Annotated in this window: 110 protein-coding genes, 1 tRNA gene and 2 pseudogenes (2 of these 113 cut by a window edge); 96 read left to right on the top strand and 17 right to left on the bottom strand. The window is 50.2% G+C overall.

The window, feature by feature from the left end; all coding sequences use genetic code 11:
- The 4 genes from B5F29_RS06390 to B5F29_RS06405 form a co-directional block, all read left to right on the top strand.
- A protein-coding gene (locus tag B5F29_RS06390) for a PD-(D/E)XK nuclease family transposase (protein WP_143449128.1) crosses the window boundary here: on the top strand, positions 1-169 show its end. Its footprint begins 1,043 nt before the window's first position; 169 of the gene's 1,212 nt are visible here — the last part of the coding sequence; its start codon lies beyond the left edge, outside the window; its stop codon occupies positions 167-169.
- A gap of 173 nt (positions 170-342) precedes the next feature.
- Entirely contained in the window at positions 343-1,065 is a 723-nt protein-coding gene (locus B5F29_RS06395) for an ABC transporter ATP-binding protein (protein WP_087153824.1), read from the top strand.
- Positions 1,062-2,837: a COG1361 S-layer family protein gene (locus B5F29_RS06400; RefSeq protein WP_087153825.1), complete on the top strand. Its 1,776-nt coding sequence runs from the start codon at positions 1,062-1,064 to the stop codon at positions 2,835-2,837. The genes B5F29_RS06395 and B5F29_RS06400 overlap by 4 nt, the downstream gene beginning before the upstream one ends.
- A complete protein-coding gene (locus B5F29_RS06405) occupies positions 2,824-4,191 on the top strand; it encodes an ABC transporter permease (RefSeq protein ID WP_087153826.1) in 1,368 nt (455 codons plus the stop codon). The genes B5F29_RS06400 and B5F29_RS06405 overlap by 14 nt, the downstream gene beginning before the upstream one ends.
- A 54-nt stretch (positions 4,192-4,245) precedes the next feature.
- Here the strand turns inward: B5F29_RS06405 and B5F29_RS06410 are convergent, their stop codons facing one another.
- Together B5F29_RS06410 and B5F29_RS06415 are read right to left on the bottom strand one after the other, a co-directional pair.
- Entirely contained in the window at positions 4,246-5,286 is a 1,041-nt protein-coding gene (locus B5F29_RS06410) for an esterase/lipase family protein (RefSeq protein WP_242955594.1), read from the bottom strand.
- 327 nt (positions 5,287-5,613) lie between these two features.
- Positions 5,614-6,249 carry a lactate utilization protein gene (locus B5F29_RS06415; RefSeq protein WP_087153827.1) on the bottom strand — a complete coding sequence of 212 codons (636 nt, stop codon included), beginning with the start codon at positions 6,247-6,249 and terminating at the stop codon, positions 5,614-5,616.
- A gap of 113 nt (positions 6,250-6,362) precedes the next feature.
- Between B5F29_RS06415 and pepF the strand changes: the two genes are divergently transcribed.
- The 3 genes from pepF (at position 6,363) to B5F29_RS06430 (ending at position 9,079) form a co-directional block, all read left to right on the top strand.
- Positions 6,363-8,177 (top strand): oligoendopeptidase F, encoded by a 1,815-nt coding sequence (pepF, locus tag B5F29_RS06420; RefSeq protein ID WP_087153828.1) that lies wholly within the window; start codon positions 6,363-6,365, stop codon positions 8,175-8,177.
- A complete protein-coding gene (locus tag B5F29_RS06425; protein ID WP_087153829.1) occupies positions 8,164-8,940 on the top strand; it encodes a nitroreductase family protein in 777 nt (258 codons plus the stop codon). Before pepF ends, B5F29_RS06425 begins: the two co-directional genes overlap by 14 nt.
- Before the next feature lie 67 nt (positions 8,941-9,007).
- Positions 9,008-9,079: transfer RNA gene (locus B5F29_RS06430), tRNA-Gly, on the top strand.
- A gap of 216 nt (positions 9,080-9,295) precedes the next feature.
- Here the strand turns inward: B5F29_RS06430 and B5F29_RS06435 are convergent.
- From B5F29_RS06435 to B5F29_RS06455, 5 genes are all read right to left on the bottom strand, one after another.
- On the bottom strand, positions 9,296-9,841 hold the full coding sequence (locus B5F29_RS06435; RefSeq protein WP_087153830.1) for a hypothetical protein: 546 nt from the start codon (positions 9,839-9,841) through the stop codon (positions 9,296-9,298).
- A gap of 148 nt (positions 9,842-9,989) precedes the next feature.
- Positions 9,990-10,493, bottom strand: a complete 504-nt coding sequence (locus B5F29_RS06440; RefSeq protein WP_087153831.1) for a DUF6512 family protein — start codon at positions 10,491-10,493, stop codon at positions 9,990-9,992.
- Between the two features lie 31 nt (positions 10,494-10,524).
- A complete protein-coding gene (udk, locus tag B5F29_RS06445; protein ID WP_087153832.1) occupies positions 10,525-11,139 on the bottom strand; it encodes a uridine kinase in 615 nt (204 codons plus the stop codon).
- Positions 11,140-11,287: 148 nt separating this feature from the next.
- Positions 11,288-11,470 carry a hypothetical protein gene (locus B5F29_RS06450; protein ID WP_087153833.1) on the bottom strand — a complete coding sequence of 61 codons (183 nt, stop codon included), beginning with the start codon at positions 11,468-11,470 and terminating at the stop codon, positions 11,288-11,290.
- Positions 11,471-11,552: 82 nt separating this feature from the next.
- Positions 11,553-11,726, bottom strand: a complete 174-nt coding sequence (locus B5F29_RS06455; RefSeq protein ID WP_087153834.1) for a toxin-antitoxin system HicB family antitoxin — start codon at positions 11,724-11,726, stop codon at positions 11,553-11,555.
- A 334-nt stretch (positions 11,727-12,060) separates the two neighbouring features.
- Between B5F29_RS06455 and B5F29_RS06460 the strand changes: the two genes are divergently transcribed.
- The 4 genes from B5F29_RS06460 (at position 12,061) to B5F29_RS06475 (ending at position 18,042) form a co-directional block, all read left to right on the top strand.
- The gene (locus B5F29_RS06460; RefSeq protein WP_087153942.1) at positions 12,061-12,483 is read left to right on the top strand and encodes a bacteriohemerythrin; all 423 of its coding nucleotides are present in this window, start codon (positions 12,061-12,063) and stop codon (positions 12,481-12,483) included.
- Positions 12,484-12,703: 220 nt separating this feature from the next.
- The gene (locus B5F29_RS06465) at positions 12,704-16,447 is read left to right on the top strand and encodes a phosphoribosylformylglycinamidine synthase (RefSeq protein WP_087153835.1); all 3,744 of its coding nucleotides are present in this window, start codon (positions 12,704-12,706) and stop codon (positions 16,445-16,447) included.
- A 101-nt stretch (positions 16,448-16,548) separates the two neighbouring features.
- Complete coding sequence (locus tag B5F29_RS06470; RefSeq protein WP_087153836.1) at positions 16,549-16,863, top strand: DUF1540 domain-containing protein; 315 nt, start codon at positions 16,549-16,551, stop codon at positions 16,861-16,863.
- A gap of 171 nt (positions 16,864-17,034) precedes the next feature.
- Positions 17,035-18,042 carry a uroporphyrinogen decarboxylase family protein gene (locus tag B5F29_RS06475; RefSeq protein WP_087153837.1) on the top strand — a complete coding sequence of 336 codons (1,008 nt, stop codon included), beginning with the start codon at positions 17,035-17,037 and terminating at the stop codon, positions 18,040-18,042.
- A 24-nt stretch (positions 18,043-18,066) separates the two neighbouring features.
- On the opposite strand, the gene B5F29_RS06480 is transcribed toward B5F29_RS06475, so the two are convergent.
- Complete coding sequence (locus B5F29_RS06480) at positions 18,067-19,560, bottom strand: ArnT family glycosyltransferase (RefSeq protein WP_087153838.1); 1,494 nt, start codon at positions 19,558-19,560, stop codon at positions 18,067-18,069.
- Positions 19,561-19,765: 205 nt separating this feature from the next.
- Here B5F29_RS06480 and B5F29_RS06485 point away from each other — a divergent pair, with 205 nt between their 5' ends.
- From B5F29_RS06485 to B5F29_RS06525, 9 genes are all read left to right on the top strand, one after another.
- Complete coding sequence (locus tag B5F29_RS06485) at positions 19,766-20,752, top strand: sialidase family protein (protein ID WP_087153839.1); 987 nt, start codon at positions 19,766-19,768, stop codon at positions 20,750-20,752.
- A gap of 22 nt (positions 20,753-20,774) precedes the next feature.
- Positions 20,775-21,644 (top strand): glucose-1-phosphate thymidylyltransferase RfbA, encoded by an 870-nt coding sequence (gene rfbA, locus B5F29_RS06490; RefSeq protein WP_087153840.1) that lies wholly within the window; start codon positions 20,775-20,777, stop codon positions 21,642-21,644.
- A 25-nt stretch (positions 21,645-21,669) separates the two neighbouring features.
- The gene (rfbC, locus tag B5F29_RS06495; RefSeq protein ID WP_087153841.1) at positions 21,670-22,221 is read left to right on the top strand and encodes a dTDP-4-dehydrorhamnose 3,5-epimerase; all 552 of its coding nucleotides are present in this window, start codon (positions 21,670-21,672) and stop codon (positions 22,219-22,221) included.
- 11 nt (positions 22,222-22,232) lie between these two features.
- Positions 22,233-23,045 (top strand): ABC transporter permease, encoded by an 813-nt coding sequence (locus B5F29_RS06500; RefSeq protein ID WP_242955595.1) that lies wholly within the window; start codon positions 22,233-22,235, stop codon positions 23,043-23,045.
- A 10-nt stretch (positions 23,046-23,055) separates the two neighbouring features.
- Positions 23,056-24,336, top strand: a complete 1,281-nt coding sequence (locus tag B5F29_RS06505) for an ABC transporter ATP-binding protein (protein ID WP_087153843.1) — start codon at positions 23,056-23,058, stop codon at positions 24,334-24,336.
- 4 nt (positions 24,337-24,340) lie between these two features.
- Positions 24,341-26,467 (top strand): class I SAM-dependent methyltransferase, encoded by a 2,127-nt coding sequence (locus B5F29_RS06510; protein WP_087153844.1) that lies wholly within the window; start codon positions 24,341-24,343, stop codon positions 26,465-26,467.
- Positions 26,468-26,665: 198 nt separating this feature from the next.
- Positions 26,666-28,393, top strand: a complete 1,728-nt coding sequence (locus B5F29_RS06515; RefSeq protein WP_242955596.1) for a glycosyltransferase family 2 protein — start codon at positions 26,666-26,668, stop codon at positions 28,391-28,393.
- 9 nt (positions 28,394-28,402) lie between these two features.
- Entirely contained in the window at positions 28,403-29,620 is a 1,218-nt protein-coding gene (locus tag B5F29_RS06520; protein WP_087153846.1) for an SGNH/GDSL hydrolase family protein, read from the top strand.
- 3 nt (positions 29,621-29,623) lie between these two features.
- Entirely contained in the window at positions 29,624-30,016 is a 393-nt protein-coding gene (locus tag B5F29_RS06525; RefSeq protein ID WP_087153847.1) for a GtrA family protein, read from the top strand.
- A 6-nt stretch (positions 30,017-30,022) separates the two neighbouring features.
- On the opposite strand, the gene B5F29_RS06530 is transcribed toward B5F29_RS06525, so the two are convergent.
- Positions 30,023-31,378, bottom strand: a complete 1,356-nt coding sequence (locus tag B5F29_RS06530) for a purple acid phosphatase family protein (RefSeq protein WP_087153848.1) — start codon at positions 31,376-31,378, stop codon at positions 30,023-30,025.
- A gap of 182 nt (positions 31,379-31,560) precedes the next feature.
- Between B5F29_RS06530 and B5F29_RS06535 the strand changes: the two genes are divergently transcribed.
- The 13 genes from B5F29_RS06535 to dnaJ all read left to right on the top strand — a co-directional run bounded on the left by B5F29_RS06535 (position 31,561) and on the right by dnaJ (position 46,764).
- Entirely contained in the window at positions 31,561-33,168 is a 1,608-nt protein-coding gene (locus B5F29_RS06535; protein WP_087153849.1) for a CotH kinase family protein, read from the top strand.
- A 32-nt stretch (positions 33,169-33,200) separates the two neighbouring features.
- Complete coding sequence (locus tag B5F29_RS06540) at positions 33,201-33,917, top strand: polyphosphate polymerase domain-containing protein (RefSeq protein WP_087153850.1); 717 nt, start codon at positions 33,201-33,203, stop codon at positions 33,915-33,917.
- A 15-nt stretch (positions 33,918-33,932) separates the two neighbouring features.
- A complete protein-coding gene (locus tag B5F29_RS06545) occupies positions 33,933-34,607 on the top strand; it encodes a DUF4956 domain-containing protein (RefSeq protein ID WP_087153851.1) in 675 nt (224 codons plus the stop codon).
- Positions 34,608-34,631: 24 nt separating this feature from the next.
- The gene (locus B5F29_RS06550; RefSeq protein WP_087153852.1) at positions 34,632-36,407 is read left to right on the top strand and encodes a glycosyltransferase; all 1,776 of its coding nucleotides are present in this window, start codon (positions 34,632-34,634) and stop codon (positions 36,405-36,407) included.
- Between the two features lie 14 nt (positions 36,408-36,421).
- Positions 36,422-37,378, top strand: coding sequence for a glycosyltransferase family 2 protein (locus tag B5F29_RS06555; protein WP_087153853.1), 957 nt, complete (start codon positions 36,422-36,424; stop codon positions 37,376-37,378).
- Positions 37,379-37,383: 5 nt separating this feature from the next.
- Positions 37,384-38,790 carry an undecaprenyl-phosphate glucose phosphotransferase gene (locus B5F29_RS06560; RefSeq protein WP_087153943.1) on the top strand — a complete coding sequence of 469 codons (1,407 nt, stop codon included), beginning with the start codon at positions 37,384-37,386 and terminating at the stop codon, positions 38,788-38,790.
- Positions 38,791-38,811: 21 nt separating this feature from the next.
- Positions 38,812-39,999, top strand: a complete 1,188-nt coding sequence (locus B5F29_RS06565) for an LCP family protein (RefSeq protein WP_242955597.1) — start codon at positions 38,812-38,814, stop codon at positions 39,997-39,999.
- Between the two features lie 50 nt (positions 40,000-40,049).
- Positions 40,050-40,976 carry a glycosyltransferase gene (locus B5F29_RS06570; protein ID WP_087153854.1) on the top strand — a complete coding sequence of 309 codons (927 nt, stop codon included), beginning with the start codon at positions 40,050-40,052 and terminating at the stop codon, positions 40,974-40,976.
- The gene (locus B5F29_RS06575; RefSeq protein WP_087153855.1) at positions 40,973-41,821 is read left to right on the top strand and encodes a tetratricopeptide repeat protein; all 849 of its coding nucleotides are present in this window, start codon (positions 40,973-40,975) and stop codon (positions 41,819-41,821) included. Before B5F29_RS06570 ends, B5F29_RS06575 begins: the two co-directional genes overlap by 4 nt.
- A gap of 113 nt (positions 41,822-41,934) precedes the next feature.
- Positions 41,935-42,957, top strand: coding sequence for a heat-inducible transcriptional repressor HrcA (hrcA, locus tag B5F29_RS06580; RefSeq protein WP_087153856.1), 1,023 nt, complete (start codon positions 41,935-41,937; stop codon positions 42,955-42,957).
- Between the two features lie 41 nt (positions 42,958-42,998).
- The gene (gene grpE, locus B5F29_RS06585) at positions 42,999-43,625 is read left to right on the top strand and encodes a nucleotide exchange factor GrpE (RefSeq protein WP_087153945.1); all 627 of its coding nucleotides are present in this window, start codon (positions 42,999-43,001) and stop codon (positions 43,623-43,625) included.
- A 26-nt stretch (positions 43,626-43,651) separates the two neighbouring features.
- Positions 43,652-45,517 carry a molecular chaperone DnaK gene (gene dnaK / locus B5F29_RS06590; RefSeq protein WP_087153857.1) on the top strand — a complete coding sequence of 622 codons (1,866 nt, stop codon included), beginning with the start codon at positions 43,652-43,654 and terminating at the stop codon, positions 45,515-45,517.
- 74 nt (positions 45,518-45,591) lie between these two features.
- Positions 45,592-46,764 (top strand): molecular chaperone DnaJ, encoded by a 1,173-nt coding sequence (gene dnaJ, locus B5F29_RS06595; protein ID WP_087153858.1) that lies wholly within the window; start codon positions 45,592-45,594, stop codon positions 46,762-46,764.
- Positions 46,765-46,837: 73 nt separating this feature from the next.
- On the opposite strand, the gene B5F29_RS06600 is transcribed toward dnaJ, so the two are convergent.
- Complete coding sequence (locus tag B5F29_RS06600) at positions 46,838-47,461, bottom strand: DUF47 domain-containing protein (RefSeq protein WP_087153859.1); 624 nt, start codon at positions 47,459-47,461, stop codon at positions 46,838-46,840.
- Positions 47,462-47,510: 49 nt separating this feature from the next.
- Complete coding sequence (locus tag B5F29_RS06605) at positions 47,511-48,563, bottom strand: inorganic phosphate transporter (RefSeq protein WP_087153860.1); 1,053 nt, start codon at positions 48,561-48,563, stop codon at positions 47,511-47,513.
- 393 nt (positions 48,564-48,956) lie between these two features.
- Here B5F29_RS06605 and nifJ point away from each other — a divergent pair, with 393 nt between their 5' ends.
- Complete coding sequence (nifJ, locus tag B5F29_RS06610; protein ID WP_087153861.1) at positions 48,957-52,499, top strand: pyruvate:ferredoxin (flavodoxin) oxidoreductase; 3,543 nt, start codon at positions 48,957-48,959, stop codon at positions 52,497-52,499.
- Between the two features lie 49 nt (positions 52,500-52,548).
- On the opposite strand, the gene B5F29_RS06615 is transcribed toward nifJ, so the two are convergent.
- A complete protein-coding gene (locus B5F29_RS06615) occupies positions 52,549-53,433 on the bottom strand; it encodes a LysR family transcriptional regulator (protein ID WP_162608372.1) in 885 nt (294 codons plus the stop codon).
- Between the two features lie 158 nt (positions 53,434-53,591).
- Here B5F29_RS06615 and B5F29_RS06620 point away from each other — a divergent pair, with 158 nt between their 5' ends.
- The 26 genes from B5F29_RS06620 to B5F29_RS17030 all read left to right on the top strand — a co-directional run bounded on the left by B5F29_RS06620 (position 53,592) and on the right by B5F29_RS17030 (position 80,506).
- Positions 53,592-55,010 (top strand): alanine/glycine:cation symporter family protein, encoded by a 1,419-nt coding sequence (locus B5F29_RS06620; RefSeq protein WP_206414181.1) that lies wholly within the window; start codon positions 53,592-53,594, stop codon positions 55,008-55,010.
- 60 nt (positions 55,011-55,070) lie between these two features.
- The gene (locus tag B5F29_RS06625) at positions 55,071-56,117 is read left to right on the top strand and encodes a branched-chain amino acid aminotransferase (RefSeq protein WP_087153863.1); all 1,047 of its coding nucleotides are present in this window, start codon (positions 55,071-55,073) and stop codon (positions 56,115-56,117) included.
- 21 nt (positions 56,118-56,138) lie between these two features.
- On the top strand, positions 56,139-56,621 hold the full coding sequence (locus tag B5F29_RS06630) for a GNAT family N-acetyltransferase (RefSeq protein ID WP_162608373.1): 483 nt from the start codon (positions 56,139-56,141) through the stop codon (positions 56,619-56,621).
- A 16-nt stretch (positions 56,622-56,637) separates the two neighbouring features.
- The gene (locus B5F29_RS06635) at positions 56,638-57,039 is read left to right on the top strand and encodes a hypothetical protein (RefSeq protein ID WP_087153865.1); all 402 of its coding nucleotides are present in this window, start codon (positions 56,638-56,640) and stop codon (positions 57,037-57,039) included.
- 380 nt (positions 57,040-57,419) lie between these two features.
- Entirely contained in the window at positions 57,420-58,868 is a 1,449-nt protein-coding gene (locus tag B5F29_RS06640; RefSeq protein ID WP_087153947.1) for an aminotransferase class I/II-fold pyridoxal phosphate-dependent enzyme, read from the top strand.
- A 19-nt stretch (positions 58,869-58,887) separates the two neighbouring features.
- Positions 58,888-59,748 (top strand): polyamine aminopropyltransferase, encoded by an 861-nt coding sequence (gene speE / locus B5F29_RS06645; protein ID WP_087153866.1) that lies wholly within the window; start codon positions 58,888-58,890, stop codon positions 59,746-59,748.
- Positions 59,745-61,004 (top strand): saccharopine dehydrogenase family protein, encoded by a 1,260-nt coding sequence (locus B5F29_RS06650; RefSeq protein WP_087153867.1) that lies wholly within the window; start codon positions 59,745-59,747, stop codon positions 61,002-61,004. Before speE ends, B5F29_RS06650 begins: the two co-directional genes overlap by 4 nt.
- Position 61,005: 1 nt before the next feature.
- On the top strand, positions 61,006-62,148 hold the full coding sequence (gene nspC, locus B5F29_RS06655) for a carboxynorspermidine decarboxylase (RefSeq protein ID WP_087153868.1): 1,143 nt from the start codon (positions 61,006-61,008) through the stop codon (positions 62,146-62,148).
- A gap of 16 nt (positions 62,149-62,164) precedes the next feature.
- The gene (gene aguA, locus B5F29_RS06660) at positions 62,165-63,280 is read left to right on the top strand and encodes an agmatine deiminase (RefSeq protein ID WP_087153869.1); all 1,116 of its coding nucleotides are present in this window, start codon (positions 62,165-62,167) and stop codon (positions 63,278-63,280) included.
- The gene (aguB, locus tag B5F29_RS06665; RefSeq protein WP_087153870.1) at positions 63,277-64,152 is read left to right on the top strand and encodes an N-carbamoylputrescine amidase; all 876 of its coding nucleotides are present in this window, start codon (positions 63,277-63,279) and stop codon (positions 64,150-64,152) included. Before aguA ends, aguB begins: the two co-directional genes overlap by 4 nt.
- Entirely contained in the window at positions 64,149-65,135 is a 987-nt protein-coding gene (locus B5F29_RS06670; protein ID WP_087153871.1) for a LacI family DNA-binding transcriptional regulator, read from the top strand. The genes aguB and B5F29_RS06670 overlap by 4 nt, the downstream gene beginning before the upstream one ends.
- 208 nt (positions 65,136-65,343) lie before the next feature.
- Complete coding sequence (locus B5F29_RS06675; protein ID WP_087153872.1) at positions 65,344-67,227, top strand: sucrose-specific PTS transporter subunit IIBC; 1,884 nt, start codon at positions 65,344-65,346, stop codon at positions 67,225-67,227.
- 15 nt (positions 67,228-67,242) lie between these two features.
- Complete coding sequence (locus B5F29_RS06680) at positions 67,243-68,697, top strand: glycoside hydrolase family 32 protein (protein ID WP_087153873.1); 1,455 nt, start codon at positions 67,243-67,245, stop codon at positions 68,695-68,697.
- A gap of 14 nt (positions 68,698-68,711) precedes the next feature.
- Positions 68,712-69,578 carry a patatin-like phospholipase family protein gene (locus B5F29_RS06685; RefSeq protein ID WP_087153874.1) on the top strand — a complete coding sequence of 289 codons (867 nt, stop codon included), beginning with the start codon at positions 68,712-68,714 and terminating at the stop codon, positions 69,576-69,578.
- On the top strand, positions 69,565-70,500 hold the full coding sequence (gene cysK, locus B5F29_RS06690) for a cysteine synthase A (protein WP_087153875.1): 936 nt from the start codon (positions 69,565-69,567) through the stop codon (positions 70,498-70,500). The genes B5F29_RS06685 and cysK overlap by 14 nt, the downstream gene beginning before the upstream one ends.
- A gap of 121 nt (positions 70,501-70,621) precedes the next feature.
- The gene (locus B5F29_RS06695) at positions 70,622-71,017 is read left to right on the top strand and encodes a hypothetical protein (protein ID WP_087153876.1); all 396 of its coding nucleotides are present in this window, start codon (positions 70,622-70,624) and stop codon (positions 71,015-71,017) included.
- A gap of 3 nt (positions 71,018-71,020) precedes the next feature.
- Entirely contained in the window at positions 71,021-71,860 is an 840-nt protein-coding gene (locus B5F29_RS06700) for a DUF5685 family protein (protein WP_087153877.1), read from the top strand.
- Positions 71,860-72,525 carry a J domain-containing protein gene (locus B5F29_RS06705; RefSeq protein WP_087153948.1) on the top strand — a complete coding sequence of 222 codons (666 nt, stop codon included), beginning with the start codon at positions 71,860-71,862 and terminating at the stop codon, positions 72,523-72,525. The genes B5F29_RS06700 and B5F29_RS06705 overlap by 1 nt, the downstream gene beginning before the upstream one ends.
- A gap of 45 nt (positions 72,526-72,570) precedes the next feature.
- Entirely contained in the window at positions 72,571-73,620 is a 1,050-nt protein-coding gene (locus B5F29_RS06710) for a M15 family metallopeptidase (RefSeq protein WP_087153878.1), read from the top strand.
- Entirely contained in the window at positions 73,562-73,846 is a 285-nt protein-coding gene (locus B5F29_RS06715; protein WP_242955599.1) for a hypothetical protein, read from the top strand. The genes B5F29_RS06710 and B5F29_RS06715 overlap by 59 nt, the downstream gene beginning before the upstream one ends.
- A 114-nt stretch (positions 73,847-73,960) precedes the next feature.
- Positions 73,961-74,878, top strand: a complete 918-nt coding sequence (gene metA / locus B5F29_RS06720) for a homoserine O-acetyltransferase MetA (RefSeq protein ID WP_087153879.1) — start codon at positions 73,961-73,963, stop codon at positions 74,876-74,878.
- A 95-nt stretch (positions 74,879-74,973) separates the two neighbouring features.
- A complete protein-coding gene (locus B5F29_RS06725; RefSeq protein ID WP_275532923.1) occupies positions 74,974-76,179 on the top strand; it encodes a DHA2 family efflux MFS transporter permease subunit in 1,206 nt (401 codons plus the stop codon).
- A gap of 311 nt (positions 76,180-76,490) precedes the next feature.
- Complete coding sequence (locus B5F29_RS06730) at positions 76,491-77,033, top strand: cysteine hydrolase family protein (protein WP_087153950.1); 543 nt, start codon at positions 76,491-76,493, stop codon at positions 77,031-77,033.
- Positions 77,034-77,060: 27 nt separating this feature from the next.
- Complete coding sequence (locus B5F29_RS06735) at positions 77,061-77,444, top strand: VOC family protein (RefSeq protein WP_087153881.1); 384 nt, start codon at positions 77,061-77,063, stop codon at positions 77,442-77,444.
- 551 nt (positions 77,445-77,995) lie between these two features.
- A complete protein-coding gene (locus B5F29_RS06745; RefSeq protein WP_087153882.1) occupies positions 77,996-78,529 on the top strand; it encodes a flavodoxin family protein in 534 nt (177 codons plus the stop codon).
- 33 nt (positions 78,530-78,562) lie between these two features.
- Positions 78,563-80,506: an alpha/beta hydrolase gene (locus B5F29_RS17030; RefSeq protein ID WP_162608374.1), complete on the top strand. Its 1,944-nt coding sequence runs from the start codon at positions 78,563-78,565 to the stop codon at positions 80,504-80,506.
- 6 nt (positions 80,507-80,512) lie between these two features.
- Here B5F29_RS17030 and B5F29_RS06755 read toward each other — a convergent pair whose 3' ends face one another.
- Entirely contained in the window at positions 80,513-81,097 is a 585-nt protein-coding gene (locus tag B5F29_RS06755; RefSeq protein ID WP_087153884.1) for a sugar O-acetyltransferase, read from the bottom strand.
- Between the two features lie 206 nt (positions 81,098-81,303).
- Between B5F29_RS06755 and B5F29_RS06760 the strand changes: the two genes are divergently transcribed.
- The 5 genes and pseudogenes from B5F29_RS06760 to B5F29_RS17150 all read left to right on the top strand — a co-directional run.
- On the top strand, positions 81,304-81,609 hold the full coding sequence (locus B5F29_RS06760; protein ID WP_087153885.1) for a BMC domain-containing protein: 306 nt from the start codon (positions 81,304-81,306) through the stop codon (positions 81,607-81,609).
- A 49-nt stretch (positions 81,610-81,658) separates the two neighbouring features.
- Positions 81,659-81,934, top strand: a complete 276-nt coding sequence (locus B5F29_RS06765; protein WP_087153886.1) for a hypothetical protein — start codon at positions 81,659-81,661, stop codon at positions 81,932-81,934.
- Between the two features lie 54 nt (positions 81,935-81,988).
- Positions 81,989-82,150 (top strand): hypothetical protein, encoded by a 162-nt coding sequence (locus tag B5F29_RS16415; RefSeq protein ID WP_162608375.1) that lies wholly within the window; start codon positions 81,989-81,991, stop codon positions 82,148-82,150.
- 169 nt (positions 82,151-82,319) lie between these two features.
- A pseudogene (locus B5F29_RS06770) lies at positions 82,320-82,472 on the top strand (pyridoxamine 5'-phosphate oxidase family protein); the annotation flags it as partial.
- Between the two features lie 11 nt (positions 82,473-82,483).
- Positions 82,484-82,688 (top strand): annotated as a pseudogene (locus B5F29_RS17150) (pyridoxamine 5'-phosphate oxidase family protein); the annotation flags it as partial.
- A gap of 221 nt (positions 82,689-82,909) precedes the next feature.
- Here the strand turns inward: B5F29_RS17150 and B5F29_RS06785 are convergent.
- Complete coding sequence (locus tag B5F29_RS06785) at positions 82,910-83,626, bottom strand: Type 1 glutamine amidotransferase-like domain-containing protein (RefSeq protein WP_087153887.1); 717 nt, start codon at positions 83,624-83,626, stop codon at positions 82,910-82,912.
- A gap of 217 nt (positions 83,627-83,843) precedes the next feature.
- Here B5F29_RS06785 and B5F29_RS06790 point away from each other — a divergent pair, with 217 nt between their 5' ends.
- From B5F29_RS06790 to thiI, 8 genes are all read left to right on the top strand, one after another.
- Complete coding sequence (locus B5F29_RS06790) at positions 83,844-84,818, top strand: hypothetical protein (protein ID WP_087153888.1); 975 nt, start codon at positions 83,844-83,846, stop codon at positions 84,816-84,818.
- Between the two features lie 19 nt (positions 84,819-84,837).
- Positions 84,838-85,125, top strand: a complete 288-nt coding sequence (locus B5F29_RS06795; RefSeq protein WP_087153889.1) for a hypothetical protein — start codon at positions 84,838-84,840, stop codon at positions 85,123-85,125.
- Between the two features lie 192 nt (positions 85,126-85,317).
- Positions 85,318-86,232: a LysR family transcriptional regulator gene (locus tag B5F29_RS06800; protein WP_087153890.1), complete on the top strand. Its 915-nt coding sequence runs from the start codon at positions 85,318-85,320 to the stop codon at positions 86,230-86,232.
- Positions 86,233-86,278: 46 nt separating this feature from the next.
- On the top strand, positions 86,279-86,959 hold the full coding sequence (locus B5F29_RS06805) for an HAD hydrolase-like protein (RefSeq protein ID WP_087153891.1): 681 nt from the start codon (positions 86,279-86,281) through the stop codon (positions 86,957-86,959).
- A 91-nt stretch (positions 86,960-87,050) separates the two neighbouring features.
- Positions 87,051-88,019 (top strand): 50S ribosomal protein L11 methyltransferase, encoded by a 969-nt coding sequence (gene prmA, locus B5F29_RS06810; protein ID WP_087153892.1) that lies wholly within the window; start codon positions 87,051-87,053, stop codon positions 88,017-88,019.
- 2 nt (positions 88,020-88,021) lie between these two features.
- Positions 88,022-88,759, top strand: coding sequence for a 16S rRNA (uracil(1498)-N(3))-methyltransferase (locus B5F29_RS06815; RefSeq protein ID WP_087153893.1), 738 nt, complete (start codon positions 88,022-88,024; stop codon positions 88,757-88,759).
- A 2-nt stretch (positions 88,760-88,761) separates the two neighbouring features.
- The gene (locus B5F29_RS06820) at positions 88,762-89,916 is read left to right on the top strand and encodes a cysteine desulfurase family protein (RefSeq protein ID WP_087153894.1); all 1,155 of its coding nucleotides are present in this window, start codon (positions 88,762-88,764) and stop codon (positions 89,914-89,916) included.
- Positions 89,917-89,932: 16 nt separating this feature from the next.
- Positions 89,933-91,111, top strand: coding sequence for a tRNA uracil 4-sulfurtransferase ThiI (gene thiI, locus B5F29_RS06825; protein ID WP_087153895.1), 1,179 nt, complete (start codon positions 89,933-89,935; stop codon positions 91,109-91,111).
- Between the two features lie 114 nt (positions 91,112-91,225).
- Here the strand turns inward: thiI and B5F29_RS06830 are convergent, their stop codons facing one another.
- Complete coding sequence (locus B5F29_RS06830) at positions 91,226-91,459, bottom strand: HPr family phosphocarrier protein (RefSeq protein WP_087153896.1); 234 nt, start codon at positions 91,457-91,459, stop codon at positions 91,226-91,228.
- Between the two features lie 133 nt (positions 91,460-91,592).
- On the opposite strand from B5F29_RS06830, the gene mtaB reads away from it, so the two are divergent.
- The 19 genes from mtaB (at position 91,593) to moaC (ending at position 110,579) form a co-directional block, all read left to right on the top strand.
- The gene (gene mtaB, locus B5F29_RS06835; RefSeq protein WP_087153951.1) at positions 91,593-92,915 is read left to right on the top strand and encodes a tRNA (N(6)-L-threonylcarbamoyladenosine(37)-C(2))-methylthiotransferase MtaB; all 1,323 of its coding nucleotides are present in this window, start codon (positions 91,593-91,595) and stop codon (positions 92,913-92,915) included.
- 80 nt (positions 92,916-92,995) lie between these two features.
- Positions 92,996-93,259 carry an IreB family regulatory phosphoprotein gene (locus B5F29_RS06840; RefSeq protein WP_087153897.1) on the top strand — a complete coding sequence of 88 codons (264 nt, stop codon included), beginning with the start codon at positions 92,996-92,998 and terminating at the stop codon, positions 93,257-93,259.
- Between the two features lie 7 nt (positions 93,260-93,266).
- Positions 93,267-93,698, top strand: a complete 432-nt coding sequence (gene ruvX, locus B5F29_RS06845) for a Holliday junction resolvase RuvX (RefSeq protein WP_087153898.1) — start codon at positions 93,267-93,269, stop codon at positions 93,696-93,698.
- A gap of 4 nt (positions 93,699-93,702) precedes the next feature.
- Positions 93,703-93,957: a DUF1292 domain-containing protein gene (locus tag B5F29_RS06850; RefSeq protein ID WP_087153899.1), complete on the top strand. Its 255-nt coding sequence runs from the start codon at positions 93,703-93,705 to the stop codon at positions 93,955-93,957.
- 19 nt (positions 93,958-93,976) lie between these two features.
- Positions 93,977-95,641: a ribonuclease J gene (locus B5F29_RS06855; RefSeq protein WP_087153900.1), complete on the top strand. Its 1,665-nt coding sequence runs from the start codon at positions 93,977-93,979 to the stop codon at positions 95,639-95,641.
- 34 nt (positions 95,642-95,675) lie between these two features.
- Positions 95,676-96,002, top strand: coding sequence for a YlbF family regulator (locus B5F29_RS06860; protein ID WP_087153901.1), 327 nt, complete (start codon positions 95,676-95,678; stop codon positions 96,000-96,002).
- Between the two features lie 10 nt (positions 96,003-96,012).
- Complete coding sequence (locus tag B5F29_RS06865) at positions 96,013-96,390, top strand: endolytic transglycosylase MltG (protein WP_087153902.1); 378 nt, start codon at positions 96,013-96,015, stop codon at positions 96,388-96,390.
- Entirely contained in the window at positions 96,387-97,040 is a 654-nt protein-coding gene (locus tag B5F29_RS06870) for an O-methyltransferase (RefSeq protein WP_087153903.1), read from the top strand. The genes B5F29_RS06865 and B5F29_RS06870 overlap by 4 nt, the downstream gene beginning before the upstream one ends.
- Position 97,041: 1 nt before the next feature.
- Positions 97,042-98,274 carry a peptidase U32 family protein gene (locus B5F29_RS06875; RefSeq protein WP_087153904.1) on the top strand — a complete coding sequence of 411 codons (1,233 nt, stop codon included), beginning with the start codon at positions 97,042-97,044 and terminating at the stop codon, positions 98,272-98,274.
- Between the two features lie 67 nt (positions 98,275-98,341).
- On the top strand, positions 98,342-98,965 hold the full coding sequence (gene sigK / locus B5F29_RS06880; RefSeq protein ID WP_242955600.1) for an RNA polymerase sporulation sigma factor SigK: 624 nt from the start codon (positions 98,342-98,344) through the stop codon (positions 98,963-98,965).
- Positions 98,966-99,056: 91 nt separating this feature from the next.
- Positions 99,057-100,592: a YifB family Mg chelatase-like AAA ATPase gene (locus B5F29_RS06885; RefSeq protein ID WP_330397547.1), complete on the top strand. Its 1,536-nt coding sequence runs from the start codon at positions 99,057-99,059 to the stop codon at positions 100,590-100,592.
- 4 nt (positions 100,593-100,596) lie between these two features.
- Positions 100,597-101,574 (top strand): DNA-processing protein DprA, encoded by a 978-nt coding sequence (gene dprA / locus B5F29_RS06890; protein WP_087153906.1) that lies wholly within the window; start codon positions 100,597-100,599, stop codon positions 101,572-101,574.
- On the top strand, positions 101,522-103,531 hold the full coding sequence (gene topA / locus B5F29_RS06895; protein ID WP_087153907.1) for a type I DNA topoisomerase: 2,010 nt from the start codon (positions 101,522-101,524) through the stop codon (positions 103,529-103,531). The genes dprA and topA overlap by 53 nt, the downstream gene beginning before the upstream one ends.
- Before the next feature lie 93 nt (positions 103,532-103,624).
- On the top strand, positions 103,625-104,413 hold the full coding sequence (gene codY, locus B5F29_RS06900) for a GTP-sensing pleiotropic transcriptional regulator CodY (protein ID WP_087153908.1): 789 nt from the start codon (positions 103,625-103,627) through the stop codon (positions 104,411-104,413).
- Between the two features lie 125 nt (positions 104,414-104,538).
- Positions 104,539-104,823 carry a co-chaperone GroES gene (locus tag B5F29_RS06905; protein ID WP_087153909.1) on the top strand — a complete coding sequence of 95 codons (285 nt, stop codon included), beginning with the start codon at positions 104,539-104,541 and terminating at the stop codon, positions 104,821-104,823.
- A gap of 21 nt (positions 104,824-104,844) precedes the next feature.
- Complete coding sequence (gene groL / locus B5F29_RS06910) at positions 104,845-106,464, top strand: chaperonin GroEL (RefSeq protein ID WP_087153910.1); 1,620 nt, start codon at positions 104,845-104,847, stop codon at positions 106,462-106,464.
- 220 nt (positions 106,465-106,684) lie between these two features.
- Positions 106,685-108,139, top strand: coding sequence for an IMP dehydrogenase (gene guaB / locus B5F29_RS06915; RefSeq protein ID WP_087153911.1), 1,455 nt, complete (start codon positions 106,685-106,687; stop codon positions 108,137-108,139).
- 178 nt (positions 108,140-108,317) lie between these two features.
- On the top strand, positions 108,318-110,060 hold the full coding sequence (gene pyk / locus B5F29_RS06920) for a pyruvate kinase (protein ID WP_087153912.1): 1,743 nt from the start codon (positions 108,318-108,320) through the stop codon (positions 110,058-110,060).
- A gap of 42 nt (positions 110,061-110,102) precedes the next feature.
- Positions 110,103-110,579 (top strand): cyclic pyranopterin monophosphate synthase MoaC, encoded by a 477-nt coding sequence (gene moaC / locus B5F29_RS06925; protein ID WP_087153913.1) that lies wholly within the window; start codon positions 110,103-110,105, stop codon positions 110,577-110,579.
- A 65-nt stretch (positions 110,580-110,644) separates the two neighbouring features.
- On the opposite strand, the gene moaA is transcribed toward moaC, so the two are convergent.
- Positions 110,645-111,628: a GTP 3',8-cyclase MoaA gene (moaA, locus tag B5F29_RS06930; RefSeq protein WP_330397548.1), complete on the bottom strand. Its 984-nt coding sequence runs from the start codon at positions 111,626-111,628 to the stop codon at positions 110,645-110,647.
- Between the two features lie 232 nt (positions 111,629-111,860).
- On the opposite strand from moaA, the gene asnS reads away from it, so the two are divergent.
- From asnS to B5F29_RS06950, 4 genes are all read left to right on the top strand, one after another.
- Positions 111,861-113,252 carry an asparagine--tRNA ligase gene (gene asnS, locus B5F29_RS06935; RefSeq protein ID WP_087153914.1) on the top strand — a complete coding sequence of 464 codons (1,392 nt, stop codon included), beginning with the start codon at positions 111,861-111,863 and terminating at the stop codon, positions 113,250-113,252.
- Between the two features lie 6 nt (positions 113,253-113,258).
- Positions 113,259-113,684 (top strand): metal-sensing transcriptional repressor, encoded by a 426-nt coding sequence (locus B5F29_RS06940; protein ID WP_087153915.1) that lies wholly within the window; start codon positions 113,259-113,261, stop codon positions 113,682-113,684.
- Positions 113,685-113,904: 220 nt separating this feature from the next.
- The gene (locus B5F29_RS06945; protein ID WP_087153916.1) at positions 113,905-114,138 is read left to right on the top strand and encodes a hypothetical protein; all 234 of its coding nucleotides are present in this window, start codon (positions 113,905-113,907) and stop codon (positions 114,136-114,138) included.
- Between the two features lie 93 nt (positions 114,139-114,231).
- Entirely contained in the window at positions 114,232-114,708 is a 477-nt protein-coding gene (locus B5F29_RS06950; protein WP_087153917.1) for a hypothetical protein, read from the top strand.
- Between the two features lie 192 nt (positions 114,709-114,900).
- Here B5F29_RS06950 and B5F29_RS06955 read toward each other — a convergent pair whose 3' ends face one another.
- Positions 114,901-115,343, bottom strand: the final stretch of a protein-coding gene (locus B5F29_RS06955) for a zf-HC2 domain-containing protein (RefSeq protein WP_087153918.1). 472 nt of this gene lie beyond the right edge of the window; 443 of the gene's 915 nt are visible here — the last part of the coding sequence; its start codon lies off the right edge, out of view; its stop codon occupies positions 114,901-114,903.

Consider the following 115,343-nt stretch of genomic DNA (forward strand, 5'->3'; position numbering starts at 1 on the left):
ACTGGGGGAAAAACAAAAAATCATTGACGAGCAGCAGGAAGCATTATCAAAGAAGGAACAGGAATATAAGATTTTAATGAGAGAAAAGAGTGAGAATGATCAAAAACTGGAAAAATTGGAAGAGAGAGTCCGTGAATTGGAAGAACTGCTGAAGAAGCAGCAGAGATAGACGGATATATTTAAGAACGCATTTGTTTCGAGAGGAGCAGACGCGTTCTTTTTTTCTGAAAAATAAAATTCTTAAGATAACTTAAGAAACATTTTTAAAGGAATATGATATACTGTTCTCATAAGTATGTGTATTTTCAGGCGCAAAACAGATAAAAAACAGGGAGGACTTTGATGGGTAAGGCAAGAGAGCCGGTTATTCAGGTGAAAAACCTCTATAAAATATTTCGTGTGGGGAACTCGAAAGTGCGTGCGCTGAATGGCGTGGATCTGACTATTTACCGGGGAGAATTCTGTGCGATCGTGGGTACTTCCGGATCAGGTAAATCAACCATGCTGAATATGCTTGCAGGTCTGGAAAAGCCGACGAAGGGTGAGGTAATAGTAGCGGGAGAACATCTGGAAAATATGACCGAGAATCAACTGGTGAGATTCCGCAGAGAAAAAATAGGCTTTATTTTTCAGTCGTTTAACCTGTTGGGGACCATGAATGCGGTGGAAAATGTGGCATTGCCGCTGACATTCCGCGGAGTTGATAAAAAAACCAGAGAGGAAAAAGCGTCAAAGATGCTGGATCTGGTAGGACTTTCCAAACATAAAAAGCACCGGCCGAACGAGATGTCCGGAGGGCAGCAGCAGAGGGTCGGCGTGGCCAGGGCGCTGGTACTTGACCCGGAGATTATTTTTGCGGACGAACCCACCGGAAATCTGGATTCCCATACTTCCGAGGATGTGTTAAAGCTGATGCGAAAAGTAGTGCAGGAGAAAAACCAGACGCTGGTTATGGTGACTCATGACAACCATCTGGCAGGATTTGCGGACCGTGTATTTCATATTATTGACGGAAAGATTGTAAAGATAGAAGACCGAAAGGACTATAAGGAGGAGGAACAATGAGAAAGCGTGTGATGAGTGGGATACTGGCGGTGGTATGCGCCGCGATGATTCTGGGAACGGGTGTGTCGATGGCTCCGATGCAGGAAGTGTATGCGGCACAGGAGAACGGTAATAATCAGTCTCAAAACGAAGATGATGATGGGAATACGACCACAACGAATCCGGAACAGGACCTTGAAAATGCAAAAAACAGTGCTATGGGAACGCTTCAGGATTATCAGCGGCTGATCGATCCGGATGGAAAAAAATCCGCACAGCTGAATGATGTAATTACGAAAGCAATGAACCAGATCAATGCCATGACGACGGTTGCCGGCGTAAATGATTATATTGCAAAAGCAAAAGACCAGATGGACAATGTTGTAAATCCTCCTTCCGACAACACCGATGAGGAAGAAGAGGAAGAACCCGCTCCGGCTAATGCCGACCACTTCCTGATGGTGGGCGGAAACTGGGTGACGCCGGTGGCCAATGCCGGGCAGACAGTGAGCATTGTACTTCCGGTGGTCAACATGGGAAAGACCATGGTGACTGATGCGGTGGTGACGCCGGTACTGAGCACGGATACCGCCGTGTGGCCGTTTGAGATCACCAGTTCCAGCTATTCTCAGACGATCTCGGATCTGCCGGGAACGGATACGGGCGCATCCGATATGGACCGGCGCCGGGAACTCACCTGGAATCTGCAGACCAGGACGGATGTGGGAACCGGATACCAGAAGATTTCTTTTGATGTGCGCTACCGGGATTCTCAGGGCAACAGCCAGAGCACGACTCTGGATACCTATATTCAGGTGAACGGGACTGCAGGCGTGGGTGCGGATGGACAGGCATCAGTGCCGAGAGTGATCGTGACCGGTTTTGATACCAATCCGGCAGAGGTGCATGCGGGAGAAAGCTTTACGCTGACACTTCATCTGAAAAACACATCTACGGCGACAAGCGTCAACAATATGATCTGCGAGATCGTGGCTGCGGTGGAAGGAAAGGATGAAGAGACTACTTATGCGGCATTCCTGCCGACCGCAGGCTCCAGCACGATTTTCGTGGACAAGATTGAGAAAAACGGTACGAAGGATATTTCTCTGGAACTGGAGGCAAAAGCGGACCTTTCCCAGAAACCATACGCGGTGGATGTAAACATGAGTTACGAGGATGAAAAGGTCAACTCTTACACCAATAAGACCAGTGTGTCGATTCCGGTGAAACAGGAAGCCCGCGTGGAAGTGAGCGAGCCGGAGGTGATGCCGGCCAGCATTGAAGTGGGCGGAGAATCCAATGTGATGTTCAACATCTACAACATGGGCAAAACGAAGCTGTACAACGTACAGGTGAAGACTGTGAGCGATTTCCTCAGCGGCGGCGATGCGTTTATCGGTAATCTGGATTCCGGCGCAACGGGAGCGGTGGATATTTATCTGATGGGACAGGCGGCGACTACCGACGATGGTATGGTGACGCTGCAGATCTCCTATGAAGATGAGACCGGTGAGACAACTACGATTGAACGGGAGATCAGCCTGTTTGTAAGCGAAACTTCTTACGACGATATGATATATGACGACAGTATGATGATGGATGATATGAATCAGAATCAGGGAGGCAGTACGATGCGCACGATCCTGATCGTGGTCGGCATTTTGCTTCTGATCGCAGTCATAGCAGTGGTCGTTATCCTGCGCCGCAGAAAGAAGAAGGAGCAGAAGAGCCTGGAGGATGATATCCTGGATCTGGATCAGGAGGAAGAAGGGGAGGACGATGAGATTTCTTGATTTACTCCGTATGAGCAGTTCCAATCTTCTGAGAAGAAAACTGCGCACCGTCCTGACGGTTTTGGGAGTGGTCATCGGGACAGCGTCCATCGTAGTCATGGTATCTTTGGGATTAGGACTAAGAAAGACGACGATGGATCAGATTGAAGAGTCCGGCGGCCTGACAACGATCAATGTCTACAACTATAATAACGGTTCCTATGCGGTTTCGGTTGACAGTTCCGGTTCCGGTGAAACGGGGCAGGTGGAACGGATCAACGATGAAATAGTGGAACAGATGGGGAACATTCCCCACGTGGAGGTCGCTTCTCCTGTGCTGGATATTTATGTGAAGGCGAAACAGGGATCTTATGAGGGGGATTTCTCTATCAGAGGGATGTCTTATGAAGCTTTGCAGAGCATGAATATTGAGGTGGGCGAGGGAGAACTGCCGCCGGATGACGGTACGCTGCAGCTTTTTTACGGCAACCAGGTAATCACTCAGTTTTATAATGCCAGAACAAACCAGTATTATTGGGACACAATGGAAGTTCCCGATGTAGATCTGATGAACGACCCGGTCTTTGTGATCTTTGATACGGATGCCTACTATCAGTCCCAGAACGGCGGTACGGACACGAATGGACAGAAAGTAGCGCCGCCGAAGAAATACATTGTGCCTACTTCCGGCATCATGGCGGGAGGCGTGGACGAGTACAGGGAAAACTGCTATAATGTTCTCGCGGAAATTGACGCGCTGAAAGCACAGTTAAAGAAAGCGTTTAAAAACAAAGCGATTCCGGGACAGCCTACGACCAGTTCGGGAAAACCTTATAAGGAATTGTATTATACAGAAGTATACATTCAGGTGGACAGTATGGATCATGTGAGCGAGGTACAGCAGACGATCCGCGATATGGGATATGAGACGTACAGTAACGCGGAATGGATGGAGCAGACGCAGAACCAGATGGCCACGATCCAGCTGGTGCTGGGCGGTATCGGCGCGGTTTCTTTGTTTGTGGCGGCCATCGGTATTGCCAATACCATGATGATGTCCATTTATGAACGGACCAAGGAAATCGGTATAATAAAAGTTCTGGGCTGCGACCTTGGAAATATTCGGACCATGTTTTTGATGGAGGCCGGATTTATTGGATTTTTTGGCGGATTGATAGGTTTGATTCTCAGTTTTATTATCTCGGCGGTTATCAATCTGGTAGCCGGGGAATACTATCAGGGAATCTCTTACATTCCCGCCTGGCTGGTTCTGGTTTCTATGATATTTGCGGTTCTGGTGGGGATGGTGGCGGGGTTCTTCCCTGCATTGCGCGCGATGAAGCTGAGCCCGTTGGCGGCGATTCGAAACGAATAATGGATAAAAGGGTATGTATCACGGAAAGATGCATACCCTTTTATAGATGTGAGATTACAGCCCCCGCTGTTTCAGGTCTGCCACAAGCTGTACGTAAAATTCACGTACATCGAATCCGGGGATATTTTCCCTGTTCAGATCCACCATATCGCCGTGGGATATTCCCCGTTTTCCGTTTGTGGTCAGAAACTGATAATGTTCTCCCCAGTGAAAAGATGGTTCAGCCACCAGTCCGTCATTGGGACCGTCAAAATACCTGACCAGCGAATAAGTGAAATTGAGGGGGAATTTTCCATCTGCGGCGCGGTTCAGCCGGGATCCCACGCTCTGGCAGTAAATGTGATCCGGTGCGGCGTCTTCCATGGCGCGGGAGAGTTCCCGGCAGCGGCTGGCAGTCAGGTCATGGACGGCTGCCATGAAATCCGGGTGTTCGTCGCCCAGTTTGCCGAGCGCGGCATTATAAGTGGAAGCGATCTGTTTCTGAACGCCGTCCGGAATCTTTTCCAACAGATAATCCGCAAATCCACACCCCAGATGAGGTGTATTGATGGTAGTGATGGACGCGACCAGAGGAGCCGCGCCGCCCAGGGAAACCGCATAGCGGCAGTCCAGCCCGCCTTTGGAATGGGCGATAATGTTTACCTTTTCGTATCCGGTTTCCGCTACAATCTGGCGGATCCGGGCACTCAGCTCCGAAGCGCTGTCGGGTACCGATGCGGCCGACTGGTGATTGCCATAATAGATGACTGCGCCGTTGCGCTCCAGCTCCCGGGGAATTCGGCCCCAGTAGTTAAGCAGATTGGAGTCCCGGAAAAAAACGCCGTGGACAAGCAGGAGAGGATATTTGGTGCGGCAGATCTGCAGGGATTCCCGCTCCCGGTCAATACGGTCTTTTTCTGTTTCAAAAACCACTTCATTGGATACCGTACGGATGATGGAATGCAGAACGATCAGATTGACGACAGGAATCATGCCGCAGGCCATGCCGACGGCACGGTCCCGGACGCCCAGCTGGACAGATGCGGCATATACGCGCAGGATGCCGTTCCAGAAGAGCATTGCTTCCATAAAAAACAGAAAAAAACGCTTCCGCACCAGAGCTGCCAGTGGGCAGTCATGAGTTCGGTCCACAACCAGATATGAAACAGGACCGAGACCGCTGAAGTTGTCAAAAACACTTTCAGGCAGACTGCGCCCCGGTAGCAGATGCGCAGCCGTCTTCCGGGAACGCCGGGCCTTGGAATCCCCGGAAACAGATGGATGAGCATATAACCGGCCAGAAGGAGAAGAAAACACCAAAGGGGAATCCCTCCATAGTCCGGTTGAACGAATGCCACGCTGCAGCAGAATATGCTCACGACTGCCGTGTCCAGCAGAAAAAAGACGGCTTCACCGATCTTTCGTAAAACTGCGTTCATAAGATCAGAATCCCAGGTCTTCGTTTACCAGGATGATCTTAATGCGTCCGGGTATGCCGCTGCGCCGGGTGATGACGGTCTGGCTGCAGATACAGTCGGGAGAATAGCAGTCTTGGCATTCTCCGGTCTTCGCGCAGGGGGTATTTTTATTCAGACGTACCGTGTTGGCCGGAGCCGCTTTGGTTCGGATCCGATCGATCCCGTCTTCTACGGTGCGGACGACTTTGTTCATTCCGGCAATGACAATTACGTGCTCCGGACCGGCGCAAAGACAGGCGACCCGGTTGCAGAAACCGTCGATGTTGACGAGTTCGCCGTTCATGGTGATGGCGTTGGTGCTCATGAGATAGTAGTCTGCCATGACGGTCCGGGAGTAGATTTCACGTTTTTCCTGAGGGGTTTTTGCGGTGTCCCGGTCAACCAGGATATAATTTTTTTCCCGGATCGCGTCCATCAGGCCGCATTCGCTGATACTCATGGAGCCGCCCCAGGAGATGACGGAACCTTCCGGCATCAGGCTCAATGCTTTTTTCACCGCTTCTTCAGACGTCTCGCAGAAATAACCTTCCATGTTCCGTTTCTGCAGCCGGCTGATGATGGTGGCAGCTGCGTTGGCATTTGATTGCTTGACAAATGACATAGATGATCCTCCTTTGCTGAATCTTTCTTTCAGTATAGCAGAGAAAATAGGAAAACACTACATTGACTTCTGAAAAGTATGCGTTAAAATAAGGTAGAAATGAGGGGAAAGATATGACTGATCAGAAAGTAATAAAACGTGAAGAGACAGACCCGGCTTATACCTGGGCCGTAGAAGATTTATATAAAAAAGAAGCAGACTGGGAGGCGGAGTATGCGCTCCTGAGTTCCAGGATTCCGGAAATGGAAAGTTTTCGGGGACATCTGGGAACGGACGCGCAGACGCTGCTCCATATGCAGAAAACATCGGACAGCCTGAATATGCTTGCGGAAAGAATATATGTGTATGCGAACCAGAGGCTGCATGAAGATACAGATAACGGTCATTTTCAGAATCTGGCAAACAGGGCGCAGGGGCTTCTGGTACGGTTGGGAGAAGCATGCTCTTATGTAGAACCGGAACTTTTGGCGCTGCCGGAAGGGACCTTGGAGCATTTTATGGAAGAAAATCCGGAATTGCGGGTATACCGTCAGTATTTTGAAAATATTATAAGACAGAGGAATCATGTCCTGAGTCCGGAGATGGAAACATTGATGGCAGCCGCCAGTGAAGTGACAGAAAGTCCGAAAGATATTTTCTCCATGTTCAACAATGCAGATCTTCGGTTCCCGAAGATCACGGGAGAAAACGGAGAGGATATCGAAGTGACGCATGGACGTTTTATCACGCTTCTGCAAAGTCAGGACAGGCGGGTGCGTCGGGATGCGTTTCGGTCTTTATATGGAATGTATCATCAATACCGGAATACGCTTGCCGCAGTTTATCGCGCCAATGTAAAGCAGGAAGTATTCCGGGCTCGTGTCAGAAAGTATGGATCTGATCTGGAAGCGGCGCTGGACGGCAGTCATATTCCGGTGTCAGTTTATGAAAATCTGATCGAAGCGGTACACGAGGCACTGCCCTTTTTGCATCGTTACGTAAGGCTGCGCCGCAGACTTTTGAAGACAGATAAGCTGTATATGTATGATCTCTATGTGCCGGTAGTACCGGATGCGGGGGAAAGAATACCCTATGAACAGGCAAAAGAGATGGTTTTGGAAGGCCTGCGCCCCATGGGAGAAGAATATCTTTCTCTTTTGAGGGAAGGGTTTGAACATCGATGGATTGATGTCTATGAAAATCAGGGAAAACGAAGCGGAGCGTATTCATGGGGGACTTACGGGACGCATCCGTATGTGCTTATGAATTATCAGGAAGATTTAAACAGCGTATTTACGCTGGCGCATGAGATGGGCCATGCGCTTCATTCCTGGTATTCAGACGGGAACCAGCCGTATATTTATGCGGGATATCGCATTTTTGTGGCAGAAGTTGCTTCTACATGTAATGAAGCCTTGTTGATTCATCACATGATTGAAAAAACGGATGATACCAGAAAGAAAGCCTATCTGATTAACTATTTCCTGGAACAGTTCCGGACGACGCTTTATCGCCAGACTATGTTTGCTGAATTCGAGAAAATTACTCACGGCATGGAGGAACGCGGGGAGACTTTGACCGCGGATCGTCTCTGCCAGGTTTATTATGATCTGAACCGGGAATACTTTGGAGAAGATATTTGCATTGACAGAGAGATAGAGATGGAATGGGCGCGTATCCCTCATTTCTACACGCCGTTTTATGTGTATCAATACGCGACCGGTTTTTCGGCGGCAATCGCTTTATCCAGAAAAATTCTGAAAGAAGGAGAAAAAGCGGTGGAGGATTACAAAAAATTTTTAAAGGGAGGAAGTTCTGCATATCCGCTTGATTTGCTGCGCGCGGCTGGGGTAGATATGGAACAGAAACAGCCGGTAACTGATGCACTTCAGGTATTTGGTCAGTATTTAGATGAGATGGAGAGGTTGATGGAACATGACGCGCTATGAGGCGATTTTCAGAAGAAAATCTGTTCGGAAATACAGATGGGATGATCTGGACCCGCGTATTTTGGAAATTATTGAGCATTTTGGCAGTGACGAGGACTGTATATGTCCGGATATCCGTGTGAAATGGAAGATATTTCGGGATGGTGACCGGAATATCAGAGGATTATTTCAGGTGAAAGCGCCCTATTACGTGGTATTATATTCGGAAGTAAAGTCTGATTATCTGGTGAATGCCGGCTGTCTGATGGAGCAGTTGTGCCTGTATCTTCATACGAAAGGAATCGGGAGCTGCTACCAGGGAGGCTCTGTGCTTCGCCATAATGAAGAGACGGATCTGACACCGGTGATGATCATGGCTTTTGGCCGTCCTGCGGAGCCGCTGGAGAGGAACCGGGAAGATTTTCGCCGGATGGAGCTGAAAAAGATGATCCGTCTTCACGGTACATTCGGGAAAGTTCAGAGAAAACTGCTGGAAGCTGCCAGACTGGCTCCATCGGCCATGAATTTACAGCCATGGCGTTTTGTGGTGACGGAAAACAGGGTACATTTGTTTGTGAGTAAACCGGCGCGGATCGGGTATCAGTTTCAAAAGAATCTGAAATTATTCGACGCAGGAATTGTATTGGCGCATATGATGGTCACGGCGGAAGAATTGTGGTTTGATATAGAATATCAAAAACTGGACCGGATCCTGGAAAAAGATTTTCAGAATTATTTTTACGTGGGAAGTCTGCTGATTCTGGATGAAAGTGAAAAAATTTGAATTATCGGTTGACAAAAGCTGCGATCTCTTGTATTATAGTTATTGTCTCTGATACAGAGACGCATGTGCACGAGTGGCTCAGTGGTGGAGTATCGCCTTGCCAAGGCGAGGGTCGCGGGTTCGAATCCCGTCTCGTGCTCTATCGACAAAGTGGGAAAAGCTTGAAAATTCAGGCTTTTCCCTTATTTTTTGTGTCTGATAAATTTGTACCCAGCTGTACCCACTTTATAATGCCTTTGAAATCAGGCAAAATATTTGTACCAGCTGTACCCACTTCCCGCACACAAAAAGCGTTCCCTTTTCGCTGCAATGGATTAGAGAACGCTTTTTCTGCAGTTTTGATTCATTGGATATTCTATGCGGTTTCGTTGAGAGCTTTTTTGATCTCGCCGACTTCGTATTCCAGATGGTTCAGCCGTATCAGGATTAATTCTCGTTCTTCTTTGCCCTTTAATGCCTCATCGAGTTTTCGGCTCAGGTCGATATGGCCTTCGGCGATGATTTTAATGTCACGAATCACTTCATTTTCCAATTTAAGCTGGATGCTGTCTGTTCTTTCTGTTATCTGTTCTATTTTGCAATCCATCTGGTCCATTCTAGATTCTATACGATCCACTCTGGATTCTATACGATCCACTCTGGAATCCATTTGTTCTATCTTGGAATCCATTTGTTCTATTTTGGAATCCATTTGTTCTATTTTGGAATCCATTTGTTCTATTTTGGAATCCATTTGTTCTATCTTGGAATCCATTTGTTCTATCTTGGAATCCATCTGTTCTATCTTGGAATCCATTTGTTCCATTTTGGAACCCATCTGTCCTATTTTGGAATCTATTTGTTCCATTTTGGAATTCACTTGCTCCAGTTGTGTCAGGATATTTTTTAATTCTTCAGACACTATGTAACCCCTCCGTTCTTTTGATGGCTTAAAATTGTGAAGCAGCCTGCGCCGGCAATGGTTATCATTTGTAAAAGTAATTATATCATAGCATACTTTTCTTTTAGCGCAAGGGGGTAAAATATGTTTATGGCATATTTTTTTGGGCCTATTCAGGCACTTCGAAGATCCCCAGAGAAGGGGGCGAATAAGTGAATGCCATAAAGCAGACGACTATTAAAATCACGGCGATCAGGATCCACAAGGTCTTGGTTCTTGGAGGGCAAGAGAGTGCTGTCCGATAAGCGATACAGAAGCCGGTAAGTACACTGAAGAAAAAAGTCAGCAGATCCAGAAACAGTGTATGGTATCCGAGAACGCCGGTATATGTGTAAAATATGACGGGAATCGCAAAAGTCCCGGCAAGAGTGCCGGAAAGCATGGAGAAAAGCACACAGTCTTTTGCATCATGGAATTTAAAATACAAATAAAAAGAATAGCCCAGCATGGGAAAAAAACAGAGTTTCATGTGTTCCCAGGTGGATTCGTTTACCGGGAAGAAAAGTCCGGCTGCCGTGCTGTATCCGGACCACTCATAGATAAAGTGGGCAAGGGAACCGGCAGCCAGGACAAAGAATATGCCTTTGAGCAGGTCGCGCTTTAATGAGTTCATGATATCACCATGAACAGCATATGCAGCAAATTTACTGTTTATTCAGAAGGAGCCGTATCTTTGATTGTACAACATCGAAAGCCACATCGTTCATACCGCTGTTGATGACGATATCGGCCAGTGCGCGGGTCGGTTCTACATACAGGTAATGCATGGGTTTTACGGTAGTCAGATACTGTTCCACTATATTGTCCAGATCGCGCCCCCGTTCTTTCACATCGCGGACGATTCTCCGCAGGATACGTTCATCCGCGTCTGCTTCCACATAGATCTTAATATCGATCATGTTCCGGATACGGGGATCGGAGAGCAGCAGGATACCTTCTGCCAGAATGATCTTTTTCGGCTCGATGTGAAGAATCTTGTCGGAACGGTTGTGCTGGGAATAATCATAGACGGGACAGTCAATGGCATGCCCGGATTTTAACAGTTCCAGATGTTGGAGCATCAGATCGGTCTCCAGGGAATCCGGATGATCGTAATTTACTTTCTTGCGGTCCTCAAAAGGAACGTCGTCCTGCCGCTTGTAGTAATTGTCGTGGTAAATAACTGCTACGTCATCTTTGAAGGCTTCTTTCAGGCGGTTTGTAAAAGTCGATTTTCCAGAACCAGTACCGCCTGCGATGCCGATAATGATAGAATTCATGGATACTCCTTCTTTTGTCGTCGAATTTTTCTTTTATTTTACACTTTTTTAATATGGATTTCTACTGGATTTTGCAAAAGAGAAAAGAAATTTGCGGAAAGATTAACAGATAGCCGACGAATGGCCGGGGCCTTCCGGGGGAACCCGGTCAGGCCCTGCCTCCTTCGTCGTCTGCCAGATGACTCATGGCATAACGGCAACACTGGATAACCAATTGATTGAAGGGAATGCCCTTCTGCCGGCTTAAGTGATCCATCTCAGAAAACAATCCGGACGGAACACGGATGGTCTTGCTCACATACTCGTTCTTCTCTACCCTGAATTTTTCCATGGGTTCCTCCCAAATAAAAACTATGTTTAGTTTACCATAGCTGTCAGCTTTAAGCAAGAAGAAACAGGGAGATCAGTGATGATCAGGTGTCGCTGTCCTCTAGATTATTCAGAGAGTAGCGGCAGCACTGGATGACCAACTGATTTAGAGAGACATTTTTCTGTTGGGCAAGTACGCTCAGCTCGGTAACCAGGTCTTTGGGCAGCCGAAATGTTTTGTTTACATATTCTGTTTTTTCTACCCGAAACTGTTCCACTGTACATCACCTCTCGGAAGTATTATAATTGTAATTAGATTAAGAAAATATACACCAAAATTACATTAAATATATACACCATAATTAATGGGTGTCAAACGGCCGGAAGGGAAAAATGGATGACAGAAAATTAAAAGAACATATCTGTAAAGAGCTTATGGATATGGCGGATGAATGGGAAATTGAAATGGAGAGATGGGCGGAAAAACACCCGGAAGAAGACCGGGAATTATGCCGTATGGGTAATCCTGATTTCATCGCCGCAGGGGTAGCGGACCGGGAAAATATGTGTTATGATAAATGCAGTCAGAAAAGATCAAAGGAGGAACCTACGATGTATGCGGAATTTGATGAGAGCCTGGTAACCGGGAATGAGATGATCGACGGACAGCACAAAGAACTGATCGACAAGATCAATAAACTGGTGGCCTGTTGTGAACAGGGCGGAGGCAAGCTGGAAGCCATCAAGATGCTTGACTATCTGTCCGATTATACAGAATTTCATTTCAGCGCAGAGGAGAAGCTCCAGGAAGAGATTTCCTATCCGGGCATTGAAGAACACAGGAAACAGCACGCGGATTTTAAACAGGCTGTTTCTGAACTGCACGAGATGCTGGAAGAGGAGGAAGGACCGTCTGATGCGTTTGTTGCCGCTGTGAATAAAAACGTAATCGACTGGCTGTATCGTCATATCAAAGGATTTGACCGCTCTGTAGCGGAATATAAAAATATGAAGGCACAGGCTGATAGACTGTAATTCCATAAGAAAACGGAAAATGGCGCTTTGCGTACGCAGGGCGTCTTTTTCTGTGCTGATAAAACAAAGATGATATTAATAAGTAAATTTAATAATATAAATTATATATATTAAATTTACTTATTATATGAAATGTGATATGATAATCCAAAAAGTAAAGGATTTTCTGATTTCTCATGTCAGAAGACCCGGTGTGAAATGATAAGTGGAGGTAAACAGCATGGTAAGACGCGTCTTTGTTGAAAAAAAAGAAGCTTATGCGGTCAAAGCGAAAGAGCTGCAGGAAGAGATTCAGAGCTATCTGGGCATCCAGACTGTGACGGGGGTGCGGGTACTGATCCGTTATGACGTGGAGAATATCTCTGACGATACATTCGAAAAAGCCTGCCATACCGTGTTCAGCGAACCGCCGGTGGATATCCTGTATCTGGAAGAATTTCCGCAGGAAGAAACAGATGCGGTATTTGGAGTTGAGTATCTTCCGGGGCAGTTTGACCAGAGAGCGGATTCCGCGGTACAGTGCGTGCAGTTTCTGAATTCTTCCGAGGAACCGGTGATCCGTACGGCGACAGTATATGTGGTGGAAGGCAGTGTGACTGAGGAGGAACTGGCGGCCATTAAGGCATTCTGTATTAACCCGGTGGATTCCAGGGAGACAGATATGGAGAAACCGGAAACATTAGTGACAGTGTTTGAAGAGCCTGAGGAAGTGAAGATCTTTGATGGATTTTGCGGGATGGACGAAGATACGCTGAAAGCATTGTACGATTCTTTGAGTCTCGCCATGACGTTTAAGGATTTCCTGCATATTCAGAATTATTTCCGGGGCGAGGAAAAACGGGACCCGTCCATGACAGAGATACGCGTGCTGGATACATATTGGTCAGACCACTGCCGTCATACGACTTTTTCTACGGAATTGACAGATGTTGCGTTTGAGGACGGGTACTATCGCAAACCCATCGAAGAGACGTACCGCCGGTATCTTTCAGACAGGGAAGACGTATATCAGGGAAGAAAAGATAAATTTCCGTGCCTGATGGATCTGGCCCTGATGGCAATGAAGAAATTGAAAAAAGAAGGAAAACTTCAGGACCAGGAAGAGTCGGACGAGATCAATGCCTGCTCTATCGTTGTTCCGGTGGAGATTGACGGAAAAACGGAAGAATGGCTTGTGAACTTCAAAAATGAGACGCATAATCATCCTACTGAGATCGAGCCGTTCGGCGGGGCGGCCACCTGCCTGGGAGGAGCTATCCGCGATCCCTTATCCGGACGTACTTATGTCTATCAGGCAATGCGCGTAACCGGAGCTGCGAATCCCACCGTGCCGGTATCCGAGACTCTGAAGGGCAAACTGCCTCAGAAAAAACTGGTGCGCGGGGCGGCGAGCGGTTACAGCTCTTATGGCAACCAGATCGGTCTTGCCACCGGTTATGTAAAAGAGATTTATCATCCGGATTATGTGGCGAAACGTATGGAGATCGGAGCAGTCATGGGAGCCGCTCCGAGAAAAGACGTGATCCGTGAGACTTCCGATCCGGGCAACATTATCATTTTGCTGGGCGGACGCACGGGACGAGACGGCTGCGGCGGCGCCACCGGCTCCTCCAAGGTACACACAGAAGCTTCCATCGAAACCTGCGGCGCTGAAGTGCAGAAAGGAAACGCTCCTACGGAGCGTAAGATCCAGAGACTGTTCCGCCGCCCGGAAGTAACGCGTCTGATCCGCAAATGCAACGATTTCGGCGCGGGCGGCGTATCTGTGGCTATTGGCGAGCTGGCAGACGGGTTGGTAGTCGATCTGGATAAGGTGCCGAAAAAATATGCGGGCCTTGACGGTACAGAGATCGCTATTTCCGAGTCTCAGGAGCGTATGGCAGTAGTCGTGGACGCGGGAGACGTGGATGAGTTTATGAAATACGCGGCGGAGGAAAATCTGGAGGCCGTGTGTGTAGCGGAAGTTACAGAATCTCCGAGACTGGTGCTGAAATGGAGAGGCAAAGAGATCGTTAATATTTCCCGCGCATTTCTGAATACCAACGGCGCGCATCAGGAGACGGCAGTCGCGGTGGATATGCCCTCCGAGACAGAGAAATATTTTGAACGAAAAGAAGTCGGCGATGTAAGAGAAGCATGGCTGAATACCCTGAAAGACCTGAATGTATGCTCCCAGAAAGGCCTGGTAGAGATGTTTGACGGTTCCATTGGCGCGGGAAGCGTGTTCATGCCTTATGGCGGCAAGTATCAGCTTACGGAAACGCAGACCATGGTGGCTAAACTTCCGGTATTGAAGGGCAAAACGGACACTGTGACCATGATGAGCTACGGATTTGACCCGTACCTGTCCAGCTGGTCTCCTTATCATGGCGCTGTCTACGCGGTGCTGGAGTCTGTGGCCAGGATTGTAGCTTCCGGCGGAGACTACAGCAGAATCCGTTTTACTTTCCAGGAATATTTCCGCAGAATGACAGAGGACCCGCATCGTTGGAGTCAGCCGTTTGCCGCTCTCCTTGGCGCGTACAGCGCGCAGATGGGCTTCGGACTGCCTTCGATCGGCGGGAAAGACAGTATGTCCGGTACATTTAATGACATTGACGTACCCCCGACACTGGTCTCTTTCGCGGTGGATATCGCCAGCGATAAGACGATCATTACGCCTGAGCTAAAGAAAGCGGGCAATAAATTAATCCTGCTGAAGATTGACAGGGATGCGTACGATCTGCCGGATTATGGACAGGCGATGGATCTGTACGGCAAATTCTTTGAGGATATCAAAGCCGGACGGATCATATCTGCTTATACGCTGGATGGTAAAGGCATTATCGCGGCAGTCAGCAAGATGGCGTTCGGCAATAAGCTGGGCGTGAAGCTGGAACACAATCTGGATCCTCGGGACGCATTTGCGCCGGGATTTGGATGCATCGTGGCAGAGGTGCCGGATGGGAAAGTAGGAGAACTTTCTATTACGTATACTTTGATCGGAGAGGTGACCGAGAGCGGCTTCTCTTATGGAAATGTGTCGATCAGCATGGATGAGGCGCTGGAAGCATGGACGGGCACTCTGGAAAAAGTATTCCCCACTGTGGCGGTCAAAGGAAAAGAAAAACTGGATACGCCGGTCTATAAGACAGACAGCATTTATGTATGCAAACATAAAGTGGCGAAACCCACAGTGTTTATTCCGGTGTTCCCGGGTACAAACTGTGAATATGACAGTGCAAAGGCGTTTGAGCGTGCGGGAGCAGATGTGGTGACAAAGATTTTCCGGAATCTGAGTGAAAGCGATATCCGCGAATCTGTGGACGAATTTGCAAGAACGATCGATCAGGCGCAGATTATTATGTTCCCGGGAGGTTTTTCGGCCGGTGATGAACCGGATGGTTCCGCCAAGTTCTTTGCTACGGCGTTCCAGAATGAGAAGATCCGCGAGGCAGTCACGAAACTCTTAAATGAGCGCGATGGACTTGCCCTGGGCATCTGCAATGGATTCCAGGCGCTGATCAAACTGGGACTGGTTCCCTATGGAGAGATTGTGGGTCAGAAAGAAGATTCTCCGACCCTGACGTTCAATACCATTGGCAGGCATATATCCCGTATGGTGTATACCAAAGTCGTGACCAATAAGTCTCCGTGGCTTGCAGGCGCGCAGCTGGGCGGCGTCTATGTAAACCCGGCTTCCCATGGAGAAGGCCGTTTCGTGGCTCCGAAAGAATGGATCGACCGTCTTTTCGCCAACGGACAGGTGGCGACTCAGTACGTAGATTTGGACGGCAGCCCGACCATGGACGAGGAATGGAATGTGAATGGATCCTATGCTTCCATTGAAGGTATTACAAGTCCGGACGGCCGTGTGCTGGGCAAGATGGCGCATTCTGAACGCCGGGGAGATTCCGTGGCGGTCAATATCTACGGAGAACAGGATATGAAGATTTTTGAATCAGGCGTAGCATATTTTAAATAATGGTTCAGAATTGGAAAAATATGGGATTGAAAAGCATGAAGGTATAATTTCTTTGCGAAATCCGGATACTATCTTTGTAAAACCGGAAGGAGGAAGAGATTATGACAAAATTAGATTGTTCTGTTGTAAACTGCACCTTTAACAAGGAAAATTCCTGCTGCAAGGACAACATCCATGTAGGAGGCCAGGGCGCCAAGGTCACAGACCAGACATGCTGTGAAAGTTTTCAGGAGCGCAAAAACGACGGAATGACAAGCAGCTGCAGCACGCCGCACAAGCCGACCGAGGTTTCCTGCGACGCGACTGCCTGCACCTATAATCAGTCCTGTAAATGCCACGCGGACCAGATTCAGGTGAGCGGTGCGAATGCCTGTCACTGCGAGCAGACAGAATGCTCCACATTTAATTGTAAATAAGTCAGGATAAAGAGCCGGGATTGTTCAAGGTCAATCCCGGCTCTTTTACGATTCCGGTCAATACAGACTGTACAATCAAAGGAATGGATTCTTGAACTTATTGCGGATATGTTTTTTTCTGGGATTCCGTTAAAATTAAGTTGAAATCAGAAAAGGAGAGGTGAGGTAATTATGTTGACGCCAAAGGAGAATTTCTTGGAAACTCTGAAAAAGACGGGAGGAAAACCAGATCGGCTGGTAAACGGCTATGAGCCGCTGGTCCCGGTTATGATCGATCCGGTACAGAAGTTCACAAGAGGTAATCGAAAAAAAGGTATGACAACAAAGGACCGGTGGGGGACTGAGATAGCATGGCCGGAAGACCAGCTTTTTGCGATGCCGCATATCACTCCGGATAATAAAGTGTGCCCGGATGTGACAGAGTGGAAAAAAACAGTGGTGGTACCGGATCTGGTGGCGAACTGTTCAAATCCGGATGACTGGGAACCTGTTTTGGAGGCTGCCGCAAAAGTAGACAAAAAGGATAAGATGGTCATGGCCTTCATGGGAACCGGTGTATTTGAAGAGATGCATCATCTGATGGGCTTTGAAGATACTTTGATGAATGTACTGCTGGAACCGGAAGCCATGCTGGAACTTGCAGAGGCAATCGGCGAGTACCGTTTTCAGTACACAAAACTGTTGGTTGATTATCTGCATCCGGATGCGATTATTTCCCATGATGACTGGGGGAGCAAAACCTCTCTTTTCATGAGTCCGGAATCCTGGAGGGAGCTGATCAAGCCTCAGTATGTGAAAATGTACAAATACATGAAGGATCATGGGGTACTTATTCTTCATCATGCAGATTCTTATTGCGAACCTATTGTGGAAGACATGGTAGAGCTGGGAATCGACATATGGCAGGGGGTTCTTCCTACCAATGATATTGTAAAGATCCAGAAAGAACTGGACGGACGTATGACTTTGATGGGTGGAATTGATTCTGTGATTGACAGGGCAGACGCCGGGGAAAAAGAGATTCGTGAGGAAGTCCGCAGGGCATGCATGACTTACGGACCGGGAGGACATTTTATTCCCAGTCTGACCTACGGTCTGCCGGGAGCTATGTTCCCGCACCTGGATCCGATAATCTATGATGAAATTGACCAATGCAGCAAAGAATTGTTTAAAGGATGACAAATTTTAGCAATGACGGACAGTTTATCTGCCAAGCAGCAGATACTGTCCGTTATCTGCCAATATCCGGCAGTTGGTCAGCTCAGGATAGTTCTGAAGAAATGGAATAGAGAGGATCAGGAAACAATCTTCCTCATCGCTCAGGAATGCCTTTGCTCCGCCGTTCAGACATTCAAGATCTCCTTCCATAAGAGCGAGCAGCAGATTGTTCTGTTCCCATTCTGTGGTGTTGGCGTAGAGAAACGGATCATAGGCGTCCAGATAGACGGTTGCTCCTGTACGCAGACCATCTCTGGAGAACTGTTCGATGATGAAGGTCTGCAGCGCGTTGGAATGGGCACCGCGCACGTTATCCAGATAATTTCCCCATACAAAGTAAGCGCTTCCCGCCAGAAGCACCAGAGAGAAAACGGTAAGAAGCCAGGCGGGGATATGCGGAGCCTGCAAAAATTCTGCCAGAAATACCGCCGCCAGAAGAAATAAGGGTATTGTACAAGGATATACGTACCACATAAGTTTGGTAGATACCAGTGAAAACCCCAACAGCGGTATAAAGAGCCACAGCAGAATACCGGTCTGGTCTGACAGAGGCAGAGGATGCCCTTCCTTCCGCAGCGGGCGGAAGAACAGATAGGCAATACCCAGCAATACGATCAGGCTCAGCCATCCGTAGATATAGTCAAAATTCCAGAAAATGGAAGTGACATAGTATAGAAAGGGGGCTCCATGTCCTTCGGTTCCGCCTGCTGCAGTTCTTCCGATGATATCTGCTTCGAACATATTCTGAAAAAAAGTCATGCCATCATACTGGTATCTGAGAACAGCCCAGATCATTGCAGGCAGCAAAGCGGACGCCAGAAAGCCGATCCAGGTTTTCAGGCGCATTTTTTTGATTTCACCTGTGAACAGCAGGAAAAGGCCTCCTATAGCAGCGATCATCAGAGAATGGAAACTCTTGGTCAGGAATGCCAGAGAAAAACAAAGACCGCAGAAATAGAGCCACCGCTGTTGATCCCGGATCTTAAGCATTGAAAGCATAGCCAGTGTAAACAGCAGAAGATACAGGCTGTCAGCATCGCCGGCCCGAACCAGATGCGCTTTAAAGGGAAAATAATTTGCGGCGCAGAATACCATGACCAGCAGAGACGCCAGTCTGCTGTAGCGGCGCGCGAAAAGGCCGGTACACACGGACGCTGTCAGATATGCAAGCGCTGAAAAAAAGCGGAGTCCTACCGCATTATAACCAAAAATAGCGAAACCGGCGGCAATAGTCAAAAAAGAAAGAGGCGGCTTGACATTCCAGTAATCAGCCTGTCCCTGGAAAGTATTGACCAGGTAATTGCCGCTCTGCATCATTTCGTAGGCGGATATGCCGTGCCGTGCTTCGTCCCAGGAATCAATCTGAGCGATATGAAGGCAGCGGAAACATAAAAAAGCTACCGCGGCGGATGCCAATATAAAAAATATCCAGTAATATTTGTTTATGATTTTCAGGATGCGGTCATAGAAGCTTCTCATAATCCCTCCAGAATATATTGTACATATTTATTTTATTATCATATCATGGACGGATGGAAAAAGCTATCGCAACTGCTGCCGGATATAAAAATGACGGAACAGGAAAACATAAAAGGAGGCAAAAGGAGGGTGTGGCCTGATCGACTTGTCATAATGCTTCAATGATGATATAATCAATCCAAATGCATGGAAAAGAGGATATGATATGAAGGGACGGCTTCTGATCCCCTTTGCCGGGCTTTGTATCTGTATACTGGCCTGGATTGCAGATGTGACAGGCGCGGCTGAAAACGGATTTACGCTGGAACAGTATCACAACGCGGATGCGAAATTTATCGGTGACGGGATTATCACAAGCGTAGACGAGAGCATCCGTATTCTGGACCTGAAAGGCCGTGAAATCCAAAGTTATGAGGAGCTTTCAGCGTCCTGGCTTTATGTGCAGGAAGAAGATTCCGGGGAATGGAACGTGGCATACAGCAATCATGCCAATGAGACGCATATCCTGCGCCTTTCCCCGGAGTATGAGATGCTGGAAGACCAGTGTGTGCTGACAACGGATACGCTTGCAATCGACCCGATCCTGGTGCGGGTGGACGACGGATGGCTTCTGACGCATACTACGATTGAAGGAACCGTCAACAATCCGGAACCGGATGGGGAAAACGGCATCTATACAGTGAAACTGTACTATTCCGAGGATCTGGAACATTGGGAGTTCGTGACAGATGTGATCCGGAAAAATCAGAACCTGGAAGACGGCGACATCCGCTATGTGGATGGTACACTTTATTATTTCTTTGAGATGGAAAATTATGACAAAGGTCCGTCTGCGATCTGCGTTATGACATCTGAAGACGGAGGCAGGACCTGGAGCGGGATGAAAGAACTGCTGCCGGCCGTGGCTGATAATGAGATGGCCAGCTGCGATCCCACAGACACAGGATGGAGGCTTTATGTGAGCAGTGACTATGCCTGTGTGGGAGAAAGCTACCAGGGGGCGTCAGTTTATTACGCGGATTACACACCGGAGCTGAATGAGGTGCAGACCTATAAGCGGTCCGGGATGCCGGAGAACAGGGCGGTCCGGCTTTATGATGTGAAAGAGATGAACGGGCAGCTGTATTTCCTGTTTGCAAGGAATTTCCTGACAGACTGCGATCTGCTGCTTCGGGTAACAGAAGAAGAATAAATATGCAAGGAGAACATTTATTATGAAGGGAATTATCTTAGCAGGCGGTTCCGGCACCAGGCTGTATCCGCTGACCAAAGCGGTGTCCAAACAGATCATGCCGGTATATGACAAGCCTATGATCTACTATCCGCTTTCCATCCTGATGCTGGCAAGCATTCGTGAGGTGCTGATTATCTCAACTCCCAGAGACCTGCCGGTGTTTAAAGAACTGCTGGGTGACGGCAGCCAGCTGGGCATGCGTTTTGAATATGCGGTGCAGGAACAGCCCCGCGGACTGGCGGATGCTTTTATCATTGGCGCGGATTTCATCGGGAAAGACAGTGTGGCGCTGATCCTTGGGGATAATATCTTTTACGGCCAGAGTTTCAGTCAGGTGCTGAAACGGGTGGTATCCCATGAGAGCGGAGCTACTATTTTCGGATACTACGTAAGAGATCCGAGAGAGTATGGTGTGGTGGAGTTCGATGAGAACGGCATGGCAGTCTCCATTGAGGAGAAACCGGAACACCCCAAGTCCAATTATGCAGTGCCGGGACTCTATTTCTACGACAATGACGTGGTGGAAATCGCGAAAAATGTAAAGCCTTCTGCCCGCGGAGAGATCGAGATTACCAGTATCAACAACGAGTATCTGCGCAGAGGCACGCTCCGGGTGGAGACGCTGGGGCGCGGGTTCGCATGGCTGGATACGGGCAATCATGATGCGCTTCTGGATGCGGCTGATTTTGTGGCGGCCATGCAGAAACGCCAGGGCCTGTATGTGTCCTGTATAGAAGAGATCGCTTACCGCCGCGGTTTTATCGACCGGGAGCAGCTTTTGAAACTGGCGGAGCCCCTGATGAAGACGGCGTATGGACAGTATCTGGTAGATGTTGCCAACGGATTGTAAAAAACAGGAAAAAGAGGAAGAGAAAATGGGAAAGATTACAGTAGAAACCTGCGGGATTGAGGGACTCAAGATCATTACTCCTACCGTATTCGGTGATGAACGCGGATATTTTATGGAGACATACAATTATAAAGATTATGCGGCAGCCGGCATCGACATGGAATTTGTCCAGGACAACCAGTCGGCGTCCAAGAAAGGCGTGCTGCGAGGCCTGCATTTCCAGATCAATTATCCGCAGGACAAGCTGGTGCGCGTAGTCAGCGGCGAAGTGTTTGATGTGGCAGTAGATTTAAGACCAGGTTCTTCCACATATGGAAAGTGGCATGGCGTGATTCTGTCCGCGGAAAACAAAAAGCAGTTTTTCATTCCGAAAAATTTCGCGCATGGTTTCCTGGTATTGTCCGACTATGCGGAATTCGCATATAAGTGTACTGATTTCTATCATCCTAATGATGAAGGAGGACTGTTCTGGAATGATCCGGATATCGGAGTGAAATGGCCGATTCCGGAGGGAATGGAACTCACTATTTCTGAGAAGGATCAGAAATGGGGCGGTATCAAAGACTGGAACAGATAAAGGAGAGACCAATGGTCCGAATGATAAAGGAATTTTTGGGAAACCGCAGACTGATCTGGAAATTGGCAAAAAACGATTTCAAGACCCGGTATGCGGGTTCCTATTTTGGCGTGGTCTGGGCGATGGTACAGCCGGTGGTTATCGTACTGGTATACTGGTTTGTATTTCAGATCGGACTGAACAACGCTACAGCAGAACTGAAAGAAGGGATTAACGTGCCGTTTGTCCTCTGGCTGGTCAGCGGTATTGTGCCCTGGTTCTACTTTTCAGAGAGCCTGAGCAACGGAACCAACGCTCTGCTGGAATACAATTATCTGGTGAAGAAGGTAGTGTTTAACATCGATATTCTGCCGCTGGTGAAGACCATAGCAGCGCTGTTTATCCACGCCTTCTTCGTACTGTTTATGCTGCTTTTGTTTGCGTTATACGGCTATTATCCGGGACTGCACACGCTGTGGATCGTATACTTCAGCGCCAGCCTTATGATCTTCGTTACCGGCCTCTGCATGCTGACCAGTTCTTTAGTGGTGTTTTTCCGGGATCTGAGTCAGATTATCAATATTTTTCTTCAGGTAGGCATATGGATGACGCCGATTATGTGGTCTCTGGAAGATTTGCTGGCTAAATACCCTGTCCTTGCGATCCTGAAACTCAATCCTCTCTGCTACATTGTTTATGGCTATCGGGAGGTTTTATTCGGATCCGGTTCGGTAGCAGGACTGGGGTGGATGCATGTGTATTTTTGGTGCGTGACGGCGGTGGTATGGGTACTGGGTTATCACGTGTTCCAGAAGCTGAAAGTACATTTTGCGGACGTGATGTAGAAGGAGAATTATGGGCGGCGAAGCGATAAAATTAGAGCATATTACAAAAGTTTATAAATTATATAACCGGAACAGGGACCGTCTGAAGGATTCTCTGGGGCTTACCAGAAAAAAGTGTTATACGGAGCATTATGCGCTGCGGGACGTGAGCATGGAAGTCCAGGAAGGTGAGATGGTGGGGATTATCGGAGTCAACGGATCCGGGAAATCTACCATTCTGAAGATCATAACCGGTGTCTTAAGTCCCAGCGGCGGAACCATGCAGATCAACGGACGTATCTCTGCCCTTCTGGAGCTGGGCGCCGGGTTCAATATGGAATATACCGGTCTGGAGAATGTTTATCTGAACGGTACGATGATGGGCTTTTCGGAAGAAGAGATCGAAGCCCGGCTGCCGGAAATCCTGGAATTTGCCGATATCGGAGAATTCATCCATCAGCCGGTGAAAACCTATTCCAGCGGAATGTTTGTGCGCCTGGCTTTTGCCGTGGCGATTAACATCGATCCGGAGATCCTGATCGTGGATGAGGCTCTGGCCGTGGGAGATGTTTTTTTCCAGGCCAAATGTTATCATAAGTTTGAAGAATTCAAAAAGATGGGAAAGACGATCCTTTTTGTAAGCCATGATCTGACCAGTATCGCCAAATACTGTGACCGCGTGATTCTGTTAAATAAAGGGGTCAAACTGGCGGAAGGATCTCCCAAAGACATGGTCAATATGTATAAGAAGCTTCTGGTTCATCAGCTGGATGAAGAGACCCTGGAGGATGTGAGCGGAAAAAGCGCCATAGGAGAGCATACGGAAAGCGGAAAGGCCTGGAAAGATCATTTCGAAGTGAATCCGACGATTCTGGACTACGGGGAAAAGCAGGCGGAGATTGTGGATTTTGCCATCGTAGACCAGTACGGGCAGTTCTCCAGTATTATCGAAAAAGGTTCTGTCTGCCAGGTAAAGGCAAAAGTCCATTTTCACAGCCGTGTGGCAAATCCGATTTTTACCATTACAATTCGGAATAAACAGGGAACTGACATCACGGGAACGAATACAATGTTTGAACGTGTGGAGACCGGAACCGTTGAGGCGGGCGAAGAGCGTGTCGTCACATACCGTCAGCGGATTGACCTGCAGGGAGGAGATTATCTGATCTCTCTTGGCTGCACCGGTTATGTGGGAGATGAATTTAAAGTTTATCACCGGTTATATGATCTGGTGGGAATGACGGTTCTTTCCGATAAAGATACCGTGGGATTTTATGATATGAACTCGAAAATTACGGTGGAAAAGGCGTGACGTTATGCAGGAAAAAACAGGGAACGTAATACTGACATACGAGGACGGAGCAGACCGCCTGGAGCAGATCCCTTCTGAGGACAGGCAGATCCACAGTCTGGTAAAGGAAGGTTATGACTGCCGCCGGGGCTGCGAACAGAGCTGGCCGGTACTTTATCATTTATCGCATCTGCGCGCCAATCTGACCGAGTGGCTGCCGGTGGGAAAAGAGGACACCCTTCTGGAATTCGGCTCTGACAGCGGACAATTGACCGGCGGCTTTCTGAAAAAGGCAGGTCATGTGGTATGCGTGGATAAAAGTGTCAGCCGGAGCCGTATCCTGTCGGAACGCTACCGGGATGCGGAGAATCTGGAAGTCCATGCGGGAGATCCATGGAAATGTCTGGAAGATCTGGGCCGCAGATATGACTGGGTCATTGCCTGCGGGCTTCTGGCGGAAGCAGAGCGTTATTTTGACGGTGATGCACCGGAGCAGCAGGCGCTTCAGAAGATTTTATCCTATGTAAAGCCCGGAGGGCATCTGGTGCTGGCGGCGGACAACCGGTTCGGACTGAAATACTGGGCGGGAGCCGCGGAACCTCATACGGGACGGTATTTTGACAGCCTGGAAGGCACAGGACATACCTTTTCCAGAAACAGGCTGGAACAGATACTGGAAGCTGCCGGATGCGGACCGTATCGTTTTTATTATCCATATCCGGAGAGATGGTTTCCTATGAGTCTTTATTCGGACCGATGGCTTCCGAAGACAGGGGAACTGAATCAGAATCTGAGAAATTTTGAAGGTGAGCGGCTGGTTCTGTTTGAGGAAGAGAAGGTTTACGACCAGCTGATCGCGGACGGGCGCTTCCCGGATTTTTCCAACGCTTTCCTGATTATTGTAGGAGAAGATCGGAGGGATCTTCCGGATTATGTGAAGTATTCCAACGACCGCGCGGAGCGGTTTATGATCCGGACAGAGATCGTACAGGACCATGGATCATCTCTGGTGTGCAAAGTCCCGGCGCATCCGGAAGCCGCGGAACATGTGCGGGAAATGAAGCGCTGGGAGCAGGAACTGGAGCAGCTGTATCAAAAAAACGGCGTGCATGCCAACCGGTGCGAACTGCGCGGCGGGAAGGCCTGCTTTGAATTCCTGCGGGGGAAGACCCTGGAGGAAGAACTGGATATCCTGCGGGCGCGAAAAGATTATGCCGGACTCCAGGCGGAACTTCAGGAGTATAAAAAACTGCTGGCCGATACGCTGGGACCGGAATTAAAGCCCTTTGCCAGGAGCGATTTGTTTGTGGAGATGTTCGGGAATCCGGAGTTCACAAAGGCGTATCGGGGAGCCCCGGTGAATAATCTGGACTGGATCTTCGGCAATCTGATGAAAACGGCGGACGGTATCTGGATCATCGATTACGAATGGACTTTTCCGGTGCAGGTTCCGATAGAATATCTGATCTGGCGGGCGGTCTCTCTCTATCAGTACGGAAGGAACGATCTGGCGTCCCTGGGACTGATGACCCAGATGGGGATCAGTTCAGAGGAAGAGCGGCAGTTTGAGGAGATGGAACATCATTTTCAGCGCTGGCTTCTGGGCGGAACAGTGACGATTGGAGAGCAGTATCTGGCTACGGCGGGAAGGACGCTTCGGCTGGAAACGCTGCTGCGGACAGACCGTTCAAACAGGATACAGGTTTACGCAGATACAGGGAAAGGGTTCTCAGAAGAAGACAGTATGTGGATCCTTACACAGCCGGATAAGCAGGGCGTGATACATCTGGAAATTCCGCTTCCGCAGGGGACAAAGGCACTCCGGCTGGATCCGGCGGAAGGGTGCTCCCTGGTGAAGGTGCGCAGGCTGGCAGGAGAACTGGGCGGTTCCTACGAGCTGGAATACATCCACAACGGACGGGAGCTGGAGGCGCAGGGGATCCTGTACACAACGGACGATCCCCAGATTACAGTGACGAACCTGGTGGAGGGTACGCGGTTAATCCATGCAGAATTGTCGGTGGAGCATATGAATCCGGATACGGCATATGCCTGCATGAATCTTCTGAACCGGATGCGCGCGGCAGAACGGATCAGCCAGAGCGGACCGTACCGCATACTGAAGAAAATTAAACGGGCCCTGGGCAGATAACGGGTTCCGAATCACGAGATTGAGGTCGGTGAAATGAGCAAAGAAAAGCAGCAGGCAGATCTGCCTGAATACAGAGACAAACGGTTTGACAGATTCCGGGATACCTGGTATTGGAAAGCTTCGAAACCTTTACGTGTCATAATACACTTTTTTCAACGCATAAGAAACGCATATATTCACTATGGCGGGGTTAAAGGAATGTACCGCCGCTATAAGCAGAAACGGGGAGAGGCGACGAAACGGGTGGATTTCGGGACAAAAAGTTTTCCGGACGCAGCCCGCAGAAAACTGGAAGAAGAGACGGTGTTTCCGCGAAAGATCAAATTCAGCATTCTGGTGCCGCTGTATAATACACCCGAAAAATTCTTAAGAGAGATGATCGGTTCGGTGGAAGCGCAGACATACGTCAGCTGGGAACTCTGCCTGGCAGACGGAAGCGACGGAAAACATGAGGATGTGGGAAGAATCTGCCGGGAATACGCAGAGAAAGACAGCCGCATCGTTTATAAGAAAATTGAGAAGAATCTGGGAATCTCCGGAAATACCAATGTATGTTTCTCCATGGCGACGGGAGACTATATCGGGCTTTTTGACCATGATGATGTGATGCATCCCAGTCTGCTGTATGAATGCATGAAGACAATCTGTGAAAAGGACGCAGACTATGTGTATACCGATGAGGCTACCTTTACATCTCCGAACCTGGACGACCTGATTGTTCTTCATTTTAAACCGGATTATTCTCCGGATAACCTGAGGGCCAACAACTATATCTGCCATTTTTCTGTATTTGATGCGAAACTGCTGGAAAAGACGGGACTTTTCCGGCCGGAGTACGACGGAAGCCAGGATCATGATATGATACTGCGCCTGACCGAGGTGGCCAAGAATGTGCAGCACATTCCAAAGATTCTTTATTACTGGAGATCCCATCCCCAGTCGGTGGCGGCGGATATCGGCGCCAAAACCTATGCGATAGACGCAGCTAAACGCGCGGTACACGATCATATGAGGGATTATTACGGGATCGAAGTGGAGGTCGAAAGTACCCGCGCGTTTCCGACAATCTTTCAGATCCGGTACCCCATAGAAGGCAGCCCGAAGATCAGCATTGTGATTCCCAATAAGGACCATGCGGAAGATCTTCGCAGATGTATTTCTTCTATTGAAAGCAAGTCTACCTGGAATAATTATGAGATTGTGGTAGTGGAGAATAACAGTACGGAGCAGAGCATCTTTGATTATTACAAAGAACTGGAACAAAAGCCGCAGGTAAAAGTGACCGCTTATACAGGTGAGTTCAATTATTCCAGAATCAATAATTACGGTGTGACCTTTACGGGTGGAGAATATCTTCTGTTTTTAAACAATGATACGGAAGTAATCTCACCGGATTGGATGGAACAGATGCTGATGTATGCCCAGAGGCAGGATGTGGGCGCGGTAGGCGCCAAGCTCTATTATGGAGATAATACGATTCAGCATGCCGGAGTGGTGATCGGGCTGGGCGCGCATCGGTCTGCCGGTCATACGCATTATAAAATGCCCAGAGAACATCTGGGATATATGGGCAGGCTGTGTTACGCTCAGGATGTGACGGCGGTGACGGGAGCCTGCCTGATGGTGAAAAGATCCGTCTATGAGGAAGTGGGAGGACTGGATGAGACCTTTACCATTTCTTTAAATGACGTGGATTTTTGCCTGAAAATTCGCGAAAAAGGATATTTGAACATTTTCACGCCGTTCGCGGAACTGTATCACTATGAGTCCAAGACCCGGGGAATGGAAGAAGGAGAGAAGCTCCGCCGTTATGAAAGAGAATGTGAACATTTCCGGGAAAGATGGAAAGCACAGCTGGATGCAGGCGATCCCTACTACAATCCGAATTTTTCACTGGATTATTCGGACTTTACCCTGCGCTTTTAAAGGAGAGACATGAAGAGAATCGAACGGGAAAAAGTAATAAGAAATGCCTATCGGACCACAGTTCTGGTACTGACTGCCTGCTGCATCTTCCTGGGCGTGCTTCTGGTGGTGCATGAAATGGCGAGAGAGGCGGAAGTAAGCGCGCTGGAGCGGGATCTGGAGGCCAAAGGCGTAGTCCGGAATGACGAAGGGTTATACAGCAGCGTAGAACTTTTCCTCCCTGAAAAGATCTATGTGGCGACCGGTGTGACCATTGAAATATATAATAACCAGATTTCCTCTCTGGGCGACCGGATGGAAAATTATAACGTAAAATGGACCTGCGCGGTAGGTAAGAATATGCAGCGCAAGTTTTCCGTCACCGGGACAGAGGATCTGATTGGAACGCATCCATTGATTTTTACGATTTTTGATGATAACGGCGCCCAGGTGGCGACAGCTTCCACGGAACTGAATATTGTGCCGGCTCTTCAGGAATCATTTTCCATGCTGACGATCGGCGACAGCCTTTCCTGCAATACAGCCACCTATGAAAGACTCAATGAACTGACCGGCGGGGAAATTATCTATATGGGAACCCGCGGAGTAGGAGGATCATTGACGGAAGCGCGCAGGGGATTCTCAGCGGCCAATTATCTGACAGCCACCGGGTATGAGATGGAAGAGCCGTACGAGGATGTGCATCCGTTTTATAATGAGGAAACCGGAAGTTTTGACTGGGACTATTACAAAGAAACGACCGGTTTCGATCCGGATATGATACAGCTTTTTCTGGGGACCAACGGCCTGGATGTAGATCCTGCAGAGAACGGAGATAATATTGTCCGAATTGTAAAAGAGATTCATGAAGATGATCCGGATCTTCCTGTTTATCTGGTGCATACACTGTATCCGGCCAACCAGGACGGAATCGGGTCCTGGAATAATAACGGATATGCTTTATACGCGGACCGTTATAAATATGAAGAAGATCAGAAGGTCTTCCATCTGATGACCTATCTGGAAGCGACATTGTCGGATGAGCCGAACCTCTATTTTGTCCCTGCCGGCATGTGCAATGACAGCGCCAATAATTTCGATACGGTGGAAGTCCCGGTAAATCCTCATTCCGATGAGACGGAAGAGGTGCCGTCGGATGCGGTTCACCCGGGAAGAGCCGGATACGAGCAGATTGCGGACTGTCTGTACAGCGTGATCTGCGGGACCAAAGCAGAATGGAGCGAATAGAATATGAGAAAATTGATAGAACAGATGATTAAATTCGGATTTGTGGGCTTTCTGTGCTTTTTTATTGATTACGGTATTATGGTTCTGCTGACGGAAGTGGCAGGGATCGTGTATCTGGTCTCCAGCGCCTGTTCCTTTACGGTATCCGTGATTGTCAACTATATACTCAGCGTTACGTTTGTATTTGAAACGGACAAAGAGAAAAGCCGGATTAAAGAATTTATCGTGTTTGTTTTCCTGAGCATCATCGGTCTGGGGATCAACCAGCTGTGCATGTGGTTCGGAGTGGAGCTGCTGCACATCAGTTATCTGATCGTAAAGATCGGCGCCACCGCGGTGGTTATGGTTTATAATTTTATCAGCCGGAAGCTGATCATTGAAAAGAAAGCGCCCTGACATATGTCAGGGCGCTGCCTGTTCTGAAGTTTTCTGAATCTCAAAGGTATCGTTGAGCTCCCAGGTTTCGGCATTGTAGGTGCTGACGGTCAGTGTATCAGGAGTAATCTGTATATCCGTTACCTCCGGCGTATCGCATTTCCTGGAGACGGCTGCCTCTGCCTGGTCGGTAAGCCTCCGGTACATGCTTCCGCTGGAAGAGCTCAGAGTCATATACATCGTTCCTTCCGGATCTACTGCGGGGCTGTCGTATTCCACATAGCTGCCGTCCGCCTGGATAAAGTAGGAACGCATATAAGCGTGGTCATGGCCGCACAGGACCAGATCGATGTCATATTCACTGGTAAAATCCAGAAAATACGGCCGTATGAGCTGAGCGTTTTCCAGATAATCCTCATATCCGTTATATGGCGAGTAATGAGAGAATACAATTCTCCAGCGGGTATCCGGATTGGCCTCGACGGCAGAAGCGATAAATTCTTTGTGCTCGCCCAGCTTGGCAGGATCCATCATATCAAGAACCAGAAAGAGCGCATTCCCTCTGGTAAACCAGTAATCGCCGTCTCCTTCGTCATCGCAGGTGCCATAGGACGACAGATTGGGAAAGGTATAATGCTCAGAAAACTGGGAGCCTCCGATCTCATGATTTCCTTTCAATGGAGCCAGAGACAGGCTGTAGAGCACTCCCTGATTCATAAATGCGTTGTATTGTTCCGTATCGTTATAGTCATTGACCTGGTCGCCTAATGATACCAGGAAACTGGTGTCGGGAAAATGATATTTGATTTTATTCAGGACTCGTTTCCAGTTGGTCTTCTGATTATCCACTTCTTCCACCGGTTTGCCAATCTGGGCGTCTCCTACGGCTGTGAAGCGGAAGGTATCCGAAAATGCCGGCGTCGTATAGCTGTAAGAAGGAGACATCCCCTCTTCATTGCCTACCTGATAGAGATACTCGCTCTCCGGGGTAAGACCGGTGACGGTCGCCCGGTTGATATAGTAGCCGGATATGGTCTCCGAAGGAGTAACTTCGGCGGTGAATACGGATGCGTTTGCAAATTCTGTATCATCCGGAGAAGTCCAGTAGACGGATCCGGCTGATTCGGAAGGGGAGAACCAGGTCAGGTTTACTTCTTCTTCTGTGCTGCCTACGGTGACGGAGAGATAGCGGACAGGAGTGGTGCTGATTAAAGCGGCAGAATAGTCAGGCGCAGTCCCCCAGGTCTCTTCTCCCGGAGCAGGGGGTGTTTCTTCTTCCTCTGCCGCAGCGTCAGTATTTTCCGAGTCCTGCTGCCGGTTTCCGCAGCCGGGAACGGCCGACAGCAAGAGTAATAAACTTAGTAAAAACAGGCGTTTTTTCATGCGTTTTATTTCCTCCTCTAAAGTCTGTGGCCTTAGTATACAGGAAAACAGGCGGATTTAATAGAAAAAACGGAAAAATTTATACAAAATTTATGATATGGGCAGAATCCGCACGGGATATTGTTTGCGTATTGGCGGGAAAACTGTTATAATGTAACCTAAATCATGACAGGAGAAACAGAATGAAAAAAAAGATGGCATTGCTGGGCAGCATTTTATTATTCATCGGCTTCTTCTTTTTTTTCGTATTTTATTCCGCTCCGGCATATGAGCCGGAGACGCTGGAGGCCGGGGCGCTGGCAGGCGAGGTGCGTCAGGGGCTCAAGCTGCAGGAAACGGTAAAGGGAGCACTGGATACATCGCAGATCAGGCTCTGTTTTCGGGGACAGGAACTGGCATGTGACCGGGAGAGCCTGACCTGGTATCTTCCGGTGGACATGGATGATGAACGCTGGGAGGCGGGGGCTTTTTCGGATGCCGGAGGAGAAATCAAAATCTTTCCTCTTCAGGACTATACTACATTGGACAAGAAAACAACGGTGGCGGACGGTTGTGTCGTCCCGTTTCTTGCGTGGAAGGAATCAGAAAATGCGGGAAGCGTAGTCTATGTAGTCTTCACCGGACTGCCGGTAGTGAAGATCGATACGGACGCGGATCTGGATGTGGACACGGTGTTCGCAGGTGGTATTACTTTTTATGAGGCCTGCGGGCAAGAGGACTGGACGCTGTATTCTGTGTTCCAGGCGCATGAGCGGGGGCAGACGACCAGAGCTTATCCCAAGAAGGGATATCGGGTAAATCTGATCTCTGTTACTTCCACCGGTGTGATAAATGAGAATGAACAGCCGGTTCTGGGAATGCGAAATTCAGATTCGTGGATTTTTTATGCGATATACAGCGATGGGACCAAGATACGCGACAAGTTTAATACAGAACTTTGGAATCAGTTCGGCGCGGAGAACACGCCGTATGACGCTCACTTCGGCACGCATATGGAATATGCGGAGCTGGTAGTCAATGGTGAGTACAGAGGGCTGTACGGGATTCTGGAACCGATCGACAGTTCCCAGCTGGATATCTCGGATCAGGAATACCTTTATAAAAGGACATTCGGAAGAGAACTGACTACAGAGGCTTTGGACAGCGCCGAACCGGAAGAGTATCTGACGGTACTCGGCATGGAGATCAAAGGAAAGGACGGAGCCGGGACCAGTGAAGACTGGCAGTGCCTGCGCCGTTTTATAGAAATGTGTGAGGCGGATGACGAGACATTTGAGGAGGAGGCCGAAGCTCTTCTGGATATGGATAATGTCGCGGATATCTGGATTTATCTGCAGCTGCTGTACGGAGAAGACAATATATATAAAAATATGTTTTTTGCGTTTAAAAAAGAAAGCGATGGGTATCGGCTGTATCTGGTACCCTGGGACACGGATCTTAGCTGGGGAAATATTTACAAGGACAGCGCGGAAGATTTATATGTAGTATCGGCACCGGAGACAGCGGAGGAATATCTGGAATGGCCGCTGGTAGACCGGCTGCTTGCCCTGAATGTGGGAGGCCTGAGAGAAAAGATTGCCGCGCGGTGGGAAGAGCTGCGTTCCGGGGTCCTGGCGGAAGAGAATATGAAGGCATGGATGGATGAATGTATTCATCAGGTGCAGGATTCCGGAGCTTTTGCCAGAGATGCGGCCAGATGGCCGGACAGCCGCCATGACGGAGATTACGAATCCATGGAAGCATATATGGAAAAAAGGCTGGATTTTCTGGATAAATGGATGCAGGAGTGAAACACTAATAAAAACAGAATGGGAGTGATAGGATGGAGCCGAGTATATTTGACCCTTCCAAAAAGGAAAATCAATACCGGCATGAATTTAAATATCTGTGTTCTCTGGGACAGCTGAAGATCATTCAGGGGAGGATTGCGGGGCTGATTCCGCTGGATCCGCATGTGGGAAAGGACGGTGTCTATAATATACGAAGTCTGTATTTTGATGATTTTGAGGACCGGTATATGATGGAGAATGAAGCCGGGACAGATCCGAGAGAGAAGTTTCGCATCCGGATCTATAATCACAGCGCAGACCGGATTTCGCTGGAACTGAAAAAAAAAGTAAGAGGAAAGACACAGAAGATTTCCTGCAGGATCACAGAAGAGCAGTGCAGGACCATGATGGCGGGAGAGATCCCGGAACCGGGAAAAGACGCTCCGGCAGTATTTCAGAAGCTGTGCCTTCTGATGAAAACCAGACTGATGCGGCCGAAAGTGATCGTTGAGTATGACAGAACACCTTATGTCTATGCTCTGGGAAATGTGAGGATTACCTTGGATGAGAATATCCGCGCTTCCGGACGGGCAGACCTTTTTCTGGATGAAAATGTTCCCTGCAGGCCGATTCTGCCGGCAGGACAGCATATCCTGGAAGTGAAATATGATGAGTTCCTTCCGGATTATATTTACCGTACCATACAGATGGAGAATCTGAGGCAGACTGCCTTTTCCAAATATTATCTTTGCAGAAAATATAATTTATAAAGGAGAATACATAAGATGGGATTTCAAGACGTATTTAAAAATTCGTTCCTGGAAGGGTTCACAAGCATGGATATCACAACCGGGAAGATCATGGCGACGCTGGTCGTCACAGGGCTTCTGGCCCTGTACATCTTTTTCATCTACCGTCTGGTGACGAGGAAGGTGTTCTATTCAAAAAGCTTTAATATTTCTCTGTCAGCCATGGCGTTGATTACTGCCGCCATTATTCTGGCCATGCAGTCCAACCTGGTAATCTCTCTTGGTATGGTCGGCGCGCTGTCCATTATCCGTTTCCGTACTGCGGTAAAAGATCCCATGGATCTGGTATTTCTGTTCTGGGCGATCAGCATCGGCATTATCTGCGGCGCCGGGCTTTATGAAGTCGCCCTGGTTACATCTGTGGCGGTGACAATTTTTATCCTGGTTCTGGATCTCCTGCCGGTGGCGAAAGCTCCCATGATTCTGGTGTTGAACAGTGAAAAGACAGACGGAGAGAAGGAAATCCTGGATGTGGTCGGCAGGTATGCCAAATCTTATAAAGTGAAGTCCAGAAATTTATCCAAAGGCCGTCTGGATATGGTGGTGGAGCTTCGGGTGAAGGACGAAAGCGGACTGGTATCAGAAGTGGCGTCTATGGAAGGAATGATATCCGCGTCGCTGATCGCGCATGACGGAGAAGTTACCTTCTAATTTTACAGAAAGACACGGTCATTTATGAAAAAAGTCAGTTTGGTAAACACAAAACGTGGTTATCAGTATGTGAAGAAATATGGTATGGCAAAACTGTACCTGAAAGCCAGGGAACGTCTGGAAAGGAACCGGATGGAGAGGGGATATCAGCAGTGGATGCTGGACAAACGTCCCGCGGACAGTGAAAAGGAACTCCAGAGAGAACACCTTTTTTCGTGGAATCCTCTGATCAGTATTGTGGTTCCGGTATACTGCACACCGGAGGCGTTTTTGCGTGAAATGATAGAGTCTGTATTGTCTCAGACCTACAGCAATCTGGAACTCTGTCTGGCGGATGGAAGCGTTGGAGACGACGGCGCGGAGCGTGTCATCCGGGGATATCTGAAGCAGGATTCCAGAATCCGCTATGAAAGGCTTCCGGAGAATAAAGGAATAGCCGGAAACACCAATGCGGCGGCAGCGATGGCGTCCGGAGAGTATATTGCGTTTTTGGATCATGACGATATCCTGGAAGAGCATGCCTTGTTTGAAGTGGTCAGATGGCTGCAGGATCATCCGGATGCGGATATGGTTTATACGGATGAAGATAAAGTGAGCCCGGATTCCGGCACCTATTTTCAGCCGCATTTTAAACCGGACTTCAATTTTGAGCTGCTGCGCACCAATAATTATATCTGTCATTTCCTGATAGTCCGGAAGCAGCTGGCCGAAGCGGCGGGCTTGTATCTGGAAGAGTATGACGGAGCGCAGGATTATGATTTTATCCTGCGGTGCTGTGAAAAGACAGAGAAAATAGGGCATATTTCCAAAATACTTTATCATTGGCGGTGCCATCCCTCTTCCACGGCTGTGAATCCGGAAAGTAAGCTGTATGCCTATGAAGCCGGGAAAAGAGCTCTGGAGAGTCATTTGAGCCGTATGGGACTTCAGGGAGAAGTGGAGGCTCTGTCTGATCCGGGATTTTACCGGATCAATTACGCGTTGGATGCTGTGCCGAAGGTCAGTATCATAGTGATGGATGTACCCGCGGTTGCCGGACTGAAACAGTTTATGAAAGCTTTGTCCAAAAGCCGCACCTATACAAATTACGAGATCCTTTTGCTGCTGGATAATCCGGAAAAAAATAAAATTATTCTGAATTTTATAAAAGAACATAGACAAACCGCGATAAAAGTAGTATATTGTACTAGTGCCTGTAATAAATTTGTAACATTTTCCAGACTCGCAGAGAAGCTGGACAGTGAGTTTCTGTTGTTTCTGGAAGGCAGGATCGACCGGATATCCAGAGGATTTCTGGAAACATTCCTTGGGGATGCGCAGCGGCCCGGGACAGGGGCTGTGGGAGGCAGGGTCTATGACAGCAGTTACAGGCTTAAGTGCGGAGCCAGAATTCTGGGACTTGGAGGACTGGTGGGAGACGCTTTTGAAGGCCTTAAATTCGGCTACACCGGATATTTTCATAAAGCGGTGCTTCAGCAGAACTGTCATGCGGTATCATCCAAGGCGATGATGGTGAAGAAAGAATGTTTTCTGGAAGCAGGAGGATTTTCCCAGGATGTGGAAGACCGCCTGAAGGATGTGGATCTGTGCCTGAAACTGGAGACGCTGGGATTTCATAATATTTACGAACCCGGTGTATTTCTGGTGGAACAGAATTACCGGGCCAGAAAAAAGAAAGGCAGCCGTTCTGCTGCGGTCTTTGAAAAAAAGTGGAAAGATTTGCTGCTGGAGCCGGACCGGTTTTATAACTGTAATCTGTCTCTGGAGAGCCCGGATTACCGGATCCGGGAGACAGAGTGAAGAGAGGTCGGCGCATGTGGGACGTGACAGTTGTGATCCCCAATTTTAACGGGATCTCATATCTGGATGCCTGTCTGCGTACGGTATCTGGGCAGACGGGGATATCCCCGGAAATTATAGTGGTAGACAATGGCTCTTCAGACGGCAGTCAGGATTTTATCCGAAATCATTATCCGGATGTAAGATTGATCTGTCTGGAACAGAATTACGGATTCTGCCGGGCGGTTAATGAAGGAATCGCTGCGGCAAAGAGCCCTTATGTCATATTATTAAATAACGATACGGAAGTGAAGCCGGATTTTGCCCTGCATCTTCTGAAGGCGATCCGGGCAGACCGCAGGAGGTTTTCCTGTGCGGCCAGGATGCTTCAGTATCAGAACCGGGAGCTCCTGGACAACGCGGGTGATTTTTACTGTGCGCTTGGCTGGGCATATGCCCGGGGGAAAGGAAAGCCTTCCTCCCGTTATACGGCGGGGCAGCGTATTTTTTCTTCCTGCGCCGGAGCGGCGATCTACCGGAAGGAAGATCTGGAACGCCTGGGAGGCTTTGACGATGCACATTTTGCGTATCTGGAAGATATGGATCTGTCATACAGGGCGAGGATCCATGGTTTTTATCACTGGTATGTTCCGGAGGCGGAAGTGTATCATGTGGGGAGCGCGACCAGCGGTTCCCGGCATAATCGCTTTAAAGTGATTCATTCGGCGGGCAACAACGTCTATTTGATTTATAAGAATATGCCTATTTTACAGGTGATTCTGAATCTGCCGTTCTTGTGCGCCGGATTTCTTGTGAAGTATTTGTACTTTGTTAAGAAGGGATTCGGGAAGGATTACAGAGAGGGGCTGAAACGCGGAATTGCTCTGTGCCGGGAGCATCCGGACAGAAAGATAAGATTCCGTACGGAAAACCTTCCTCATTATGTCAGAATCCAACTGGATCTCTGGAAGAATATGCTGCTTTTAGGGTGAGGATTTTGATTAAAGATAATCAAAAATATTTTAACCGGCTTCATGTGATCATCGATGCGGCAGTGATTACCATCTCATATCTGCTGGCATGGGTGTGTAAGTTTATCTTGCTGAGAGACCCTCTTGGACTTACCTTTGTCCAATATTGTTATGCTTTGATCGGGATCGTACCGCTGTATCTGGTGCTGTATCTTGCATTCAATCTGTATACGCCCAAACGGGTGCAGGGACGGCGTCTGGAAGCAGGAAATATCATCAAGGCGAATACATTCGGCCTGCTGGTGATCATGGGCCTGCTGTTTCTGGGCAGAGATCATTATTATGGAAAAGATTACTCCAGAACCATGCTGTTTTATTTCTACGGAATTAATATTCTGCTGGAAGTGGAGGTCCGATGGCTGATCCGTATGCTGCTGCGCAAGATGCGCCGAAGCGGATTCAATCTTCGGCATATTATCTTTGTGGGATACAGCAGCGCTGCCGAGGGCTTCATTGACCGGATCTTCGCCAATCCACAGTGGGGATACCGGATACAGGGGATTTTGGACGATAATAAAGAGATCGGTTATAAATATAAAGGAGTTCCGGTGCTGGGGACGACTGACGGGTTGGAGGAAATCCTGGAGAACAACCGTCTGGATGAGATCGCTCTGACGCTGAGCCTTCAGGAGTATTATAAGCTGAAGCGAATTGTGGCCATCTGTGAAAAGTCAGGCGTGCATACAAAATTTGTTCCGGATTATAATGATATTATACCGACCAGACCTTATACGGAAGACCTTCTCGGGCTTCCGGTTGTCAATATCCGGCATGTTCCTCTGACGAACACGTTCAATATGATCTGCAAGCGCACGATGGATATCATCGGCGCGATCATCGCGATTATTATTTTTTCACCGGTTATGCTGGTTACGGCCATCCTGGTAAAGACTACCTCGAAAGGGCCGCTGATATATAAACAGGAGCGTGTAGGGCTCCATAACCAGATTTTTCAGATGTATAAGTTTCGTTCCATGGAAGTACAGTCTCCGAAGGCCGAGCGAAAGGCATGGACGGTCCGGAATGATCCCCGTGTGACCAAAGTCGGGAAGATTATCCGGCGCACCAGTATTGACGAGCTGCCCCAGCTGTTTAATATCCTGAAAGGGGATATGAGTCTGGTGGGGCCGCGTCCGGAACGCCCGTTCTTCGTGGAAAAATTCCGGGAGGAAATCCCTCGGTATATGGTAAAACATCAGGTTCGTCCGGGGCTTACTGGATGGGCTCAGGTAAACGGTTACCGGGGAGATACATCGATTAAAAAACGCATTGAGTACGACCTGTATTATATTGAGAACTGGACACTGGGCCTGGATATCAAAATCCTGTTCCTGACGTTCTTCAAAGGCTTTGTAAATAAGAATGCTTATTAACAGGCGTAGAAAGGATGAATTATGGCAAAAGAAACGATGAAAAGACCAAGCTCAAGGAAGAGCGCGTCCAAACGAAGCGAATCGGCGGCACCTGCAGCTTCCGGGAAGAGAAGAAAGGTTTCCAGGAAAAAAGCGGCTCAGAAGAAAAAACGCATGATCATTTTTGGCGTGGAGATTGTAGCTTTACTCGCATTGCTGATCGGATTTTATGTGGTATGGCAGATGGATAAGCTGCAGGAACCTCAGCAGGCGGAAGGCGGCATAGAGGTAAATGAGGGACTCAGCGAAGAAGCGCAGCAGACCATGTCTGGCTATACCAATATCGCCCTGTTCGGTTTGGATACCAGAGAAGCAGGACAGCTGGGCAAAGGAAACCGAAGTGATACGATGATTATCGCAAGTATCAATAATGATACCAAAGAAGTGAAGCTGGTATCTGTGTACAGAGATACTTATCTGGATTTGACCAATGGCAGATATAATAAGGCAAACGGCGCATATTCCGCAGGAGGTCCGGATCAGGCTGTCAACATGCTGAACCGCAATCTGGATCTGGACATCCAGTATTATGTGAGCGTAGATTTTGCGGCACTGACAGAGACTGTGGATCTGCTGGGCGGCATCATGATTGACGTAGACGAATCTGAGATTGAGCATCTGAATAATTACACAGTAGAAACTTCCGAGGTTACGGGCGTAGAGACCGAGAAGCTGACGGAGACAGGATATCAGCTGCTGGATGGAGTACAGGCGACTTCTTACTGCCGTATCCGTTATACCGCGGGTGATGACTTCAAGAGAACAGAGCGTCAGCGTGAGGTAATCCTTGAAATTGCCAATAAGGCGAAAGAAGCGGATATTACCGAGATTAATGATATTATCAACGCAGTTTTCCCGATGGTGGCAACCAACTATACCAATGGTCAGCTTCTGGAGATGGCTCCTCAGCTTCTGGAATATGACATCGTGGATACAGTAGGATTCCCCTTCGACCGTGAGACCGGTACTATCAGCGGAAAGGGATCCTGTGTAATTCCGGTAAATCTGGAGAGCAATGTGATCCAGCTCCATGAGTACCTGTTCGGAAACGACGGATATACTCCGTCTCAGCAGGTACAGGATATTTCCGATCAGATTGTTTCGGATACAGGATATGATGTAGAAGAAGACACGAGCGCGGATGCAGGCGGAAGCGCTGCTGAAGAATAAAAATGTGGCGAGGGGAGACTCCCCTCGCCTTTTGTAAAAAGGAAGAGATTATGAGATTGGAAGCAGATGTGCTGATTCCCGTATATCGTCCGGGAAATCGTCTGGAGATACTTCTGGAACAGCTGCATACTCAGACCTGTCCGGCACGGAAGATAATTCTGATGAATACCGGAAAGCAGTATTTTCCGCCAGGACTGGAAGGAAAATATGAAGACGTTGAGATTCATCATCTCCGCAAAGAGGAATTTGATCACGGTGGAACCAGAGATCGCGGAATCCGGCTGTCTAAGGCGGATGTGGTAATATGTATGACCCAGGACGCTTTGCCGGCGGATGCTCATCTGATAGAGAATCTTCTGAAGCCTTTTTCGGATCCGCAGGTGTGGGCCACGTACGGGAGACAGCTTCCTGCGAAAGACTGCCGGGAAGTGGAACGTTATACCAGGAGTTTTAACTATCCGGAAGAAAGCAGGATAAAAGGCGCCGCTGATCTGGGAACTCTGGGTATCAAGACGTTTTTCTGCTCTAACGTGTGCGCCGCGTGGCGAAGGGACCGATATCTGGAACTGGGCGGTTTTGAGAAAAAAACGATTTTTAATGAGGACATGATCCTGGCGGGACATCTGATTCGTAAAGGAGGTCTGATCGCTTACTGCGCAGACGCAAAAGTGATTCATTCCCATAATTACAGCGCGCTGCAGCAGTTTCACAGAAATTTTGACCTGGCGGTGTCGCAGACCATGCATCCGGAGATATTTGGAGGAATCCGGTCAGAATCAGAGGGGATTCGCCTGGTGAAAATGAGTATGAAACATTGTCTGCAGATAGGAAAGCCCTGGCTTTGCTTTCAGGTATTATCCCAGAGCGCGGGAAAATATCTGGGTTATAAGCTGGGACAGAGATACGGGCAGCTTCCGAGAAAGATGATTCTGTGGTGTACGATGAACCCCACATTCTGGCAGGAGGAACGAAGATGAGAAAAAGATACGCGGCAGCGCTGGCATGTGTATGTGTATTGGGGATCGGCGGATGCGGAAAAGATCAGGAAACACTGGAACAGCAGATGACGCTTCGGAGCCAGGGTATGGATCAGGCACTGTCCGGAGACTACGAGAGCGCGATTGCATCCTATAATGAAGCGCTGTCGCTGGCGGGCATGCGCGCGGGGAATCTGGAACTGGACATTGCGTCCTATAAAGCGGCAGCCCAGTATCATGCGGGGGATCTGCAGGGAGCTGCAGACACATGTACGGCGGTACTGGATCTGAAGAAAAGCGCGGAGATGTATCTGACCCGCGGGTTGATATACAAAGCGGCCGGCGACACGGAAGCCGCAAACGCAGATTTTCAGGCGGCAAAAGATATGACCTCCTCAAAGGATCTGATTACGCTGGGACGGCTTTCCTATTACATGGAAGACTATAACGGTGCGAAGGATTATTTGGAACAGGCGTATGAGAATGGAGAGCAGGAGTCTCTTTACTGGCAGGGTGAACTTTACTGGCAGATGGGCAATAAAGATTATGCGGTAACCCTGTACCAGAGTTATCTGGAAGAACATACGGATCATCCGGATATCTATGCAAAGGTGGCTTCCTATCAGATGGATCAGGGAGATTATGAGAGCGCATTGTCTGTGATACAGGATGGAATCGCGCTGGGAGACTCTGAAAGCCTGCAGGAACTGTTAAGCTATGAAATCGCGGTATATGAACAGATGGGTGATTTTGCCACCGCGAAGGTAAAGATGGAAAGTTATCTGGAAAGCTACCCGGATGATGAGGGCGCGGCACGGGAATATGTATTTTTGAAAACCCGGTAAAATTATTTGAAAAACATCTTGACAAAGCACCCTACGGGGTGCTATTTTAAATACAGTAAATGTTAGCACTCTTGAATGACGAGTGCTAACAGTACTGAAGAAGGGGTGAGGACATGGAACTGGATGAGAGAAAGATCAAGATCCTTCAGGCGATCATTCAGAATTATATGGAGACCGGGGAACCGGTCGGTTCCAGGACCATTTCCAAATACTCAGATCTGAAGCTGAGTTCGGCTACGATCCGTAACGAGATGTCCGATCTGGAGGAAATGGGATATATTATCCAGCCGCATACGTCAGCCGGACGTATCCCTTCCGATAAAGGATACCGTCTGTATGTGGACCGGCTTATCCAGGAAAAAGACCAGGAAGTCACTGAGTTCAAGGAACTGATGATCCAGAGAACGGACCGGATGGAGCAGGTGCTGAAGCAGATCGTAAAAGTGCTTGCCACCAACACGAATTACGCGACAATGATTTCTACTCCTCAGTATCATCGCAATAAGCTGAAGTTCATTCAGCTTTCCAGAGTGGATGAGAACCAGATACTGGCGGTGATTGTGGCGGAAGGAAATGTGATCCGAAATAAACTGCTGCCGGCGGATGAGGCACTGGACGAGGAAACGCTGTTGAAGCTGAATATCCTTTTAAATACGGTGATGAATGGCAAGACAGTTGAAGAGATCAACCTTCAGATGATTTCCGCCATGAAGGAGCAGGCAGGTATTCACAGCAATCTGATCAGCGACGTGGTAGACGCTGTAGCGGAAGTTATCCATGCGGATGAAGGCATGGAAATCTACACCGGGGGCGCCACCAACATTTTCCGTTATCCGGAACTGAGTGACAATGGAAAAGCCAGCGAACTGATCAAGACACTGGAGGAGAAGCAGAATCTGGTGGAACTGGTCAACGAGACATTGAACAGTGAAGATAAGGGGATTCATGTATATATTGGAAATGAGACCCCGGTTCAGAGCATGAAAGACTGCAGCGTGGTGACCGCCACATATGAGATCGGTCAGGGCCTGCAGGGAACCGTAGGCATCATAGGGCCGAAGCGGATGGATTACGAAAATGTCATGAACGCACTAAAAACCATGATGGAACAATTGGATGAGGTGTTCCATAAATAGAAAGGTGGATAGACGTGGAAGAAAAAGATAAGAAACAGGAAATGAATCCGGAAGAGAAAGCAGAAGATATGGCGGGAGAAACCGTACCGGAGGCCTCCGCGGAAGAGGCGGAGACGGAAAAGGCAGAAGAAACGCAGGTTTCAGAAGAAGAGGCGTCAGAGTCCGGGGATGAGCCGGAGAACGGCGCGCAGAATGAGAAAAAAGGCTTCTTTAAGAAAAAAGAAAAAAAGGATAAAAAAGATGAACAGATCGCGGAGCTGACTGACAAGCTGAAGCGCCAGCTGGCGGAGTTTGAAAATTTCCGGAACCGCACGGAGCGTGAAAAGACGCAGATGTATACGGTAGGAGCCAGGGACGTGATCGAAAAGATACTTCCGGTGGTTGATAATTTTGAGAGAGGTCTCAAGAGTATTCCGGAGGAAGAAAAAGACGGACCTGTTGCAAGCGGCATGGATAAGATCTACAAGCAGCTTGTTGCGGTTCTGACAGATTTGGGCGTAACCCCTATCGAAACGGTAGGCCAGGAATTTGATCCCCAGCTCCACAACGCAGTGATGCATGTGGAAGATGAAGAAACAGGCGAGAATATGATCGTCGAGGAATTCCAGAAGGGTTATAAATATAAAGATGCAGTGCTGCGGCACAGCATGGTAAAAGTTGCAAATTAACAATTCAGATACAGGAGGAAAATGAAATGAGCAAGATTATTGGTATTGACTTAGGAACTACGAACTCATGTGTAGCTGTTATGGAAGGCGGAAAACCGACGGTTATCACCAATACGGAAGGTGCGAGAACAACACCGTCTATCGTGGCGTTTACCAAGACCGGCGAGCGGCTGGTAGGCGAACCGGCAAAGCGTCAGGCAGTGACCAATGCGGAAAAGACAATTTCTTCCATCAAGAGACATATGGGAACTGACTATAAAGTGGAGATTGAAGGCAAAAAATACTCTCCTCAGGAGATTTCCGCAATGATTCTGCAGAAGCTGAAAGCGGATGCAGAAAACTATCTGGGAGAAAAAGTGACGGAGGCGGTTATCACAGTTCCGGCATATTTCAACGATGCCCAGAGACAGGCTACCAAAGATGCAGGAAAGATCGCCGGTCTGGATGTAAAACGTATTATCAACGAGCCGACGGCAGCAGCTCTGGCATATGGTCTGGATAATGAGAAAGAGCAGAAGATTATGGTATACGACCTGGGCGGCGGTACATTTGATGTATCTATCATAGAGATCGGCGACGGCGTGATCGAAGTGCTTGCGACAGCAGGTGACAACCATCTGGGAGGTGACGATTTCGACCAGAAAGTTACGGATTGGATGATTTCCGAATTCAAGAAACTGAACGGTGTAGATCTTTCCAATGACAAGATGGCTCTGCAGCGTCTGAAAGAGGCGGCTGAGAAAGCAAAGAAAGAGCTTTCCACAGCGACCAGCACCAATATTAACCTGCCTTTCATCAGTATGAATGCTGACGGACCGCTGCATTTTGACATGAATCTTACAAGGGCAAAATTTGACGAGCTGACTCATGATCTGGTAGAACGCACCGCGAATCCGGTGCAGGCGGCGCTTCGCGACGCAGGCATTACTCCGTCTGAGCTCGGCAAAGTGCTTCTGGTAGGCGGATCTACCCGTGTGCCGGCAGTACAGGACAAAGTAAAACAGCTGACAGGACATGAACCCAGCAAGACTCTGAATCCGGATGAGTGCGTGGCAATCGGAGCGGCTATCCAGGGCGGTAAACTGGCAGGAGACGCCGGTGCCGGCGACATCCTTCTGCTGGATGTAACTCCGCTGTCTCTGTCTATCGAGACCATGGGCGGCATCGCGACCCGTCTGATCGAGAGAAATACTACGATTCCGACCAGAAAGAGCCAGATATTCTCTACTGCGGCCGATAATCAGACGGCGGTGGATATTAACGTGGTACAGGGCGAGAGACAGTTTGCGAAAGATAATAAATCTCTCGGACAGTTCCGTCTGGACGGTATCCCGCCTGCAAGAAGAGGCGTTCCGCAGATCGAGGTTACTTTTGATATCGATGCAAACGGCATCGTGAATGTATCCGCAAAAGATCTGGGGACCGGAAAAGAACAGCATATTACGATTACCGCAGGATCTAATATGTCTGAGGCGGATATTGATAAGGCGGTGAAAGAAGCTGCCGAATATGAAGCGCAGGATAAGAAACGTAAAGAGGCGATCGACGCGAGAAACGACGCGGACGCTATGGTATTCCAGACGGAGAAAGCGCTGGAAGAGGCCGGCGATAAGTTGGATCCCGCAGACAAATCTGCAGTAGAAGAGAAACTGAATTCATTGAAAGCAGTAGTAGAGCGTACGGCTAATCAGACAGATATCTCCGATGCGGATCTGGATGCGCTGAAATCCGGCAGAGAAGATCTGATGAACGCGGCGCAGAAACTGTTCCAGAAAATGTACGAGCAGACTCAGGGAGGCGCTCAGGGAGCAGGCCCGGATATGGGCGGTGCAGGACAGAGTCAGAGCGGTCCTGCGGATGATGTGGTTGACGGCGACTACAGAGAAGTATAAAAAGAGACAGGTGGAATTGCGGGAGGCAGGCATGCGCGGCATGCCTGCATTCCTGCGTGGAAGGGTAGAAGATTATGGCAGAGACGAAAAGAGATTATTATGAGGTCCTCGGTGTGGACCGAAACGCCGATGAAGCCGCCATCAAGAGTGCATACAGAAAACTGGCAAAAAAATACCATCCGGATGTGAATCCGGGAGATAAAGAAGCGGAACAGAAGTTCAAAGAGGCATCGGAAGCCTATGCGGTACTGAGCGATCCGGAAAAAAGGCGTAAATATGATCAGTTTGGTCATGCGGCATTTGATCAGGGCGCCGGAGGAGGCGGTTTTGGAGGCTTTGATTTTAACGGTGCGGATATGGGAGATATTTTCGGAGATATCTTCGGAGATATTTTTGGCGGCGGAAGAAGCCGCAGATCAAACAACGGTCCTATGCAGGGCGCAAATTTGCGCGCCAGCGTAAGGATTACATTTGAGGAAGCGGTGAAAGGCTGCGATAAAGAACTGGAACTGGTGCTGAAAGATGAGTGCGGCACTTGTCATGGTACCGGCGCGAAGCCGGGAACTTCTCCTCAGACATGTCCTAAATGCGGCGGAAAGGGCCAGGTGGTTTATACCCAGCAGTCTCTTTTCGGAATGGTGCAGAATGTGCGCACATGTCCGGACTGTAATGGTACAGGAAAGATTATCAAGGATAAGTGCCCGGATTGCTATGGTACGGGATATGTTTCCAGTAAAAAGAAGATTGCCGTTACGATTCCGGCAGGTATCGACAATGGGCAGAGTATCCGGATCCGCGGGAAAGGAGAGCCGGGCATCAACGGAGGCCCGAGAGGAGATCTTCTGGTGGAAGTCCTGGTTTCCCGTCATCCGATTTTCCAGAGACAGGATATGGATATCTATTCCACAGTGCCGATCAGTTTCCCGGTAGCAGCTTTGGGCGGCACGATCCGAATCAGGACGGTAGACGGAGAAGTGGAGTACGACGTAAAGGCCGGTACGCAGACAGATACCCGTGTTCGCCTGAAGGGCAAAGGCATGCCGTCTCTGCGCAATAAGAGTGTGCGCGGCGATCATTATGTCACGCTGGTGGTGGAAGTGCCCACAAACCTGAGCCACGCTGCTAAGGAAGCCCTGAGAAACTATGATATGGCGAATGATAATTCCCTGAATCAGAAGAGCGGGGGAGGAAAGCCGAAGAAAAAAGGCTTTATGGATAAACTGAAAGAAAATCTGGAGGATTTATAAAAATCTCTGGATGGGATAAATATTAAACCGGTACAAGGATAAGGGGTTCCGTTAATCCTTGTACCGGTTTGTTTTACGTATTTTTTATCACGACGCTCTCGACTACTCCGGCCACCTGTTCGCAGGCGTCTGCGCAATGCTCCAGGTAGATATAGATTTCACGCCAGCTGATGATCTCGATCGGATCAGTGCAGGTGGTGTGGAGCTGATGCAGATTGGTAATGAACAGCTGATCGGCTTCTTCTTCCATGGTGTTGACGTGGATGATATGTTCACGGAGGGCCTTGGACCTCCGGAAGTTCGGAAATTCTTCGATCAGGCGCTGAACTTCTTCACAGCAGCGAACGATGACATCCATAACTGCCAGTGCCTCCGGCCGGATGCTCTGTACGTTGTTGCAGTAGATCCTGAGAAGTACATCCTCTATTTTGTCAACCATATCGTCGATACTCTGGCTGAGCAGAAGGATGTCTTCCCGGTCGATAGGAGTGATAAAGGCTTTTGCCAGCACATTCAGGATCTCATGTTTTTTTTCGTCTGCGCCGTGTTCTATCCGGTGCATTTCTTCAATGCACTGCTCCATGGAGTCCGGATCGAATCTGCGCATGGTCTCGTCCAGAAGATGAGCGGCTCTGCAGGCATGCTCTGTGCAGGATTTGAAATTTTCAAAATAGAAAGAATCTTGTTTCTTTGACATAGAAATCTCCTTTTCATATTGTAAATAATCTCTGATCCCATTGCGGAAATCAGAAAATAAACATGAACAATTTTGCCATCAGGAAACTGATCAGACCGCATCCGGGAAAAGTAAAGATCCAGGTAAGCATCATATCTTTTACTACTCCGAAATTGATGGCAGAAATCCTTTTTACCGCTCCAACGCCCATGATTGCGCTGGTCTTGGTGTGGGTAGTAGATACCGGAATACCAAAGAGGCTGGAAAGCAGGAGGCAGAAGGCTGCCGACAAGTCTGCAGAGAATCCCTGGTATTTTTCCAGTTTTACCATATCCATTCCCACAGATTTAATTATTTTTTCGCCGCCTACGCTGGTTCCGATACCCATGACCGTACTGCACAGCAGCATAAGCCAGACAGGAATAGTGGCTCCAGCCACACTGTTCTGCCCATTGCAGAAGGCTACTCCCAGAAAAAGGACTCCAATGAATTTCTGGCCATCCTGAGCACCATGCATAAAGCTCATGGCCGCCGCTCCGAAAATCTGAGCACCGGTAAAGAAGCCGTTTGTTTTGCGTCTGTCCAGCCCGGAGCAGATCAGAGAGAGCAATTTGCAGATCACCCAGCCGCTTATAAAGCCCAGAGCAAGACTGAGCACCAGACCATAGAGCACCTTTACCCATTCGTTCATATTGACGCCGCTGATGCTGTTCTGTACGGCGATTGCGGCTCCTGTCAGACCGGCAATCAGGCTGTGGCTTTCACTGGTGGGAATACCGAAGTAAGAAGCGCCCACACTGTATACAACAATAGAAAAAAGTGCCGCACATAAGGCGATCAGCGCATTTCCGGTGTTCCCGCCGAAATCTACCATGTTGCTGATCGTAGAGGCTACGGAACTGTTGATGTGAGTCATGACCAGTACGCCGAGAAAATTGAACACCGCGCTCATGAGAATTGCCGAACGCGGCTTCATGCAGCGGGTTGTGACGCAGGTGGCGATGGCGTTGGGAGCGTCGGTCCATCCGTTGACAAAGATGACTCCCAACGTGAGAAGGACTGTGATGAGAAGCATGGGATTAGCCGCCATGCCGTGAATAAAGTACGAAAATGATACGTCCATAATTTTTACCTGTGTATAATCCTTTTACTTTAGATTTTGTCTTTATTATTCCCCAAAAGACAGAAAAAAGGCGGGACCTCCGGTAGGTTCCGCCCTGCAATCAAGGGAAATCACAAAACATTCCCGAAAGCACCTGTTTACTGCGAATAAATAGGAAGATATATTCTTCCTATGACAGACTCCACCACTTATCCCAGCGCCATCATGCTATCATCTATTTGGCGCAGAGTCAATACTTGTGAAAAATTTTTGTAAAATTCAGGTAAAATGACTACAAAAAAGTCAAATACAAAATGGACATTCTCCATAAGATGTGATAGAATGAATCCGAATGATAAGAACTAAATTAATATAAAAGGGTCTTATTGATTTGTACAAGGAGGAATTACAAAAATGGCTAGAAAAATGAAAACCATGGATGGTAATCATGCAGCCGCTCATGCGTCATATGCGTATTCTGACGTGGCAGCAATCTATCCTATCACACCTTCATCCGTTATGGCAGAAGCAACTGATGAATGGGCGACTCAGGGAAGAACCAATATCTTCGGACAGACGGTTCATGTAACTGAGATGCAGTCCGAGGCGGGCGCAGCAGGAGCCGTGCACGGTTCTCTGGCAGCAGGGGCTCTTACGACCACGTTCACAGCTTCCCAGGGTCTTCTTCTGATGATCCCGAACCTGTACAAGGTTGCTGGTGAGAGACTTCCGGGCGTATTCAACGTATCTGCACGTGCGCTTGCAAGCCATGCTCTGTCGATTTTCGGCGATCACTCCGATGTGTATGCCTGTCGTCAGACCGGAGCTGCAATGCTCTGCGAATCCAGTGTTCAGGAAGTTATGGACCTGACCCCGGTTGCACACTGTGCGGCAATCAAAGGACGCCTTCCGTTCATCAACTTCTTCGATGGATTCCGTACTTCCCATGAGATCCAGAAGATCGAGACCTGGGATTACGAAGACCTGAAAGATATGGTGGATATGGATGCCATCGACGCGTTCAGAAAAGACGCGCTGAATCCGAACCATCCGGTAGAGAGAGGATCTGCTCAGAACCCGGATATCTTCTTCCAGGCACGCGAGGCATGCAACCAGTATTACGACGCTATGCCGGCGATTGTTCAGGAATACATGGACAAGGTAAATGCGAAGATCGGTACGGATTATAAGCTGTTCAACTATTACGGAGCCGCTGACGCTGACAGAGTGATCATCGCCATGGGTTCTGTATGCGATACGATTGAAGAAACCATTGACTACTTGATGGCAGCAGGCGAAAAGGTCGGCGTTGTAAAAGTACGTCTTTACAGACCGTTCTGCGCAGAGGCTCTGGTTGCAGCCATTCCGGAGACTGTAAAGCAGATTACGGTTCTTGACAGGACGAAAGAGCCGGGCGCTCTTGGCGAGCCGCTGTACCTGGATGTGGTAGCTGCGCTGAAAGGAACGAAGTTCCATGACACGCCGGTATTCACCGGACGTTACGGACTGGGTTCCAAGGATACGACTCCTGCACAGATCGTGGCCGTATATAATAATACAACGAAACAGAAATTCACGATCGGTATCGTGGACGATGTAACCAACCTGTCTCTGGAGACCGGCGCTCCGCTGGTTACGACTCCGGAAGGAACTACCAACTGCAAGTTCTGGGGTCTGGGAGCAGACGGTACGGTTGGAGCAAACAAGAACTCCATCAAGATCATCGGCGACAATACCGACATGTATGCACAGGCTTACTTCGATTATGACTCCAAGAAGTCCGGCGGTGTGACCATGTCCCACCTTCGTTTCGGTAAGAAGCCGATCAAATCTACATACCTGATCCACAAGGCAGACTTTGTGGCATGCCACAATCCGTCCTACATCCGCAAGTACAACATGGTGCAGGAACTGGTAGACGGAGGAACCTTCCTTCTGAACTGCCCGTGGGATATGGAAGGACTGGAGAAGCACCTTCCGGGACAGGTGAAAGCATTTATTGCAAACCACAATATCAAATTCTATACGATTGACGGTGTGAAGATCGGTATTGAAACCGGCATGGGCCCGACCCGTATCAACACCATCCTGCAGTCCGCGTTCTTCAAACTGACCGGCATTATCCCGGAGGATAAAGCGATCGAACTGATGAAAGCCGCTGCAAAAGCAACTTACGGACGTAAGGGTGACGATGTGGTTCAGAAGAACTGGGCTGCAATCGATGCCGGTGCAAAAGAAGTAGTAGAGGTTCAGGTTCCGGAAAGCTGGAAGAATGCAGCTGACGAAGGACTGGATATGACCCATGCAGAGGGCGGAAGAAAAGATGCAGTGGATTTTGTAAACAACATCCAGGCAAAAGTATCCGCTCAGGAAGGCAACAGCCTGCCGGTATCCGCGTTCATGGATTATGTAGACGGTACGACTCCGTCCGGAACATCCGCATATGAGAAACGCGGTATTGCAGTCAATATCCCGATCTGGAATCCGGAGAACTGTATCCAGTGTAACAGATGTTCTTATGTCTGCCCGCACGCTGTTATTCGCCCGGTTGCTATGACCGCAGAAGAAGCGGCTGCAGCTCCGGAAGGAATGCAGATGATGGATATGACCGGAATGCCGGACAAGAAGTTTGCAATCGTGGTATCCGCGCTGGATTGTACCGGATGCGGTTCCTGCGTGAACGTCTGCCCGGGCAAGAAGGGCGCGAAGGCAATCGAGATGGCCAACATGGAAGCAAACCAGGGCGTTCAGGTTGGATTCGACTATGCCGTTACCCTGCCGGAGAAAGCAGATGTAATTGCAAAATTCAAAGAGACGACAGTCAAAGGATCTCAGTTCAAGACCCCGCTGCTTGAGTTCTCAGGCGCATGCGCGGGCTGCGGCGAGACTCCTTACGCAAAACTGATCACCCAGCTGTTTGGTGACAGAATGTATATCGCAAACGCAACCGGATGCTCTTCCATCTGGGGCAACTCTTCACCGTCCACTCCGTACACTGTGAACCAGAAGGGACAGGGCCCGGCATGGTCCAATTCTCTGTTCGAGGATGCGGCTGAGTTTGGTTACGGTATGCTGCTGGCACAGGATGCAGTCCGCGGCGGTCTGAAAGCGAAAGTAGAAGACTTGGTTGCAAATTCCGGCAACGCTGATGTGGCGGCAGCTGGTCAGGAATGGCTGGACACCTACGGAGTAGGCGCTACCAACGGAACGGCTACGGACAAGCTGGTAGCTGCTCTGGAAGCATGCGGCTGTGAAAAAGCTCAGGAGATCCTGAAACAGAAAGAATTCCTCGCTAAGAAGTCCCAGTGGGTATTCGGCGGCGACGGATGGGCATACGATATCGGATTCGGCGGCGTGGACCATGTTCTGGCATCCGGTAAAGATATCAATGTAATGGTATTTGATACCGAGGTTTACTCCAATACGGGCGGACAGGCTTCCAAGGCAACGCCGACCGGCGCAGTCGCTCAGTTCGCTGCAGGCGGTAAGGATGTGAAGAAGAAAGACCTGGCTTCCATCGCTATGAGCTATGGTTACGTATATGTGGCACAGATCTCCATGGGCGCTGACTTCAATCAGTGCGTGAAGGCGATCGCAGAGGCAGAGGCATATCCGGGACCGTCCCTGATCATCGCTTATGCTCCGTGTATCAACCATGGTATCAAGAAGGGTATGGCGAAAGCTCAGACAGAGGAAGAGCTGGCAGTTAAGGCTGGTTACTGGCATTGCTTCCGCTTCAACCCGGCACTGGCGGCAGAAGGCAAGGATGCGTTCTCCCTGGATTCCAAGGAACCGACCGGCGATTATCAGGAGTTCCTGGACGGAGAGGTGCGTTACAATTCTCTGAAACGTGCAAATCCGGAAAGAGCTGCAAAACTCTTTGCGAAGAACGAGAGCGAAGCAAAAGCAAGATACAGCTATCTGAACAAGTTGAAATCTCTCTATGGAGCAGAATAATTATTCTGACATATAAAACACGGAGGCGGCAGATGCCGCCTCCTGTTTTTTAAAATTCTTTATTTATGCAGTATTCCAGCACAGATTTCATCTGCGCCGAAACCCATTTATCACGATGATACAACAGTTGTTTCCATACATCTATATCCAGATCTTCTGTCTGAACATAGACAAGTCTGCCTTCTTTAATTCTTTTGGCGGTTACAAAATCTGGGAGAAAGGAGATGCCGGTTCCCTGTTCTACCAGGTAACAGATGAGATCTGTACTGCCGATTTCTAATATGGGACGGATTTCCAGAGAGCGTTCTGCCAGTTTCTCATCCAATAATCTTCGATAGCTCATCCCCTTTTCTGTCAGAATGAACGGCTGGCCTGCCAGTTCCCGGACAGAACAGGGAGATTGCATAGCCGCGGGAAATCTCGGGGATGCCACAAAATGCATAGGGATTCTCTCCTCTTTTGCGATTATGTATTCCGTGTTATAAATATGGCTGTCCAGTGTCAGCACCAGATCGGTTTCGTTCTGTTTGAGGAGACGAAACATCTCTTCTGTTTCTGCTGCGGTAATTTTTAATGTAATGCCGGGGTACTGTTTTCTGAAGCGGCAAAAATTATCTGATAAAAGTGAATGGCACAGAGAGTCGGCCATGGCAAGGCGTACGTGTCCGGATATGATTTTCGGCATCTGCGTATCGGCGGTCATTTTCTGCGTAAACTGAAGAATCTGGTGAGCGTACTGCAGCACTTCCTTTCCTTTTTCTGTCAGGACGACGGTGTGGTTGAAACGGTCGAACAGACGGGTGTCAAGCTCCGACTCCAGCTGTTTGATCTGAAAGGATACTGTGGACTGGGAAAAACCCAGTTTTTCCGCGGCTTTGGTAAAGCTGCTCAATTCAGCCACCTGAATAAAGGTAGACAAATTTTTTGTGTCCATAAATATCTCCTTGATATCGAAAAAATCAATTCTATTCATTTTGTTTATTGATTTTACAGATTGTATTTTCTACTATATACTACAGAAAGATAGAATACAAGCAGTTTTCCGGAGACAGATCCGGAGAATGGCTTTGTGGGGAAGAGAGGGCCATAAAAATGAATATTATAGAATCATTGGGACATTTGTCTGTGGCAGTGATACGGACGGTGTATAATCTTTTATGGGGAGATCTGATCACGATTCCTCTGCCGGGAGGAAGTACGCTGGGATTATCCTTGCTGGTGATGATTCTGATCCCCGCCGGTATCTATTTTACCGTGCGGACCAGAGTTCTTCCGGTCCGGCTGTTTCCGGAAATGCTGAGAATTACAGCCGAGAAGAAAAACGTATCTCAGGAAGGGGCGATCTCGGGAGTTCAGGCGCTGATTGTCTCCACTGCCACCCGCGTGGGGATGGGGAATCTGGTAGGAGTGGTGGCGGCAATCTCTGCCGGCGGCGCTGGAGCCGTGTTCTGGATGTGGATCACAGCTCTGGTGGGGTCGTCGACAGCTTTTGTGGAAGCTACTCTGGCACAGATTTATAAGGAAAAGGATCCGCTGTATGGAGGCTGGCGGGGCGGCCCCGCTTATTATATTGGCCGATTTTACGAAAGAAAGAACGGAAAGGGAAGGAAACCGGTGATTGCCGTATTGTTCGCGCTGTCGGGACTCATCTGCTGGGGAGGAATCAGCCAGGTGATCGGGAATTCTGTCTCCTCCGCCTTTGAAAACGCCTTTCGGATTCCGCCGCTTTACACGACGGTAGCTCTGGTGGTTGTGGCCGCAGTGATTGTACTGAGAAAAAATGCCACGGTAAAGGTCCTGGATATTATGGTCCCGGTTATGGCTCTTCTATATCTGCTGGTCACAGTATTCATCATCGTAAAGAATGCAGGGCTGCTCCCCTCTGTTTTCCAGAGAATCTTTGCGGAAGCGTTCGGAATCCGTCAGGCTGCGGCCGGCGGTCTGGGAGCCGTGATCATGAACGGTGCGAAAAGGGGACTTTTTTCCAATGAGGCGGGATCAGGATCCGCGCCCTGCGCGGCTGCTGCTGCGGATATCAGCCATCCGGCAAAAGAAGGACTTCTGCAGGCTTTGGGCGTGTTCATTGATACGATTCTGATCTGCAGCTGTACGGCCATGATTATGCTGCTGGCTCCCGAAGAGCTGACAAGCGGACTTTCCGGAATGGATCTTCTCCAGGCGGCCATGAATCATCATCTGGGAGAAGCGGGAGTCATATTCGTCGCGCTGATCCTGTGGCTGTTCAGTTTTTCCACATTTATCGGTATTCTGTTTTACGCGAGATCTAATGTGGCCTACCTGTTCGGAGACCGATGGAACGCTCAGATCGTTTATAAGGTGTTTGCGTTGGTGATGCTGTTTGTGGGAGGCCTGGCCGCTTATACGTTTGTATGGGATCTTGGAGATGTAGGCGTGGGGCTGATGACGATTTTTAACATGACGGCGATCCTGCCCCTTGCGTCCGAAGCGGTCGCTTCCTTGAAAGATTACGAGAAAACCAGGAGATCTTGACACATTTTTGGGAAAGGCGTATGATGAAACAAAATAAGTCATCGCAGACACAAAAATGCAATGGGAAAGGAAGCAGTCAGGATGGAAAAAAAGAACATTGACTGGGGCAGTCTCGGTTTTAATTATGTAGATACAGATAAGAGATTTGTCGCCAATTACAAAAACGGAGCATGGGACGAGGGCGCGCTGGTCGACGACCCGATGATCACCATGAGCGAGTGCGCGTGCGTGCTTCAGTACGCGCAGACCTGTTTTGAAGGAATGAAAGCTTATACGACGGAAGACGGCAGGATTGTTACATTCCGTCCGGATCTGAACGCGCAGCGTATGGAAGATTCCTGCAGACGGCTGGAGATGCCGGTATATCCGCAGGATAAATTTGTAGACGCTGTCGTGCAGACCGTAAAGGCAAACGCGGCGTATGTTCCTCCTTACGGAAGCGGGGCGACGCTGTATATCCGCCCGTTCATGTTCGGAATTGATTCGATCATCGGCGTGAAACCGGCGAACGAATATCAGTTCCGCGTGTTTACGACTCCGGTGGGGCCGTACTTCAAGGGCGGAGTAAAACCGATCACGATCCGTGTGTCGGATGTGGACCGCGCGGCTCCTCATGGAACCGGAGATATTAAAGCCGGCCTGAACTATGCTATGAGCCTTCATAATATTGTAGACGCGCATAACAAGGGCTATGATGAGAATATGTACCTGGATCCGGCGTCCAGAAAATATGTGGAGGAGACCGGAGGAGCGAACTTTATCTTTGTCACGAAGGACGGAAAAGTCGTGACGCCTAAGTCCAACAGCATCCTTCCATCTATTACCCGCCGCTCTCTGATGGTGGTGGCAAAAGATTACCTGGGTCTGGAAGTGGAAGAACGCCCGATCGCGAAAGAAGAGCTGAAAGATTTCGCGGAATGCGGTCTGTGCGGAACCGCTGCCGTGATCTCTCCGGTAGGAAAGATTGTGGATCATGACGAAGAGATCTGCCTGCCCAGCGGCATGGAGGATATGGGACCGGTTACCAAGAAACTGTACGATACCCTGACCGGTATCCAGATGGGCCGCATCGAAGCACCGGAAGGATGGATTAAGGAGATTCTGTAATCATCTGTGGAGGAAATGGGAATGTCGCTGAAATACGAACGAAATGTCCGTTTTGTGCAGGCCACGCCGGACATGCGGGATGAATGTGCAAAGGTGTTTGAAAACAGTACTCTTTACGACCGGTATTTTAAAGGTACGGAGTTCCTCAAAGAGATGCTGTACGAGTCTTTGGATGCGGGCCGCGTGATCGCTGCCAGGATCGGTTCGGGTGAGATCGTGGGCGTCATGGTCTATGAACTGAAAGGAATGTTTGGCGAATTCCCTTATCTTGCCCTGCTGGGTGTGAAGGACGGTTACCGAAAACAGGCGATTGGAAGCCGTCTGATCGATGTCTTTCAGAAGATTTGCGAGCAGACGGGTTTTGACAAATGTTTCATCTGCGTATCTCACTTCAACCCGAGAGCGAAAGCGCTTTATCAGCGCAAAGGCTTTAAACCTGTCGTCCTGATCCCGGATCTGATCCGAGAGGGGATCGACGAATGGGTGCTTATGAAGCGACTATAACTGTAAGGGATAAGGTATGGACGAGAATTATACTGAGTACGCGGTACAGGCCGGAAAAACTGCGAAGAACAGTCTGAGAGACCGTATCGCAGGAGTGTTGTTCGGCAGAGGCCTGGTAGAATATGAGACGATTTATATGGACGGTACGCTGGAGATCTCTGTAATCTACGGAAAGAGCAGCCGGAAAAGAAGGTTCCTCTGCGATATGAAACAGGTACAGGGATACCGGCTGGGGACCCGGGACGAGATATTCCGGCGCTTTGGAAAAATCGACAGGGACTTCTCCTCAGGAGAGCCGGGAGCTCTCTGCTGCGGTTTGAAGACGGATACAGAAAAAGGATCTTTGATCGTATGTTTTGAGCCGGGAGAAACTCTGGCGTCTGTGCTGGAAAGCAAATACCGCAGGCTGAAAGCCTGAGATGATTGTCGTATCTTCTTGTCCGGCTCTGGCCGGGCAAGAAGATATACTGTCCTGAACTGTTGCTGATACGGAAAAGGAATGTGCGGGCTGTATTGACAGTTCCGCACATTTTGTGTTATGATCACAGACAGTGAGTAAAACAGAGTATGTTTTGCAAGCCGCATTATTGATGGAGTTAAAAGCTCAAATTTTATAAGTTGATTACTTTATAATCAGTGCGATGGCACGTCATCTTGTGAAACGGTCAATAAGAGTAGCATGTAGATACTCTGGAAAGATTAAAAACGGAAGATATAAGAGATCTTTGACAGGGGAAGCAAGTGGACTGTTGTCCGCAGGTTTCCTTTTTTTGTACGAAAAAGACAGAGGGAATGCAGATGAATTTGAATGATCAGAAATCCGCCCCGATCTACGAGGCGCTGGAAAAATTCCGGAGAAGAAGGGTAGTGCCCTTCGACGTGCCGGGACATAAAAGAGGCAGGGGGAATCCGGAACTGGCAGAGCTTCTTGGAGAGAAATGTGTCAGCCTGGATGTGAATTCCATGAAACCTCTGGACAATCTGGGACATCCGGTGTCGGTGATTCGCAGGGCGGAGGAACTGACCGCAGACGCGTTCGGCGCGGCCCATGCGTTCCTGATGGTGAATGGGACTACCAGTTCGGTGCAGAGCATGATTCTGTCCGTGTGCAAGGCGGGGGATAAGATCATCCTGCCCAGAAATATACATAAAAGCGTGATCAACGCTCTGGTGCTGTGCGGCGCGGTTCCGGTCTATGTGGAGGCGAAGGTGAATCCCAGGATCGGCATTGCTCTGGGGGTAGAGGTAGAAGAGATGCGCAGGGTGATGGATGCAAATCCGGACGCGAAGGCGGTGTTCATCAATAATCCAACCTATTACGGGATCTGTTCCAATCTGAAAAAGATCACGGAGATGGCCCATGAACGGGGGATGAAGGTGCTGGTGGACGAAGCGCACGGCACCCATCTGTATTTTGGAGAAAACCTGCCTGTTTCCGGCATGGCGGCAGGGGCGGATCTGGCGGCGGTCTCCATGCATAAATCTGGCGGAAGCCTGACCCAGAGTTCGATCCTCCTGTGCGGTCCGGATATGGACGCGGGGTATGTACGTCAGATCATCAACCTGACCCAGACTACCAGCGCGTCGTATCTGCTGCTGTCCAGCCTGGATATTTCCAGGAGAAATCTGGCGCTGCGCGGAAAGGAATCCTTTGCGAAAGTAGTGCGGATGGCGGAGTACGCCAGAAATGAAATCAATGAGATCGGCGGGTACTATGCGTACGGAAAGGATCTGGTGGACGGGGACAGCGTTTATGACTATGATGTGACGAAGCTGTCCGTCTATACCCAGGGGATCGGCCTGACCGGCATCGAAGTATACGATATCCTGAGAGACGAATATGATATCCAGATCGAATTTGGGGATATCGGCAACATTCTGGCATATATTTCCATCGGAGACCGTATCCAGGATATTGAGCGCCTGGTAGGGGCGCTGGAAGATATCGGACGTTCCTATGAGAAAGATTCCAGTACTTTGTACTGCGGGGATTTTATCCAGCCGGAAGTGGTCTGCACTCCCCAGGAAGCATTTTACGCGGATAAGAGGCAGATACCGATCCGGGAGACAGCCGGCGCGATCTGCGCGGAGCTGGTCATGTGCTATCCGCCGGGTATTCCGATCCTGACGCCGGGAGAACGGATCACCGGCGAGATTATTGAATACATATTGTACGCGAAGGAAAAAGGATGTTCTCTTCAGGGAACGCAGGATCCTTCGGTACAGTTATTAAATGTGATTGTATAGGATAAGGGAGGTGACGGAAATGGATATCTGGTTTTCTCAGATGGACACGGACAATGTGAAGACGAGTATCCGGGTGGATAAGCAGCTTTTCAGCGCACAGAGCGAATATCAGCGGATCGATGTGTTTCAGTCCCAGGAGTTCGGGAAGATGATCGTACTGGACGGCGAGATTATCTTTTCGGAAGCGGATGAATTTATCTACAACGAAATGGTGGTGCATGTGCCCATGGCAGTGCATCCGGATGTGAAAAAGGTATTGATCATCGGCGGAGGAGACGGCGGCGTGGCCAGAACCTGCATTGAGTATCCTGAGATCGTTTCGATCGATGTGGTAGAACCCGACGAGATGTTCATCCAGGTCAGCCGGGAATTTTTCCCGGAGACGGCTAAAGGATTTGACGACCCCAGGGTAAAGATCACCAATGCGGACGGGCTGCGGTTCCTGCGCAACCGCCGGAATGAATATGATCTGATCATCAACGATTCTACGGATCCTTTCGGACATACAGAAGGATTGTTTACCAAAGAGTTTTACGGCAGCTGCTACCGCGCGCTGAAGGAAGACGGAATCATGGTTTATCAGCACGGCAGTCCGTTTTATGATGAGGATGAGATCGCTTTCCGGGCTATGCACCGGAAAGTGTACCGGAGTTTTCCGATCAGCCGCGTATATCAGGCGAGTATTCCCACCTGCCCGGCCGGATACTGGATGTTTGGCTTTGCGTCCAAAAAATACCATCCGCTGACGGATTTTGATCCAGAGCGTTGGAATAAACGGGGAATCAGGACATGGTATTACACAACAAATCTGCATACGGGCGCGTTTATGCTGCCGAAATATGTAGAAGATTTACTGGAAGAGGAGGAAGATAAAATATGAGCAGACTGATGATTATCGGATGCGGAGGCGTGGCTTCCGTGGCGATCCACAAATGCTGTCAGAACAGCGAGGTGTTTGATGAGATTATGATTGCGAGCCGCACGGTTTCCAAGTGCGATGCTCTGAAGGAAAAACTGCAGCCCACAACGAAGACGAAGATTACCACGGCGCAGGTGGACGCGGATCATGTGGAGGAACTTACGGCGCTGATTCGTTCCTATGCGCCGGATGCAGTGCTGAATGTGGCGCTGCCTTATCAGGATCTGACGATCATGGATGCATGTCTGGCGGCAGGAGTACATTATATCGATACGGCAAACTATGAAGCAGAGAATACGGATGATCCGGAATGGCGCAAGGTGTATGAAGAGAGGTGCAAACGCCTGGGCTTCACGGCACTCTTTGATTATTCCTGGCAGTGGGCTTATGAGGACCGCTTTAAAGATGCCGGGCTTACGGCGCTTCTGGGCAGCGGTTTTGATCCGGGCGTGACCAGTGTCTTTGCTGCGTATGCGCAGAAACACTATTTTGACGAGATTCATACCATCGATATTCTGGACTGCAACGGAGGAGATCATGGTTATCCGTTTGCCACCAACTTTAATCCGGAGATCAACCTGCGCGAGGTGTCCGCTCCGGGATCTTACTGGGAAGATGGAAAATGGGTGGAGATCGAACCCATGAGCATCAAGAGAGAATATGATTTCAAAGGCGTGGGCAAAAAGGATATGTATCTGCTTCATCATGAGGAGATCGAGGCGCTGGCGAAGAATATCCCGGGTGTAAAGAGGATCCGTTTCTTCATGACTTTCGGACAGAGTTATCTGACCCATATGAAATGCCTGGAAAACGTAGGAATGCTCTCCACGACCCCGATCGAGTTTCAGGGGCAGGAGATCGTACCGATCCAGTTCCTGAAGGCCCTTCTGCCGGATCCGGCTTCTCTGGGGCCCAGAACGGTGGGTAAGACCAATATCGGCTGCATCTTCACCGGAGTGAAGGACGGAAAGGAAAAGAGCCTTTATATTTATAACGTATGTGATCATCAGGAGTGCTACAAAGAAGTGGGATCCCAGGCGATTTCCTATACGACGGGCGTGCCCGCCATGATCGGCGCCATGCTGGTGGTGAACGGACAATGGCAGAAGCCGGGCGTTTTCACCACAGACGAATTTGATCCGGATCCTTATATGGAAGCGCTGAACCGCTGGGGACTGCCGTGGGTTGTGGAAGAGAACCCGGTTCTGGTGGACTGATATGAGGATTCAGGATGTACCGACGCCCTGCTATGTGGTGGATGAGGCGAAGCTGATCCGGAATCTGGAACTGCTGAAGAAAGTGCAGGAGGAGGCGGGGTGCCGGATCCTGCTGGCGCAGAAAGCTTTTTCCATGTTTTATGAGTACCCGCTGATCGGACAGTACCTGGCGGGGACGACGGCCAGCGGCCTTTACGAGGCAAGACTTGGCAGGGAAGAGATGGGAAAGGAGAATCATGTATTTTCGCCCGGCTACCGGGAGCAGGAGATGGACGAGATTGTCTCTGTCTGCGATCATGTGATCTTCAATTCCTTTTCCCAGTTGAAAAAATACCGGGACCGGTGCCTGGGCAGGACCAGTATCGGGCTTCGGATCAATCCGGAGTGCTCCACGCAGGGCGATCATGCCATCTATGATCCCTGCGCGCCGGGCTCCCGTCTGGGCGTGACTCTGGAGAATTTTAAGAAGGCGCTTCTGGAAGACCCGGATGCGCTGGAGGGAGTGGAAGGACTGCACTTCCATACTCTGTGCGAACAGAATTCCGATGATCTGGAGCGTACCCTGCGTGCGGCAGAAGAAAAATTCGGAGATTATATCGGACAGATGAAATGGCTGAACATGGGCGGAGGGCATCATATCACAAGAGAAGATTATGATGTGGAGCTGCTGATCCGCTGTGTCCGCCGTGTGAAGGATACCTATGGCGTAGAAGTGTATCTGGAACCCGGAGAGGCGGTGGCGCTGAACGCAGGATATCTGGTGACGGAAGTGCTGGATGTGGTGGACAATGGAATCCGGACGCTGATTCTGGACGCGTCGGCGGCCTGCCATATGCCGGATGTGCTGGAAATGCCCTACCGCCCGCCTTTGAAAGACAGCGGAAAGCCGGGGGAGAAGGCATATACCTACCGCCTGTCTTCCTGCACCTGCCTGGCGGGGGATGTGATCGGCGATTACTCTTTTGACCGGGAGATCGGGCCGGGAGACCGCCTCTGTTTTGAAGATATGGCGATCTATTCCATGGTCAAGAACAATACATTCAACGGGATCGGGCTGCCGCACATAGCGGTGCTTTCAGCCGGCGGAGACTGCCGGGTGATCCGGTCCTTCGGATATGACGATTTTAAATGCAGACTTTCCTGACAGGGAGGAGCAATCGATGAACAGACTGACAGGGACACCCGCCGCAGACGGATACCGGATGCCGGCAGAGTGGGAGCCTCATGAGGGATGCGTGATGATCTGGCCGGTGAGACCCGGTTCCTGGCCCGACGGGGCGAAAGAAGCACAGGCGGTGTTTGCCCGGATCGCCCGGATCATAGCGAAGAGTGAGAAAGTGTGGATGCTGGCGGGCCGGGAACATGCGGACGCGGTGAGAGCATGCTTTGCAGAAGATGACAGGATAGAAGTGCTGGAGATCCCTACAGACGACGCGTGGGCCCGGGATGTGGGACCGACCTGCGTGGTGAACGCGGCGGGAGACGTCCGGGGCGTGGACTGGCAGTTCAACGCCTGGGGAGGAACGTACGACGGTCTGTATGCCCGGTGGGAACAGGATAACCGGGCGGCAGGAGAGATCTGCCGCGCGCTGGACCTGGACTGCTACGATGCGCAGCATTTTGTGCTGGAGGGAGGATCGATCCATTCGGACGGAGAGGGAACGGTGCTTGTCACGGAAGCATGTCTTTTGAGCGCCGGCCGCAATCCGCGGATGTCGAAGGAACAGATTGAAGAAGAACTGAAGGCATACCTGGGAGCGAAGAAAATCTTGTGGATTCCCCGGGGGATTTATCAGGATGAAACCAACGAGCATGTGGATAACATCTGCGCGTTCGTCCGTCCGGGGGAAGTGGTTCTGGCATGGACGGAGGATAAAGAAGATCCTCAGTACGGGCTGAGCCGGGCGTCTCTGGAGGCGCTGAGAAGCCAGAGAGACGCGGCAGGCAGGGAACTGAAGGTGCATCTTCTGCCGATTCCGGAAAACCCGGTGCGCATCACGGAACAGGAGCTTGCAGGTTTTTCTTTTGAAGAAGGGGAAGATATGCGGGAGGCGGGCGAGAGACTTGCCGCCAGCTATGTGAATTTCTATATATCCAACCATGGAGTGGTTGTTCCCCAGTTCGGGGACGCAAACGACAGAAAGGCCGTTGATATTTTGAAAGGCCTTTTCCCGGGGCGGACAGTATATCCGGTCCCGGCCCGGGCGGTGCTGATGGGAGGAGGAAACATTCACTGCATTACCCAGCAAATACCATACAGGAGGCGGAGCATATGAGAAAGGTGACCATCGGAGCAGTGCAGATGCGCTGCGTGCCTGATGCGGCAGAGAATATAGAAAAAGCAGACGCGCTTGTCCGTCAGGCGGCAGAAGCGGGGGCGGGAGTGATTCTTCTGCCGGAATTGTTCGAGCGTCCGTATTTCTGTCAGGAAAGACGCTATGAGTATTATCATTACGCGAAGCCTGTGGAGGAAAATGACGCGGTGCGTCATTTCCGCCGGGTGGCGAAAGAACTGGAGGCGGTGATCCCGGTCAGTTTTTATGAGCAGGATAACACCCGCCTGTATAACAGTGCCGCGGTGATCGACGCGGACGGAGAGATTCTGGGAGTCTACCGAAAGACCCATATTCCGGACGACCATTTTTACCAGGAAAAATTCTATTTTTCACCGGGAGACAGCGGATTCCGCGTGTGGGATACCCGATTTGGAAAGATTGGCGTGGGGATCTGCTGGGATCAGTGGTTTCCGGAGACGGCGCGGTGCCTGGCGGTGAACGGGGCGGAGATACTGCTGTATCCTACGGCCATCGGCAGCGAGCCGATCCTGGAATGCGACAGCATGCCACACTGGAGACGCTGCATGCAGGGACATGCGGCGGCAAATCTCATGCCGGTGGCGGCGGCCAACCGGATCGGCGCGGAAGAAGTGCTGCCATGCGAACAAAATGGAGGACAGAGTTCTTCCCTGACTTTTTACGGTTCTTCTTTTATCACGGACGGGACCGGAGAACTGGTATGCAGCGCGTCCAGAGACCGGGAGGAAGTGCTTACCGCTTCTTTTGATTTGGATGAAATGGCAGAAAACCGGATGTCCTGGGGACTTTTCAGGGATCGCAGGCCGGAATGTTATCGGAGGATCTCGCAATGACGATCAGTGATGTGGCAAAAATGGCGGATGTGTCTGTGTCCGCGGTTTCCCGCTATATGAATGGCGGATATGTAAGCGAAGAAAAAAAGGAACGGATCAAAAAAGCGATCCAGGAGACCGGGTATGTCCCCTCCGCCCATGCGCAGACCATGCGGACAAAGAGGACGAAGGTGGTCGGCGTGGTGATTCCGAAGATCAATTCGGAGTCCATCAGCCGGGTGGTGGCCGGCATCAGCGAAGAGCTTTCGGAAGCCGGATATGAGCTTCTGCTGGGTAATACCGGAAACAATCAGGAGCAGGAGCTGCGTTATCTGAAAATTTTTGACCAGAACCGGGTGGACGGGATCATCTTTATCGGTACTATGATGAATAAAGAACATGAAAAACTCCTGAAGTCTCTGCAGGTGCCGGTGGTGCTGCTGGGGCAGCAGGAGTCTTATATCTCCTGCGTTTATCATGACGACTATCATGCCGCCAGAGAGATGGCTGCGATCCTTGCGGCGGGTAAACATAAGAAAATCGGTTTCCTCGGTGTGCCGGCCAGGGACAAGGCAGTGGGAAAGGAGAGGTATCGGGGATTCTGCGATGCTCTTTCGGAAGCGGGCCTGCCGGTGGAGGATAAAAGGGTTCTCCAGGGAGAATTTACACTGGAATCAGGATATGAAAACGCCAGGACATTAATGGAGCAGGCTCCGGATACGGACGCTCTGTTCTGCGTCACAGATACCATCGCTATCGGGGCGATGAAATATCTGAGAGAGATCGGGAAGCGCATTCCGGAGGATGTGTCAATCGCGGGCATCGGAGACACCCGCATGTCCGAGATGATGAATCCGCCTCTCACGACCGCGCATTATTATTATCAGACCTCAGGAAGAGAGGGCGCGAAGATCCTTCTGGAAAAACTGAAAAATCCGGATCTGCCGGATAAAAAGATGATGCTGGGTTATGAAATCGTCCAGAGAGGCTCTATCCTGCTTTGAGGAAGATAATTTCTTGTGATATTTCCACAAAAACACAAGAGGATATTTAGTCCTTTTTCCGATTTACAGTCGGTAATTTTCGATCTATAATGTTTTCAGAAACTGAAAACGATATCATAAAATTAAATTATCAAAACAAAATATTATTGAAATTAATACGTTTAATCAATGATATCGTTTTCATAAAAACGCAAGGAGGGGAAGTATTATGGATTACCAAAAGACGGCGCGGGAAATTTACGACGGGATCGGAGGGAAGTCGAACCTGGTTTCCGCCGCGCACTGCGCGACCAGACTTCGTCTGGTGATTGGCGACAACGACAAATGCGACAAGGAAAAGGTGGAAGAGATCGACGGCGTACAGGGGGTCTTTTTCGCCTCCGGTCAGATGCAGATTATCCTGGGAACCGGTACGGTCAATAAGGTTTACGACGAGTTCATCAAAATCGCGGGCATTGAAGGTTCGTCAAAAGAAGAGGTAAAACAGGCGGCCAACGCGAAACAGAATGTCTTCAAACGCGCGATCAAGACGCTGGGAGATATTTTTGTGCCGATCATACCGGCAATTGTGGCCAGCGGTCTTCTGATGGGGCTTCTGGAGGGCCTCTGCAATGTCTGGCCCCAGATGGCAGAGTCCGGAACCTATGTGATCTTCCATCTGTTCAGCAACGCGGCGTTTACATTCCTGCCGATCCTGATCGCCATCAGCGCGGCGAAGGTATTCGGAGGGAACCAGTTCCTGGGCGCGGTCATCGGTATGATTATGATTCATACTGATCTTCTGAACGCCTGGTCTGTAGCCGGCATGAATGCGGCGGATATCCCAAAGGCATCCGTCTGGTTCGGCCTTTATGACGTAAATCTGGTAGGATACCAGGGACATGTGATTCCGGTAGTAATCGCTGTATGGCTTATGTCTGTGATCGAGAAAAAACTGCACAAGATTGTGCCGGAGATTATCGACCTGTTTGTAACCCCTCTGGTGACGGTGATGGTGACCGGGTATGTGACGCTGACGATCATCGGGCCGATCTTCTCGACCATCGAAAACTGGGTTCTGAACGGTGCCCAGGCGCTGATTACGCTTCCCTTCGGTATCGGCGGCGCGATTGTGGGCGCGCTTTACGCGCCGACTGTGGTGGCAGGCGTACACCATATGTATAACGCCATTGAAGCAGGTCTTTTAAGCTCCATCGGGTCCAATACCTGGATGCCGATCGCGACGGCTGCCAATGTGGCGCAGGGAGCTGCCTGCCTGGCGGTGGCTTTGAAGAGTCATAATGCAAAGACCAAATCAGTGGCGCTTCCGGCTGCGCTGTCCTCTTATATGGGAATCACAGAACCGGCGATCTTCGGCGTTAATGTGCGTTACATGAAACCGTTTATCGCAGGCTGTATCGGCGGCGCGTGCGGCGGCCTGGTGGCCGGACTGTTCCATATCGGAGCATCCGCTTATGGAATCACCGGAATCTTCGGATTTCTGATCACTACAAACTATACCTTGCAGTACGCGCTGGTGATGGTCGTAGCTACGGCGGTAGCGTTCGCATTCTCCTGGACTCTTTTCAAGGAAGAGCCGGCAAAGGAAAAAACAGCTTCCGCGCAAAGACCGGCAAAGGAGGAACAGGCGCAGAAAGAAGAGGCGTCGGAAATATACAGTCCGCTGAAAGGAACCGCAATCTCTCTGGAAGAGGTAAAGGATCCGACCTTCGCATCCGGAGCACTGGGAAAAGGCATGGCGGTGATCCCGTCGGAAGGTCTCGTAAAAGCGCCGTTTGACGGCACGGTCACGATGGTATTTGACACGCTTCACGCGCTGGCCCTGACCTCCGACGACGGAGTGGAAGTGCTGATCCATATCGGCATCAACACGGTAGAGCTGAAGGGCGAGCCCTATAAAGCCCTTGTGAAGGAAGGCCAGCATGTGTCCAGAGGCACGCCGCTGATGGAATTTGATATGGAGTCTATCCGGGAAAAAGGGTACGATCTGACCACTCCGGTGCTTGTGACAAATTCTGCTGACTATGAGAACGTGGCATGTGAGAAGACCGGGGAGATCGGTTACGGAGAACCGGTCATCAGGATATCATAGCAGGAGGAGGTATCTATGACGGACAAAATGCACGGATGGCAGGAACGGGTAAAGGCAGCTGAGGACCGCGCGCAGGAAGAGAGCCGTCAGGACGGCTGGAGGCTCGGGCATCATCTGATGCCTCCGGCCGGCTGGCTGAACGATCCCAACGGACTGAGCCAGAAAGACGGCATCTATCACGTATATTTTCAGTATTCTCCGTTTGATCCGGAGGGAGGGGAAAAGTTCTGGGGACATTATGAAAGCCCGGATCTGATCCGCTGGCGTTATACAGGCGCGTTTCTGGCACCGGATACGGCATGGGACAGATGCGGCGTCTACTCCGGCTGCGCTCTGGCGGAAGACGGGAAGCTTTATATCTATTATACCGGAAACGTAAAGAAGGACGGCGACTACGATTATATCCATGCAGGAAGAGAAGCCAACACTATTCTTACGGTGACAGAAGACGGCCGTACCCCGGAGGGAAAAGAGCTTCTCATGACAAATGAGGATTACGGGAGTGACATGAGCTGCCATGTGAGAGATCCGAAAGTCTGGAAAGAAGACGGCGTCTGTTATATGGTGCAGGGCGCGCGGGACGGCAGCGACAGGGGCTGCGTTCTGGTATTTTCCTCAGAGAACGGGCGCTCCTGGACCCGTATCAATGTCCTTCGAAAAGAGTCCCTGAAGGCATACATGTGGGAATGTCCGGATCTGTTTTCACTGGGTAGACAGAGAATCCTGTCTTTCTCCCCGCAGGGGCTGGAGGCGGAGACATACCGTTTTCAGAACCGGTATCAGTCGGGATGGTGCGTCCTGAACGGAGATTTCAGGAAAACAGACGGGTATGTGCTGGAAGATTTTCATGAGTGGGATATGGGATTCGATTTCTATGCCCCCCAGACTTTTGAGGATGACCGGGGCCGGAGGATCCTGATCGGCTGGATGGGCATGATTGAATGTGATTATGACAATCTGCCCACAGTCAGGAGAGGATGGCAGCACTGTCTGACGATTCCCAGAGAACTGATCTGGGATAAAGAACGAAAGACCATACTGCAGCGACCGGTCTGCGAGATGGAAAAGCTGCGTGCAGAAGAAGAACTGTACCGGGAGCGCGCGAACCTGGAATGGAACAGATCGGAAGGCCTGGAAATGATTATTGCCATGAGGGATACCGCTGCAGATCTGCGTCTGGAAGCGGGTGGTCTGTGCCTGAACTATGAAAAGGAAAGCGGGGTTATCCTGCTGTCCTTTAAGGATGAATCCGGCAGGGGCAGAAAGCTGAGAAGAGCGAAGATCGGAAAACTGTGCAACATCCGGATCTTCCTGGACAGTTCCGCGGCGGAGATCTATATAAACGACGGGGAGACGGTGCTGTCCACCCGTTTCTATCCGGAGAAAGAATGTCTTCCCCTGAAAATTACAGTGGAAAAAGGAACGATTTTGGTGTATCATCTAAAGAACATGGAGATTGACAGAATCTAAGGACGGTGGATGATATGAAAAAAGGTCTTGTACTGGAAGGCGGAGCCATGAGAGGCATCTACACAGCCGGCGTACTGGACGTATTTATGGAGCATGATCTGACATTTGACGGAGTGATCGGAGTGTCCGCGGGAGCCATCCACGGATGCTCCTTTGTGTCCGGACAGCATGGGCGCAGTATCCGGTATTATCTGAAATATATGCGTGACCCCAGATTTATGAGTTTCCGTTCCCTTCTTACAACGGGAGATCTGGTGGGCACGCAGTTTTGCTACCATGACATTCCTGAAAAACTGGATGTATTTGATTACGATGCGTTCGAAAAGTCGAAAACAAAGTTTTATGTGGTTGCGACCAATCTTCTCACAGGGAGGGCGGAATATGTCCGTTTGGATAATATGAAAGATATTTCCTGGATGCAGGCTTCCGCGTCTATGCCGCTGGTATCCCATCCGGTGCAGATCGGCGGGAAAAGCTATCTGGACGGCGGAGTGGCGGACAGTATCCCGGTCCAGGCATTCCGGAAGATGGGGTATGAGAAAAACATCGTAGTGCTGACCCGGCCGGAAGGATACCGCAAAAAAACGTCCCGGATGAATGCTGTGAAGATCGTATATAAAGAATATCCGGCGTTTGTACGGGCGATGCAGAGCCGGTACCGCAGATATAATCAGACGCTGGAAGAGCTGGAAGAACTGGAAAAGCAGGGGCAGATTCTGATCCTGCGTCCGAGCCGGGATCTGGGTATCGGCAGGATGGAGAAGCGTCCGGATAAGGTGAGATCCCTGTATAATCTGGGCAGAGAGGACGCGGAAGCAAAGATAAAGCAAGTGCAAAGATTTTTGAGAGAAGGAAGGAGAGACCGGAATGGCAGTATATAAAAGTGTGGAAGAACTGATCGGAGGAACTCCGCTTGTGGAGGTATGCCGGCTGGAAAAAGAGCTGGGACTCAAGGCGCGCGTGCTCTGCAAGATGGAATATCTGAATCCTGCGGGCAGTGTTAAAGACCGGGCTGCAAGATCTATGCTGGATGCGGCGGAAGCGGAAGGAAAACTGACTCCCGGCGCAGTGATCATTGAACCGACTTCCGGAAATACCGGTATCGGCCTTGCTTCTCTGGCCGCGTCCAGAGGCTACCGTTTGATTCTGACCATGCCGGAAACCATGAGCGAGGAGCGAAGAAATCTTCTGAAAGCTTATGGCGCGGAACTTGTGCTGACCGACGGCGGTAAAGGGATGGCAGGAGCTATTGAGAAAGCGGAAGAACTGGCGGCGCGGACACCCGGAAGCTTTATTCCCGGACAGTTTGAGAATCCTGCCAATGCGATGGCCCACTATCGGACGACCGGACCGGAGATCTGGAAAGACACAGAAGGAAAGCTGGATCTTTTTATTGCGGGAGTAGGGACCGGAGGAACGCTGACGGGCGTGGGACGCTATCTGAAAGAGCAGAACCCGGAGATACATATTGTAGCGCTGGAGCCGAAAGATTCACCGGTGCTTTCCGGAGGAAAGCCGGGACCTCATAGACTTCAGGGAATCGGCGGCGGATTTGTCCCGAAGGTACTGGACCGTACGGTCTATGACGAGATCTATCTGGCTGAAGCAGAAGAGGCGTTCTCTGCAGCGAAACTGCTGGCCAGGAAAGAAGGAATGCTGGTGGGGATCACATCGGGAGCGGCATTATCTGCCGCAATCTCCTATGCGAAGAAGCCGGAGTATGAAGGAAAGACGATCGTGGCCGTTCTGCCGGACAGCGGCGACCGGTATTATTCTACTCCTCTGTTCCAGGAAGAGAGATAATCTCTTCCCGGGCGCCGGAATTCATAAAAATTTCATGATATCTTCACAAGTATCGTTTATAATAAGTTCATATTCGAGGGTTAAATTACTCTGAAAGTTCACAGAAGGAGTATTTTTAATAATGAGAGAGAAATTTTACCGTTTCATGCAGGGGAGATACGGCCAGGACCAGCTCTCCCGTTTTTTGTTGATCCTGGATCTGATATTTCTGATCGCAAATATCTTTTTGAGGAGCAGCATCCTTTCGGCAATCATTCTGATCGTCATTATTTTTATCTATTTCCGCATGTTTTCCAGAAACCATGCGGCAAGATACGCGGAAAATCAGCGTTATCTGAATGCCACTGCCAGATTCCGCTACTGGCTTGACCAGCAGAAAAAACTGGCTAACGAGCGGAAATACCATCGTATCTATGTTTGCCCCAAATGTAAACAGAAGATCCGGATTCCCAAGGGAAAGGGAAAGATCATGGTAAGATGTCCCAAGTGCCATCATGAATTTCAGAGAAGGAGCTGACCGATGTTTGGATATATCGTCGTACATCAGCCGGAATTAAAGGTGCGCGAGTATGAGACATACCGCGCGGCATACTGCGGGCTTTGCCGCAGTCTGAAAAACCGTCACGGCAGACTGGGACAGATGACTCTGAGTTTTGATATGACGTTTCTGGCACTGCTTCTGAGCGGACTCTATGAGCCGGAGACAGTATCCGGCTGCGGCAGATGTCTGGCACATCCTATGCAGAAGCATCACTATCTGTCTAACCCCTGTTATGATTACGCGGCAGACATGAATCTGCTTCTTACATATTATAAATGTCTGGATGACTGGCAGGATGAGCGTAAGTTTACCCGACTGATTTTCGCAAAGCTTCTGGAGCTGAAGATGCCGAAGATACGGCGTCTGTACGGGCAGAAAACAGAAAAAATCGGGCGGCTGCTGGAAGAACTGAGCGGACTGGAACGTAAAAAAGTTTACGATATTGATAAAACTGCTGGATTTTTCGGAGAGATTATGGCAGAATTGTTCGTGTACCGCGGCGACGAGTGGGAAGAGAAGCTTCGCCGTATGGGATTTTTCTTTGGAAAATTTATTTACCTGATGGATGCTTACGAGGATATCGAGGACGATCTGAAAAAGGGATGTTATAATCCGCTTACAGAGTTATATAAAAAAGATAGTTTTGAGGAGGACTGCCAGCAGATCCTGAAAATGATGATGGCGGAGACTTCCCGGGTGTTCGAGATGCTGCCTATCCTGACAGATGCGGAGATCCTGCGCAATATTTTATATGCGGGTGTGTGGACCAGATATGGACAGATACGATGCCGCAGAAAGGAAACTGAGAAAGAGTCATGATGACGGATCCATATGAAGTTCTGGGGCTGAAAAGAGGCGCTTCGGACGAGGAGATAAAAAAAGCATATCGAAGACTTAGCCGGAAATATCATCCGGATGCCAATGTAAATAACCCAAACGCGGCGGAAGCGGAGGAGAAATTCAAGCAGGTCCAGGCAGCCTATGACCAGATCATGAAGGAGAAAGAATCGGGGTACAGCGGTTATGGCAGTACCAATGGCTACGGCGGTTATGGAAGCGCCGGCGGCTACGGCGGATATCAGAGAAGCGGCGCCGGACAGAACGATGAGTATACCAGCCACCTTAACGCGGCGATGAGCTATATCCGGGCAGGCCGTTATAATGAAGCGCTGAATGTGCTCTCCGGCATGGACCGGAAAGGCGCACAGTGGTATTATCTGAGCGCCATAGCAAACAACGGTCTGGGCAATAATGTGGTGGCGCTGGAACACGCGAAGAGAGCGGTAGAACTGGAGCCGAACAGGATGGAATATCAGGCTCTGCTGCAGCAGCTCCAGGGACGGGGAAGCTGGTATGACGAGATGAGTTCTCCTTACGGTGGCATGAGCGTGATGGGCAATGATATCTGCTGTAAACTTTGCCTTGCAAATCTGATCTGCAATGTGTGCTGCTGCGGAGGGCGGGGAGGTATTTTCTACTGTTGATACAGCAGATGGCAGGACAAGGAAGAAAAATATAGAGAGGATAAAATGAGGAAAGACAAAAGATCGATGAAAATGTGGCTGATGCTGGGTATGGTATCCATGCTCGGCGCGGCTCCTTTACATACATTTGCCGCCGATCAGGCGGCGATAGAAGCGCAGGCGGCAGCGGAAGCGCAGGCAGCAGCGGAAGCGCAGGCGGCAGCGGAAGCGCAGGCAGCAGCAGAGGCGCAGGCAGCGGCGGAAGCCCAGGCAGCGGCAGAGGCGCAGGCAGCGGCAGAAGCCGCGGCGGCACAAGCAGCTGATCCCAATGCGGCGGTTGACCCGCAGGCAGCGGCAGAGGCGCAGGCGGCAGCAGAAGCGCAGGCAGCGGCACAGGCTGCAGCCGCCAAGGAAAGGGAAGAGGAAGAGGCCAGGGCTGCAGAACAGGTGAAACAGGATATTAAGAATTCACTGGAAGGGGATACCAAAGAGGCAATTTTAAACGGTTATCTGAGTCTGCTAAACAAAGAATATATCCTGGAAGACGAGCTGGAGCTGGAACTTACAGATATTGGAAATGGACACGAGCTGGATCCTCAGGCGGCGGAAGCGCTTACCCAGATGGTCAAAGACGCCAGGGAGGAAGGCCTGTACATCAATGTCACTTCTTCCTATCGTACATATAATTATCAGGTATCGCTGTTTCAGAATAAGATTGAACGTCTGGAAGATGACGGCTATACTCATACTGCGGCAGTAAAAGAGGCCGGTACCGTAGTGGCGGTTCCGGGCACCAGCGAACATCAGCTGGGCCTTTCCGTGGATTTCGTGACCAACCGGTATAAGAATCTGGACGAAGGGATCCGCAGTACTAAAGAATATAAATGGGTAGAGCAGCATGCCTGGGAGTATGGGTATGTGATCCGTTATCCTTCCGGCAAATCAGACATCACCGGTATCATTTCCGAACCGTGGCATCTGAGGTATGTGGGGATACCGGCGGCAAAACTTATGTGGGAACAGGAGTTGTGCCTGGAAGAATTTTTAGGGGTGGCTTATGATGGACAGAGAGATGGAATTTCGTATGGAGCGGGCTGGGCTAATACAGGAAGGTGATCCGGTCCGTCTGAAAGAAGACACTGCCTCCACTATGGCCGGTCTGATGTATTATTATACGATCCGGGACGCGGTCGCCATGTCCAACAATACAAAAAAGCGCCTGACAAATCTGGAAGGCACTGTGAAAGAGATCCGTGAGGAAGAAGGATACTGGACGGTCACGGTATCTATCCATGAGGGAGAGTCAAAAACCCCGATGCAAGCATGCGGGGCATCAAATTAGCGGCGATGCAAGCATCGGGGTATTTGACCCTCGCGGCAGTCGCCAAATGGACATGCCTGCATGTCCGCTTGGTTCGTTGCTCGCGGGAATAAAAAGTGAGACGAGGTGAAGATAATGCCGATTAGAATTCAGAATGATTTGCCGGCGAAAGAGATACTGGAGAAAGAGAATATTTTTGTCATGGACGAAAGCCGGGCGCTGAGCCAGGAGATCCGTCCTCTGAAGGTAGGTATTCTGAATCTCATGCCGCTGAAGGAAGATACGGAACTGCAGCTTCTGCGCAGCCTGTCCAATACGCCGCTGCAGGTGGACGTGACCTTTATCACGGTAACGAATCATGAGTCCAAACATACAGACAAGAGTCATCTCAATAAATTTTACCAGACTTTTGAAGAAATAAGAAAGAAACGTTTTGACGGACTGATCATCACCGGAGCGCCGGTGGAACAGATGGAATTCGAAGAGGTGGACTACTGGACCGAATTAAGGGAGATTTTCGCGTGGTGTGAGTCTCATGTGACTTCCACCTTCTATATCTGCTGGGGAGCGCAGGCCGCGCTGTACTATTATTATGGTCTTCCGAAGGTACAGCTCCCGCAGAAACTGTTCGGCCTGTACCGTCACCGGGTCATGAACAGGAAGGAGCCGTTGGTGCGAGGATTTGACGATTATTTTGTGGCGCCCCATTCCCGTCATACGACGGTTCCGAGGGATGCCATCGCGAATTGCCTCGATCTGAAGATCATGGCAGAGTCCGAAGAAGCAGGCGTATTTCTCTGTATGGCGGAAGGCGGCAAAAAGATTTTCGTCATGGGGCATCCGGAGTATGACCGGATGACGCTGGAGAACGAATACAAAAGAGATCTGGGCAAGGGACTGGATATCCAGATGCCGAGAGACTATTTTCCGGACGGAGACGATACAAAACGGCCGGATCTCATGTGGAGGGCGCATGCCAACACTTTGTATACGAACTGGCTGAACTATTATGTATATCAGCTTACGCCTTATATCTGGGAAGATGATAAATAAGGAAAGAGCCGCAGCGGAGATTTTTCGCTGCGGTTTTTTCGTCTTTTTTCAACAGACCAAACGGCAGGGTTTTTACAGGATAACCGATTGTTTCTATCGGGATCGCTTCTCTGATGGAAGCATTTCAGGTCAGCGAAGCCGCGGTACAGTGGGTTTCCACTGCTTATCTGCTGGCTCTTGCTGTGGCGATACCTGTTGTGGGATGGGCAGAAGAACGTTTTGGAGGACGGCGCTGCTGGATGACGGGTCTTGTGATCTTCCTGATCGGTTCTTTTTTGTGCGCTGTTTCTCCGGGGCTGCCGGCATTGGTGGTATGCCGTGTGCTGCAGGGCTTTGGAGCGGGCGCGTTTATAACGCTGCTTACTTCGCTGCCGGTGGAGATTGCCCGCAACAGGGGGATCACGGAGGTGGGAGGCATTATGTCCACAGTCATGCTTCCTCTTTTGCTGGGACCGATCCTTGGACCTGTTCTGGGCGGTATCGTGCTGTCTGCAGCCAGCTGGCACTGGCTGTTTCTGATCAATATTCCGGTGGGGATTCTTGCAATCCTGTTCTCTGCGCGTTGGCTCGGCGCGGACGCGGATGGAGCACGCACGGAGAAAAAACGCCGCTTTGACCTTCCGGGATTTCTGTTTGTGGCCGGGGCAATATCCGCGCTGCTGCTTGGATTCACTGCAGTCTCTCAAGGAGACAGCCTTACGGCTCCGTCTGTGGCAGTGCCGTTAATTCTGGGGATCGTGCTGCTCGCCGTATTTGTGGCTCTGCCGTCTGCAAGAGATCCGGAGCGGGCTGTCGTGGATATCAGTCTGTTCAGGCGCCGTTCGGTCACTGCGGCGTCGGCGGCCATGTTTTTCGCGGGAGGCACCCTGTATGCGGCTCAGTTCTTATTTCCGCTGTTCTGGCAGCGCACGATCGGAGCGACCGCATTGGAGGCGGCGCTGATGCTTCTTCCCCAGGGGGCTGGAGCCCTGCTTACCCGCACTGCCGCAGGCCGCCTGACAGACGCGTATGGCGGCCACGTGGTGGCGACCGGCGGTTTCTTCGCATGTGTAATCAGCACGGCTCCATTTCTGTTCCTGGGGGATCAAACGGGTTCGATTCTGCTTTATGTATTTCTTTTTATCCGCGGTCTTGCTATAGGTATGCTGATTGTGCCGATCACCACATCTGCGTTTCGCGGTCTGCCTGATGCCGATGTTTCGCGCGCTACGGTGATCATACGTGCATTTCAGCAGGTGGGAGGATCCTTCGGCACGGCGGCGGGCGCTGTCGCTTCCCTGATATTTCCCCGGTCAAAATGAACCAAAAAACATCTTCGCCGCACCGGCCGCTCTGTGGTATAATGAGCGCAGAGCGCTCATTATACCACCGCGCATATCGGTTTCTGCGCCCGCCGCAGAAAGCCGGGCGCATCCGCCGGAGGCAACATGTCTGCGAAGCGGACATGTTATAATGAGCGCAGAGCGCTCATTATACCACCGCGCATACCGGTTTCTGCGCCCGCCGCAGAAAGCCGGGCGCATCCGCCGGAGGCAACATGTCTGCGAAGCGGACATGTTATAATGAGCGCAGAGCGCGAATTGTATTATTACATGAAAGGTCGGGGAAATACATGAAAAAAGCATTGGTCGTAGTCGACATGCAGGTAGATTTCATAACCGGGGCGCTGGGAAATGAACAGTGCCGTGCGATTGTGCCGAATGTGGCGGCAAAAGTAAAGTCCGCGCAGGAGAGCGGAACGGATCTGATCTTCACCATGGACACGCATGGGGAAGATTATCTGGATACCCAGGAGGGGAAGAACCTGCCCGTTCCCCACTGTATCAGGGGAACGGAAGGATGGCAGATTATTCCGGAACTTAAGGACGCGGCGGATCAGTCGGGTAAAAAAGTGGAAAAGGATACGTTCGGCAGCATGGAGCTGGGACGGTATCTGAGTGAAGCGGGTTATGAAGAAGCGGAACTGGTCGGTGTGTGTACGGATATCTGCGTGATCAGCAATGCCATGACAATGAAAGCTTTTGCGCCGGAGATGGTGATTGCGGTAGATGCGGCGTGCTGCGCCGGGGTGACGCCGGAGAGCCACAGAACTGCGCTGAAGGCGATGAAATCCTGTCAGATTCATGTTGTCAACGAAGGAAAAGAACCATATTGATTTTCCAAGATTGCAGGAGGATATTTTATGAGGATAGAACATGTCGCGATGTATGTGAAGGACCTGGAAAAGACCAGAGATTTCTTTGAAAAATATTTTGGAGCCGTTTCCGGCGCCGGATATCACAACCGGAACACGGATTTCCGCTCTTATTTTCTGTCCTTTGATGACGGCGCCCGGCTGGAGATCATGAATAAACCCGGTATGGATGATGCGGAAAAGGCATTGGCAAGGACCGGATTCGCACACGTTGCTTTCAGCGTAGGCAGCAGGGAACTGGTCGACGAACTGACGAAGACGCTGAAAGCGGATGGATTTGAAGTTGTCAGCGGGCCGCGCACGACAGGCGACGGATATTATGAGAGCTGTATCGTGGATCTGGAAGGGAACCAGATCGAGATAACCGTCTGATAGAAAACGCGCCTGCCGGTGCGGAGACGCAGAATCACAGTTTGGCGATGACTCTGCACGGCAGGCCTGTCAAACCTGCGTAATTCATAGGGTATGTATTTACAATATAGTCTTCCGGACCGGTCAGCGCTTTTAAATTACACATATTTTCAATGATAAAAACGCCTTTGTCCGCGCAGTACTGGTCTTTCTGCGTGTGTTCTTTTCCGCGTCTGACTCCGGCGAAATCGGTGCCGATGATCGATATCCCGATTTTTTACCTCGCCCACGTCAAAGACAATCCCCTTTCGTTCTGTGTAATCCAGCAGAAAATCCTTGTCCATAATGTCAAAGTGAGTTCCCAAATGTCCCACAAGGGCTTTCTTTCATTTCCCTGCGCATCGGCAGCCATTTTCGCTGTAATTTTTAACGTTAAATCGATCCAAACCTAAAGGTATAAACAAGACAACTAAAAGAAACTTCTGCGACAGTTCTATTTTTTCTATAATAAACACAAGGGTTGGAGATCCGCCCCTTTCAGCAAAGAAGACTTATTTTACGGGAGGAAAAACATGAGTAAAAAAGTTTTAATTATTTCAGGAAGTCCCCGGAAAAACGGGAACTCGGACATTTTATGCGGACAGTTTGAAAAAGGCGCCAGGGAAGCCGGCAATACAGTGGAAAAGGTTAATCTGCGGGAACTGAAGATCGGGTACTGCAAAGCCTGTTATGGATGCAGGGGAACGGGCGCGTGTGTGCAGAAGGATGATATGGAAAGCCTTCTGGAGAAAATGGTGGCGGCAGATGTTCTGGTGCTGGCAACTCCGGTATATTTCTATTCCATGGACGGACAGATGAAGACTATGATCGACCGGACACTGTCCCGTTACACAGAGATGCGGGACAAGGATGTCTATCTGATCGCCACGGCCGCGGCAGGAAGACGCGCGATGGCCAGGACGATGGATGCATTGAAAGGTTTTACAGACTGTCTGCCGGGAGCAAAAGTAAGACGGGAAATCTATGGAGAGGGCGTCTATCAGAGGGGGGAAGTAGAAAGTACCCCTGCATACAGGGAAGCATATGAAGCCGGAAAAGCGGTCTGATATGCGTCGGACATAAGAATGCGGTACAGGATTATGAGAAAAAACGGGATATTATTGATCATTATGATACTGACTGTTTGGCTGGCGGCATGCGGTGCAGACCGTGATACCCTGAACGGGGAGTCGGAAGACAGTTACGACGCCGGAGAAGGCGCGGCGGACGATGCCGGAGAAGATACGGCGGATGATGCGTGGAGCAGTACGGCGGAATCGGAAGCAGCCGGAACCGCCGCCGCTTCAGATACGGTTGCGGGCGCCGCTGTGGACGCTCACAGCAGACAGACGTTTTATCTCTGGGAAGAGGGGGATATGCCTTCGCAGACAGAATATACGGAAAATGAAGGACGCTATGCGGACGATCCGGACTTTCGCCCGGCTGTGCGGACATTTCCCGTTCCGGAAGGGACAGAGAAAAAAGGGGCAGTGCTCATCTGCGCGGGAGGGGCGTTCCAGTACCGAAGTGACGAGAATGAAGGGACTCCGGTGGCGGAACTCTTAAGCAGTCTGGGATATCAGAGTTTTGTGGTGGATTACCGCCTCCGTCCTTATACGCAGGAAGAAGGAGCCCTCGACCTGGCACGGGCGGTCCGCTTTGTCCGCAGCCATGCGGAAGAATACGGAATCGACGAGAAAGACATCGCTGTCATGGGATTCTCGGCAGGAGGAATCCTGAGCGGTGAAATGCTTCTGCATTTTGACGGGATCACAGACGGTACGTTCCTGGATGCCGGTTATGTGCCGGATGAGCTGGATCAGGTTTCTGCCGATGCCGCTGCCTGCGGGATGATCTATGCGTTTTATGGAAGACTCAGCGTAGCGTCTGCAGATGTGGAGAGCTTCAGGGAAGCTGATCTGCCGCCCACTTATTTTGTATACGGCTCCAGAGATCCTTTTGTGGGAGAATTTGAAGAATGTGTCCGGGCGCTTCAGGAAGCGGGCATCCCGGTGGAAGCTCATGAACTGGAAGACATGCCTCACGGCTTCGGCGCAGAGGGCGGATGGATCGACGGATATGACGCGTGGTTATCACAGATATTTGCGGAGAACGGCGGTCAGAATCATTTGGGAGATGAAACTGTGGCTGGAGAAAGTGTATATACACTAAATACGAAAGTGGCGGACGTGATCAATGATCCCGTCTTTGACGACTATGGAAGACTGATCTTTCCTGTGGATCTGAGGATCAGCGGAGGTCTGGAGCTTCGGGATCTGGATTCTGTTCTGATGTGGTACAACAATGTGAATCCGGAAAAGACGGTGGAGATAGCCAATTATCTAAGAGAACAGGCTGCTTCCGGAGAGCAGATATTTTATGACATCTATACGGAAGAAGAAAAGGAAGCGGATCCGGACAAAGAAGATACAGGGCTGTTCCTTTTCCGGGGCGATCCGGGAGCCAGGACGGCTGTCCTGAATGCGGGCGGAGGTTTCGTCTATGTGGCGGCCATGCACGACAGCTTTCCGCAGGCGCTGGAACTGTCTCAAAATGGTTATAATGCGTTCGCGCTGATCTATCGTCCCGGCGCGCAGACCGCATGTGAGGATCTGGCAAGAGCGATCGCGTTTCTCCATGAGAACGCGGAAGAGTTGAGGATCAATATGACGGATTATTCCTTATGGGGAGGCTCCGCCGGAGCGCGTATGGCCGCGTGGCTGGGTTCTTACGGAACCGCCGCCTTCGGAGAAGAGGCATATCCCCGCCCGGCCGCAGTCATCATGCAGTATACGGGGCTTTCGGAAGTGACAGGTTACGAACCGCCGACATACGCGTGTGTGGGCACCAGTGACGGGATCGCCTATTACCGCACCGTGGAAAATTATATCAGCCAGATACAGCAGGACGGTACGGATGCGGAAGTGGAAGTGTTTAACGGTCTGCGGCATGGTTTCGGTCTGGGGCAAGGGACTGTGGCGGAAGGATGGATTGACCGCGCGATCAGCTTCTGGGAGCGAAATATGGGCAGTTACGGAAGATGATGCAATTTACAGATTTTTCCGCATTACCCGGCAGGGATTTCCATAAGCAACCACATCGTTTGGGATGTCCTTTGTCACAATGCTGCCGGCGCCGATCACCACATTGTTTCCGATAGTGACGCCGGGCATAATAATAGCCCCTCCTCCTATCCATACGTTGTTGCCGATTATAACGGGCGCTGTCTGTGTTTTGCAAAATTCAAAGGATCCATCTGCCTTCGGTTCGCCGAAGCGGTCAATCGCGTTTGTCGGGTGAAAGGCGGTATAAATTTGGACGTTAGGAGCAATCAGAGCGTTGTCGCCGATTTGGATGAGATTGTCGTCCAAAAAAGTGCAGTTCATGTTTACTTCGCAATTATTGCCGAAATAAATATTATTTCCGTAGTCTACATAGAAAGGAGCGGTAATCCAGAGATTTTTTCCCTTTCCGCCTAATAATTCATTTAAAATACGTTCCTTTTCCCGGGAATCGGCGGAATCTGTCCGGTTAAAATCCCTGACCAGATCTTTTGCCTTATGCCATTGCGTTAAAAGTTCTTCGTCGCCGCAGTCGTAAAGCTGTCCCGCCAGCATTTTTTCTCTTTCCGTCATCATAAATTTCTCCTTTAAGATCGGTGGAATGGTGTAATCATTATATCTTATTTTATAAAAAAAGGAAATCGGTCATTCGTTGACAAAAAAATATAAAACATTTATTATTATATACAGTTAGTGCCCTGCAGGACTGAGATGCTTGCAGGGTATTCCTGTAAATCAGAATTTTAAAGAATGAAAAAGAAACAGAGGGGGTATAGGCAGTGGCAGTAAAGATCAGAATTATGAAAACCGTATCGCCGGGGACAAAGGAAATCATAGGCAGGAGGGCGCGGAAAGACAATCTGGAAGAACTGTTCCGCCAGAATGCGGCGCTGGCTCTTGTGCAGGGCAGCGTATGCGATATGATTTTTGCCAGCGACGTGGCGCAGAAAGCGTCGGACGTGGAAGTCTTTGAGATCATGGGGAGCTGTCCGCAGCATATGACCTGCCTGGGTATCCTGGGAGACGTGGCAGCCGTGGAGGCGGCCGTACAGAAGGTAAAAGCCGCAGATTCCGCCAGCGAGTGAATCCGCGCCGGTGAGGCAGAGAGACTTAAAAACAGGAAAGGCCTAAAAAATGAAAAAAATAGACCCGAATCGTCCGGTTGCCTATATGGGGACCATAATTGTCGCCATATTATCCATCGTACAGGCTGAAAAAAGAATACTGCCTATGGCAGCCGGGATCCTGCTCCTGGCGCTGAATTTTGCCCTGACCGGGGTGATCTTACTGACGATCGCCCAGGATACAGCCAGAAGATATTCAGAGATCGTGGTGATATCCATAGCTACATACACTTTTTATAAGATCATAATGGCTGTGGTCAATATGGTGAAAGTCAGAAAGACGTAGTCTCCGGTTCTGATCACGATCCGAAATATCGGAACGGCGGATGCGCTGGCTTCCATGCTTACACTTCAGGCGACCATGCTGGCGTCATTTCAGGGAAAGGGCGGTCTGGACGCGAACCGGATGAACGCGGTCACAGGAATGGTCGTCTGTGTTCTCATACTGGCGCTGGGAGTCAGCATGATACGCTATGCTTTCAAAAATCAAAAAGATAATTAAAAATATATAGCCGGTTGGCTCTGCAATGCAGAATCAGCCGGTTTTAAAAATAATTAATGTAACTATTGATATTACAATGAAAATGTGATGATTTAAGAATGAAAGATGAAACTGTAAATGTTACAACGGGAAAAGGAGAGAGCATCACATGAGTAAAGCAGTTGAACTTTTACAGGCAAATCCGGAGATCGAGGTGTGTGTATCGGATCCTTCCTATGCATGGATCCGCATCCATGGAACCGCCGTATTTGAGGATAATATGGCTGTAAAAGAAGGAGCTATGAATAACCCCATCGTAAAAAGCCAGTATGAGACTGCGAACTAATGCGGTGACTGAAAGACGAAATCCATTCGGCGGTGATCGCCACCGTTGACGGAGAAGGAAGGCCTGCCGCACGTGTGATCGACATTATGCTGGCAGATGACAGAAGCCTGTATTTTATCACCGCAAAAGGGAAAGCTTAAGGAGGTATTTGAGCAGAATCCGTATATGGCGGAGATCTATCCCCAGGAAGAGAGCCGGTCAGCACTGGAGGTCAAAGACAGCAATTCGGGAGCTTTTTACTCTCGGTCTGCTGTCTTTGTGCAGGTCATGTATTTAAAATTTCTTAATTCTTTGACAAGTTCCATAACATCATCTTCTGAGGTCAGGCCAGTGCGCTCTGCTTCTCCGGTCATCTCCTGCTGAAGCATCTGCATAGCGTAGACAGCGGAATTTACAATGCGGACAGTGTTTCCCTCAACGATGAATAAGAAGTATCAGATTGCAGCAGTCTCGCCCAAAGCGGATATTTGGGTGGTCTTTCCATCAGCGATCAGATATGCCTCCCCGCAGATCTCTTCCTGCCCGTTATCAATATAAAGATAACTGCCGTCTGTCAGCGCGTAGAATTTCCTGCCCTGGCTGTCCGGATATGTGATATCTTCTATTATCCGCATTCCGTCAAGAATGTTGTCTTTTATCATCTGATAATGAGGAAGGATCATCGTTTTGGTCAGATCAAGGCCGGTGAGAAATCTCTGATAACCGGCGTCGATCGCTTCCCCTTCCAGTTCCGGCTGCGCGTAGACCACATCGGCGCTGTTCATGGATCCGGCGCTGATGCCCATGACGATTTTGTCATAAGAGCGCAGAAGATCACGTAAGGAAATCTGTGCAAAAAACTTGTTCTGTGTCGGGACATGGCCGCCCGCAAGGATGATAAAATCGGCATGATCTACCAGGTTTTTGGCAGATCCCTGATTCCGGCGGTCAAGAACGGTAAAACCGCTGAATGGAAAACCGGCTGTTTCAAAAGCTGCTTTTACAGATCCTGCAAACCGGTCCATATGTATATAATCGTCCGGATCGGAGCTGACAAAGAGTGCATTGCAGCGGTCCGGCAGACTGCTTTTAAGTTTGTCGATAAAGCCGTTTGCCGGATTGAGCTCTTCTGTATCTGAGAGCATGGGGCTGCTGGTGAGAAAACATTTCATATGTATAATTCCTCCTCCTGTTAATGTTTGTGTTTTTAGGGCGTTTGTAAGTTTTTGATACGGTCAGCGTAGCAAAAATATTTTGTGCAGTCAAGGAAAGAAAATCCGCGGATTCTATTCGGCTCAAGCTGACGGTTGAAGAAAAAGCCTTTTTGTGGTACGCTAAATAAGTATCATTGACGAAATACATAGACCGGCTATTCAGGAGGAGACAGGTATGGAGGAACAGGGAGAGTTCGGCTTTTGTCCCAAGTGCGGTGCAGTGATGCATAATGGGGTGTGTCAGAGCTGTGGGTATACTAAGAGAGGCGCGAAAGACATTTCCGGAAAAAGAGCGGATAGAAAGCCTCCCAGAGACAGGAGGAGCGGGTCGGCAGGAAAGGTGCTTGCCTGTATCGGTATTATAGCGGGTATCCTGGCTATAGTGATGATTTTGGTTTTTGTGGGAGCGCTTGCATTCGGAAATATTATGACGGACAGCGTGGACAGGAGCGTTACCGATGGTTTTGACCGGTATTATGATTATTATAATGGCGGTGAAGACTATTATGACGGATATGGCAGTTATGAACCGTATGTGCCTGATGCAGACGACGAATTCTATCAGGAGATCACAGACGCCACTTCCCTGGACTGCAGCTATCAGGTAATCTGGCAGTCGGAGTCCCTGTATCCGGATGACCCGGACAACGGATGTACCTATGACTGCGTATATCCGGTGGTGTCAGGAGACGATACCGGAAAATATGATGCGGTGAATGCAGGGATTCGGGATCTGGCATGCAAGTATCGGGATTCCTATCAGGATTATTATGGCGGGGTGTCCAGTTATAGTTATGTGACCTATATGGATGAAGATACGCTGAGCGTGGTTGTCCAACACAGCCTGTACGATCAAGGAACGACGATTCCGGAAGTGAGGGCGATTACATTCCGGATGGATACGGGAGAGGTGATGCCGCCGGAAGAGATGACCACGGTGGACGAAGAGCTGGTAAGACAGTTCCGGGCACGGGATTCTTATCAGAACGGAAGCGTGGATTTTGTGGAGAACGCTTCGGATGAGGAGCTGCTTCAGTGCCTGAGCGATCCGGATACCAGAGTCATGTTTTACACGCCCGTAGGCCTGGAGATCGGATTCAATTATGACGGCGGATGGGTAACGGTTACCATAAAGGATACGATTTTGTAGAGAAAGAGGAGAGGTCTTTATGGTAGAACGCATAGATTTGTTTCATCTTCCGTTTTATAAAAAAGAGGTGTTTACCGGTTCGGATCGGGGGCTTCGGTTCTGGATCGGAAGGGCAGAGATTCCGGGAGGGGCCGAAGAGGCCCCTGCGGAGACAGTGCTTCGTGTGATTGTCTGGCCGGAACCGTTCGCACTGAAACATACAGAGGATGAAAAAAAGAAAAGCAGGGAGTTCCCGTTTTCAGAGGAGGGGCTGGATCAGGCCTATGACTGGATTATGGGAGACGGCAGGAATTTGATTCTGCAGTGACTGCAGTATATAATTATCATAAAAATATGAAGAACGGAGAGCCAGGGCTCTCCGTTCTTCATCGCAAACACATTTATACAACAAAAGAAATAACATCTGGTGTTGACTTTATAATGTCATTCTAATATAGTTTTATACATAAGTAAAATTCATTATTTTCATGTTTAAGATGAAAGATATTCAGGTGATTGTATGACATTGTTATCTTACCAGGTATTTATGGCTGTGGCCGACCAGGGCAGCTTTCAGAAAGCCGCACAGACTTTGCAGCTGACGCCGTCAGCGGTCAGCCATGCGGTGGCTTCCATGGAAGAAGAGCTGGGGTCGCCTTTGTTTGTGAGGAGCAGACGGGGCGTGAGCCTGACAAATTATGGGAAAGAATTGTTCCCGTACATTAAAAATGTTCTGAACAGCGACGAGTATCTGCGGCAGGCAGTGGCCCAGTTTAACGGACTTCAGAAGGGTTCTGTGCGTCTGGGTACTTTCAACAGCGCCTGTGTGGAATGGATGCCCGGCCTTCTGAAAGATTTTCAGAGGGAATATCCTAATATGCGGGTGGAAATCTATCAGGGAACTTACGACGATGTGAACCGCTGGCTGAGAGACGGGATTGTGGATCTGGGATTTTTGTCTTCGCTGAGCGTGGGAGACTTAAAATATGAGCCGGTATATGAAGACCGGATTGTCTGTGTGACTCCGAGGGGGTTCAGGACAAAAAATCCCGGCTATATCACCATCGAAGAGCTCAGGACGCAGAAGTTCGTGACGCAGATGGAAGGCTGTGACGCGGACGTCAGCAGTTTTATGAAAAAATACGGGCTGCCGGTGCGAGGGAACAGCTATATCATTGACGATATGTCGTCCATCGCGCTGGTGATGGGCGGATACGGACTGTGCCTGGTGCCGGAGCTTGTGATCCGCAGCCTGAATTTTCCGGTGGACGTTTATCCGCTGGATGTGGACGAGAAACGGACGATCGTGCTGGCAAGCCTCCATGCGGCGGTGCAGGCGCCGGCTGTGCAGAAAATGAGGGACTATATCGTGACGCGACTTCGCGCGCAAAAAGACACAGAACACCCGGACAAAGTTCGTTCAACGGACCATTGACACATGGAAACCGGAGAAGGTATCCTTTTGACAGGAGGATAAAACGATGTACCAGTATATTTTATTTGATGTGGATGGCACTCTTTCGGATTCCCGGGAAGGGATCACCAAGAGTGTGCAGTATGCGCTCTCTAAACTGGGAGTGGAGGAAACGGATCCGAAAAGGCTGGAACTGTATGTGGGACCGCCGCTGATTGATTCTTTTACAGAGATCGCGGGGCTGTCTCTGGAAGAGGCCAGGCAGGGGGTCATTTATTACAGAGAGTATTTCAGCAAGTACGGTATTCACCAGAATCGTATGTTCGACGGCGTGCCTCGGATGTTGGAGCAGTTGAAGGCGGCGGGGAAAGTGCTGGCCACGGCGACCTGCAAGGCGGAGCCGTATCTGATGGAAACGCTGAAAATGTTCGGGCTGACGGAATATTTTGATTATATCTGCGGAGGATCCCTGGACGAATCCTGCCGTACGAAAGATCAGGTGATCGCCAAAGTTCTGCGTCAGATGAGCCTGTCAGAAGAAGAGAAGAAGAAAGTGCTGATGGTAGGAGACCGGAAGCATGACGTGGAGGGCGCGGCAGTGCACGGAATTCCATGTCTGGGTCTGTCCATGGGATTTGCTCCGGAAGGAGAACTTCAAAATGCCGGCGCCATCGCCGTAGTGGATACGTTGGAGGAAGTAGTACGGTTTATTCTGGGACAGGAAGGCTGCGCGGCTGAAAAATCGTGAATGTCAGAAAAGCGGGGGACAGTTGAAATCCTCCGCTTTTTATGTTATGATATCGGGTATTGTAATGACGGCAGAAAAGGAGGAATATGCGATGAAATGGAACAAATATACGCTGACGACCACGTCGGAAGCCGAGGATCTGATCAGCAGCATGATGATGGATGCAGGGATCGAGGGGATCGAGATAGAAGACAAGGTGCCCTTATCTGACAGTGAGAAAGCGCAGATGTTTGTGGATATTCTTCCGGATGCCCCGGCGGACGATGGAGTGGCAAGGATCAGTTTCTATCTGGAGCCGGATCAGGATAACGCGGCGGTGCTTGCTGCGGTTCAGCAGGGACTGGATGAGATCCGCAGCTGGGGCGTTGATGTGGGGGCCGGTACGATCGAAGCTTCCCAGACCGAGGATAAAGACTGGATTAATAACTGGAAGGAATATTTCCACCAGTTTTACGTGGATGATATTCTGATCAAACCGTCATGGGAAGAGACAAAGCCTGAGGATCAGGACAAGCTTTTGATTCAGATTGATCCGGGCACTGCTTTCGGCACCGGCATGCACGAGACGACGCAGCTGTGTATCCGCCAGATCCGAAAATATCTGACGGGAGATACCGAGCTCCTGGATATCGGCACCGGCAGCGGCATCCTGTCTATCGCGGCCCTGAAACTGGGAGCGAAACACGCGGTGGGAACAGATCTGGACCCCTGTGCTATCACGGCTACGGAAGAAAATATGGAAGTCAACGGGATCTCTTCTGAGAGTTATGAAGTCCTTCTGGGAAACCTGATCGACGACCGGGAAGTACAGGAAAAGGTCGGATACGGAAAATATGATATGGCTGTTGCAAATATTCTGGCAGAAATACTGGTCCCTCTGGCGCCGGCTGCCGCCGCGGCTCTGAAAGACGGCGGCATGTATATCACTTCCGGCATTATCTCAGGCAAAGAAAGAATAGTGGCCCAGGCGCTGGAACAGGCGGGATTTGAAGTCCTGGAAACCACATATCAGGGCGAGTGGGCAGCCGTAACCGCGCGCAAAGGCCGGGACAGGAGATAAGTATGCATCGTTTTTTTGTAGAGCCGGAACAGATCTTTCCGGAATATGTTGAAATTCTGGGCGGAGATGTGAACCATATCCGCAATGTGCTCCGGATGTCCCCGGGAGACAGGATCTCGGTCAGCGACGGGCTGGGGACGGACTATATCTGTGAACTGGAGCAGCTGGAAGCAGGATGTGTCAGGGGACGTATCCTGGAGAGAAAACCCTTTGATGTGGAACTGTCTTCCCGCCTGATACTGTATCAGGGACTCCCCAAAGGGGACAAGATGGAACTGATCGTGCAGAAAGCCGTAGAGCTGGGAGTGTCCCGGATCGTACCGGTTTCTCTGAAACGGTGTGTGGTGAAGCTGGACGCAAAAAAAGCGGAGGCGAAGCGCAGGAGATGGCAGGCGGTGGCAGAAAGCGCGGCCAAGCAGTCCGGACGGTCGGTGATTCCTCAGGTCGATCCGGTCATGACGCTGGAGGAGGCTCTGAGAGACGCCAAAGCCCTGGATTTCCGACTGATCCCGTATGAGTGCGCCAGAGGGATGGAAGAGGCGCGCAGTGTATTGGGGAAGATTCAGAAAGGCCGGTCGACAGGCGTATTTATCGGTCCGGAAGGCGGCTTTGAAAAATCAGAAGTGGAGGCCGCCGTGGAGGCCGGCGCTCATCCTATTTCTCTTGGAAGAAGAATTTTGCGGACAGAGACGGCTGGGATCTGTATCCTTTCCGTGTTGATGTTTCATTTGGAGGATTAATCATGCAGGCATATCTGGATAATTCCGCCACCACCCGGTGCCTGGAGCGGGTGACGGACAAGATGGTGGAAGTCATGAGGACGGATTTTGGGAATCCGTCTTCCATGCATACAAAAGGTGTGGAGGCCGAAAAATATATCCGGGAAGCAAAGACTTTTTTTGCCCGGAACCTGAAGGTGCAGGAAAAGGAGATCTATTTTACTTCCGGAGGGACCGAGTCCAATAATCTGGCCCTGATCGGCACGGCTATGGCGAACCGCCGGAACGGAAGCCACCTGATCACCACCTGCCTGGAGCATGCTTCTGTATCCAACCCCATGAAATACCTGGAGAGCCAGGGATTTCGCGTCACATATCTTCCGGCAGGGGAGGACGGCGTGATCCGGATGGAGGATCTGAAAAATGCGCTTTGCGATGATACGATTCTGGTATCGGTGATGTATGTAAATAATGAGACCGGGGCGGTGCAGCCGGTGGATGAGATCGGAAAGCTTCTGAAAGAACAGAGAAGAAAGATTTTTTTCCATGTGGACGCAATCCAGGCCTATGGGAAATACCGGATTTTCCCCAAGAGAGAGGGGATTGATCTCCTGTCCGCCAGCGGGCACAAGATTCACGGTCCCAAGGGAAGCGGACTTTTGTATGTGGACGAAAAGGTAAAGATTCAGCCGATCTTGTTCGGAGGGGAACAGCAGAAAGGACTCCGCTCCGGCACCGAGAACGTGCCGGGCATCGCCGGTATCGCGGAAGCTGCGGCTGCCTGCTATGAGAATCTGGATGAGAAGGTGGAACGGCTCTATACCCTGAAGGAACGGTTTGCGGAAGGAATCCGGAAACTGCCGGATGCTTTTATCAATGGAAGAACGGGACGTGAGACGGCGCCGCATATTGTGAATGCGAGTTTTCCGGGGATCCGCAGCGAGGTACTTCTCCACGCGCTGGAGGACAAAGGCATCTATGTGTCCGCGGGAAGCGCGTGTTCCTCCAATAAACCGGCGCCCAGTCACACGCTGCTCTGCATGGGGCTGGAAAAAGATCGGGTGGAGAGCGCGCTGCGCTTCAGCTTTTGCTTTGATACTACGGAAGAAGAGATTGATTACTGCCTGCAGGAGCTTGCGGAACTTCTGCCGGTGCTTCGGCGCTATGTGCGCAGATAGACAGGAGAGGGAATATATGTTTCAGGCTTTTTTGATTAAATATGGCGAGATCGGCGTGAAGGGAAAGAACAGATATGTTTTTGAAGACGCGCTGGTGAAAAGAATAAAAGAAGTATTGCGGCCGGTGGAAGGGCATTTCCAGGTAACAAAAGACCAGGGCCGCATCTATGTGGAGGCAGAAGGAGCGTTTGACTATGAAGAAGCTGTAGAAGCGCTTCGCAGAGTCTTCGGCATCGTCAGCATCTGTCCGGTGGTGATCGTGGAAGATCACGGGCTGGAGGCGCTTACGCAGGATGTGCTTCATTATGTGGGAGAGATGTATGCGGGGCAGGAAAAAACATTTAAAGTCCATACCCGCAGGGCCAATAAAAAGTTCCCTGTAGAGTCTATGGAAGTAAATGCCGAGATAGGGGGCCGCATCCTGGAGGCTTATCCGGGACTGACGGTGGATGTGCACCATCCGGATATTATGCTGTATATCGAACTGAGAAGCCAGATTTATATCTATTCGGAAGTGATCCCGGGACCGGGCGGGATGCCGCTGGGAACCAACGGACGTTCTATGCTTTTGCTGTCCGGCGGGATTGACAGCCCGGTGGCAGGATATATGGTGGCCAAAAGAGGTGTCTGTATCGACGCCGTATATTTCCATGCGCCGCCTTATACCAGCGAGAGGGCGAAACAGAAGGTGGTGGATCTGGCCATGCGCGTGGCCATGTACACCGGGCCCATCCGTCTCCATGTGATCAATTTTACAGACATTCAGATGTATATTTACGACCAGTGTCCCCACGACGAACTGACGATCATCATGCGCCGCTACATGATGCGGATCGCGGAGCAGATCGCGAAAGATACGGGATGTCTGGCCCTGATTACCGGGGAGAGTATCGGACAGGTGGCGAGCCAGACGGTGGCGAGCCTGGCGGCGACCAATGACGTGTGTACGCTTCCGGTATTCCGTCCTTTAATTGCTTTTGATAAAGAAGATATTGTCACCGTGGCGAAACAGATCGGGACTTACGAGACCTCGATCCTGCCTTATGAGGACTGCTGTACCACGTTCGTGGCAAAACATCCGGTGACGAAACCGAAGGTGGAGCAGATCCGCAGATCTGAAAAGGCCCTGGCGGAGAAGATCGATGAGATGGTGGCGGAAGCGCTGGCCGGGGATGAGGTGCTGGAGATCCGGTAATACCGGTTCTCCGGAAGACGGGACATTTTGTATGGAATCACGGCATAAAAAAGAATCCTGCTTTCTGTTGCAGGATTCTCTGTCCGCCGCGGGCGGCAGATGTCGTACGCCAGATCAGTCGACAATGTACGGAGCAAGAACCTCCAGGATCTCGTCCGCGTTGTTTTCAGAATGGATGTTCAGCTCGATGGGTTTTGAAAGATCCAGGCTGAAAATACCCATGATAGATTTGGCATCGATTACATAGCGGCCGGATACCAGGTCAAAGTCATTGTCAAATTTTGTGATTTCATTCACGAAAGCTTTCACTTTGTCAATGGAATTTAAAGAAATATGAACGGTTTTCATTGGAACGTTCCTCCTCCTGCTTGTTTCATCTATACCATATTATAAGATTTGGGGGAAGAAAGTCAATGGGAAAATGCGATTCCGGATCAGAAAATGGCATGTGGAGACCGCAGGTTCCAAATGGAGGAGAAATATGAAAAAAGCAGCGCTGCACAACCTTGGATGCAAGGTAAACGCATATGAAACAGAAGCTATGCAGGAGATCCTGGAGCGGAACGGATACGAGATCGTTCCGTTTGAGGAAAAGGCAGATATCTACATCGTTAATACCTGCAGCGTGACCAATATCGCGGACCGTAAATCGCGGCAGATGCTGCACCGGGCCAGAAAGAGGAACCCGGATGCGGTGGTGGTGGCCGCAGGCTGCTACGTACAGGCCGCAGGGCAGGAACTGCTGCAGGACAAAGCGGTGGATATCCTGATAGGAAATAATGAGAAAGAAAATCTGCCGGAGATTCTGCGCGCCTGGGAGGAGGAGCATATCTCTTCCTATATCCATGATCTGACGCATGAAAAGGAATATGAGAGACTGCATCTGAGCCGCACCGCCGGACATACCAGGGCATATGTAAAGATTCAGGACGGATGCAATCAGTTCTGCAGTTATTGTATTATTCCCTACACCAGAGGAAGAGTGCGGAGCAGATCCATGGAGGATATTCTGCAGGAAGTGCGTGATCTGGCGGCCAACGGCTATCAGGAAGTGGTGCTGACCGGGATCCATCTGGATTCTTACGGAACAGATCTGGAAGGCACAAGCCTGCTGGCCGTAGTACAGGAGGTGGCGAAGATTGAAGGGATCCGGAGGATTCGCCTGGGTTCACTGGAGCCCCGGATCATGACGGAGGAATTTGTCAGAGGCCTGGCGTCCGAGGAAAAGCTCTGCCCGCATTTTCATCTGTCCCTTCAGAGCGGCTGTGACGAGACCCTGAAACGGATGAACCGGAGATATACGGCGGACGAATTCCGCGACTGCTGCGGCCGGCTGCGCAGATATTTTGATCATCCGGCGCTTACAACAGACGTGATTGTGGGATTTCCGGGGGAAACAGAAGAAGAATTCCGGACTACGGTGAAATTTTTAGAAGAGATTTGTTTTTATGAGACGCATGTGTTCAAATTTTCCAGAAGGAGAGGGACCAGAGCGGACCGGATGCCGGATCAGATTCCGGAGCGGGTAAAAAATGAACGCAGCGATGTGCTGCTTAAGATGACGGAAGAGAACAGCAGGAGATACCGGGAACTTCTTATCGGGAGCACGGTGGAAGTGTTGATGGAAGAAGAATGCGTATTTCAGGGCAAAAACTGGCAGACCGGCCACACGGCGCAGTACGTACGGATCGCGGTTCCCGGGACGGAATCTCTGGCCAACCGGATGGTGCGGATACAGGTGGAAGGGTTCCTGGAACCGGATGTTTTGTACGGAAAGATCATGGAAACACAGGCCCGGGGCTGACTTTTGTCGGAAAATTTCCATTGAATTTGTGCATGGATTATAGTAAACTAGTGTTATACTACAGTTGAGGACGTGGGACTATGAAAAAATTGGAAAACACTCAGTATTTCAAAATTCAGTCCGACCAGGAATTAAAAGTTGGAGATGTCCTGCAGCTGGTCTACCAGGCCATGACCGAGAAGGGGTATGATCCGGTGAACCAGATTGTGGGTTATATCATGTCGGGAGATCCGACGTATATCACCAGTCACAAGGGAGCCAGAAGCCTGATCATGAAGGTGGAGCGCGACGAGCTGGTGGAAGAACTGCTTCGTGTATATGTGGACAAAACAGTGAAGGAATGATCAGAAGATGAGGATTATGGGGCTGGACTACGGTTCCGTGACGGTGGGAGTCGCAGTCAGCGATGCGCTTCTTCTGACTGCCCAGGGTGTAGAGACGATTTTCCGGAAAGAAGAGAACAAGCTGCGCAGAACGCTTGCACGGATCCAGGAACTCTGCACGGAATATGAAGTGGGCGAGATCGTAGTGGGTTTTCCGAAACATATGAATAATACCATTGGCGACAGGGCTGAAAAATCGCTGGCATTTGCAGAAATGCTGAAAAAGCGGACAGGTCTGCCTGTTGTCATGTGGGACGAACGCCTGACGACTGTAGAGGCGAACCGTACGCTGATGGAAAGCGGTGTAAGAAGAGAACACCGTAAAGAATATCTGGATAAGATCGCTGCAGTGTTTATTCTGCAGGGATATCTGGACGCAAAGAAAAACAGGAGTGAATAGATAGATGGAGAAGCTGACTTTTCAGACAGAGGACGGCGCAGTGGATTTTTATGTGCTGGAACAGACCCGTTTCAACGGGAAAAATTATCTGCTGGTAGCTGATTCTGAGGAGGAAGACGCAGAATGCTTGATTTTAAAAGACTGCTCGAAGGATGAAGAGGCCGAGAGCCGCTATGAGATCGTGGAAGACGAGCGGGAGCAGGATGCGCTTCTGACCATTTTTGAACAACTCCTGGAAGATGTAGAGATCGAAAAATAAGACAACAGGAGGTATTTATTTGAAAAACGTGAACAATTCAAAACTGCGTATCATTCCGCTGGGCGGACTGGAGCAGATCGGTATGAACATTACTGCCTTCGAATTCGAAGACAGTATTGTTGTGGTGGACTGCGGCCTCGCGTTCCCGGAAGATGATATGCTGGGGATCGACCTTGTGATTCCGGATGTAAGCTACCTGGAGCAGAATCTGAGCAAAGTCAAGGGATTTGTGATCACTCATGGACACGAGGATCATATCGGCGCGCTGCCGTATATCCTGAAGAAGATCAATGTGCCGGTATATTCCACGAAACTGACCATTGCGCTGATCGAAGGGAAATTAAAGGAACACAACATGCTGAAAACCACCAAACGCAAGGTGGTAAAACACGGTCAGTCCATCAATCTGGGGCAGTTCCGTGTGGAATTTATCAAGACAAATCACAGTATCGCCGACGCGTCCGCGCTGGCCATCTATTCGCCGGCCGGCACGGTAGTGCACACGGGAGACTTCAAAGTGGATTATACGCCGGTATACGGAGACAGTATCGATCTGCAGCGGTTCGCGGAGATCGGGAAAAAAGGGGTGCTGGCTCTCATGTGCGACAGTACCAACGCGGAGCGCCCGGGAATCACCATGTCTGAGCGAACGGTGGGACACACGATGGACACCTTGTTCGCGGAACACTGCAATTCCCGTATCATTGTGGCAACGTTCGCTTCTAATGTGGACCGTGTACAGCAGATCATCAATTCCGCATACAAGTACAATAAAAAAGTAGTGATCGAAGGCCGCAGCATGGTCAATGTCATCACTACGGCCGCTGAGCTGGGATATATCAGGATTCCGGATAATACGCTGATCGATATTGAGCGTCTCGGGAACTATCCGCCGGAGGCTACGGTGCTGATTACAACCGGAAGTCAGGGAGAGTCTATGGCCGCGCTGTCCCGTATGGCTCAGAATCTGCACCGGAAAGTGCATATTATGCCGGGAGATACGGTGATATTCAGTTCCAATCCGATTCCGGGCAATGAAAAAGCAGTGTCTAAAGTGATCAATGAACTTTCGGCCAAAGGCGCCAACGTAATATTCCAGGACGCGCATGTATCCGGACATGCCTGTCAGGAAGAGATCAAGCTGATATATTCTCTGGTGCGGCCCAAGTATGCGATCCCGGCTCATGGCGAGTACCGTCATCTGAAGGCGAACGCTTCGCTGGCAATGCAGCTGGGGATTCCGAAAGAAAATGTTTTTGTACTGCGATCGGGCGACGTGATTGAGCTGGATTCCGGTTCCGCGAAAGTGGTGGATAAAGTGCATACCGGAGCGATCTTTGTGGACGGCCTTGGCGTGGGCGATGTGGGCAATATCGTCATGCGTGACCGTCAGCACCTGGCAGAGGACGGTATTATGATCATTGTACTGACTCTGGAGAAAGGGAGCAATGTGCTGCTGTCCGGTCCGGATATCGTATCCCGCGGCTTTGTGTATGTGCGGGAATCGGAGGATCTGATGGAGCACGCACGCGCAGTGGTCTATGAGGCGGTGGAAAATTGTCTGGACCGCCATATTACAGACTGGGGAAAGATGAAAAATATAATGAAAGACGCGCTGGGAGACTATATTCGGAAAAAGACGAAGAGAAATCCCATGATTCTTCCGATCATTATGGAGGTCTGAGCGTCTGAGTGCTGATAAACGATAGGAGATAACGATGGATAATGTAAGAGACTGCATGGAAGACCTGGTGAATGCCATCAGAGCAAGCGACGAATATCAGAACTTTAAAGAAGCAGAAGAGAGAGTGGCGGATGTGCCCGGGCTGGTGGAACGGATCCGGGAATACTGCTGGAAGAATTACGAACTTCAGACCAGCGATGTGGAAGACTTGTATGAGCGTATGGAAGCTTTTGAGGATGAATACAGAGAATTCCGGAAGAATCCGGTGGTGGCAGAGTATCTGGAAAGCGAACTCAGGATATGCCGCATGATCCAGGAGATCAATGCAAGGATTACCAATGTGGTCGAGCTGATGATATAGGAGATACGGTATGAACGGGCAGAAAGCGATGCTTTCGGCAGGGCTATTCATGTTTCGCCTGGCAGTCTTTCTGCTGGTGATAGCAGGTGTCTGCCGGGTGGGGGAATTTACGTATAATTTTTGCTATCAGGTCGTTCTGGACACTCCGGTGGATGATGAGCCGGGAAGAGATGTGAGCGTAACTCTGAGCCAGGGCATGGACACCGGCGAGATGGCCCGGCTCATGGAGCGGAAAGGACTGGTCGAAGATGCGGGCATTTTCCGCATTCAGATCATCCTGTCAGGCTATGAGGACAAGCTGCAGGAAGGAACTTATGTACTGAATACTTCCATGTCGCCAAGGCAGATGCTGGAAGTGATGGCCGGAGAGGCCGAGGACGGGACATGATTGTAGATGAGAGAATAACAGCGTTTATCAATTCTCTGGATTCTGGAAACCGGGGGATTCTGGACGAGATCGAGAGAGAGGCCATAAAAGCGTACGTGCCGATTATCCGCCGGGAAACCCAGAACTTTCTGAGATTCCTTCTGGCAGCGCAGAAGCCCCGGCGGATTCTGGAAGTGGGAACTGCAGTGGGTTTTTCTGCTATTCTGATGTGCAGATATGCTCCGGAAGGATGTACCGTTACGACGATAGAAAAGTATGAAAAAAGAATCCCCATTGCGCGGGAGAATTTCCGAAGGGCCGGTCTGGAGGACAGGATTACCCTGATGCCGGGAGATGCGATGGAGGTGCTGAAGGAGCTGGATGGTCCGTATGATTTCATATTCATGGACGCTGCCAAAGGGCAGTATATCAGTTATCTGCCTGAGATCCTGCGCCTGCTGCCCCGGGACGGCATACTGGTATCGGATAATGTACTGCAGGACGGGGATGTGATTGAGTCCCGCTTTGCGGTGGAACGCAGAAACCGTACCATTCATGCACGGATGAGAGAATATTTGTATGAACTGACTCACTGCGGGGAGCTTCGGACATCGGTGCTGCCGCTGGGAGACGGTATTACTGTCAGTGTGCGTACGCAGAAAGAGGAATAACATGAAGAGACATCCGGAACTGCTGCTCCCGGCGAGCAGCCTGGAAGTGCTGAAGACTGCCGTGACGTTCGGCGCGGACGCGGTCTATATCGGAGGCGAGGCCTATGGGCTCCGCGCAAAGGCTAAAAACTTCTCCATGGAAGATATGGCGGAGGGGATCCGCTATGCCCATGAACGCGGTGTGAAGGTCTATGTGACTGCCAATATTCTGGCCCACAACGAGGATATTGACGGCGCGTCGGAGTATTTCCGGGAACTGAAGGAGATCGGCCCGGACGCGCTGATTATCTCGGACCCGGGCATGTTCCTGACGGCGAAAGAAGTCTGTCCGGAGATCGATATTCATATCTCCACACAGGCAAACAATGTAAATTATATGACGTTCCGTTTCTGGCATGACCAGGGCGCGACCCGGGTAGTGACCGGACGGGAGCTGTCTCTGGCAGAGATCCGGGAAATCCGAGACAGAATTCCGGAAGAACTGGAGATAGAGACTTTTGTCCACGGCGCCATGTGCATCTCCTATTCCGGCAGATGCCTGCTGAGCAATTTTCTCACCGGGCGGGATGCGAACCGCGGAGCGTGTACCCACCCATGCCGTTGGAAATACGCGGTGGTGGAGGAGACGAGACCGGGAGAATATATGCCGGTTTATGAGAACGAGCGCGGAACTTATATTTTTAATTCCAAGGATCTGTGTATGATCGGCCATCTGCCGGACCTGATCAGCGCGGGGGTTGACAGCCTGAAGATCGAGGGCCGCATGAAGACGGCGCTGTATGTGGCGGTAGCGGCGCGTACCTACCGGAAGGCGCTGGACGATTACGCGCAGGATCCGGTGTTGTATCAGAATAATATGCCATGGTATCTGGAACAGATCGCCGGCTGTACTTACAGGCGGTTTACCACAGGTTTCTTTTATGGAAAACCGGATGATGCGGCTCAGATCTATGACAGCAATACTTATATCAAGGAATACACTTATCTTGGAATTGTCCAGGAAGTGGATCAGGACGGCAGATGCCGGATTGAACAGAGAAACAAATTCTCGGTGGGAGACAAGATCGAGATCATGAAGCCGGACGGCCGGGACGTAGAAGCGGTGGTCGAGGGGATCTGGGATGAGGACGGCGTGCCTCAGGAGAGCGCGCCGCACCCGAAGCAGAGTCTCTGGGTCAGGCTGAGCGGACAGCCGGATCAGATGGATTTGCTGCGGCGCCGGGAAGAATCATAAAATGGAAAGGCACCTTCGCGGGATTTTTTACATAAGATGTATTAAATCTGCACTGAGGTGTCTTTTTTTGAAAACTTTTCCGAAACCTCTTACGGCGGAAGATGAGAAGTACTATTTGCAGAGGCATGAGGAAGGCGACAAAAAGGCACGTCAGATTCTCATTGAGTATAATCTGCGTCTGGTCGCCCATATTGCCAAAAAGTATCAGACCACGGAGGACGATATGGAGGAACTGATATCCATCGGCACGGTGGGCCTGATCAAGGCTGTGGACACTTTTGACCATGAAAAAGCCAGTAAACTGGCCACTTATGCGGCGCGGTGCGTGGAGAATGAGATCCTCATGTACATGCGGGTAAAAAAGAAACTGCAGCGAGAATCCTCTTATTATGAGCCTATCGGTACGGATAAAGAAGGAAATGAAATACGCCTTCTGGATATCATGGAAAGCGGAGAGCCTCCGGCACTGGAGCAGATCGAGCTGAAAGATGATACGAAGAAGCTGTATCGACTGCTGGAACAGATTCTTCCGGAAAGGGAGAGACAGGTGCTTGTCATGCGGTACGGCCTCTATCAGGGTAAAGAGTACACACAGCGGGAAATCGCCGGGAAGCTGGGGATTTCCCGCTCTTATATCAGCCGTATTGAAAAAAACGCGCTGCATCACCTTCGGGAATACTTTCAGGATTGAGTCTTGGGCGAAATTATGTTATACTGTATCCTGTCTAAGATCTGAAATGCATATCGCAGAATTTTCCAAATACAAATCCACAGAAAGGCGAATGATGTTTAGTTCAGTCATGTCGGCGGCTGTACTGGGGATGGAGGCATATCCGGTACAGGTGGAGGCCGATATCAGCGACGGCCTGCCCATGTTCTGCATGGTGGGAGACCTGGCTCCGGAAGTGCGGGAAGCCGCCGACCGGGTACGGACGGCGCTGCGCAATATCAGGATTCCGCTTCCGCCCCGGAGAGTAACCGTGAATCTGTCGCCGGCACATATCCGGAAAATAGGAACCAGGTTTGACCTGCCCATAGCAGCGTCGCTGCTGACTGCTATGGGTATAATTCCTCCGGAGCATACAGGAGGGATCCTGATAGCAGGAGAAGTGGGACTTAACGGGAAGGTAAGGCCGGTGAACGGAATCCTTCAGACCGTGATGCTGGCAAGAGATCAGGGATGTACCTGGTGCCTGGTGCCGGAGGAAAACGCCAGGGAAGGAGCGGCCGTTCCGGAAGTGGCTGTGACCGGCGTGGGTACCTTGAAGGAGTTGCTGGAATATTTAACCTATCCGGAAAAGGGCAGAAAGCGGGCACAGTCCGTTCCGGACTGGAAAGAAGGAGAAAAAATATATCCGGTGGATTTCAGGGAGATAAACGGTCAGGAAGGAGCAAAAAGGGCAGCTCAGATCGCGGCGGCAGGCATGCACAACCTGCTGATGATCGGAAGCCCGGGAGCGGGGAAAACCATGATCGCCAGACGTATGCCTACGATCCTTCCCGGTCTTACCATGCAGGAAAGTCTGGAGATTACCCGGGTATACAGCGCATGCGGCCTGCTGGAAGAAGAAGGACTGGTGAAAAACCGTCCTTTTCGGGCCCCTCATCATACTATTTCCGCCAATGCCCTGGCAGGAGGAGGAAGATATATTCAGCCGGGAGAGGTGAGTCTTGCCACAAGGGGAATCCTTTTCCTGGACGAGCTGCCTGAATTTTCCCGCCGGGCACTGGAGACTCTGCGACAGCCTATGGAAGAGGGAGTAATACAGATCAGCCGTACAGACGGCAAATATGTTTTTCCGGCGCATTTCCAGCTGGTGGCGGCCATGAATCCGTGCAAGTGCGGGTACTATCCGGACCGCAGCCGCTGCCGTTGTCTTCCAGGGGAGATACACAGGTACCTTGGCAGAGTCTCCCGGCCCTTGCTGGACCGCATGGATCTGTGCACAGAGGTATCCAGAGTAGATTATCAGAATTTGGTATTGGAGAGAAAAAATGAAGATTCCCGAAGTATGAGGACGAAAGTGGAGAGTGCCTGGAAGATGCAGCAGGCAAGATATCAAAACTGCCCGTGGCAGTTTAATTCACAGTTGAATGCCGCTTCTGTCGGGGAGTTCTGCCCGCTGGGGAACCGGGAATCACGCGTAATGGAAATCGCATTTGAAAAACTGGAACTGAGTGTCCGCGCATATCACCGGATTATAAAAACCGCGCGTACTATCGCGGATCTGGAAGGGGAGGAAAGGATCCGGGAAGAACATTTGCTGGAAGCGCTGGGATTCCGCGGCGCGGATCAGAAATTCTGGAACCCGGAGTGAAGATATGGAAGATACATATAATAATAGAAGAAATACGACTGTAAATGGAGAGAGCCGCATACAATATATTCCACAGGAGGATGTCCGGTATCCTGCCCGCCTCCGCGTCCTGCCGGGCATGCCGAAAGGGATTTATGTACTGGGGAGGCTTCCGGATGACAACCGTCCCTCTGTGGCCATTGTGGGGGCGCGCAGTTCCAGCGCCTATGGGGACGGGACCGCCAGACTCTTCGCGGGAGAACTGGCGAAGGCAGGCGTGCAGATTATCAGCGGAATGGCGTGGGGAATAGACGGAAAAGCACATGAAGGCGCGCTGGAAAGAGGCGGAGACACTTACGCGGTATTGGGAAGCGGCGTGGACGTGTGTTATCCGGCCGGACACCGCCGTCTCTATGAAAAAATACCGAAGAACGGCGGAGTCCTGTCGGAGCAGCCTCCCGGAATGCCGCCAAAACCGGGACATTTCCCGGCAAGGAACCGGATCATCAGCGGCCTTGCTGATCTGGTGCTGGTAGTGGAGGCCCGGGAACGGAGCGGTTCTCTGATCACAGCGGATCTGGCTCTGGAACAGGGGAAAGATGTGTTCGCTGTGCCGGGAAGGCTTGATGACGAACTGAGCCGGGGCTGCCTGAATCTGCTGAAGCAGGGGGCAGGCCTGGCGGACCGGCCGGAGACGATACTGGAATGTCTCGGAATATGCCCTGAATTAAAGGCAGAAGAAGTAAATGAGAAAAAAATTTTACTTGCCAAGGATGAAAATATCGTGTATAGTTTGATACGTTTACAGCCGGTGCGCCTGGAAGAACTGACTGAAAATACCGGATTTTCCGTGCAGAAGATGATGACTGTTCTGGTAGGGCTGCAGTTAAAGGGCTGTATCAGGGAAGTTCAGAAGAATTATTATGTGAGAACAAATTCGAGGATAATCGATGGCGAAGTATTTAGTGATTGTGGAGTCACCTGCGAAGGTAAAGACCATTAAAAAATTTCTGGGAAGTAATTATGAGGTAATGGCATCCAACGGCCATGTGCGGGATATGCCGAAGAGTCAGCTGGGAATAGACGTAGAGCATGACTATGAGCCAAAGTATATCACCATCCGGGGAAAAGGCGAGATACTGGCAAAGCTTCGTAAAGAAGCAAAAAAAGCGGACAAAGTTTATCTGGCGACCGACCCGGACCGTGAGGGAGAGGCGATCTCCTGGCATCTGTCCAAAGCGCTGAATCTGGATCCGAAGAAGATGTACCGGATCACGTTTAACGAGATCACCAAGAGCGCGGTCAAGGAGTCTTTGAAGCATGCGCGGCAGATCGACCAGGATCTGGTTGACGCCCAGCAGGCCAGAAGAATGCTGGACCGCATGGTGGGATACCGGATCAGCCCTCTTTTATGGGCGAAGGTGAAACGGGGCTTAAGCGCCGGCCGCGTCCAGTCTGTGGCGCTTCGGATTATTGCCGACCGGGAAGAAGAGATCAACTCTTTCGTACCGGAAGAATACTGGAGTCTGGACGCGCAGTTCGCGGTGAAAGGCGAAAAAAAGTCTCTGACCGCCAGATTTTACGGTACAGAAAAAGAAAAAATAGAGATACATTCCAGGGAAGAGATGGATCGGATCCTGAAAGCGGTACAGGGAGCCAGATTTCAGGTGACGGATGTGAAAAACGGAGAGCGTGCCAAGAAGGCGCCGCTTCCGTTCACCACCAGTACGCTTCAGCAGGAGGCATCCAAAGTATTGAACTTTTCCACGTCTAAGACTATGCGTCTGGCGCAGCAGCTCTATGAGGGCATCGATGTGGAAGGACAGGGAACGGTAGGTATCATCACATATCTGCGTACGGATTCGACCCGTATCTCGGAAGAGGCGGAACAGATGGCGGTCTCTTACATCGGGGAAGCTTACGGGGAAGAATACCTGGGTTTGAGAAAAGCAAAAAAGAATCAGGATAAAAAAATCCAGGACGCTCATGAGGCGATCCGTCCCACGGATATCCGCCGGCTGCCGGCCGCGATCAAGGATTCTCTTTCCAGAGACCAGTACCGGCTTTATCAGCTGATCTGGAAACGGTTTGCGGCAAGCTGTATGGCGGATGCCAGATATCGTACGACTTCCGTGAAAATTGACGGAAACGGGTACCGTTTTACCGTATCCGCTGCTTCTGTGGTGTTCGACGGATTTATGTCTGTTTACACGCAGGAAGAGGACGAGAAGGATACGGAAAATCAGATGGTGAATGCCATTGGCAAAGATTCGGAACTGACTCTTCAGTCTCTGGAAGATAAACAGCATTTTACGCAGCCGCCGGCGCATTTTACGGAGGCATCTCTGGTAAAGACACTGGAAGAACTGGGAATCGGGAGGCCCAGTACCTACGCGCCGACCATCAGCACTATTCTTGCCCGGCGTTATGTGGCGAAGGAAGGCCGAAACCTGTACCTGACAGAGCTGGGAGAAGTAGTTAACAACATCATGAAGAAATCTTTCCCAAGTATTGTGGAGGCAGATTTTACTGCGAACATGGAATCTCTTCTGGATATGGTAGAAGAGGGAAAAGTCGGCTGGAAGACAGTGGTCAGCAACTTTTATCCGGATCTGGACGACGCGGTGAAAAAGGCCGAATCAGAACTGGAAAAGGTAAAGATAGAGGACGAAGTGACCGATGTAGTCTGCGAGCAGTGCGGACGCCATATGGTGATCAAATACGGACCTCATGGAAAGTTCCTGGCATGTCCGGGATTTCCGGAGTGCCGGAATACGAAACCGTATCTGGAAAAGATCGGTGTGCCCTGTCCTAAATGCGGAAAAGATATTGTTCTGAGGCGCTCCTCCAAGGGAAGAAAATTTTACAGCTGTGAAGGTTATCCGGAATGTGATTTTATCTCCTGGAAAAAGCCCGAGATTCCGAAAACGGCAGAAATGACAGAAAATTCAAAAAATTAATTGAATTTTATGCACGGTTGTGCTAATATGCAAAGTGCAGTTGCAGATGCAGCTGCACTTTTTGAGTATTATCAGCGCTGTGAGGAGGAAAAAATGAGCGTACAACTGTTAGACAAAACAAGGAAAATCAATAAACTTCTGCATAACAACAATTCCAGCAAAGTGGTCTTCAACGACATCTGCAGGGTATTGTCAGATATTTTGAAATCCAATGTGCTGGTCATCAGCAAGAAAGGAAAGGTGCTGGGAGTCGGTTTGTATGACGGTGTAGAAGAGATTCATGAGCTGATCGTGGACCAGGTGGGCAGCCTGATCGACCCGCTGCTGAACGAACGTCTTCTGGGTATTCTGTCTACAAAAGAAAATGTGAATCTGCAGACCCTCGGGTTCGTAGTGGAAAACATCCGGAAATACCAGGCGCTGGTGACGCCGATCAATATTGCGGGTGAACGCCTGGGGACACTGTTTCTCTATAAATATGAGGATGACTATGATATTGACGACATCATTCTGAGCGAATACGGGACCACAGTGGTCGGCCTGGAGATGATGCGTTCGGTGCATGAAGAGAACGCGGAAGAGATCCGCAAGAGACAGATCGTGCAGTCTGCCATAGGTACGCTCTCTGCCACAGAACTGGAAGCGATTCTTCTGATCTTTCAGGAGATGAAGGGAGATGAATGCACGCTGGTAGCCAGCCGGATCGCGGATAAGGCAGGCATTACCCGTTCTGTAATCGTGAACGCGCTCCGGAAGTTTGAAAGCGCCGGCGTGATTGAATCCAGATCTTCCGGTATGCGCGGAACCAATATTAAAGTGCTGAACGACTGCGCGTTCGAAGAACTGGATCAGGTTCGGAAGAATAAATTAAAAAAAATATAAAATACCCCATTGACATTTTTCCTCAATCATACTAATATAATAATCAAGGTTTAGCACTCATAAGAGGTGAGTGCTAACAAATAAAAACATATGAAAGAGACTGAAAGATTAAAGGAGGCTTAATCATGAAATTAGTACCTTTGGGCGACAGAGTTGTGTTAAAGCAGTGTGAGACGGAAGAAACCACCAAATCCGGAATCATCCTTACTCCGAAAGCACAGGAGAAACCGGTAACTGCAGAAGTAGTGGCAGTAGGACCGGGCGGCATGGTTGATGGAAAAGAAGTTACCATGCAGGTAAAGGTCGGCGACAAGGTAATTTATTCTAAATATGCAGGCAACGAAGTAAAACTGGATGACGTAGAGTATGTGATCGTAAGACAGAATGATATTCTTGCGATCGTAGAATAATTGACAGGAGGATTGATTATCATGGCAAAAGAAATCAAACATGGCGTAGACGCCAGAGTGGCACTGGAAGCAGGTGTCAATAAACTTGCAGATACGGTCAGAGTAACGCTTGGACCGAAAGGAAGAAACGTGGTTCTTGACAAACAGTTCGGCGCTCCGCTGATTACCAACGACGGCGTGACCATCGCGAAAGAGATTGAGCTGGCGGATCCGTTTGAGAACATGGGTGCTCAGCTGGTGAAGGAAGTGGCTACCAAGACCAACGATGTGGCAGGCGACGGTACTACCACCGCTACAGTTCTGGCACAGGCTATGATCAACGAAGGTATGAAGAACCTGGCGGCAGGCGCTAACCCGATTATTCTGAGAAAGGGTATGAAGAAAGCTACTGAGCGTGCCGTAGAGGCGATTGCCGATATGAGCAGCAAAGTAACCGGAAAACACCAGATGGCAAGAGTAGCCGCGATCTCCGCAGGAGACGACGAAGTAGGAAACATGGTGGCAGACGCTATGGAGAAAGTTTCCAACGACGGCGTGATCACCATCGAGGAATCCAAGACCATGCTTACCGAGCTGGATGTGGTAGAAGGTATGCAGTTTGACCGCGGCTACATCTCCGCTTACATGGCTACCGATACAGAGAAGATGGAAGCCGTTCTGGATGATCCGTACATCCTGATCACTGACAAGAAGATCAGCAATATCCAGGAGATCCTTCCGCTGCTGGAGCAGCTGGTACAGGCGGGCAAGAAGCTTCTGATCATCGCTGAGGATATCGAAGGAGAAGCCCTGACCACTCTGGTGCTGAACAAACTGCGCGGAACCTTTACCGCTGTTGGTGTGAAAGCTCCGGGATACGGCGACAGAAGAAAGGCAATGCTGCAGGATATCGCGATCCTGACCGGCGGTACCGTGATCTCTGAAGAAGTAGGTCTGGAACTGAAAGACGCTACGCTGGATATGCTCGGACGCGCGAAATCCGTGAAAGTTCAGAAAGAGAATACCGTGATCGTAGACGGCCTTGGAAAGAAAGAGGACATTGAGAACAGAATCAAGACGATCAAGGCAGAGATCGAGGTAACCAAATCTGATTTTGATAAAGAAAAACTGCAGGAGCGTTATGCGAAGCTGGCAGGCGGCGTAGCGGTAATCCGCGTAGGCGCGGCTACCGAAACCGAGATGAAAGAAGCAAAACTTCGTATGGAAGACGCGCTGGCAGCTACCAGAGCAGCTGTAGAAGAAGGTATCATCTGCGGCGGCGGCGCTGCATATATCCATGCATCCAAAGAAGTTGAGAAACTGGTTGATACTCTGGACGGAGACGAGAAGACCGGTGCGAAAGTTGTTCTGAAAGCACTGGAAGCTCCGCTGTATCATATCGCTGCCAATGCAGGCCTGGAAGGCTCTGTGATCATCAATAAAGTGCGTGAGTCTGATCCGGGTGTGGGCTTTGACGCATACAAAGAAGAATATGTGAACATGGTAGAGGCAGGTATTCTGGATCCGGCGAAAGTGACCAGAAGCGCGCTGCAGAACGCGACCAGCGTGGCATCCACATTCCTGACCACAGAGGCATGTGTGGCGAATATTAAAGAAGAGACTCCGCAGGTTCCGGCAGGCGGCGGAATGGGAATGATGTAATTCTCATATATATTATAAGTAAAAAGAGCGTTGCAAAGAGCAGCGCTCTTTTTGTATAATATATGTGTAACAGTTCAGGACGGCGGGAAACGGGGACAAGAAGATGCCGGCTTGAATTTGGTGTATAAAGTCATGCAGGAAAGCAGAAATGCATTGACATCTGTGGAACGATCTGCTAGACTATGGAAAATATGCAGACAAAAGAAAGAGAGGAAGAGAAATGGGCAAAATTATCGGTGAAAGCATTACATTTGACGACGTCCTTCTGGTACCGTCTTATTCCGAAGTGATTCCCAACCAGGTAAGTCTGGAAACGGACCTTACCAGGACTATCCGGCTGAATATCCCGCTGATGAGCGCGGGTATGGATACGGTTACGGAACACCGGATGGCGATCGCCATGGCGAGACAGGGAGGTATTGGCATTATCCACAAGAACATGTCGATCGAAGCGCAGGCGGACGAAGTGGATAAGGTGAAAAGGTCGGAAAATGGTGTAATCACAGATCCATTTTCTTTGTCTCCGGAACATACGCTGGCAGATGCGGATGCTCTGATGGCAAAATACCGGATCTCAGGTGTGCCGATTACGGAAGGCAAGAAGCTGGTGGGTATTATTACCAACCGTGACCTGAAGTTTGAGACTGATTTTACAAAGAAGATCAAAGAGTCTATGACCTCCGAAAATCTGGTGACCGCTCAGGAAGGCATCACCCTGGAGGAAGCGAAGAAGATTCTTGGAAAGGCCAGAAAAGAAAAGCTTCCTATCGTGGACAAGGACTTTAATCTGAAGGGCCTGATCACGATCAAAGATATTGAAAAACAGATCAAGTATCCGCTGGCGGCGAAAGACAGCCAGGGACGGCTGCTGTGCGGCGCGGGCGTTGGCATCACGGCCAACGTGCTGGATCGTGTGGAAGCCCTGATACACGCGCATGTGGACGTGGTGGTGCTGGATTCCGCTCACGGGCATTCAGCCAATGTAATCCGCTGCCTGAAGATGATCAAGGACGCATATCCGGATCTGCCGGTTATCGCCGGAAATGTGGCGACGGGAGAAGGTACGCGGGCGCTGATTGAAGCGGGAGTCGACGCGGTCAAAGTAGGCATCGGACCGGGTTCTATCTGTACGACCCGTGTGGTTTCCGGCGTGGGCGTGCCTCAGATCAGCGCGGTTATGGACAGCTACGCGGTGGCGAAAGAGTATGGGATTCCGATCATTGCGGACGGCGGCATCAAATACTCCGGAGATATCACGAAAGCTATTGCAGCCGGCGCGAATGTCTGCATGCTGGGAAGCATTTTCGCAGGCTGCGACGAGAGCCCGGGAGCTTTTGAACTGTACCAGGGAAGAAAATACAAGGTATACCGCGGCATGGGTTCCATCGCGGCTATGGAGAATGGATCCAAAGACCGTTATTTCCAGACGGACGCGAAGAAACTGGTACCGGAAGGCGTGGAAGGCCGTGTGGCATACAAGGGATTTGTGGAAGATACCATCTTCCAGCTGATGGGAGGCCTGCGTTCCGGTATGGGCTATTGCGGAGCCCAGGATATTGAAACCTTGAAGGAAACCGGAAGGTTCGTCAAGATCACCTCGGCATCCCTGAAAGAGAGCCATCCTCATGACATTCATATCACAAAGGAAGCGCCGAATTACAGCGTAGACGAATAAAGAACGTAATAATTTAAAACAGTTATCATAAGAACCGCTGCAGACTTTTATGCGGCATTTCCCTTTTCTGTTGCAAATGGGAGCGGGAAATGTTAAATTAAAGGTATGCGGCGGTTTTTACGCGCCGTCAGCAGATGACGAGTTAAAATCTTAAATTATGAAAGGAATATATTGAGTTATGAGAAAGACAAAAATCGTATGTACGCTCGGACCTTCCACAGAAAGTGAAGAGGTGATGCGTCAGCTGATGCTGGAAGGCATGGCTGTCGCCAGGATGAACTTCTCCCATGGAAGCCATGAGGAGCAGAAAAAACGTCTGGATATGGTGAAGAAACTCCGCGAAGAGCTTCATCTTCCGGTGGCGGCGCTTCTGGACACGAAAGGCCCGGAAATCCGCATTGGCGATGTGGAAGGAGGCAAACTGGAACTGAAGGCAGGCCAGGATTTTATCCTTACCACAGAAGAGATGCTGGGTACGGCAGGAAAAGTTACGATTACTTATAAGGAGCTGTATAAGGACGTGTGTCCCGGCGATTCTATCCTGATCGACGACGGGCTGATCGGCATGGAAGTAAGAAGGATCGACGGCCAGGATATTATCTGCAAGGTAGTCAACGGAGGTTTTATCTCCAATCATAAGGGAGTCAATGTTCCCGGCGTGGAGCTGAAGATGCCGTTTGTCAGCGAGAAAGATTATTCGGATATTCTTTTCGCCGCGGAGCAGGGATATGATTTTGTGGCCGCATCTTTCACCCGTACCGCGGAAGACATTCTGGAGATCCGCAAGATCCTGGACGAGAACGGCGGCGAAGGCATCCATATCATCGCGAAAATCGAAAATATGCAGGGCGTGGAGAATGCGGAAGCGATCCTGAGAGTGGCCGACGGCATGATGATCGCCCGCGGAGATATGGGCGTGGAGATCCCGCTGGAGGAAGTTCCTGTGATCCAGAAGAAACTGATCCGCCTGACGATCCGTATGGGCAAACCGGTGATCACGGCGACACAGATGCTGGATTCCATGATGAAGAATCCGCGTCCTACCAGAGCGGAGACTTCAGACGTGGCGAACGCGATCTACCAGGGAACCAGCGCGATCATGCTTTCCGGAGAGACGGCCGCAGGTGCATATCCGGTGGAAGCAGTCCGTACTATGGCGAGGATCGCGGAGCGTACCGAAAGAGATATTGATTATACAAAAGAATTTAAACCGAGACGTCTGGCGGAGCGTCCGGACGTGACCAGCGCTATTTCCCACGCTACCTGTACGACGGCCATGGACCTTCACGCGGCGGCGATCGTGGCAGTGTCCAAGTCCGGAAGAACGGTAGGGATGATATCCAAATACCGTCCCAGCTGTCCGATCATCGGATGCGCCATGGACGAGAGAGTGTGCCGTCAGCTGAATCTGAGCTGGGGCGTGATCCCGCTGCAGCTGGATGAAGAGAAGACGGCAGACGATCTGTTCGATCATGCGGTGGGAGCCGCAGAGCACCGCGGACTGGTATCCAGAGGAGAACTGGTCGTGATCACGGCAGGACTTCCTCTGGGAATGTCCGGCACCACGAATATGATCAAAGTACACGTGGCAGGACGTATCCTGATCTCGGGGAAAGGCGTCAATAACCTGAAAGCTTCAGGAAATGTCTGCGTCTGCCAGGGCCTGGATGACCTGGAGCAGAATTTCCGTCCGGGAGATATTGTGGTAGTGTCGCAGACTACCAATGAGATGATGCCGAAGCTGAAAGACGCGGGCGGTATTATCACAGAGACCGGAGATCGCTATTCCCATGCGGCCATCGTGGGCATGGCTCTGGATATTCCGGTGATCACTTCTGCTAGAAACGCCACCAGGATCCTGAAATCCGGCGCGTTTATCACGGTTGACGCGGAACAGGGAACCGTATACAGCGGCAATTGATATGGTCGCCGGACGGCTGTACAGAGAGGAAGGAATCAGATCATGGGATTCAATCATTTTGATGAGAAGGGCAACGCGGTGATGGTGGATATCTCCGGCAAGGATGTGACTTACCGGACGGCGACTGCCCGGGGAAGCATTCATGTGTCGCCGGAAATCATGGACGCGGTGCTGAACCGGACCATGAAGAAAGGCGATGTGCTGGGGGTGGCCAGAGTCGCCGGAATCATGGCCGTGAAACAGACTTCGTCCATCATCCCCATGTGCCATCCTCTGCTGATCAGCAAATGTTCTGTGGATTTTGATGTCTGCCCGGAAGAACAGGAGATCCGGGCGGTCTGCACAGTGCGGACGGAAGGGCGCACCGGCGTGGAGATGGAAGCCCTGCACGGTGTAAGCGCTTCCCTGCTGACGATCTATGATATGTGCAAGGCAGTAGATAAACGGATGGTGATCCGGGATATTCATCTGGTGGAAAAGACCGGCGGAAAGAGCGGAGATTTTCGCTTTGAAGAATAGGAAATGAAGAATAAAAAAAAGGCGTTCATGAGATCTGCGAGACAGATCTTCATGAGCGCTGTTTTTTATCCTCCGATCTGAGACATCTGACGCTGCTCCCGGTCTGCTTCGGTATCCGGAGACCAGAACTGATGACAGGCAGGTTTTTCCAGAATGCCCTCGCGGATCAGCCCGCAGAGCTGCTCGTCCGACGCGCCGCTTCTCAGAGGTGTCTTCAGATCAATCGATTCCCCATAGTAGAGACACGGTTTCAGAAATCCGTCGGACGTCAGGCGGATTCGGTTGCAGGAATCGCAGAACTTGCCGTGTATCGCGTCGATGAAGCCGATACAGCCCCGGAATCCGGGAATCGCGATATAGGAGGCCGGACCGTTGCCCCGGGGGATCGTGACGGTGTGATAATCCGGATAGCGCGCCACAAGCAGGGAGAGCAGAGCATTCCGGTCATAACCGCGATAATTCTGTCCGTAACCGATGGGCATGATCTCGATAAATCTCACATCAACGGGATAGTCTTTTGCAAGTTCTGTCAGTTTCTCAAAATCTTTGTCATTGATCCCCTGCAGCAGTACGGAATTTACTTTGGTCCGGATACCGGACTCCTGGGCGGCCATGAGTCCTTCCCATACTTTGCCAAAATCGTCAAATCCGGTGATCTGCCGGAAAGTGTCCGGATCCAGCGTATCCAGGCTGATATTGATGCCGTCGATACCGATGGCTTTCAATTCCGGAATCCGGGACGCAAGAAGTACGCCGTTGGTCGTCAGCGTGACCTGCTCCACGCCGGGGAGCGCTTTCAGCTCCCGCAGGAAGGAGAGGCATTCCTTCCGCACCAGCGGCTCGCCTCCGGTCACTTTGAACTTGCGCACGCCCAGGGAGACGGCGCAGCGGCAGATCTTAAGGATCTCCTCGAAACGCAGGATCTTGTCATGGGAGATGGACGGAATGTCCTCCGGCATACAGTACCGGCATCTTAAATTGCAGCGGTCGGTGACGGAGATCCTCATATAGTCAATGGTTCTTCCATAATTGTCTTTCACGGATATCATAGCCTTTCTCATCAGATGTAACAGTATATTCATTATAGCAAAAAAACATTGGAAAATAAATCGGTTATGGCTGGTTTCTGGCTTTTTCCGGAAATATGGAGTCTGATAGAATTAATTGTTTGCCTAACTCACACAGACATGCTATAATGTTCGCATTGGCAATGAACAGTGCGGAAATAAGTATGCGCTGTGTAATTTTCATAAATACAGATGAACAAGGGGATATGTGATTATGGAACTGACAACCATACGTGAGTTATACAGGAATACGGACGCGTTCCTGGACAAGGAAGTGACAGTAGGAGGCTGGGTGCGCAGCATCCGGGATTCCAAAAGCTTTGGGTTTCTGGTACTGCATGACGGTACTTTTTTTGAGACTCTGCAGGTAGTGTACCATGACACCATGGACAATTTTACTCAGATCAGCAAGCTGAACGTGGGATCTGCCGTGACGGTGAGAGGTACGCTGGTGGCTACGCCGCAGGCAAAGCAGCCGTTTGAGATCCAGGCGGAGGAAGTGATTGTGGAAGGCGCTTCTACGCCGGATTATCCGCTGCAGAAAAAACGCCATACACTGGAGTACCTGCGTACGATGACACATCTGCGTCCGAGGACCAATACCTTTCAGGCAGTGTTCCGCGTGCGTTCTCTGACCGCTTACGCGATCCATCAGTTCTTCCAGGAGAGAGGTTTTGTTTATGTGCACACGCCTCTGATTACCGGAAGCGACTGTGAAGGTGCGGGAGAGATGTTCCGGGTGACGACGCTGGATTTGGAAAACGTACCAAGGACGCCGGATGGAAATGTGGATTATTCCAAGGACTTTTTCGGGAAAGAGACCAATCTGACGGTCAGCGGCCAGCTGAACGTGGAGACCTTTGCAATGGCATTCCGCGACGTTTACACGTTTGGACCTACGTTCCGCGCGGAGAACTCCAATACGACACGCCATGCTGCGGAGTTCTGGATGATTGAGCCGGAAATGGCGTTCGCGGATCTGAACGACGACATGCGGGTGGCTGAGGATATGCTGAAATATGTGATCCGCTATGTGCTGGAGCATGCTCCGGAAGAGATGAATTTCTTCAACTCCTTTGTGGATAAAGGACTGCTTGACCGCCTGAATCATGTTCTGAATTCAGAGTTTGGCCATGTGACTTATACGGAAGCCATCGAGATTCTGGAGAAAAATAACGACAAATTTGACTATAAAGTATCCTGGGGCTGTGATCTGCAGACGGAGCATGAGCGTTATCTGACCGAGCAGGTGTATAAGCGTCCGGTATTCGTAACTGATTATCCAAAAGAGATCAAAGCATTCTATATGAAGCAGAATGAAGACGGCAAAACGGTGGCGGCTATGGACTGCCTGGTTCCGGGGATCGGAGAGATCATCGGAGGAAGCCAGCGAGAGGATGACTATGAGAAGCTTGCGGCACGTATGGATGAAATGGGACTGAACCGGGAGGACTATGGGTTCTATCTGGATCTGCGCAAATACGGTACGGTGCGCCATTCCGGATTCGGACTGGGATTCGAGCGCTGCATCATGTATCTGACCGGTATGGGCAACATCCGCGACGTAGTTCCGTTCCCCAGAACCGTCAAGAACTGTGATCTGTAAGAGAGGATGACGCCAGTGGCAGCAGAAAGACACACACATACGGCTCCGGATGGAACCGTATATGAACATACGCATGAGCATGAGTATGCGCAGGAACACGGGCATATACATGAGCATGAACATTCACATGACGGAAACGGGGAGCATGAGCACGGACATGCACATACTCACACCCATGCCAACACAAAGGCGGTGCTGAACCGGTTGTCCCGGGCCATCGGGCATCTGGAATCCATCCGCCGGATGGTGGAGGATGGAAGGGACTGCAGCGAAGTGCTGATCCAGCTTTCGGCAGTGAAGTCCGCCATCAACAATACCGGGAAAGTGATCCTGAAGGATCACATCGAACACTGTCTGGTAGACGCTGTGGAGTGCGGAGACATGGAGTCCATCAAAGATCTGACGGAAGCCATCGATCGTTTTATGAAGTAAGTATAAAAATCAGCCGGTCGCTGTAAATAGCGGCCGGCTGATTTTTATAACGCGCCCGGCGGGCAGACGTTTCTCAAGGGAGAAAATTCCAAATCTGCCTGGCGGCGGAAAGAATATTTTTTAGCATGGCTGATACTTCACTTTGTATGGTTGTATTGCGCGTTTTTTTGAAGTACAATAAAATCAACAAAACAGAAATTGGCGAAAAGGGATTGGCAATATGGCCTGGAAATTTGAAACATCCGGTTTAGACGGACAGTGCGAGTTGTTTGGAGTAAACATTTTTAAGTACCGCTGGCGTGACTGCCGGGAGACAGCAGCGGTGACCGATCCCCATTATGGCGTGGAAAAAATGTTCCATGTCTATGAGGTGGAAATCGACGGCCAGCTTCGGCGCTTTGCCGCCGGGGAGTTTTCTAACTGTGTATGGGGATTTTATCTGGAACAGGGTTGATGCGGAAACGAGAGCGCTGGCAATCTGGTTGATGTCCTGTGGCAGTCCACCATCCGGTACTTCTGATGAGATTAAGAAAGAAGGAGCAGATTCATGAATGAGAGAGTCACTTTATCGGAGGCGTTTGAAATTTTGGCCGGCTATGGTCCGGCCGTCTGGCTGGGAGTGCTGGCGGCAATTGCGACTTTTATCATTGAGGTCGTGCTGTGTACAAAAGGAATCCTGTTTGCCGGCGGAGAACAGAAACTGAAACGAGCGAAAAAAGACGGAAAATTTGTACTGGGAACGCTGAAAGATTCCTGGTATAAGGAGCGGGAACCGGAGAAGAAGACGGCAAATCGGCTGTATACCGGAATTTACGAGTATACTGTAGACGGAGTTACACGGAAAAAACAGCTGATTCTTTCCGGCAGAAAGCCGCCCCGCACACTTTATTTCTATTATACCTCTACTCCGAAGCATGTGTTTTCCGAGTATGATGTGGGGAAAAATCCATTGAAAATCCTGATATACATCATCCCGGTTCTGGTGGCCTTTGCTGTCATGACGGCGCTGGGGTTCCGTCCTTGATCAGCCGGGGTCTTTGAGGAACCCCGGAAGGGCGTTGTCTGCAACTGCTGCGGCAAGACCGCACACATTTTTATACATCGCCCTTCTTCTCAGGGAAAGAGATCATGTATTTGCGTCCGACGTGCATCGCTGCCCCGGACGATACCGGTTCGATAATATTGAGATCTTCAAGGTTGGACTGACAATGAAGGTCTATTTTATAATATCTGCATTTTCCGTAAATTCACCTGTCTCATAGTCAAAGAGCAAAATCTGGTAAGGTGTGTCTAATGAAATCCAAATATCAAAATCCCTGGATTGTAAATCTCCGTCCGTCGTCAACAATCCGTTAGACCACCAGAAGGTGGCGTTTTCGCCTGCAATTGTGTGGACAGAATATCGGATTCCCTCTGCTCCGTCTACAATTTCGATTCCGCTGACATAGTTTAATACGTCTTTTGTTTTGTCAAGTTGTGGAAAATGATTGTAGATTTCATCTTCCAATACGGATAGTTCTTCATAATGACTAGATCCCCAGTCATAAATTTCCAGCAGATCGTAATTGGGACAAACAAGAGAGGCGGTTTTTCCTTTCATATTCGGAATTGTAATAGTAAACTCTCGTTTGTCTTTTTGACCAGGCATTGTCTCGGCTG

Origin of the sequence: Lachnoclostridium sp. An196, assembly GCF_002160135.1 — a bacterium.
GTDB lineage: Bacteria > Bacillota > Clostridia > Lachnospirales > Lachnospiraceae > Hominiventricola > Hominiventricola avistercoris.

Coding starts and splice junctions, on each gene's coding strand:
- B5F29_RS06540 (WP_087153850.1), top strand. CDS start 33,201: ATGGAGCCGAGTATATTTGACCCTTCCAAAAAGGAAAATCAATACCGG.
- B5F29_RS06630 (WP_162608373.1), top strand. CDS start 56,139: ATGTCGCTGAAATACGAACGAAATGTCCGTTTTGTGCAGGCCACGCCG.
- B5F29_RS06940 (WP_087153915.1), top strand. CDS start 113,259: ATGACGCCAGTGGCAGCAGAAAGACACACACATACGGCTCCGGATGGA.
- dprA (WP_087153906.1), top strand. CDS start 100,597: ATGGAAGATACATATAATAATAGAAGAAATACGACTGTAAATGGAGAG.
- speE (WP_087153866.1), top strand. CDS start 58,888: ATGGATATCTGGTTTTCTCAGATGGACACGGACAATGTGAAGACGAGT.
- B5F29_RS06415 (WP_087153827.1), bottom strand. CDS start 6,249: ATGTCATTTGTCAAGCAATCAAATGCCAACGCAGCTGCCACCATCATC.
- guaB (WP_087153911.1), top strand. CDS start 106,685: ATGGGCAAAATTATCGGTGAAAGCATTACATTTGACGACGTCCTTCTG.
- B5F29_RS06815 (WP_087153893.1), top strand. CDS start 88,022: ATGCATCGTTTTTTTGTAGAGCCGGAACAGATCTTTCCGGAATATGTT.
- aguB (WP_087153870.1), top strand. CDS start 63,277: ATGAGAAAGGTGACCATCGGAGCAGTGCAGATGCGCTGCGTGCCTGAT.
- nifJ (WP_087153861.1), top strand. CDS start 48,957: ATGGCTAGAAAAATGAAAACCATGGATGGTAATCATGCAGCCGCTCAT.
- B5F29_RS06525 (WP_087153847.1), top strand. CDS start 29,624: ATGAGAAAATTGATAGAACAGATGATTAAATTCGGATTTGTGGGCTTT.
- B5F29_RS06555 (WP_087153853.1), top strand. CDS start 36,422: ATGTGGGACGTGACAGTTGTGATCCCCAATTTTAACGGGATCTCATAT.
- ruvX (WP_087153898.1), top strand. CDS start 93,267: ATGAGGATTATGGGGCTGGACTACGGTTCCGTGACGGTGGGAGTCGCA.
- B5F29_RS06550 (WP_087153852.1), top strand. CDS start 34,632: ATGAAAAAAGTCAGTTTGGTAAACACAAAACGTGGTTATCAGTATGTG.
- B5F29_RS06735 (WP_087153881.1), top strand. CDS start 77,061: ATGAGGATAGAACATGTCGCGATGTATGTGAAGGACCTGGAAAAGACC.
- B5F29_RS06795 (WP_087153889.1), top strand. CDS start 84,838: ATGGTAGAACGCATAGATTTGTTTCATCTTCCGTTTTATAAAAAAGAG.
- pepF (WP_087153828.1), top strand. CDS start 6,363: ATGACTGATCAGAAAGTAATAAAACGTGAAGAGACAGACCCGGCTTAT.
- udk (WP_087153832.1), bottom strand. CDS start 11,139: ATGAATTCTATCATTATCGGCATCGCAGGCGGTACTGGTTCTGGAAAA.
- B5F29_RS06820 (WP_087153894.1), top strand. CDS start 88,762: ATGCAGGCATATCTGGATAATTCCGCCACCACCCGGTGCCTGGAGCGG.
- B5F29_RS06840 (WP_087153897.1), top strand. CDS start 92,996: ATGAAAAAATTGGAAAACACTCAGTATTTCAAAATTCAGTCCGACCAG.
- B5F29_RS06860 (WP_087153901.1), top strand. CDS start 95,676: ATGGATAATGTAAGAGACTGCATGGAAGACCTGGTGAATGCCATCAGA.
- B5F29_RS06765 (WP_087153886.1), top strand. CDS start 81,659: ATGAAAAAAATAGACCCGAATCGTCCGGTTGCCTATATGGGGACCATA.
- B5F29_RS06575 (WP_087153855.1), top strand. CDS start 40,973: ATGAGAAAAAGATACGCGGCAGCGCTGGCATGTGTATGTGTATTGGGG.
- mtaB (WP_087153951.1), top strand. CDS start 91,593: ATGAAAAAAGCAGCGCTGCACAACCTTGGATGCAAGGTAAACGCATAT.
- B5F29_RS06640 (WP_087153947.1), top strand. CDS start 57,420: ATGAATTTGAATGATCAGAAATCCGCCCCGATCTACGAGGCGCTGGAA.
- B5F29_RS06805 (WP_087153891.1), top strand. CDS start 86,279: ATGTACCAGTATATTTTATTTGATGTGGATGGCACTCTTTCGGATTCC.
- B5F29_RS06535 (WP_087153849.1), top strand. CDS start 31,561: ATGAAAAAAAAGATGGCATTGCTGGGCAGCATTTTATTATTCATCGGC.
- B5F29_RS06440 (WP_087153831.1), bottom strand. CDS start 10,493: ATGAACTCATTAAAGCGCGACCTGCTCAAAGGCATATTCTTTGTCCTG.
- B5F29_RS06565 (WP_242955597.1), top strand. CDS start 38,812: ATGGCAAAAGAAACGATGAAAAGACCAAGCTCAAGGAAGAGCGCGTCC.
- B5F29_RS06635 (WP_087153865.1), top strand. CDS start 56,638: ATGGACGAGAATTATACTGAGTACGCGGTACAGGCCGGAAAAACTGCG.
- rfbA (WP_087153840.1), top strand. CDS start 20,775: ATGAAGGGAATTATCTTAGCAGGCGGTTCCGGCACCAGGCTGTATCCG.
- B5F29_RS06870 (WP_087153903.1), top strand. CDS start 96,387: ATGATTGTAGATGAGAGAATAACAGCGTTTATCAATTCTCTGGATTCT.
- B5F29_RS06475 (WP_087153837.1), top strand. CDS start 17,035: ATGTTGACGCCAAAGGAGAATTTCTTGGAAACTCTGAAAAAGACGGGA.
- cysK (WP_087153875.1), top strand. CDS start 69,565: ATGGCAGTATATAAAAGTGTGGAAGAACTGATCGGAGGAACTCCGCTT.
- B5F29_RS06800 (WP_087153890.1), top strand. CDS start 85,318: ATGACATTGTTATCTTACCAGGTATTTATGGCTGTGGCCGACCAGGGC.
- B5F29_RS06850 (WP_087153899.1), top strand. CDS start 93,703: ATGGAGAAGCTGACTTTTCAGACAGAGGACGGCGCAGTGGATTTTTAT.
- B5F29_RS06620 (WP_206414181.1), top strand. CDS start 53,592: ATGAATATTATAGAATCATTGGGACATTTGTCTGTGGCAGTGATACGG.
- topA (WP_087153907.1), top strand. CDS start 101,522: ATGGCGAAGTATTTAGTGATTGTGGAGTCACCTGCGAAGGTAAAGACC.
- B5F29_RS17030 (WP_162608374.1), top strand. CDS start 78,563: ATGAGAAAAAACGGGATATTATTGATCATTATGATACTGACTGTTTGG.
- B5F29_RS06520 (WP_087153846.1), top strand. CDS start 28,403: ATGAAGAGAATCGAACGGGAAAAAGTAATAAGAAATGCCTATCGGACC.
- B5F29_RS06470 (WP_087153836.1), top strand. CDS start 16,549: ATGACAAAATTAGATTGTTCTGTTGTAAACTGCACCTTTAACAAGGAA.
- B5F29_RS06905 (WP_087153909.1), top strand. CDS start 104,539: ATGAAATTAGTACCTTTGGGCGACAGAGTTGTGTTAAAGCAGTGTGAG.
- metA (WP_087153879.1), top strand. CDS start 73,961: ATGCCGATTAGAATTCAGAATGATTTGCCGGCGAAAGAGATACTGGAG.
- B5F29_RS06685 (WP_087153874.1), top strand. CDS start 68,712: ATGAAAAAAGGTCTTGTACTGGAAGGCGGAGCCATGAGAGGCATCTAC.
- B5F29_RS06425 (WP_087153829.1), top strand. CDS start 8,164: ATGACGCGCTATGAGGCGATTTTCAGAAGAAAATCTGTTCGGAAATAC.
- hrcA (WP_087153856.1), top strand. CDS start 41,935: ATGGAACTGGATGAGAGAAAGATCAAGATCCTTCAGGCGATCATTCAG.
- grpE (WP_087153945.1), top strand. CDS start 42,999: ATGAATCCGGAAGAGAAAGCAGAAGATATGGCGGGAGAAACCGTACCG.
- B5F29_RS06875 (WP_087153904.1), top strand. CDS start 97,042: ATGAAGAGACATCCGGAACTGCTGCTCCCGGCGAGCAGCCTGGAAGTG.
- B5F29_RS06395 (WP_087153824.1), top strand. CDS start 343: ATGGGTAAGGCAAGAGAGCCGGTTATTCAGGTGAAAAACCTCTATAAA.
- groL (WP_087153910.1), top strand. CDS start 104,845: ATGGCAAAAGAAATCAAACATGGCGTAGACGCCAGAGTGGCACTGGAA.
- B5F29_RS06545 (WP_087153851.1), top strand. CDS start 33,933: ATGGGATTTCAAGACGTATTTAAAAATTCGTTCCTGGAAGGGTTCACA.
- thiI (WP_087153895.1), top strand. CDS start 89,933: ATGTTTCAGGCTTTTTTGATTAAATATGGCGAGATCGGCGTGAAGGGA.
- B5F29_RS06865 (WP_087153902.1), top strand. CDS start 96,013: ATGAACGGGCAGAAAGCGATGCTTTCGGCAGGGCTATTCATGTTTCGC.
- B5F29_RS06650 (WP_087153867.1), top strand. CDS start 59,745: ATGAGCAGACTGATGATTATCGGATGCGGAGGCGTGGCTTCCGTGGCG.
- B5F29_RS06625 (WP_087153863.1), top strand. CDS start 55,071: ATGGGAAAGGAAGCAGTCAGGATGGAAAAAAAGAACATTGACTGGGGC.
- B5F29_RS06480 (WP_087153838.1), bottom strand. CDS start 19,560: ATGAGAAGCTTCTATGACCGCATCCTGAAAATCATAAACAAATATTAC.
- moaA (WP_330397548.1), bottom strand. CDS start 111,628: ATGATATCCGTGAAAGACAATTATGGAAGAACCATTGACTATATGAGG.
- aguA (WP_087153869.1), top strand. CDS start 62,165: ATGAACAGACTGACAGGGACACCCGCCGCAGACGGATACCGGATGCCG.
- B5F29_RS06715 (WP_242955599.1), top strand. CDS start 73,562: ATGATGGACAGAGAGATGGAATTTCGTATGGAGCGGGCTGGGCTAATA.
- B5F29_RS06830 (WP_087153896.1), bottom strand. CDS start 91,459: ATGAAAACCGTTCATATTTCTTTAAATTCCATTGACAAAGTGAAAGCT.
- B5F29_RS06510 (WP_087153844.1), top strand. CDS start 24,341: ATGCAGGAAAAAACAGGGAACGTAATACTGACATACGAGGACGGAGCA.
- B5F29_RS06405 (WP_087153826.1), top strand. CDS start 2,824: ATGAGATTTCTTGATTTACTCCGTATGAGCAGTTCCAATCTTCTGAGA.
- B5F29_RS06680 (WP_087153873.1), top strand. CDS start 67,243: ATGACGGACAAAATGCACGGATGGCAGGAACGGGTAAAGGCAGCTGAG.
- dnaK (WP_087153857.1), top strand. CDS start 43,652: ATGAGCAAGATTATTGGTATTGACTTAGGAACTACGAACTCATGTGTA.
- B5F29_RS06570 (WP_087153854.1), top strand. CDS start 40,050: ATGAGATTGGAAGCAGATGTGCTGATTCCCGTATATCGTCCGGGAAAT.
- asnS (WP_087153914.1), top strand. CDS start 111,861: ATGGAACTGACAACCATACGTGAGTTATACAGGAATACGGACGCGTTC.
- B5F29_RS06600 (WP_087153859.1), bottom strand. CDS start 47,461: ATGTCAAAGAAACAAGATTCTTTCTATTTTGAAAATTTCAAATCCTGC.
- B5F29_RS06945 (WP_087153916.1), top strand. CDS start 113,905: ATGGCCTGGAAATTTGAAACATCCGGTTTAGACGGACAGTGCGAGTTG.
- B5F29_RS06950 (WP_087153917.1), top strand. CDS start 114,232: ATGAATGAGAGAGTCACTTTATCGGAGGCGTTTGAAATTTTGGCCGGC.
- B5F29_RS06695 (WP_087153876.1), top strand. CDS start 70,622: ATGAGAGAGAAATTTTACCGTTTCATGCAGGGGAGATACGGCCAGGAC.
- B5F29_RS06465 (WP_087153835.1), top strand. CDS start 12,704: ATGGTAAGACGCGTCTTTGTTGAAAAAAAAGAAGCTTATGCGGTCAAA.
- dnaJ (WP_087153858.1), top strand. CDS start 45,592: ATGGCAGAGACGAAAAGAGATTATTATGAGGTCCTCGGTGTGGACCGA.
- B5F29_RS06700 (WP_087153877.1), top strand. CDS start 71,021: ATGTTTGGATATATCGTCGTACATCAGCCGGAATTAAAGGTGCGCGAG.
- B5F29_RS06675 (WP_087153872.1), top strand. CDS start 65,344: ATGGATTACCAAAAGACGGCGCGGGAAATTTACGACGGGATCGGAGGG.
- B5F29_RS06710 (WP_087153878.1), top strand. CDS start 72,571: ATGAGGAAAGACAAAAGATCGATGAAAATGTGGCTGATGCTGGGTATG.
- B5F29_RS06885 (WP_330397547.1), top strand. CDS start 99,057: ATGATGTTTAGTTCAGTCATGTCGGCGGCTGTACTGGGGATGGAGGCA.
- B5F29_RS06505 (WP_087153843.1), top strand. CDS start 23,056: ATGGGCGGCGAAGCGATAAAATTAGAGCATATTACAAAAGTTTATAAA.
- B5F29_RS06530 (WP_087153848.1), bottom strand. CDS start 31,378: ATGAAAAAACGCCTGTTTTTACTAAGTTTATTACTCTTGCTGTCGGCC.
- moaC (WP_087153913.1), top strand. CDS start 110,103: ATGGGATTCAATCATTTTGATGAGAAGGGCAACGCGGTGATGGTGGAT.
- B5F29_RS06500 (WP_242955595.1), top strand. CDS start 22,233: ATGGTCCGAATGATAAAGGAATTTTTGGGAAACCGCAGACTGATCTGG.
- B5F29_RS06615 (WP_162608372.1), bottom strand. CDS start 53,433: ATGGACACAAAAAATTTGTCTACCTTTATTCAGGTGGCTGAATTGAGC.
- B5F29_RS06790 (WP_087153888.1), top strand. CDS start 83,844: ATGGAGGAACAGGGAGAGTTCGGCTTTTGTCCCAAGTGCGGTGCAGTG.
- pyk (WP_087153912.1), top strand. CDS start 108,318: ATGAGAAAGACAAAAATCGTATGTACGCTCGGACCTTCCACAGAAAGT.
- B5F29_RS06755 (WP_087153884.1), bottom strand. CDS start 81,097: ATGACGGAAAGAGAAAAAATGCTGGCGGGACAGCTTTACGACTGCGGC.
- B5F29_RS06785 (WP_087153887.1), bottom strand. CDS start 83,626: ATGAAATGTTTTCTCACCAGCAGCCCCATGCTCTCAGATACAGAAGAG.
- prmA (WP_087153892.1), top strand. CDS start 87,051: ATGAAATGGAACAAATATACGCTGACGACCACGTCGGAAGCCGAGGAT.
- B5F29_RS06705 (WP_087153948.1), top strand. CDS start 71,860: ATGACGGATCCATATGAAGTTCTGGGGCTGAAAAGAGGCGCTTCGGAC.
- B5F29_RS06670 (WP_087153871.1), top strand. CDS start 64,149: ATGACGATCAGTGATGTGGCAAAAATGGCGGATGTGTCTGTGTCCGCG.
- B5F29_RS06605 (WP_087153860.1), bottom strand. CDS start 48,563: ATGGACGTATCATTTTCGTACTTTATTCACGGCATGGCGGCTAATCCC.
- B5F29_RS06515 (WP_242955596.1), top strand. CDS start 26,666: ATGTACCGCCGCTATAAGCAGAAACGGGGAGAGGCGACGAAACGGGTG.
- rfbC (WP_087153841.1), top strand. CDS start 21,670: ATGGGAAAGATTACAGTAGAAACCTGCGGGATTGAGGGACTCAAGATC.
- B5F29_RS06745 (WP_087153882.1), top strand. CDS start 77,996: ATGAGTAAAAAAGTTTTAATTATTTCAGGAAGTCCCCGGAAAAACGGG.
- B5F29_RS06485 (WP_087153839.1), top strand. CDS start 19,766: ATGAAGGGACGGCTTCTGATCCCCTTTGCCGGGCTTTGTATCTGTATA.
- B5F29_RS06460 (WP_087153942.1), top strand. CDS start 12,061: ATGTATGCGGAATTTGATGAGAGCCTGGTAACCGGGAATGAGATGATC.
- nspC (WP_087153868.1), top strand. CDS start 61,006: ATGAGGATTCAGGATGTACCGACGCCCTGCTATGTGGTGGATGAGGCG.
- B5F29_RS06730 (WP_087153950.1), top strand. CDS start 76,491: ATGAAAAAAGCATTGGTCGTAGTCGACATGCAGGTAGATTTCATAACC.
- codY (WP_087153908.1), top strand. CDS start 103,625: ATGAGCGTACAACTGTTAGACAAAACAAGGAAAATCAATAAACTTCTG.
- B5F29_RS06450 (WP_087153833.1), bottom strand. CDS start 11,470: ATGGAAAAATTCAGGGTAGAGAAGAACGAGTATGTGAGCAAGACCATC.
- B5F29_RS16415 (WP_162608375.1), top strand. CDS start 81,989: ATGCTTACACTTCAGGCGACCATGCTGGCGTCATTTCAGGGAAAGGGC.
- B5F29_RS06400 (WP_087153825.1), top strand. CDS start 1,062: ATGAGAAAGCGTGTGATGAGTGGGATACTGGCGGTGGTATGCGCCGCG.